The organism is Streptomyces sp. NPDC049687 (genome assembly GCF_044465285.1).
Classification (GTDB): domain Bacteria; phylum Actinomycetota; class Actinomycetes; order Streptomycetales; family Streptomycetaceae; genus Streptomyces.
Genome location: NZ_JBITLN010000003.1, coordinates 1 through 114,405, shown reverse-complemented (window position 1 = coordinate 114,405; position 114,405 = coordinate 1). Strand labels below are relative to the sequence as shown.

The window sequence follows — 114,405 nt, the reverse complement described above, 5'->3', positions numbered from 1 at the left end:
ACGCGGGTGTCGGCGGTCCGTCGGTGACCCGTTACCGAGAGAACTCGACGGCCGCGTCCGGTGTCAGCGAGCACCTGTTCGCCCAGGCGACCGACCTCAACGGCACCCCGCTGGCGGAGGTCCGCCTCGACGGCGGGATGAGTGTCCGGGTGGCGAAGAGGGACCCGTGGGGCGAGGACCGCGCCGCGAACCTCTCCCCGCGCTCGCACACCGGGTTCCACACGGGTGACGACGACTCCGAGACGGGTCTGACCCACATGGGCGCCCGCGAGTACGACCCGGGCACGGGCCGCTTCATCTCGGCGGACCCGGTCCTGGACGACAGCGACCCGCTCCAGGCCAACGGCTACTCGTACGCCAACAACAACCCGGTGACGCACTCGGACCCGTCCGGCCTCACCTCCTCGGCCTCCAGCTTCGACGCGTCGATCGCCGCGCTGGACGCGAAGATCGCCGAGTACCAGAAGACCCTGAACCGCTCCATCGGCGACGTGATCCTCGCGACCGGCTGGGCCGTGTTCAAGGAGTTCATCGGCTGGAACGACGTGGTCGGCTGCTTCACCCAGGGCGACCTGTGGGCCTGCGGCAGCCTCCTGATGGACGCCATCCCGTGGACCAGCGTCTTCTCCAAGGGCAAGAAGATGTGGCGCGCCTTCAAGGGCACCATGAGCGCGGTCAAGGCGTTCAAGGCAGCCAAGCGCGCGGCCGAGATCGGCATGAAGGCCGCCAAGGCGGCCAAGGCAGCGCTGATCAAGGCGAAGAAGGCGGCGGAAGCCGCGGCGGCGGAGGCCAAACGCAAGGCAAGAGAAGCCGCGAAACGCGCCGCGGAGGCCGTCAAGAAGAAGGCGCATACGGGCTCGAAGGGCGCGAAGGGCAATCCGGTCCAGGTCAAGGCCCGCGCCCAGGCCCAGTCCAAGGGCTCGAAGGGCGGCGGCAAGGCCGAGAACAAGTCCGGCGGCTCGCGGAACGGCTCGGGCAAGGAGGATTCGGGCGGCGACGGCGGGTCCGGAGGTGGCTCGGAAGGCGGCAGTTGCCCGACGCCCAACAGCTTCACGCCGGACACCAAGGTCCTGATGGCCGACGGCTCGACCAAGGCGATCAAGGACGTCAAGGCCGGCGACAAGGTCCTGGCGACCGACCCGGAGACGGGCGAGACCACGGTGCAGACGGTCACCGCCGAGATCCTCGGCAAGGGCGTCAAGCACCTGGTCAAGGTCACCGTCGACACGGACGGCAAGAAGGGCTCCAAGACCGCGGCCATCACCGCGACCGACAAGCACCCCTTCTGGGTCCCGGAACTCGGCGACTGGATCGACGCGACCGACCTCAAGTCGGGCGAGTGGCTGCGCACCAGCGCCGGCACGCTGGTCCAGATCACGGCTGTCGAGCGCTGGACGGCGCTCGATGCGACGGTGCACAACCTCACCGTCAGCATGGTGCACACGTACTATGTGCTGGCAGGCGCCACACCTGTACTCGTTCACAACTGCGGCGTCGGGACTGAAGACGATGCGATGCTGGCCCTGGACCGCGCGGAGGAACTCAATTCAACGCGCGGCTACAATTCGGCCACCACGGCGGTGATCGGTATATTCAATTCAAAGACAAAGGAATACTCGATCCGCATTGGCATCAATGGTGATGCCCCCATGCCGGCATCATGGACCCTTCGACAAGGTGAAGAATTCGTTCGCGGGGCCGGACATGCCGAGGAGACCATCCTCAATAGTCTGGCAGCGCACGAACACCCGGTATTCGGTGCTGCCTCACGCAACTTCTGCGTGGGCACTTGCAGCCCGATGCTCAACGATCACGTATTTGGCATAACGCTGGGCGGAAAGGGATTCCGGGGGCATCAACCACAAAACTCGGAGTACACCATCTTCTGGGGTAGCGGAGACTGAACCATGGCGCAGAAATATCCCGGGGTGGGGACCCCCGCGAATTCGTCCGCAGCGTGCCTGCGAGTCGCAGCAGCTGCGATTGCGGAGCGTGGTTCCGCATTCTTTCGGGAGCTCGGGCCCGAGGAGGAACTTGCGTGGCTCGAATCTTCACTCGCGCTGATCTGGGCTGCTGCATCTGGTGAGGATGTCGCGGAGGAATGCGCCGAAGTATTGGACGAGCTAGGGGAGGAATCGCAGGCAGATCAATTTGATTCCTCTTATCCCGAGTTTTTCGCCGCCCGGTCTCTGGAGCTGGTTGGCAATGCGATGGCGACTGTGCTACGCCCCACGCCAGAGCGAGTGAATGCCTCCTCTGTCATTCTGAGGGAAATGCTGTCCATACTCGATTTCAGGCTGGGCGGGAGTAAGACTGTCATCATCCGATACGGCGACCCTGCTCCTCCATTGGGGCCGCTTGAGAGTCGGGAAATTCAAGAAGAGCAAAGCGTACTGGATGCTCAGTCGGATACAGGGGAATTTGACCCTGAAAGCGTCGGGCGCATAAAAGAGCAGGCGGTCCGTTTTGCTGCAGAAGCGATTCCGTATATCCGAGACTGCTTCGACATCGATGCCACGTAGGCCGCAGTCGGATTTTTGTCGCTGGAATTAGTGCCGCCGCACGTCCACGGACATCGGCGGACCACCGAACTGCCGTTGACCTGCAAACGCAGGGAGGAAAGGGCCGCCCAGCACACTATGCGTTGGCAGGGGCAACTCCGGTCCCTGTTCACAACTGTGGTGGCGCAGGGGCCGGTGCCAGGCAAGCAACTGGCGGATCGTGCCACTCAGCTTCAGTCGGAAGCCGGGTGGAGCGGAACAACAGCGCTGGTGCGCGTCAGGAACATCGCTGATCCCAGTCGGGTCGAGACTTGGGTGGCGAAGCGCAGGCGAACGCGTCACCGACCGGAGGTGGGGCCGCGCGGTCACCGGGCGGGCGAAGGGGAGTGGCTGAGAGCGCCGCAGCCGTCGGGCAAGGTCCCGGCGGCGCTGTGCGCCCCGAGGGCATCGCCTCCTGCGACTGTATCCGGTGTCGGGCAAAGCGGATATGACGGTTCGTCAACCGAGCGATCCCAGCGCCTGCCGTTGGCCACGATAGGTCCCTGCGCCAGGCAACCGGCAACCGGTCAGCCGGCCTTCAACAGCAGGTCGGTGAGGGCGTCCGGCACGGTGACCATGCAGTCATGGCCGCTCCGCAGCTCCCACACCTGGGACGCAGCGCCGTTGGGCTGCCGCGCCGGCACCGGGCGGCGCGTGACGTCTTCCTGCGCACTGCCGACACAGTGGATGTGCGTCCGGGAAATCGCGTCCATGGCCGGGTTGTCCAGCCGGACCGGCTGCAGGAAGCAGCGCACCGACTCGTCCGACATCATCGTGCGCAGCCACGCCGTGTCCGCCGGATCGGTCACCCCGAACATGCCGCTTTGATCCAGTCCGCCATCGATGTCCGTCGGAACGCTCCGGCGGACTGGTGGAGCGACGCCGCCTTCGCGGAAGGCGTTCTGGCGGATTACGACGCCCTGCCCCAGGCGCCGGTCAGGCCAGCGGTCGGTCCCTTGCTCAGCCCGCTGGTGCGGCTCTTCGAAGCAGTTCCCGGACCCGTTACCGCCGACGATGTCCTCGAGATCCTCTCCAGGTGGGACAGCTCCAGTGCGAGGCTACCGTGGGACCGTGAGCGACAACCCCGCGACCGGCGGCTACTCCGCCACGCCCCTCGTCAGGAAGCTCGGCGTCAAACCCGGCCACCGCCTCCGTCTGCGCCACGCCCCGCCCGGCTGGGCCGTCCCCGGCCTCCCCGAGGGCACCGACGTCGCCCCCGGCGGACCCCGGGACGCCGACGTCACCGTCGCCTTCTACCGCGCCCACGCCGACCTCGCCGCCGAAACCAGCGATCTCGTCCGTGACCTCGCCGACGACGCCATGCTCTGGATCGCCTGGCCCCGCAAGGCCGCCGGGCATGTCAGCGACCTCACCGAGAACTCCCTGCGTGACCTCTTCCTTCCCCTCGGTGTCGTCGATGTGAAGGTCGCGGCGCTGGGAGAGGACTGGTCGGCACTGAAGTTCGTACGACGGCGTGAAAATCGTAGTAAAAGGGGCGCAAAGTGAACCGGCGTTCGGGCAACCTCCGTATCTGAGGCAACATCTTGGTGAATGACAGGCGTCGCGCGACCGGAGCGCGGGTGCGCGCCGTCACCGGTCGGACGGAGTGAGGACGTTGAGCGACGTGGTGGAGCCGAGGATCGCCGTTGCCGTGGTGACCATGGGCAACCGGCCCGCCGAGGTCGACGCCCTGCTGGAGTCCGTGGCCAAACAGGACCTGGCGCCCGCCCGCATCGTGATCGTCGGCAACGGCTGCCGGCTTCCCGAGTTCGCCGGCCGGCTCTCCCTCCCGGGCGAGGTCACCACCATCGACGTCGAGGAGAACCTCGGCTGCCCCGGCGGCCGCAATGTCGCCCTCGCCCGGCTGCGCGAGTACGGGGACGTGGACGTCGTGGTGGAACTCGACGACGACGGTCTGCTCGTCGACGCCGACGTGCTGCGCCGCGTACGGGACCTGTACGCCGCCGACCCGCGCCTCGGCATCGTCGGCTTCCGCATCGCCGACGAGCACGGCGAGACCCAGCGCCGGCACGTGCCGCGCGTCGGCGCATCCGATCCGATGCAGGGCGGGTACGTCACCGGATTCCTGGGCGGCGGGCACGCGCTCAGCATGGCCATGCTCGCCGAAACCGGTGACTGGCCCGCCGAGTTCTTCTTCGCGCACGAGGAGACCGACCTGGCCTGGCGTGCCACGGACGCCGGGTGGAAGATCCTCTACGCGCCCGAGCTGCTGCTCCAGCACCCCAAGACCTCGCCCGCCCGGCACGCCATCTACCACCGCGTCACCGCCCGCAACCGGGTCTGGCTGGTCCGGCGCAACCTGCCGCTGCCGCTCATCCCCGTCCACCTGGGCGTGTGGATCGCCGTCACCCTGTTGCGCACCCGCTCGCTGGGTGGGCTCAAGGCGTGGTTCGGCGGATTCGTGGAAGGCGTGCGGAAACCGGCCGGCCCGCGGCGGGCCATGCGCTGGCGGACGGTGTGGCGACTGACCCGGCTCGGCCGGCCGCCGGTCGTCTGAAGACGGTGTAGGGGAGAGGGCGCGGGCCCCGGTCGTTCACCTCCGACGACCAGGGCCCGAGACGCCCCCGGACCCGGCCGCGGCGGCGACACTCCCCCGAGTATCGCGTTCACACGCGCGCACCGTCGGGCCGGTTCCGATGATGTGATCACATCAGGCGGCACCAACGAATCGCTAACATATGGCCAACGGGACTCCGTGTCGTCGCAGGTCGTCTGGCCTGAAGTCGCCGGGCGCACACCGGAAGCGGCCGCAACGGCAGCCGTTTGCAACGGGAACCGTCAGGGACAGGGTGGCGGAACACCACCGCGTCGAGGGCGGCATGCAGCCACGGCGACGGGGGTACCCGCCGTGCGGCGCGATCCGCGTCGAGCGGCGCGCGGGAAGGCGATGGTCGGCGTGATGCGGCGGTACGAGCTGCGGTTCGGACTGCTGGGGCCACCGGTCCTGTACACCGCCCAGGCCCCCCACGGGACCGGCGTCCCGTACGAGACCATCCGCAGCCCGAAGGTACGGGCCCTGCTCGCCGCCCTTCTCCTCGACGCGGGCCGGATCGTGCCCGTCGAGTCGCTGAAGGAGGCGCTGTGGGGCGGCGCGCCTCCGGCGTCCGCGCAGGCCTCCCTGCACAACCACGTGACCCGGCTGCGCCGACTGCTCGACGACCCGGAACGGCTGCGGGCCGTGCCGCCCGGCTACCAGTTCCGGATCGAGCAGGGCGAGCTCGACGTCCATGTCTTCGAACGGCACGTCGCCGCCGCGCGCGGGGCGCACGCAGCCCGCAACTGGGAGCGCGTCGTACGCGAGTGCGCGGGGGCGCTCGTGCTGTGGCGTGGCACCCCGCTCAGCGGCCTCCCCGCCGACCTGGGCGGCTACGCCTTCGTACGGCGCCTGTGCGAGGCCCGGCTGCTCCTGCTGGAGTGGCGCTACGACGCCGAACTCGCCCTCGGCGGCGGCCGGACGGCCCGGATCGTCCCGGAGCTGACCGCCCTGGCCGCCGGCCATCCGCTGCGCGAGGCGTACCACCGCCAGCTGATGCTCGCCCTGCACCGCACCGGCCGCCAGGCCGAGGCCCTCGCCGTCCACCGCGACCTGCGCACCCGCCTGATCGAGGAACTCGGTGTCGAACCGGGCCCGGCGGTCCGCGAGGCCCATGTGGAGGTGCTGCGGGGGGCGGCCGGGGACCCCACCGGACACGGGGAGGAGCCGAGCGGCGTCGACGGCACCCATGCCTACGACGGCACCCATGCCTACGACGGCACCCATGCCTACGACGGCTCCGACGCCCACGACGGCTCCGATGCCGGAGGTCCGACGGCCTCCGCCCTCGGTCCCGCCCAACTCCCCCCTTCTCCCGCCCACTTCACCGGCCGTGACGACACCCTGCGTCGGCTCGGCGCCCTGCTCGCGGTCCCGCCGGGAGACGGCGTCACCCCCCTCGCCGTCATCAGCGGCATGGCCGGCGTCGGCAAGAGCGCCCTCGCGCTGCACGTGGCCCACATCCTGAGGGAACGTTTCACCAGCGGTCAGCTCTACCTCAACCTGCATGGCGCCACCCCCGGCATGACCCCCCTCTCCGCGGCCCAGGCCCTCGCCGCCCTGCTCCGCGACCTCGGCACCGAACCCCGGCACATCCCCGAACACCCGGACGCGGCCGCCGCGCTGCTCCGCACCCTCCTCGCCCCCACCCGCACCCTCCTCGTCCTGGACGACGCCGCGACCGCCGCCCAGATCCGCCCCCTCCTCCCGGCCGGCCCCGGCTGTGCGGTGATCGTCACCAGCCGCTCCCCGCTCACCGCCCTGGACGGCGCCCACCGCTTCCCCCTCGCCCCCCTCTCCGGCGAGGACAGCGCCGGCCTCCTGCGTGCCGTCTCCGGCCGCGAGGGCCTCGACGCGACCCACCCGCTCGTCGAGCTCACCGGCCGCCTCCCGCTCGCCCTCCGTGTCGTCGCCGCGCGCCTCGCCGCCCGCCGGGCCCTCACCCCGGACGCGCTCGCCGGTCAACTGGCCGCCACCCAAGGCCGGTTGAACCACCTCGAATACGACGACCTGAGCGTCCGCCGCTCCCTCGCCGTCGCCCACGACGCGCTCGCCGCCTCCGCACGCGAGGCCGACCGGGACGCGGCTCTCGCCCTGCGCCGCATCGGCGCCCTCGACCTGCCCACGTACGGCGCACCCCTGCTGGCCCGGCTCACCGGCACCGACGAGCGCCGCGCCGAGGCCGCCCTCGACCGGCTCGTCGACGTGGCACTCCTGGAGGAGACCGCCTACGGCCGCTACGCCCCCCACGACCTCGTCCGCGACTTCGCCCGTGAACTCGCGTCGCGGGAGGAGGGGACGGGGGCCGTGCTCGGGACCGCCCTCCACTGGTACGCCGCCGTCGCCGAACGCGTTCTGACCGCCGTCGTCGAACCCGGCCTCGACCAGGACGACCGCCGCCGCCCCACCGCCACCCAGCCGCCCGCCCACGCGGCCCATGTCGCGGACGTACCGCCCTTCCCCGGCCCCGAGGAGGCCTTCGCCTGGGCCGACGCGGAGCTGGGGAACATCGTCGCCCTGGTGGAGGGCCGTACCGGGGACGCCGAGGCGCCCCTCGTCGCCACCCTGCTGCGTCTCCTCTTCCCCTACCTGCAGCGCCGGGGCCGCATCGCCGAGACGGAGGTGCTGGGGCGGGCAGCGCTGCGCACGGCGCGGCGCCTCGGGGACGAGTCGGCGGAGGCGTACGCGCTGGGCGACCTGGCCGGGCTGCACTTCCTGACCGGCCGACAGAAGGAAGCGCTCGCCCTCAACGACCGCGCCCTGACCATCTGGCGGCGGCTCGACCGGCTCTCCTGGATCCGCCGCTGCATGAACAACCGCGGTCTGCTGCTGGAGAGCCTCGGCCGGTACGAGGAGTCCGGCGCCGCCCTGCGCCGGAGCCTGGAGTACTCGCGCCGGCTGAACGACCCGCACGGCGAGGCCATCACCCACAGCCACCTCGGCAACCTCTACGAGCACACCGACCCGCGCGCCGCCATCGAACAGCACCGGCTGTCGCTGGCCATCGGGGAGGAGACCGGCGCCGTGATCGTGCGGCACTCGGCGCACTGCAACATCGGCTACGCCCATCTCGCCCTCGGCGAACCGGCCGCCGCCCTGGCGCACTTCGAGGAGAACCTGCGCATCCTGGGCGGCCACGGCGACTGGCACGGCGAGTCACAGACCCGCCTGGGGCTCGTCCGTGCCCTGCGGCTCCTGGGTCGTACCGGACCCGCCGCGGGGGAGTGCGCCGAGCTGCTGCGCCGCGCCGACGCCCGCGCCGACCGCTACACGGGCGGCCTGGCCCGGCACCAGCACGGTCTCCTGCTGCACGAGCGGGGACGCAGGGAGCAGGCGTACGAGGAGTGGCGGGCGGCCCTCGACGCGTTGGACGGGACGGACGAGAAGGCGGTCGTGGCGGAACTCGGGGAGCTGCTCGGTGGGTTGGGGTGATCACTTGGCGTCGGCATAGCACTCCACCACCGCCGTCGTGAACGGAAACCGCACCGGCGTCTCCCCGAACGTCAGCCGCCCCGCCAGATCGGCCGCCTCCCGGATCGCGGCGACGACCGTCTCCGCCTCCTCCTCGGGACAGTGCACGATCACCTCGTCGTGCTGGAAGAAGACCAGCTCGGCCGCCAGGTCCGCGCAGGTGCGCCGCAGCGCTGCGAGCAGCAGCAGGGCCCAGTCGGCGGCGCTGCCCTGGACGACGAAGTTGCGGGCGAAGCGGCCACGGGCGCGGGCGTTGGAGGAGGCGTAACCGGGCACCCACTGCCCCCGGCCGTCCTCGGCCGCCTCGCCCTCGGCCGGACCGGCGGGGTCGACCGGGATGCCCGCCTCCTCCGTCCCCGCGTCGCCGGCGCCGGCCGCCGGCGGGCAGGTCCGCCCCAGCCAGGTCCGTACGAGCCGGCCCTCCTCGCCGGCCTTGGCCGCCTCGTCGACGTAGGCCACCGCGCGCGGGAAGCGGCGGCGGAGCGCGGCGAGGTTCTTCAGGCCGTCGCCGGAGGTCTGGCCGTAGACCGCGCCGAGCACGGCGAGCTTGGCCTGGTCGCGGTTGCCGGAGAAGGCGCGGTCGGAGACGGACTGGTAGAGGTCGCTCTGCCGGCCGGCCACCTCCATCAGGCCGGGGTCGCGGGAGATCGCCGCCAGGACGCGCGGCTCCATCTGGTCGGCGTCGGCGACGACCAGCCGCCAGCCGGGGTCGGCGACCACGGCCCGCCGGATGACCTTGGGGATCTGCAGGGCGCCGCCGCCGTTGGTCACCCAGCGTCCGGTGACCGTGCCGTGCGCCAGGAACTCGGGGCGGAAGCGGCCCTCACGCACCCAGTCCTGGAGCCAGGACCAGCCGTGGGCGACCCAGACGCGGTACAGCTTCTTGTACTCGATCAGCGGTTTCACGGCCGGATGGTCGAGGGAGGCGAGCTCCCAGCGGCGGGTCGATTTCACGCGGATCCCGGCCTGGGCGAACGCCTTGATCACGTCGGCGGGCAGATCGGGGCGGACCCGGCGTCCGAAGGCGGCGGACACCTCGTCGGCCAGCTCGGCCAGCCGGCGCGGCTCGCCGCCGCCCGCGTACCGCTCGCCGAGCAGGTCGTGCAGGACCGCGCGGTGCACCTCCGCGCTCCAGGGCAGCCCCGCGCGGTTCATCTCGGCGGCCACCAGCATCCCCGCCGACTCGGCCGCCGTCAGCAGCCGCATCCGGTCGGGGTGCTCGGCCCGCGCGTGCCGCCGCTGCTGCTCGGCGTAGACCTCGGCGAGGGCGGTCAGGGGTAGGGGGCTGGACTGGACGGACCGGGGTTCGAAGAGGGAGGACTGCGCGCCGGGCACGGCGGAGCGCTGCGGCGGGTCCGGCGGGACGGGGCCGCCGCGCAGCCGGGCCAGGGCGGCGGCCGCCGAACGGGGTTCCCCGTACCGGCCCTCGTGGCCCAGGAGGAGGGTCTCGGCGTCCTCGACGTCGTAGCACCGCTCGACTCGCACCCCCGTGGCGAGCAGGCGCGGATACACCTCGGCCGTGGAACGCCAGACCCACCGGGTGACGTCGGGCCGCTCGCGCACGGCCCGCGCCAGGTCCGCCTCCCGCAGCACCGGACCGGCGGGCAGCCCGTCCGGACCGAGGGGGGCGAGCTCGGCGCCACCGTCCTCGGCCGGAGCGAGAACCCATCGGTCGGTCATGCCGCGAGTGTCGCAGGGGGGTCTGACAGTGGGGCCGTCCGCGGCCTCAGCCCTGCTCCTCGAACTGCACCTTGATCCTGTCGAGGGCCGCGGTGATGTTCTCCTCGACCGCCGGCTTGGTGATGCCGAGACCCGACAGCACACCCTCGCCGTTCTCGAACTCCAGGAGGGCGAGCAGGATGTGCTCGGTGCCGATGTAGTTGTGGCCGAGGCGGAGCGCCTCGCGGAAGGTGAGCTCCAGAACCTTCTTGGCGTCCGAGCCGTACGGGACGAGTTCCGGGACCTCGTCGGCGGCGGCCGGGAGTGCGGCGGTGGCGGCCTGGCGCACGGCGTCCAGGAGGACGTCCTGCGCGGTGATCGCCTTGGCGGCCAGGCCCTCGGGTTCCGCCAGCAGGCCGAGGACGAGGTGCTCGGGGCGGCCCTCGGTGTTGCGGGCGGCGATGGCCTCGTTGTGGGCGGCCATCACGACGTTGCGGGCGCGCGGGGTGTAGCGGCTGAAGCCCTGGCTCGGGTCGAGGTCGGCCGACTCCTTCGGCACGAACCGCTTCTGCGCGGCCTGCCGCGTGACCCCCATGCTCTTGCCGATGTCCGTCCAGGAGGCGCCGGAGCGGCGGGCCTGGTCCACGAAGTGCCCGATCAGATGGTCGGCCACCTCGCCGAGGTGATCGGCGGCGATCACCGCGTCCTGGAGCTGGTCGAGGGGCTCGGGATGAACCTTCTTGATGGCCGCGATGAGTTCGTCGAGCCGTACGGATGACGTGATGTGGGAGTTCGTCATGTGTCAACCGTAGGTTGACAGTCAAGGGGTGTCAACCTCGGGTTGTCAGTCTCCGTCGTCCGTCCGCACGCGCGCGTGACACGATCGACCGGTGAGCAGCACCGTTGACACCGCCTTCCAGGCCGCCCTCTACGACACCGCCGACACCGCCCTCGACGCGGGCGCCTCCCTCCTCGCCACCGACCCCTCTGCGGACGCCGAACTCGCGCGCCGGGGTGCGGAGTTCGTCGCGGCGGCCTGGCGGCGCGGCTGGCAGCCCGCCGATGTCGTACGGGTCGTGCGGCGCGATCTGGACGACGCGCACGCGCGCGTGCTGGCCGCCCTGATCCGGACGCAGGCGCCCGACGACAAGCCGCGCGGCCCCCGCTGGGCGGCCCAGCTGGCCGACCTGCCCACCGGGACCCCGCCGCGCACCGACCGCTTCTCGCACGCCACCACGGTCCTGGAGCTCTACCGGCTGCTGCTGCGCCTGCCGGCCCTGGAGCCCCTCCAGGAGCCGCACAAGCATCGGCCGGGCCCTCGCTCCGACTCCCGCATGCTCACCCGTATCCGCGCGCTGCTCGCCAAGGCGGAGGCGACCGGGTATCCGGAGGAGGCGGAGGCGCTCACCGGGAAGGCGCAGGAGCTGATGGCCCGGCACAGCGTCGACGAGGCCCTGCTCGACGCGCAGGCCCCGGACCCGGACGCGCCCGGCGCCTGCCGGATCGGCGTGGAGCCGCCGTACGAGCAGGCCAAGGCGGTACTGCTGGACGCGGTCGCCGACGCCAACCACTGCAAGGCCGTGTGGAACGAACCCTTCGGCTTCTCCACCGTCGTCGGCTTCGAGGCCGACCTGGAGGCGGTGGAACTGCTCTACACCTCGCTCCTGGTGCAGGCGCAGTCGGCCATGGCGAAGGCGGAGGCCGCCCAGCGCGCCGGCGGGCGCAAGCGGACCAAGACCTTCCGGCAGTCCTTCCTCGCCGCCTACGCCCACCGCATCGGCAGCCGTCTCGGCGAGGTCGCGGCCGCCGCCGGGACCCAGGTGGCCGACGACCTGCTCCCCGTCCTCGCCACCCGCGAGGTCGCGGTCTCGGCGGCCACCGACCGGATGTTCCCGGAGACGGTCACCACCCGGCTGCGCGGGATCACCGACGAGGCGGGCTGGACCGAGGGCGCCGAGGCCGCCGACCGCGCGCAGATGCGGTCCCGGCCCCGGCTCCCGTGACATGCCTCAGTCGCCCGCCTGCTGGAAGGCGCTCACCGTCGCGTCCGGCTCGGCCTCGCTCTTCAGCGCGACATCGCCGTACGACCACGCGAAGCTCTCGGTCTTCGAGGACCCCGGCAGGACGTACTTCACCGTCTTGGCGGCGAAGCTCTTCTCACCGCTCTCGCCCCGGACGTAGGTGATCGTGAAGCTGACCGTGCCCTGCTCCGGGACGGTCAGCTTCTGCGCCTGCACGCCTGCGGTCCGGCGCAGGGTCGAGGAGGTGCTGCCGGCGTACAGGTCGACGGCGGGGAAGCCGTCCAGGGTGCACTCGGCGCCCTTGTTGGTCAGCGTGACGGTGACATTGCCGGTGTCCCCCGCGGTGGGGGCGGCGTCGACCGGGCCGATCTCCTGGCCCAGGTCGCCCAGGGCGCAGGCGGAACCGGCGGCCTTGCTCTCGTCACCGCCGGAGCCGCTGTCGTCGCCGCCGGAGCAGGCGGTGAGGAGAAGGGCCGCGGCGAGGGCGGTGACGGTGATCGGAACGGCGCGCATGAGTGGTCCCCTGAGGTTCGTGACGGTGCTCGAAGGATCATCACGCACGCGCGTGGCGCATCGTCGCGCGCCCCCACCCGTGCCGGTGCCCCCGCGTCACGACCCCAGCCCCGCCGTCGGCAGCCCCGACGGCAGCCGGCCGCCCTCCGCCCTGGTGTAGGTCTCCTTGCCGGCCGCGCCCGTCCAGGTGACGTTCATGGAGTCGCCCTCGAGGGAGTCGACCATGCCGGTCGTGCGGTCCTTCGAGCCGGTCACGCACTTGAGGTGGATCATCTCCATGCCCGCCTCCTCGCCGGCGGTCCCGCTGCACACGGTCCCGCCCGTGGCGAAGAGGGCGGCCTGCTTCCCGGTGATGACCAGCGCGACGGCCTTGCCGTCCGCCGTGGCCAGCCAGCTGCCCTCCAGCCCGCTGGACGCCGAGGTCGTGGCCCCGCCCGTGCCTCCGGAGACCGAGCTCGGCGTCCCGGCGGACGCGGACGGAACGGCCCCGGAGCCGTCGTCGGAGCCGCCGCTGCCGCCGCACCCGGTCAGCGCGAGCGCGCCCGTCAGCGCCGCGGTCACGGCCACGGCCCGCACCGGCCGACGGGACGCGCCGCGCGAGTGGATCGCCGAAGTCACTGCATGCTCCCGATAGCCAGAGGGGAAGGACCGCGCAGCAAGCTACCAGCACGCCTCAGCAGAACCCTGGGTGCGGCCTGTGACCTCCGAGCACGGGCCTGTGAGCTACCAGGACGACTTCCGCACCCCTGGCAGACACCCCGCGTGCGCCAGCTCGCGCAGGTTCACCCGGGACAGCCCGAACGCCCGGAAGCAACCGCGCGGCCGCCCGTCCACCTGGTCGCGGTTGCGCACGCGCGTGGCGCTCGCGTCCCTCGGCTGCCCGCGCAGCTCACACTGGGCGGCGAGCCGTTCCGCCTCCGTCGACGAGGGGCGCCGGATGATCTCCTTCAGCTCGGCCCGTCGCCCGGCGTACCGGGCGACGACCTCCCGTCGCTGCTCGTTCTTCGCGATCTTGCTCTTCTTCGCCATCAGACCCGCGCCCCCCTCGCCCGGACGCGGGCCACGGCCGCCTCGACGCCGATCGCGTCCACGGTCCTGATCCCCTTCGCGCTCAGCCGCAGCCGTACGTACCGGCCCTCGCTCGGCAGCCAGTAGCGCTTGGACTGGATGTTCGGGTCGAAGCGGCGGGGGGTCCGCCGGTGGGAGTGGGAGATGCGGTTGCCGAATCCGGGCCGGGCCCCGGTCAGCATGCAGTGCGCGGACATGGGTGACGTACCTCTCTCTGTCAGCTATCGCTAATGGAATTCATTTTCAGTAAGATACCAGCATGGCACGCAACGAACTCCGCCCGGTCGTCAAACTCCGCTCCACGGCCGGGACCGGCTTCACGTACGTCACCCGCAAGAACCGCCGCAACGACCCGGACCGTATGACCCTCCGGAAGTACGACCCGGTCGCCGGCCGCCACGTCGACTTCCGAGAGGAGCGCTGATCATGCGCGAGGGAATCCACCCGGCCTACGGCCCGGTCGTCTTCCGCGACCGTGCCGCGAACCACACCTTCCTCACCCGCTCCACGCTGTCCGCCACGGCGAGCGAGAAGACGATCCAGTGGGAGGACGGCCACACCTACCCGGTCGTGGACGTCGAGATCTCGAACGTCAGCCACCCCTTCTACACCGGCACCGCCCGCGTCCTGGACACCGCCGGCCGCGTCGAGCGCTTCGAGCGCCGGTACGGGAAGCGGGGCGGGGCGTGAGCCTGTCCGTCGTGATCGTCGGCGGGCTGCACGCCGACGCCCGCCGGGCGACCGTCGCGCGCCTGCTCGCCGACGTCCCCGGCGGGGTCGTACTCCACCACGACCTGGCGACGGCCGCGGCCGGCACCGTCGTCCGCACGGTCCGCGACGCCGGTGGAATCCTCTCCGCCGGCGAGGCGCCCCTGGTCCACGACTGCGCCTGCTGCGCCCTGCGCGAGGACCTGGTGCCCGAGCTGCGCCGCCTCGCCGAGGACGGCACCACCCGGCTCGCGGTCGTCGAGCTGTGGGACTCCGTCGAGCCCAAGGCCATGACCGAGGTGGTGGTGGCCGGCGGCCTCACCGTCACCGGAGTCCTCACGGCCGTGGACCCGGCGCTGCTCCTGCCGTACCTCGGTAACGGCGACGACCTCGCCGACGCCGGACTCGCCGCGGCCGCCACGGACCGGCGGACCGTCGCCGACACCTTCGCACGGCAGCTGGAGTACGCCCCCGTCCTCGCCGTCCTCGACTCGGAGGAGGCCGACGACGAGGACCGCGAGCTGCTCGCACAGCTCCATCCGACGGCCCGCCGGGTCCCTGTCGGGGGCGGCGACCCCGCGGCGGACCCGGCGGGCGCATTCGCACGTGCAGACGCAAGCGCGCCGTCGGAGCTGGCGGCCGCCGCCCTCGCCGGGTTCGACGCGGAGGCGGCGGCCGCCGCGCAGCACCCCGCCTGTGCCCTGCTCCCCGCCGAGGCCGATGCCCACGGAGTCGCCACCCTCGTGTGGCACCGCGACCGCCCCTTCCATCCGGAGCGGCTGTACGCGGCGCTGGAGGATCTGACCTGCGCGGCGGCCCGCAGCCGGGGCCGGTTCTGGCTCGCCGACAAGCCCGACGCGCTGCTCCACTGGGACGCGGCGGGCGGCGCCCTGTGCGTCGAGTCGGCGGGCCCCTGGCTGGCCTCGCTGCCCGACGCGGCCTGGGACCTGGTACCGCCGGTGCGCCGGGCCGCCGCCGCACTGGACTGGCACCCCGAGCACGGAGACCGCTGCCAGCACCTGGTCTTCACGTCTCCCGGGCTCGACCGCGACGGGCTCGAACGGCTGCTGGAGTCCTGTCTGCTCACCGACGCCGAGTACGCCGCCGGCCGCGACGCCTGGAAGCGGCTGCCGCCCGCCTTCGACACCCTCCTGGAGGTCTGACCCCGTGCCCCGCAAGACCGACCGCAAGCCCGTCGGGTCCCGTCCCAATCCGCTCGACCAGGCGGGCATCACCTCTGTCGACTACAAGGACACCGAGACCCTGCGGAAGTTCCTCTCCGACCGGGGCAGGATCCGCGGCCGCCGCGTCACCCGGGTCTCCGCCCAGCAGCAGCGTCAGCTGTCCCGGGCGATCAAGAACGCCCGTGAGATGGCCCTGCTGCCGTACGGCAGTCGCTGAGCCGACGGCTTCGGCGGCCGTACGAGTGAACCCGGTCCGGTCGTCCGCCCGGGCTGGACGGGATCCCGTCCGCTGATCGGCCCGACGGCCGACATCCCGCACTCGCCGCGGTCCATCCCGCTTCGCCCCCGCGTACGATCCCCTCGGTCGTGCACGGGGGCGAGCGTGTGTCGCGCGCCCGGCCCGACTGGTCAGGACCTGTTCCGCAGCCTGCGCCCGGAGCCCGCGGAACCCCCACGTCCGGAGGTACGTCCACCGGGGGGAGAGGACGCCGGGCGTCCGCCTTCCGGGACCGTCCCGAACGGAGGGAAACGGCCGGTGGTGCCGTGCCGGTGGAACATGACGGCCACGCCAGGCGTCTGTTCCTAGTGCATGAGTGGTTTCGATCTGTACTACTTCGCCGGGCGGACAAAGCAGGCGCAACGCTGTAACCGCGCAACCACCCGGCGTGCACGTGCATCTGCTCATGCAACTGCACATGAACGGGGCTATGATCCGGATTGACCACGGCACCAATGGCCACACGAGCCAGTGCACCACCAGGGAGCGACCTGTGGACCACCACGTTGACGGGGGGCACGACGTGTACAACGGCATGACGGCCACACAGCTGTACGGGGTTGCCTGGCAGAAGAGCCGGCACAGCAACTCACAGGGTTCGTGCGTGGAGTTCGCGCGGCTGCCCGGCGGAGACGTGGCGGTGCGCAACTCGCGCTTCCCCGACGGCCCCGCGCTCGTCTACACGCGGGCCGAGATCGAGGCCATGCTGCTGGGCATCAAGGACGGCGAGTTCGACCATCTGATCGCGAGCTGACCCGGCCGTCGCGCGCGCAACCCCGGCGGAGGGACGGGGATGCCCTGTGGACAAAACGCCGCGAATACCGCCACAACGCGCGTAGAACCGCGGCACCACAAGGGGCCGCGGTTCGTCATTCGGCGGGTGTGTGCAACCGGAACAGCGCCCACACGACCTTGCCGCCGAGGCTGCCCGAGAGCGGGTGCCAGCCCCAGCCGTCGGCGAAGGAGTCGACGAGGAACAGGCCCCGGCCCGACTCCGCCGAGAAGTCCTCGCTCTCACGGGGCAGCGGGCTGTCGTGGCTGGGATCGCGCACCGCGCACACCAGCCGCTCGGTCCACCGCATCAGATGCAGCCGCACGGCCGGAACCTGCGTACAGGGGAGCGCGTCGGGGGTCAGTCCGTGCCGCAGGGCGTTGGTCACCAGTTCGGAGACGACGAGACAGACGTCGTCGAAGCGGTCGCCCACGTCCCACTGGCCGAGGGTTCTTCTCGTGAACTGCCGGGCCTCGCGCACGGCTTCCAGGCGGGCGGGAAGGGCGCAGGACGCGGCGTTGGACACGGCCGCTGGATCAAGCGGCGGAAGGCCCTGCCTTAACGGCTCGAGCATGGTCGATCCATTCGTCCCCATGCGAGGCACTCCCGGGATTCGCGGTCGTTGCGATGCAGCGGTGGCGCGAGACCATGGTTTCCGATGCGCACGGCGGATGCAAGGGCAGATGCACGTGCACGTGACCGAAATGGACCTTCCCGTACCGCTTCTTGGCCATTTTTTCCGCCATCTTCTCGTCGTTCAGGGGCCGTTCCCTTGCTTTCTCCTCACCCTTCCCTTCGGGCGCTCCGTGCGTATCCTTTGGCTTCTTTCCATCTCTGTAATCGGACGAGTACTGCTCGAAGTGTTTTAGTGGCAGACTGCGGGGCCTGTGGAAGGTTGGGGAGGCTGGCAAGGTGAGCGCGGGAGAGCCCGGATCGGTGGTGCGGCGGATGCTGCTCGGCTCGCAACTTCGGCGACTGCGTGAGGCGCGCGGCATCACGCGGGAAGCGGCGGGATACCACATCCGAGCATCGGAGTCGAAGATCAGCCGGATGGAACTCGGCCGGGTGAGCTTCAAGACCCGGGACGTGGAGGACCTGCTGACGCTGTACGGCATCACGGACGACGCCGAGCGCCAGGCCCTGATCGGACTCGCCCGCGAGGCCAACGTGGCGGGCTGGTGGCACAGTTACTCGGACGTCCTGCCCAACTGGTTCCCCACCTACGTCGGCCTGGAGGGCGCCGCCTCGCTGATCCGCGTCTACGAGGTGCAGTTCGTGCACGGCCTGCTGCAGACCGAGGCGTACGCCCACGCGGTCGTCGCCCGGGGCATGAAGGGCGCGAGCGCGGCCGACATCGACCGGCGGGTGGCGCTGCGCCTGGAGCGGCAGAAGTACCTCGTCGCCGAGAACGCCCCCGACTTCCACATCGTCCTCGACGAGGCCGCGCTGCGCCGGCCCTACGGAGACCGCGCGGTGATGCGCGGACAGCTGCAGCACCTGATCGAGATCTCCGAGCGGCCCAACGTGCGGCTGCAGATCATGCCGTTCAGCTTCGGCGGGCACTCCGGCGAGTCCGGCGCCTTCACCATCCTGAGCTTCCCGGACGCCGACCTGCAGGACGTCGTCTATCTGGAGCAGCTCACCAGCGCCCTCTACCTGGACAAGCGCGAGGACGTCGCCCAGTACGAACAGGCGCTCAAGGAGCTCCAGCAGGAGAGCCCCGGACCCGACGAGAGCCGGGACCTGCTGCGGGGGCTGCTCCAGTTGTCGTAGGGCCTGTTCCCGGCCCGTTCCGGGGCGGCTTCCTGAGGGTTTTCCCTCAAGTAACGGGGCGCTGCCCCAACGTCCTTGCAACACACGTACGATGACGTGTGATCAGATCGTGACGTCGATCGCAGCAGGGGATTGAGGGATCACATGTCGTCCTACTTCACGGACCTGGCCCAGCAGTACATCGACGGTAAGTGGCGTCCGGGGACCGGGTCCTGGGACATCATCGACTTCAACCCCTACGACGGCGAGAAGCTCGCCTCGATCACCATAGCCACCGTCGACGAGGTCGACGAGGCCTTCCGCGCCGCCGCCCGCGCGCAGAAGGAGTGGGCCGCGACCAACGCCTACGCCCGCCGCTCGGTGTTCGAGAAGGTGCTGCGGCTGGTCGAGGAGCGCGAGGCCGAGATCAGCGAGGTCCTCGTCGCCGAGGCCGGCGGCACCCTCGGGAAAGCCGGCTTCGAACTCCACCTGGCCAAGGAGTTCCTGCGCGAGTCGATCCATCTGTCGCTGCGTCCCGAAGGCCGTATCCTCCCCTCGCCGATCGACGGCAAGGAGAACCGCGTCTACCGCGAGCCGGTCGGCGTGGTCGGTGTGATCAGCCCCTTCAACGTGCCCCTCCTGCTGTCGCTGAAGTCCGTGGCCCCCGCGCTGGCCCTCGGCAACGCCGTGGTGCTCAAGCCGCACCAGAACACCCCGATCGCCGGCGGCACCATCATCGCCAAGCTCTTCGAGGACGCCGGTCTGCCCCCGGGCCTGCTGAACGTCGTCGTGACCGACATCGCCGAGATCGGTGACGCCTTCCTGGAGCACCCGATCCCGCGGGTCATCTCCTTCACCGGCTCCGACAAGGTCGGCCGGCATGTCGCCACGGTCGCCGCCTCGCACTTCAAGCGGTCCATCATCGAACTCGGCGGCAACAGCGCCTTCGTCGTCCTCGACGACGCCGACGTGGACTACGCGGTCGACGCCGCCGTCTTCAGCCGCTTCATCCACCAGGGCCAGGTCTGCATGGCCGCCAACCGGATCCTGGTGGACCGTTCCATCGCCGACGAGTTCACCGAGAAGTTCGTCGCCAAGGTGAAGACGCTCAAGGCCGGCGACCCGCGCGACCCCGGGACCCTCATCGGCCCGGTGATCAACTCCCAGCAGGCGGAGGCCGTGTCCGGCGCGGTCGAGCAGGCGATGGCCGAGGGCGCGACCGCCCTCCTCCACGGCACGACCACCGACAACCTCGTCGAGCCGTCCGTCCTCGCCGGCCTCCCCCTCGACTCCGCCCTGCTCCAGCAGGAGGTCTTCGGCCCGGTCGCCTTCATCAACACCTTCGACGGCGAGGAGGAGGCCCTCCGTATCGCCAACGACACGCCGTACGGGCTGAGCGGCGCCGTCCACACCGCCGACGTCGAGCGCGGCGTCGCCTTCGCCAAGCAGATCGTCACCGGCATGTTCCACGTCAACGACGCCACCGTCCACGACGAGCCGATCGTCCCCTTCGGCGGCGAGAAGAACTCCGGCGTCGGCCGCCTCAACGGCGAGACGACCCTCGAGGCCTTCACCACCACCAAGTGGATCTCGGTCCAGCACGGGCGCAGCGGCTTCCCGTTCTGAGGCTCCGCCGAAGGACTTGGCCCGGGCCCATGCCGGCGATCCGTCTGCTCGTGCCGGGTGCCGTGCGCCGGCACGGGCGGGCCCACGGCTACCAGGTCCGCGGCGACCTGGAGTACTGGGGCGCCACGAGTGGTCCAACGCCGAGCCGGGCTCGATCCACCACGCCCTGAAACAGACGGCGAAACAAGGACTGCTGCTGCTGGGCCACATCGGCGAGATCATGAACCTCTGGGTCCACACGGCCGACGCCGAGGCCGGGTGGACCCGGGGACTCGTCGGACGCGTCGAGGGCGGGGTGTACACCTCCGCGGGCGAGGGCGAGCCGTTCGTCGGCGTCCTGGCCGAGGGCGAGGTGAACCCGGACGCGACGGGGGTGCGCCATCCGGGCGACGACCGCTGAAGCCGCTGGTCGGCCGGTGGTGGCCGGCCCGGTGGTGGCCGGTCTAGTGGTGGAAGCTGGTCGCGGCCTCCTTGTCCCGTGTCACCGGCTGCGGCTGCCGCCGCAGTTCCGGGAGGAGACGCGTCAGGTTCTCCACGAACAGGTCCGCCAGGTCCGCCGAGAAGCCGTTGCGGCACACCACCCTGAGGACGGACAGGTCCTCCCGGTTCGGCGGGAAGGTGTACGCCGGCAGCAGCCAGCCGCTCTCCCGCATCCGCCGGGAGACGTCGAAGACGTCGTACGCCGTCACGTCCGGCGCCGTCGTGAAGGCGAAGACGGGCAGTTCGTCGCCCCGGGTGAGCAGCCGGAAGTCGCCCAGCGCCTCGACCCGGTCGGCGATGCTCCGGGCCACGTGCCGCGTGGTCTGCTGCACGGCCCGGTAGCCCTCGCGGCCGAGCCGCACCAGCGTGTAGTACTGGGCGACGACCTGGGCGCCGGGGCGGGAGAAGTTCAGTGCGAAGGTCGGCATGTCGCCGCCCAGGTAGTTGACCCGGAAGACGAGTTCCTCGGGCAGCGCCTCGCTGTCGCGCCACAGCGCCCAGCCGACCCCGGGATACACCAGGCCGTACTTGTGCCCCGAGGTGTTGATCGACGCCACGCGCGGGAGACGGAAGTCCCACACCAGGTCCTCGTCGAGGAAGGGCGCGATCATCGCCCCCGACGCGCCGTCCACGTGCACCGGGATGTCGAGGCCGCTGCGCTCCTGGAGGGCGTCCAGGGCCGCGCAGAGGTCCGCGATCGGCTCGTAGGAGCCGTCGAAGGTGGAGCCGAGGATGCCGACGACCCCGATGGTGTTCTCGTCACACAGGTCGGCGGCGGCCTGCGGGTCGAGATGGAAACGGTCGCCCTCCATCGGGATCAGACGGGGCTCGACCTCCCAGAAGTTGCAGAACTTCTCCCAGCACACCTGCACATTGACACCCATGACGAGATTCGGCCGCGCCCCCGGGGCCGGATGCCGTCTGCTCCAGCGGCGCTTCAGCGCCATCCCGGCCAGCATGCACGCCTCGCTGGACCCGGTCGTCGAACACCCCACGGCCGCCGACGGATCCGGCGCGTTCCACAGATCGGCGAGCATCGCCACGCAGCGCCGCTCCAGCTCGGCCGTGCGGGGGTACTCGTCCTTGTCGATCATGTTCTTGTCGCGGCACTCCGCCATCAGCATCTCGGCCTGCGGCTCCATCCAGGTGGTGACGAAGGTGGCCAGGTTGAGCCGGGAGTTGCCGTCCAGCATCAGCTCGTCGTGCACCAGCTGATACGCCGACGAGGGGGCCATCGGGGTGTCCGGCAGCCGGTGCTTGGGCGGGGCCCCGGTCATGCCGCCGACCGGGTTGGCCTCGCCGTAGAAGGGGTTCAGGGAGAGGGGGCGCTCGTCGGGCTTCTCGGGACCTCTGTGCAACGCCATGCTGGTACCTCCTGGCGGATCAACGGTTGTCGACGGACGGGGGTTCCCTGGCTCACGGGCCCACGATAGGCGGGCAGAACGGGACGAACATCTCGAAGATGCCCGCGGGGGGACTTGCACCTCACGTGACGTGAGGACGCACCGTGGAGCGCGTACCGAGAAGGGAGCGGGCAGAAGTGAGCTACTCCGTAGGACAGGTCGCCGGATTCGCCGGGGTCACGGTGCGCACCCTGCACCACTACGACGAGATCGGACTGCTCGTCCCGGGCGGCCGCAGCGACGCCGGCCACCGGCGCTACGACGACGCCGACCTCGACCGGCTGCAGCAGATCCTGTTCTACCGCGAGCTCGGTTTCCCGCTCGAGGAGGTCGCCGCCCTGCTCGACGACCCGGCCGCGGACCCGCGCGCGCACCTGCGCCGGCAGCACGACCTGCTGACCGCCCGGATCGAGAAGCTGCAGAAGATGGCCGCGGCCGTGGAAAACGCCATGGAGGCACGGAAGATGGGCATCAACCTCACCCCCGAGGAGAAGTTCGAGGTCTTCGGCGACAAGGACCCCGAGCAGTACGCCGAAGAGGCGGAGGCGCGCTGGGGCGGAACCGAGGCCTACGCCGAGTCGCAGCGTCGCGCCGCCCGCTACACCAAGGACGACTGGAAACGCATCCAGGCCGAGGTGGGAGCGTGGGGCGAGCGGTACACGGACCTGATGGCCGCGGGGGAGCCCCCGACCGGCGAGGCGGCCATGCACCTGGCAGAGGAACACCGGCGGCACATCGGCACCTGGTACTTCGAGTGCCCCTACGAGATGCACCGCGCCCTGGGGGAGATGTACGTCTCCGACGAGCGCTTCAAGGCGTTCTACGACTCCCTGCGCCCGGGCCTCGCCGAGCACCTCAGGGACGCCATCCTGGCCAACGCGACCCGAAACACACCCTAGGGCCGCGGCAGGCACCGGAGTCCCGGCCCGGGGGGTCACTCCCGGGCCACGACCACCGCCGTTCCGTACGCGCAGACCTCGGTGCCCACGTCCGCCGCCTCCGTGACGTCGAAGCGGAACATCAGCACGCCGTTGGCGCCACGCGCGCGTGCCTGCTCGACGAGCCGTTCCATGGCCTGGTTGCGGGTCTGCACCAGGGTCTTCGTCAACCCTTTGAGCTCCCCGCCGATCATCGACTTCAGGCCCGCGCCGATCTGGCTGCCGAGGTGCCGTGAGCGCACGGTCAGCCCGAAGACCTCACCGATGACCTCCTGCACACGGAATCCGGGAACGTCGTTCGTGGTGACGACCAGTACGTCCGGCTGGGGCCCCTGGCCGCCGCCGAAATCATCGATGCCCATGTTCACAGCTTTGACCGAGGAGGGGCACAGTGCATCCTGGGGGGAGCCCTGGGAACCTGGTCCTGTGGCGCCGCGTTGATAGCTTGGGGCGGTCTCTTCGCCGCACCGACCGCCTTCACCCCTCAGGAGCCCGCAACCGTGACGACTCTTGCCCTCGGACCGAGCTGGCTGGACCCCGACTACCTGCTCGACACGTTCGGCATCTGGGGCCTGCTGCTCATCGTCTTCGCGGAGTCCGGCCTGCTCATCGGGTTCTTCCTGCCCGGCGACTCCCTGCTGTTCACCGCCGGCCTGCTGATCACCTCGAACCAGCTGGACTTCCCGCTGTGGGCCGCGATCGCCCTGATCTGCGTCGCCGCGATCCTCGGCGACCAGGCGGGTTACATGTTCGGCAAGAAGGTGGGCCCGTCCCTCTTCAGCCGCCCGGACTCCCGCCTCTTCAAGCAGGAGAACGTCACCAAGGCCCACGAGTTCTTCGAGAAGCACGGCCCGAAGTCCCTGGTCCTGGCCCGCTTCGTGCCCATCGTGCGCACCTTCACGCCGATCATCGCCGGCGTCAGCGGCATGAAGTACCGCTCCTTCCTGGTCTTCAACGTCATCGGCGGCGTCCTGTGGGGCGCGGGCGTGACCCTGCTCGGCTCCTGGCTGGGCAACATCGACTTCGTCAACAAGAACATCGAGGCGATCCTCATCCTGATCGTCCTCGTCTCGGTGGTCCCGATCGTCATCGAGTTCCTGAGGGCCCGCTCCCAGGCCAGGAAGAACCCCCCGCAGCAGCAGCCTCCGACGGCCGAACAGCAGCAGCCGTACCAGCCTCAGTACCCCGTCATGGACGACGCGACGACCCAGCTCCGCCGCATCGACAGCCAGCCCCAGCAGAACGACTACTACGGCAACGGCAACGGCAACGAGTACTACGGCGGCCGGCAGCAGTACCCCCAGCAGCAGTATCCGTACAACAACCAGAACCAGGGGTACTAGGGGGTGTATCCCCCGCAGTGCCCAGAAGGGGCGCGGGGCGATCAGAATCCCCGCGTCCGCTTGGCGGCACGCCGCTTCTCGGGGGACCCGATCCGCAGGAACAGCCGCGACACCTCGTTACCCAGGTTCACCCCGATGGCGATGGCCATCGCCAGCGCCGCGGCCTTGGACAACGAGACCAACCCCTCGTCGACCTCGTTCTGCGCGATCGCCAACAGCCCGAAATACGTCGCCGACCCCGGCAACAGGGGCCCGATCGCCGCGGTCGTGTACGGCAGCGCCGACGCGAACCGGTACCGCGACAGCAACTGCCCGAAGAGCCCGACCACCCCCGCCGCGACGGCCGTGGAGGCCACGGGCGAGATGCCGCCGGCGTAGCGCATGGCGCCGTACACGCACCACGCGACGCCCCCGTTGAGCGTCACGGCCAGCACGGTGGATCGTTCCTGCTGGAGCAGCACGGCGAACGTCAGCGACAGCAGCATCGACGCACCGATCTGCCACAGCGGCCGCTCGCTGATGCCCAGGGCCGCGTCGGGGTTGAGATGGGCGCCGAGCTGGACACCGACGTAGAGCGTCGCCAGCACGCCCACCACGATGCCCACGAAGAGGTACATGACCTCCAGCAGCCGCGCCGCCGCGGTGATGTAGAAGCCGGTCAGCCCGTCCTGGACGCCCGCCACCAGCGCCCGCCCGGGCAGCAGCGCGAACAGCCCACCGGTGATGACCGCGGACGCCTTCACGTCGACGTGGGCCAGTGTGAGCGCGATGCCCATCGCGGCCGACGGCATCGCGGCGACCAGGAACTGGTAGAACTCCGGCAGCCCGCGCCCCGCGCACAGCCATGCCAGCCGGTCGCCGAGCATCGCCCCGAGCATGGCCGCCACGAACACGACCCCGTCACCGCCGACGAGCACCGAGGCCGCGCCCGCGAGCAGTCCGCTCGCCGAGGTCAGCACCCAGGTCGGGTAGGGGTGGCGGTTGCGGCGGATCTCCGCGAGCCGCCGGTAGGCCTCCTCCAGGGAGATGTGGGTCTCCGGGTCGCTCAGGTCGTCCACGAGGCGGAAGACGGCCGCCAGGCGCGTGTAGTCGGTGCCCCGGCGGCGTACCGTCCGGGACGCCGTGACGGGGTCCTCCACCAGGGACGGCTGGTACGAGATCGACAGCAGTGTGAAGGTGACGTTGGGCTCGCAGCGGTCCAGCCCGTACGACCGGCACACCGCGAACATCGCGGCCTCCACGTCCTCCGCGCCCTCCCCGCCGGCCAGCAGCAACTCCCCGATGCGCAGGGTCAGGTCGAGCACGCGAGGGACGGCCGGACCGCCCTCCTCCGCCTTCGGCCCGGGCTCCGGCGCGGGCCGCTCGGCGACCGGCATCCGCAGCATCGTGCGCATCCGGTCCTGCCAGGGCACGTCCTTGGTCAGACTGACCACGGGTATGCCCTCGGCGGGCGTGAACGCCGCCGGGGCGCTGCGTGCGCTGTACGTACTGGGCGGACTGAACGCCGACCCCTCGGCCTCCCCGACGGGCGCCACGTCCAGCCCCTCCGGCACGGCGAACTCCGACGTGGTCTCCGGTTCACCGCCCACTCTGGGCACGGCCAGCCCCTCCGGGAGGGCGAACTCGGAGGTCACCTCGGGGTCGTAGACCCCCCTCGCCTCGTCCGACTGCGGCTTGCGGTACTCCGCCTCCGTCACTGAGCAAGCTCCCTGAACGACGCCTTCCGTAGGCCTCAGTATGCGCACAGACACGCGAAAGGGCCGCACGCGCCCGCGTGCGGCCCTTCCCGGGACTACGGAAGGTCAGTGACCGCCCTGGTCCTTGAAGCGCTTGTACGACCGCTCGATCTCGGCCTCGGCGTCGGTACGGCCCACCCAGTCGGCGCCCTCGACGGACTTGCCGGGCTCCAGGTCCTTGTAGACCTCGAAGAAGTGCTGGATCTCCAGGCGGTCGAACTCCGACACGTGGTGGATGTCGCGCAGGTGCTCCACGCGCGGGTCGGTCGCCGGGACACACAGCAGCTTGTCGTCGCCGCCGGCCTCGTCGGTCATGCGGAACATGCCGATCGCGCGGCAGCGGATCAGGCAGCCGGGAAAGGTCGGCTCGTCCAGGATGACCAGCGCGTCCAGCGGGTCGCCGTCCTCGCCGAGGGTGTTCTCGACGAAGCCGTAGTCGGTCGGGTAGGCGGTCGAGGTGAAGAGTCGACGGTCCAGGCGGATCCGACCGGTCTCGTGGTCCACCTCGTACTTGTTCCGCGAACCCTTCGGGATCTCGATCGTGACGTCGAACTCCACCGGTGGCTCCTCCATGATCAGCACATAGTTCTGGTGGTTAAGTGTCCCTCACGCAGGTGTGTGATCGCGAAAGGGGCTGGTGGTCGTGCCAGAGCTGAGGCCTTGGCGAGCCGCGAGACCGCATGTGGCGCGGGTCGCGGACGCCGTACGACCGCGTCTGGCACGGGTCGCAGGGATCGTACGGCCCGCTCTCGCGCGCGTGTCGGCGGCCGCCGAGCCGCAGGTCGCACGGCTGGCACAGGCGGCGGGACCGCAGCTCGCGCGGATCACGAAGGCCGGTCCGAACGCCAGGTCCTGGCAGTACACCGCGGGTGCGACGACCGCCGGTCTGGCGCTGGCCGCCGGCGTGGTGACCGCCGCCGGCCCCTGGGACTCCACGGGTCAGCGTACGGCCGAGCGGGACCGGGCCATCGCCCTGGAACGGACGGGTGGCACAGATCACGGCCGAAAGGACGATTCGTCCCGTACGTCCGACACGGCGGCCGGAGCGCCCCGGCCCGCCCCCAGCGCCGCCTCCGTCCTCACCGGCCTCGGCGGGGCAACCGGGGCAGTGAAGTCCGCCCCGGACGCCCTGCCGACCGGCACCGGCCTGGCGGCGGTCCTGGACCGGCTCCTGGCCGACCCCGCCCTCGGCGCCCGCCACACCGCCGCCGTCGTCGACGTGGCCACCGGCAAGCGTCTCTTCGGCGCCGGAGCCGACCAGGCGCTGACCCCCGCCTCCACCACCAAGATCGCCACCGCCGTCGCCGCGCTCTCCTCGATGGGCGCCGACCACCTCCTCACCACCCGCGCCGCCCTCGAACCCGACACCGGGGAGCTCGTCCTCGTCGGCGGCGGCGATCCCACCCTCACCGCCCGCAAGGACGCCGAGGGCTGGGCGAGCCTGCGCACCCTCGCCGCCTCGACGGCCCAGGCGCTCAAGAAACGGGGCGTCACCGACGTGACCCTCTCGTACGACACCACCTTGTTCGCCGGCCCCGAAATTCACCCCATCGGGGTCAACCCCAACCTCGCCCCCGTCACCGCCCTCACGGCCGACGAGGGCCGCACCGACGACTCGACCAGCGGCCCGGTGACCCGCGTCGCCGACCCGGCGGCCGACGCCACCCGCAAGTTCGCGGCATTCCTGAAGGCCGACGGCATCAGCACCACGGCCCCCGGGCCCTCGAAGGCGACCACGCGCGCGCAGACGCTCGCCACCGTCTCCTCGCCGCCGCTGTCCACCTTGGTCGAACGCATGCTCACCAACAGCGACAACGACATCGCGGAGGCCCTCGCCCGCCAGACCGCCGTCGCCACCGGCCTACCCGCCGACTTCGCGGGCGCCGGCAAGGCCCTCGAGACCCAGCTGAAGAAGCTCGGCGTGCCGCTGACGGGTGCCGCCTTCAAGGACGGCAGCGGTCTCAACCGCGCGGACCGCCTCACCGCGGACCTGCTCACCGCCCTCCTGGCCAAGGCGGGCGACCCGGACCGGCCCGACCTGCGCCCCGTCCTCACCGGTCTGCCCGTCGCCGGCTTCACCGGCACCCTCAGCACCCGCTACGCCGACGGCGCCGCCGGCGTCGTACGCGCCAAGACCGGCACCCTCACCGGCGTGAACACCCTGGCCGGCACGGTCGTGGACCAGGACGGCCGCCTGCTCGCCTTCGCCCTGCTGACCTCCGACACCACCGATCCGGCAGCGGCCCAGACCGTACTGGACCGGGCGGCGACGGCGCTGGCGGGGTGCGGCTGCCGGTGACCGCTCCCCTTCCGGGGGATTCCCGGTGACCGCCGCCCCCGACCCCGACGTCTCCCTGATCGCCCCCGCGCGGCCTGCCCGAAGCGGCAGCGCTCACGTACGGTTGACACATGACGAGCATCGGTGGTGCGGCATCTGCTGGGATGGTCGACTGGAATCTCGCGGTGGCGACCGCGACCCGGCTCGTGCGGCCGGGCCCGGAAGTCAGCCGTGACGAAGCACGGACCGTCGTCGCGGAGTTGCGCCGGCACGCCAAGGCCTCCGAGGGGCACGTCCGCGGATTCACCCGGATGGGCACGGAGGACATACACGACACCCCGATCCTCGTCGTCGACCGCCCCGGTTGGGTCCGGGCCAACGTCGCCGGGTTCCGGGAGATCCTCAAACCCCTCCTCGACAAGATGCAGGAGCGCCGCGGCAACAGCCCCGGAGGCGCGGTCCTCGGCGCCGTCGGAGGCAAGGTCACCGGCGTCGAACTGGGCATGCTGCTGTCGTTCCTCGCCTCCCGCGTCCTCGGCCAGTACGAGACCTTCGCCCCCTCGACCCGCGACCTCCCCGCCGGCGCCAAGAACGGCGGCCGTCTGCTCCTGGTCGCCCCCAACATCGTCCACGTGGAACGCGAACTCGACGTGGACCCCCACGACTTCCGCCTCTGGGTCTGCCTGCACGAGGAGACCCACCGCACCCAGTTCTCCGCGGTGCCCTGGCTGCGCGACCACCTGGAGGGCGAAATCCAGTCGTTCCTGGGGGAGACCGACGTCGACCCCATGACCTTCCTGGAGCGCGTCAGGGAAGCCGCCCAGTCCCTCGCCGGCGGGCGCCCCGAGGGCGAGGAGGACGACGGCGGCCACTCCCTCGTGGAACTCGTGCAGACCCCGGCCCAGCGGGAGATCCTCGGCCGCCTCACCGCCGTGATGTCCCTCCTGGAGGGCCACGCCGACTTCGTGATGGACGGGGTCGGCCCCGAGGTCGTGCCGACCGTCTCCGAGATCCGCGAGAAGTTCCAGCAGCGCCGCGCCAAGGGCGCCTCCCGGCTGGACGTCGCGCTGCGCAAACTGCTCGGCCTGGACGCCAAACTCCGGCAGTACAAGGACGGCGAGCGCTTCGTGCGGGCCGTCGTCGACGAGGTCGGCATGGACGGCTTCAACCGCGTGTGGACCTCCCCGAACACCCTCCCGACCAAGGCCGAGATCTCCCAACCGGCGGACTGGGTCGCCCGGGTGCACCGCAAGGCCGATTCGTGAGCACGCGAAGACCGGAGTGAACCGAATCCGGCCGCACGGCAGGCGAACGCCCCTGCAATCACCCGTCCGAGGGACCGTGAGCCCTCGACAGGCGTGCGATGCTCGGGGAGCGGCCCGGTTCTGTCACCATCTACACACTCTGAGTGACCGGACTCGGGCTCACCCCCCGAACTTCATGAAGGGAACCGGACATGGGTCCCCATCCAGCGGTCGCGGCGATACGCCTGGCGGTCCGCCGCGTCCTCCACGACATCCTCAACGACCACCAGGCCCCCGAAGCGGGGGCGCACGAGCATCCGCCCGCGCCGCTCGTCCTCGTGGCGTGCTCCGGCGGCGCCGACTCCATGGCGCTCGCCTCCGCCCTCGCCTTCGAGGCCCCCCGGCTCGGTATCCGCGCCGGTGGCGTCACCGTCGACCACGGCCTGCAGCCCGGCTCCGACCTGCGCGCCGAAGACGTCGTGCTGCGCCTGCGCGGACTCGGCCTCGGCCCCGTCGAGGCCACCGCCGTCGCCGTCGGCCGCCAAGGCGGACCCGAAGCCGCCGCCCGCGACGCCCGCTACGCCGCCCTGGACGCCGCCGCCGAACGCCACGGCGCCGCCGCCGTCCTCCTCGGCCACACCCGCGACGACCAGGCCGAGACCGTCCTGCTCGGCCTCGCCCGCGGCTCCGGCATCCGCTCCCTGTCCGGAATGGCCGCGGTCTCGGGGGCCGGCGGCCGTTACCGCCGCCCCTTCCTCGAACTCGACCGGCAGACCGCCCGCAAGGCCTGCATGGTCCAGTCCCTCCCCGTCTGGGACGACCCGCACAACGCCGACCCGGCCTACACCCGCTCCCGGCTCCGCCACGAAGGCCTGCCCGCCCTGGAGAAGGCCCTCGGCAAGGGAGTCGTCGAGGCCCTCGCCCGGACGGCCCAGCTCTCCCGCGACGACGCCGACGCCCTCGACGCCTGGGCCCGCCGCGCCGAGGCCTCCGTACGGGACGCCGCGGGCCTGCTGGAGTGCGCCAAGCTCTATTCCCTGCCGCCCGCCGTCCGACGCCGCATCCTGCGCCGCGCGGCCATCGAGGCGGGCGCCCCGGCCGGTTCCCTGTTCGCCCGGCACATCGAGGAGGTCGACCGGCTGATCACCGGCTGGCGCGGCCAGGGAGCCATCAATCTCCCCGGCAAAGTCGTCGCCCAGCGGCAGGGTGGCAGACTGGTGATTCGGCAAGGCTGATGCGCGACCCTCCGCACGGAGGGTCCGGGCGGCCGCTGGGACGACCGAAAGTGATGCGGGTGGACGCGAAAGACATGGGTGCCGACCTCAAGCAGGTACTCATCACCAAGGAAGAGATCGACGCGAAGCTGGTCGAGCTGGCCGCGAAGATCGACGCTGAGTACGCGGGCAAGGACCTGCTGATCGTCGGCGTCCTGAAGGGCGCGGTGATGGTCATGGCCGACCTCGCCCGGGCGCTGTCCACCCCCGTCACCATGGACTGGATGGCCGTGTCGTCGTACGGCGCGGGTACCCAGTCCTCCGGTGTCGTGCGGATCCTCAAGGACCTCGACACCGACATCAAGGGCAAGCACGTCCTCATCGTCGAGGACATCATCGACTCCGGCCTGACCCTGTCCTGGCTGATCAACAACCTCGGCTCCCGCGAGCCCGAGTCCCTGAAGATCTGCACGCTGCTGCGCAAGCCGGACGCCGCCAAGGTCGCCATCGACGTCGAGTGGGTCGGCTTCGACATCCCCAACGAGTTCGTCGTCGGCTACGGCCTCGACTACGCCGAGAAGTACCGCAACCTCCCGTTCGTCGGTACGCTCGCGCCGCACGTCTACGGCGGCTGAACCCTTCGGGGACCAAGCTCGCAGGACGATCGGGAACCCCGGCGGCCCTCGCGCCGTTGGAGCATGCAGACGGGTTGCCAGCCGGACTGTGCGGCTTCGCGCGACGAAGCTGGGGTACCGTCAGAAGAACTGTCTTATCAAACTCACTATGGCAGGAGGGACGGGGCGACACCGCTCCGTATGGATGGACGTGAAGCGATACTTCCGTGGGCCGGTCATGTGGATCGTGCTGGCCGTCCTTGCCGTGGTCGTGTTGATGCAGGTCGTCGGCTCGTCCGGCGGCTACAAGACGGTGGACACCGGCCAGGTCGTGGCAGCGATCAACGACAACAAGGTCGAGTCGGCCAAGCTCACCACCGGTGACGAGCAGACCATCAAGGTCACACTCAAGGACGGCGTAAAGGTCAAGGACAGCTCGAAGATCCAGGCGAGCTACATCGGCGACCAGGGCGTGACCATCGCCAACACGCTGCAGACCAAGTACCAGGACAAGCAGATCCCGGACGGCTACACGGTTTCTCCGACGAAGCAGAACGCCTTCGTCGGGATCCTGCTGTCCCTGCTCCCCTTCGTCCTCATCGTGGTCGTGTTCCTGTTCCTGATGAATCAGATGCAGGGCGGCGGCTCCCGCGTCATGAACTTCGGCAAGTCCAAGGCGAAGCTCATCACCAAGGACACCCCGAAGACGACGTTCGCGGACGTCGCCGGTTCGGACGAGGCCGTCGAGGAGCTCCACGAGATCAAGGAGTTCCTGCAGGAACCGGCGAAGTTCCAGGCCGTCGGCGCCAAGATCCCCAAGGGTGTGCTCCTGTACGGGCCTCCCGGCACCGGCAAGACCCTGCTCGCGCGCGCCGTCGCCGGCGAGGCGGGCGTCCCCTTCTACTCGATCTCCGGTTCCGACTTCGTCGAGATGTTCGTCGGTGTCGGTGCCTCCCGGGTCCGTGACCTCTTCGAGCAGGCCAAGGCGAACGCTCCGGCGATCGTCTTCGTCGACGAGATCGACGCGGTCGGCCGCCACCGCGGCGCCGGCCTCGGCGGCGGTCACGACGAGCGCGAGCAGACCCTCAACCAGCTGCTCGTCGAGATGGACGGCTTCGACGTCAAGGGCGGCGTGATCCTCATCGCCGCGACGAACCGGCCCGACATCCTCGACCCCGCGTTGCTGCGCCCCGGCCGCTTCGACCGCCAGATCGCGGTCGACCGCCCGGACATGCAGGGGCGCCTGGAGATCCTCAAGGTCCACCAGAAGGGCAAGCCGGTCGCGCCGGACGTGGACCTGTCCGCCGTCGCCCGCCGCACCCCCGGCTTCACGGGCGCCGATCTCTCCAACGTGCTGAACGAGGCCGCGCTGCTGACGGCCCGCTCGGACCGGAAGCTGATCGACAACCAGATGCTGGACGAGGCGATCGACCGCGTGGTCGCGGGCCCGCAGAAGCGGACCCGGATCATGTCGGACAAGGAAAAGAAGATCACCGCGTACCACGAGGGCGGTCACGCCCTGGTCGCGGCGGCCTCCCCGAACTCCGACCCGGTCCACAAGATCACGATCCTCTCGCGAGGCCGTGCCCTGGGCTACACGATGGTCCTCCCCGACGAGGACAAGTACTCGACCACGCGCAACGAGATGCTGGACCAGCTGGCCTACATGCTGGGTGGCCGCGCGGCCGAGGAACTCGTCTTCCACGACCCGACCACGGGCGCGGCGAACGACATCGAGAAGGCCACCGCCACCGCCCGCGCGATGGTCACCCAGTACGGCATGACCGAGCGTCTGGGCGCGATCAAGTTCGGCGGCGACAACACCGAGCCGTTCCTCGGCCGTGAGATGGCTCACCAGCGTGACTACTCGGAAGAGGTCGCCGCGCTGGTGGACGAGGAAGTCAAGAAGCTGATCGAGAACGCGCACAACGAAGCCTGGGAAATCCTGGTGGAGAACCGCGACGTCCTCGACAACCTCGTGCTTCAGCTGCTGGAGAAGGAGACGCTGGGCAAGGAGGAGATCGCCGAGATCTTCGCCCCCATCCACAAGCGTCCTCCGCGGCCGGCCTGGACCGGCTCCTCCCGCCGCACGCCGTCCACCCGCCCGCCGGTGCTCTCCCCCAAGGAGCTCGCACTGACGAACGGCGCGAACGGCGCGACCCCGGCGATCTCCACGGCCAAGTCCACCGCGGCGGAGTCCGCACCGGTGGCCGAGCCCACCCCGGAGGACCGTCCCGAGAGCTGACGGGCTCCCGGGGGCCCCATCAAGGCCCGGAATGAATGCCGCGCCCCCCAGGTTCTAGCCTGGGGGGCGCGGCATTTGGGTATGACCGATTTCGTTTGCCCTTGTGGGACACGTAGGAACGAGGCAGCACATGACCGACCCCGTGACGCTGGACGGCGAGGGCATCATCGGCGAGTTCGACGAGAAGCGTGCCGAGAACGCCGTACGCGAACTGCTCCTGGCGGTCGGCGAGGACCCGGACCGTGAGGGACTGAGGGAGACCCCGGCACGGGTGGCGCGGGCGTATCGGGAGCTTCTGGCGGGGCATACGCAGGTGCCCGAGGATGTCCTGACGACGACGTTCGATCTCGGCCACGACGAGATGGTCCTCGTCAAGGACATCGAAATCGTGTCGTTGTGCGAGCATCACATGTTGCCGTTCCACGGGGTGGCCCACGTCGGGTACATCCCGGCGGACAGTGGCAAGATCACCGGGCTCTCGAAGCTCGCGCGGTTGGTCGAGGTGTTCGCCCGCCGTCTGCAGGTGCAGGAACGGCTCACCACTCAGGTCGCCGACTCCCTCATGCGCATCCTCGAGGCCCGGGGCGTGATCGTCGTCATCGAGGCCGAGCACATGTGCATGTCGGTGCGGGGGATTCGCAAGCCCGGTGCCAAGACGACCACCTCGGCGGTGCGAGGTCAGCTTCGCGACGCCACGACCCGCGCCGAGGCGATGAGCCTGATACTGGCGCGCTGAGTCACGCCGGTGAGGTGGCTCCCTTGTCGTGGTCGTCGTCCTCCGGGAGCTTGCAGACGCGCTCCAGGAAGAGAGCCGCTGCTATGACCCCGATGCCTGCCAGGACCGAGAAGCCGGCGTAGATGGCCTGGTCGCGGCGGGCGGGGATGTCGAGGGATTCCAGGAGGAAGACGCCGGCGCCGCCGTACATGCCGGCGACCAGGGCGGCGACCAGGGCGCTGGCCTGGCCGAAGACGACCGCGCGGGCGGCCATGAGGGGGTCCACGCCCTTGGCCTCGGGGCGGCGCTCGCGCTGGGCCTTGAGGCGGGCGCGCAGGGAGAGTGCCGTGGCCAGCAGGATCACGGCGATCACGGCCAGGACGATGGGGGCGGCCAGGGGGACGCTGGGAAGTGTCCCGATCGAGTTCCAGAGGCGGGCGCCCGCCCAGGACAGGACGCCGGCCACGATGAACACGCCGGCCAGCACCCTGATACGCAGCTCTCTCACGGTGTCCCTTCAGCTCCCCCGGGTTCCGCAGGTCCTCCCGCGGACAGTGGTCGTCTTGACCTTAACGACTACTCGGGCAGGTGGAGTTCCAGGTCCTTGCGGGGCACCACACCCTCACGGGTGACCGTGTCGAGGAGTTCGGCGACCGGGCCGCGGCCGGGCAGCTGGGCCTCGGGTTCCACGTCGTGCCAGGGCGCGAGGACGAAGGCGCGTTCGTGGGCGCGGGGGTGGGGGAGGGTGAGATGTGGGTCGTCGTCGATGACGTCTGCGTACGCCACGATGTCGACGTCGAGGGTGCGGGCCCCCCAGCGCTCGTCCCGGACGCGGTGGAAGGCCTCCTCGACCGCGTGGGCGCGCTCCAGGAGCGAGGACGGGGGCAGGGTCGTCTTGAGGACGACGACCGCGTTGAAGTACGAGGGCTGGCTGCCGGGCTCGACGCCCCACGGCTCCGTCTCGTACACGGGGGAGACGGCCTTGATGCGGACGCCCGGGGTGTCCTCCAGGGCGTCGATGGCCCCCTGGAGGGTCTCCAGGCGGTTGCCGAGGTTCGCGCCGAGGGAGATCACCGCGCGTTTCGGGTTGTGGAGGGTCGTGTCGGCGGCGTCCACCTGCTGCACGACGGAGGCGGGTACCGGCTGTACGATCGGGTCGCTGTGACCCTCGGTGAAGGACGCGGTCATACTCGGCTCCGGGTGATGGTGACGGTCACGTCGTCGAAGGGGACGGTGATCGGCGCGTCCGGCTTGTGGACCACGACCTCGACCTCTTGTACCCCCTCGTGCTTCAGACAGGCCTGGGCGATGCGCTCGGCGAGCGTCTCGATGAGGTTCACCGGCTCGCCCCCCACCACGGCCACGACCTCCTCCGCCACGATGCCGTAGTGCACGGTCTTCGCCAGATCGTCGTCGGCGGCGGCCGGCCGGGTGTCCAGGCCGAGGACGAGGTCCACGACGAAGGTCTGGCCCTCTGCCCGTTCCTCGGGGAACACACCGTGGTAACCGCGGGCCTTCAGGCCGCGCAGCGCGACACGATCCACGCGAATCACTCCTGCAATCGTCGGTTGCGGCGGCCGGTCCGTACCGAGTGCGGGCGGCACCCCGGCCTCGAATGAATCTACCCGCGAGCCCTGACAGGCCCGGGCCGCGGGCGCCGTGGCCCCGGTCCGAGCCGGATTTTTCACCCGGCGTTTGCCCAGGGGAACCCGGCGGCTCACGGGCTGGTAGCCGCCCCTACCCACGGGTTCGTGATTCCAACCACTTCTTGGGGCGGGAGGGGGACGCCCGCGATCAGGAGGGGGTGTCCTCCTCCTCCTCGGTCCCCTCCTCGCCGGTCTCGGCCAGGACGGGGGAGGCGTGGTGCGACCACAGCTTCCAGCCGTCGGAGGTGCGGCGGAACACGTTCGTGGCGACCACCAGCTGGCCCACGAGCGGCCCGAGCTCCTCGCCGGCGCGTGGGGCGGGGCCGCCGCTGAGGATGTTCTCCGTGCAGGTGACCAGGGCGGTGTCGCCGGTGACGGAGACGTGCACATCGGTCAGGAAGAACTGGATGTAGTCGGTGTTCGCCATGATCAGCGCGTAGGAGCGCAGGACCTCGCCGCGTCCGGTGAGCACCGGCCAGCCGGGGTGCACGCAGGAGATCACGCCGGTGTCGGCCGGATCGTGGTACTCCTCGTCGACGCCCAGGTCGGACGGGGTGAGCCAGAGCGAGGACACACCCTCGAAGTCGCCCTGTTCCAGTGCCTCGTAGAAGGCGGTGTTGGCGGCCTCGACCTGCTCGACATCGGTGTGGGGGGCGCTCACCGGGCTCCTTCTCCGGCGCGGGCGCTCTCTCCGGTTTCCGCGCGCGCCCCTTCCACGGCGCGCGCGACCCGTACCGCGTCCGCCGTAGCGCGCACCTCGTGCACGCGCACCGCCCATGCGCCGGTGTGCGCCGCGAGCGCGGAGACGGCGGCCGTGGCGGCGTCGCGCTCACGCGCGGGCGGGGGCGCGCCCTCGGGGCCGGCCAGGACACGGCCCAGGAACCGCTTGCGGGAGGCGGCGACGAGCAGCGGGTGTCCCAGGGTGTGCAGCCGGTCGAGGTGGGCGAGCAGGGAGAGGTCGTGGTCGGCCCCCTTGGAGAAGCCGAGGCCGGGGTCGACGACGATGCGGTCGGCGGAGACGCCGCCCGCGAGAACGGCTTCCACGCGCGCGTGGAGTTCGTCGACGACTTCCCGGACGACGTCGTCGTAGACGCCCTTGACGTTGCCGCCCTCCAGGAAGCCGCGCCAGTGCATGACGACGAAGGGGGCGCCCGTGTCCGCCACGACGGGGATCATCTCGGGGTCGGCGAGGCCGCCGCTGACGTCGTTGACGAGGGCGGCGCCGGCGGCGAGGGCCTGGGCGGCGACGCAGGCGCGCATCGTGTCGACGGAGACGACGACGCCCTCGGAGGCGAGGCCGCGGACGACGGGGATGACCCGGCGGAGTTCCTCGGCCTCGTCGACGCGGGTGGCGCCGGGGCGGGTCGACTCACCGCCGACGTCGACGAGGTCGGCGCCCTCGGCGACGAGCTGGAGGCCGTGTTTGACGGCGGCCGTCGTGTCGAACCAGCGGCCGCCGTCGGAGAAGGAGTCGGGCGTCACATTGACGACTCCCATGACCGCGCAGCGGTCCCATTCCGGAAGGCCGGCGACGCGCCCGCGTCCGCTCTGCTTGCTCATACGTTCAGCGTAGGCCCAGGAGGGTGCCGGGACGCGGGGCGGCCCGGGGCCGCAAGCCCCCGGGGCTGGGCGGGGCCTGCGGTGCGGGCCGGTCCGGGAGGGGTCCGCGGCCGGAGCGTGTCGCGACAGTGGCGTCCGGCCGGCGACGCCACCGTCGCGTCAGGCTCTACGCGGCTCGTACGTCCTGTCGCTCCGTCAGCGTGTGGGCACACGCGCGGGCCGGCCTGGAGCGGCGGCGCAGGAAGCCCGGCAGGGGGAGGGCGAGGTCGACGAAGCCCTCGGCCTGCATGGCGGCGAAGCCGATGCGGGGCAGGTCGCCGGAGGCCCGGTAGACGACGAAGCGGGGCTCCCAGCGCGGCTGGAACTTGGCGTTGAACTTGTAGAGCGACTCGATCTGGAACCAGCGCGAGAGGAAGACGAGCAGTCCGCGCCAGGCGCGCAGCACCGGTCCCGCACCGATCTTCTCGCCGCGGGCCAGCGCGGAGCGGAACATCGCGAAGTTCAGCGACACGCGCGTGATGCCGAACTTCGGGGCCGCCTGGAGGGCGGCGACGATCAGCAGCTCGTTCATGCCCGGGTCGGCCGAGCGGTCGCGGCGCATGAGGTCCAGGGAGGCGCCGTCGGTGCCCCAGGGCACGAAGTGCAGGATGGCCTTCAGGTCGCCGTACGCGCCCGGCACCTCGTCGGCCTTGTGGGCGGTGGCGATGAGGCAGTCGCCGTCGGCGGGGTCGCCCACGCGGCCCAGCGCCATGGAGAATCCGCGCTCGGTGTCGGTGCCGCGCCAGTCCTCCGCGGCGCGCCGGATGCGTTCCAGTTCGGCCTCGCCGAGGTCACGGACACGACGTACCCGGGTTTCGTAACCGGCGCGCTCGATGCGCTTGACCATCTGACGCACGTTGCGCATCGCGCGGCCGGAGAGCGAGAAATCCGCGACGTCCACCACCGCCTCGTCGCCCAGTTCGAGGGCGTCGAGGCCGGTCTCGCGGGTCCAGACCTCGCCGCCGGTCTCCGAGCAGCCCATGACGGCGGGCGTCCAGGAGTGGGCCTTGGCCTCGTCCATGAAGCGTTCGATGGCGCCGGGCCAGGCCTCGACGTCGCCGATGGGGTCGCCGCTGGCCAGCATCACGCCGGAGACGACGCGGTAGGTCACCGCTGCCTTGCCGCTGGGGGAGAAGACGACGGCCTTGTCGCGGCGCAGCGCGAAGTGGCCGAGGGAGTCGCGTCCGCCGTGCTTGTCCAGCAGGGCACGCAGGCGTGCCTCGTCCTCCTCGGTGAGGCGGGCGGCCGGGTGTTCGGGCCGGAAGGCGAGGTAGATGGTCGTGACCGCGGTGATCCAGCCGAGGGCGCCCAGGGAGAAGGCGACGGTCCAGGAGGTGCTGCCCTGGTAGTCGACCGGGCCCTCGAAGCCGAGGAGGCCGTACAGGACGTGCGTAATGCGATCGGCCAGGCTCGGGTCGCCGATCATGCGCCGCGGGTGGACGCTGACGATGACCAGCCCGAGGACGAGGGAACCGGCGCCCATGAGGACGAAGTTGGCGAGCGCGCGCCAGCGGCTGCGCGGGTCGGGCAGCGCCGCGAACTGGTCGCGGTGGAGCACCAGCGGCACCAGGAGCGCGAGCGAGATGAGCGCGCCCACGATCGAGTGGCGGTACACGAACTGCGCGACCGCGCCCGCCGGGAGCAGCACCACCGCGGCCCGCCAGGCGCGCCGCTTGGAGCGCTTGAGGCCGTGGGCGAGCAGGAGCAGCAGGACGCCGGCGCTGAGCGAGAGCGCGGCCGCGAACGGGCCGAACGAGCCGGGCAGCACCTCGGCGAGGGTGTGCATACGGCTCTGCCGGAACCGCGGGAAGATGCCCGCGGCGACGTCGAGCAGGCCCACGAGGGCACAGGCTCTGCCGACGAGCGCGGGTACGGCCTCGGGGCGCGGACCTCGCACTATCCGCAGCACCCGGCTTGATCGGTTGGGAACCCCGCCCGACATTTCCTCATCTTCCCTGACAGACATCGCATCCCGTTGTTCCGCGAGAGACCTTGGATCCGGGCCCGATTCGGGCATCCGGCGACATTGCGCCCTCTAGGACGGTGTCTCGGGGGGAGAGGTTCACTCGTCTCTTCAAAGCCGCTGAAAAGGCCAGGGAAAGTCCGGGACAAGCCCTCGCGAAGGAGCCGGGGGGAACGGGCATGCGCCCGGACGGAGAGCAGGCAGGAAACCACCGCATGGGTCTCACGAGCACCACAGTGCTGTCGCTGTCAGTGTTGTTCGCCTTACTGCTGTTCGTCGGCACGGTGTGGCTGTGGCCGCGTCTGTCCCGGCGAACCTGGCGGGCCGTCGGCGGGCGGGTCGGCCTGCTGCTGTCCACACAGTTGGCACTCTTCTTGTCGGTGGGACTCTCCGCCAACCAGGCCTTCGGGTTCTACGCCAGCTGGGCGGACCTGTTCGGCCGGGAGACGGAGCAGGGTGTGGTCGTCGACCACACGGCGAACGGCGCCCCGGCGGGGCCGCTGCGGGTCGTCGACACCCGGCGGGTGGACGGCGGCGGACGGCCGCGGTACGGGGGGCAGATCGAGAAGGTGGTCCTCGACGGCGCTACGACGCACATCGCCACGCCCGCGTACGTGTACCTGCCGCCGGAGTACTTCGACCCCGAGAACCGCACGCGGACGTTCCCCGCGGCGGTCGTGCTCACGGGCTACCCCGGTACGGCGGAGGCGCTCGTCGACAAGCTGCACTACCCGCGCACCGCGCGGCAGCTCGCCAGGGACGGGCGGATGCAGCCGATGATCCTGGTGATGCTGCGGCCGACGGTGGCACCGCCGCGGGACACGGAGTGCGTGGACATCCCGGGCGGACCGCAGACCGAGTCGTTCTTCGCCAAGGATCTGCCGGACGCCGTCACGGCCCACTACAGGGTGGGGAAGAAGCCGGGGAGCTGGGGCGTGATCGGGGACTCCACGGGCGGTTACTGCGCGCTGAAACTCGCGATGCACCACCCGGAGGTGTACGCGGCGGGCGCGGGCCTGTCGGCGTACTACAAGGCGCCGACGGATCCGACCACCGGCGACCTCTTCCACGGGAACGACACCCTGCGCCTGGAGGCCGATCTGCACTGGTATCTGAAGAATCGTTCCGCCCCCGACACTTCCCTGCTCGTCACGAGCAGCAAAGTTGGAGAATCCAACTACAGGGCCACGCTGAAGTTCATAGACCTGGCGAAGGCCACGAACACGACCGGGATCTCGTCGATCATCCTCGAAAGCGGCGGGCACAACTTCAACACCTGGCGACGGGAGATCCCGCCCACCCTGCAGTGGATCAGCGGGCGCCTGAGTAATTGATCTTGTTTCTCGACCGCCTGAGAAGACCTGTGCTGTGAAATCTTCGGTATGGCTGTGTTTTTACGGGGCGGTGCGCCAACATTCGCCTACGCGCGGTAAGTTTCTGGCCATGCCACGTGGACGTCACCGCCATTCCCCGCCTTTGCACAGGCTGCTGCCTCCCTCGGCGATCGCAGGCGTCTCCCTCAGCTGTGCCTTCGGTCCCTGGGTGTTCTCGGATACCGGCGTGCTGCGTGTCGTCGCCGCGGTCGCGGCGGCCACCGCGGTCGTCGGGGCGGCCGTCCTGCGCCGCTGGGACATGCAGGCCGGCAAACAGGTCGCCGACCTCACGCGCGCGCGTGCGAGCGATGAATGGCGCTTCGAGGAACGCGTCGCCGAACTCGAGACCGACCTCGACGAGTCGCGTGAGCTGCGCGCCAAGCTCGAGCAGCGGCTGCGCGCCAAGCGCGCCGAGCTGGCCGGCCTGCGCAACGAGCACGCCGCGCTGCTGCGCCGCTACGCCACGGCGGAGACCGAGCGGGCGAGCGCCCTGGAGGGCCGCCGGCTGCTGGAGATGGAGACGACGACGGACGCGCCCGCGCTGCCCGCCGCGCGTGTGTCGGAGGAGCAGGAGAAGGGGCGGGAGGCCGCGGTCTCCGGCACGACCAGGACGACCGAGGCGACCGCGACCGACGAGTCGGTCGAGTCGGTCGCCGAAGCGCCCAAAGTGCCGGCGGTGTTCTCCCCGGAGGGCACGCGGCTGTTCGCGCGGGCGCAGGCGGCGCTGGTCAAGCTGGACCCGGACGCCGCCCCGGCCCCCCGGAGCGACGACTCCGCCGAGTCCACCGAGAAGGAGCCCGCGACGGTTTCCTCCGGTGAGGGTGCTGCCGCGGAGGCCGCTCAGGAGGACGAGGCCGAGGGGAAGCCCGAGGCGGTCGACGAGCACGCGCGCGCGACCGCCCCTCACCCGGCCGACGAGGAGAGCGAGGCGCCGGGGCAGGAGGCCGCTCCGGAAGTGGCGGAGGCCGCCGCCCAGGACGGCCGCAGGGCCGAGCCGGGCGAGGCGCCCCTCGCGGCGAGCCCCGCTGCCGGGTCCACCGCGCTGGTCCCCCGACCCGCCGCCCCCGTCCTGCGGCCCTCCGGGCACTTCACCGTGCCGACCGCCGTGGCCGTCGTACCCGCCGCCCAGCCGGTACGGCGTCCCGCGGCCGAGGGCGGGTTCGACTTCTTCGGTACGAAGAACGCGGCGCCGTCGGACGCCCTGGAGGCCGTGCAGAACGAGGACCTCGCCGACGTCGTCGGGCAGGAGGCGCTCGCGCTGCACAAGGCCGAGTCCGAGGCGGAGTTCAAGCCGGCGGGCGCGGAGGCGCGCGGTGTGGGCCAGGTGATCGACCTGACGGCGCACGACGAGACCGAGGTGATCGACCTCCAGGGACTGCGCAGCGCGGTTTCCTGACCGTCCGTCGGCTGACCGTCCCGTCGGCCGACGGTCCGGTTCCCACGGTCGGTTCCCGACCTCTCAGGGCCCGTCCGGCGGATCGCGCCGGGCGGGCCTCACGCCATCCAGCGGTCCGCAGTCGCGCCCCGGCGGCCGGTCCGGGAGCGTTCGGCCTGGGAGCGGAGCAACTCCTCGGCCTCCTGCACGTCTCTCAGGCGGGCCGTGACGGTCTTGTCGGCCCCCGTGTCCACATGGACGTCCGCGAGGCGCCAGAGGCGCTGCCAGGGCCCCTGCGTCAGCCGTACGCTCTGGACCTTGGCGTGCGGCACCAGCGCGAGGCTCCGGTGCAGCAGGCCGTGCCGGGTGGCGAACACCGCGTCGGTGACGGCGATCCCGTAGCCCCGCCACCACAGCGGCACACACCGCCCGGCCCGGCGCGGTGGGCGCGACAGCCCGGCCGCCGCGGGGACGGTCACCCCGGGCAGCACGCGCGCGACGACGGCCTCGGCGGCCGCGCGCGGGGCCACCGGCACGAGTACCGAGTTGGCCGAGCCCGCCACGTCCAGTTCCACGCGCACCCAGCCGCGCCGCCGCCACAGCAGCGGCTGCACGATCCGCACGGTCTGCACCCGCCCCGGCGGCACCGTCTCGTGCGTGCGGTCCAGCAGCCCGCGGTCGATGCGCAGTCCGTCCGGCGACTCGCCGACGGTCCAGTCGTACTCGCCGACGAACCGCCCGGCACTGCGCGCGCCCGCCGCGCCGAGCAGCGGCAGACCGGTCGCGAGGACCGTCACCACGCTGTGGGTGACCAGCCACAGAACGGGCGGAACGACGAGGGCGACGGCGACGGCGCCCCAGGTGGCTCCGGTCAGCACCATGGCGATCGCCAGGTCGCGGGCCGGCACGCGCAGCAGGTCGCGCGCCGGTGCCTCGCCCACCTCGTGCGCCGTCTCGGGCGCGAAACCGGCCGCCCGCGCGAGCAGTTCGGCCCGTAGCGCGCGTGCCTCGTCCTCGCCGAGGAAGGCCAGTTCGTCCTTCTTGTCGGCGCCGACGACGTCGAGCCGCAGTTTCGCGACACCCGCGATCCGCGCGAGCAGCGGCTGGGTGACGTCGATCGCCTGGATGCGTTCGAGCCGGATGTGGACCGTGCGCCGGAACAGCAGGCCGGTGCGTATGCGCAGCTCGTTGTCGGTCACCGCGAAGTGGGTGAACCACCAGCTCAGGAACCCGTACGCGGCCGCGACCGGGACCAGTGCGGCGAGCGCGATCAGCAGGGTCGTCGTGGTCAGCCGGGTGAGCTGTTCCTGTGCCTGGTGGGGGTCGTGCACCGCCCAGCCGACGAGCACCGCGACCGGCGCCCACGCCCGCCGGAACGGCGTCACGGGGTGCAGCCGCCGCTCGGTCACGGGCCGCCGCGGGCGTGCTTCGAGTACGCCGTGGTCGACGCCCGGCGCCGTCACAGTCCCGCCGATCGGGCCTCGCCGAGCTCGGTGAGACGGTCGCGCAGCCGTTCCGCCTCGGCCGGGTCCAGGCCCGGGATGGTCGCGTCGGTCGCCGCGGCCGCGGTGTGCAGCTGGACGCCGGCGAGGCCGAAGTGGCGCTTGACGGGACCGGAGGTCACCTCGACCAGCTGCATGCGCCCGTACGGCACGACGGTCTCCCCGCGCCACAGCACGCCCCGGCTGATCAGCAGGTCGTCGGCGCGCTCGGCGTAGCGCCAGGAGTGCCAGTTGCGGGCGAGGAGCACCCAGCCGAAGGCGATCCCGGTCAGCGGCAACAGCGCGAACGCGGCCCACGCGGGGCCGGCGAGCAGGCCGAGCAGCAGTCCGAGACCGACCGCCGCGAGCCCCAGGTACACCACCAGCAACAACCGCCGCATACGGAGCAGCCCCGGCGGCAGCCCGGTCCACACCGGTCCCTCGCCGGCCGTTTCCGGTCCGTCCCCGGCCGTTTCCGGTCCGGCCTCGGTCGTCCGCGCGCCCCCAGGGCTCCCCGTCTCCATGTGGTCAGCGTACGTAGGGGAGACTGGGTCCATGACTCCCACGACGGAGACCACGGTCGGGATCGGCGGTGCGGCGGAGAGCACCGACATGGTGCTCAACATCGGCCCCCAGCACCCCTCCACGCACGGCGTGCTGCGGCTGCGGCTGGTGCTGGACGGCGAGCGCATCCAGCACGCCGAGCCGGTGATCGGCTATATGCACCGGGGCGCGGAGAAGCTGTTCGAGGCGCGCGACTACCGGCAGATCGTCATGCTGGCCAACCGCCACGACTGGCTCTCGGCCTTCTCGAACGAGCTGGGCGTGGTCCTCGCCGTGGAGCGGATGCTCGGCATGGAGGTCCCCGAACGGGCGGTGTGGACGCGCACGCTGCTCGCGGAGCTGAACCGGGTGCTGAACCACCTGATGTTCCTGGGCTCGTATCCGCTGGAGCTGGGCGGCATCACGCCGGTCTTCTACGCGTTCCGTGAGCGCGAGGTGCTGCAGAACGTCATGGAGGAGGTCTCCGGCGGGCGGATGCACTACATGTTCAACCGGGTCGGCGGCCTCAAGGAGGACCTGCCGGCCGGATGGGCCGCACGCGCGCGCGGCGCGGTTTCCGCCGTGCGCTCGCGCATGGACGTCTTCGACGACCTCGTCCTCGGCAACGAGATCTTCCGGGGGCGCACGCGGGGCGTGGGCAGGCTCGCGCCGGAGGCCGTGCACGCGTACGGCGTGAGCGGGCCGATCGCGCGCGCCTCGGGCGTCGACTTCGACCTGCGCCGCGACGAGCCGTACCTGGCGTACGGGGAGCTGCGGGACACCCTTGAGGTGGTGACCCGGACCGAGGGCGACTGCCTCGCCCGCTTCGAGTGCCTCCTGGCGCAGACCCACAACGCGCTCGACCTCGCGGACGCCTGCCTGGACCGCCTCGCCGAGCTGCCGCCGGGGCCGATCAACCAGCGGCTCCCCAAGGTCCTCAAGGCGCCCGAGGGGCACACGTACGCGTGGACCGAGAACCCGCTCGGCATCAACGGCTACTACCTCGTCAGCAAGGGCGAGAAGACGCCGTACCGGCTGAAGCTGCGCTCGGCCTCCTACAACAACATCCAGGCCCTCACCGAACTGCTGCCGGGCACGCTGGTCGCGGACATGGTGGCGATCCTGGGGTCGCTGTTCTTCGTGGTCGGGGACATCGACAAGTAGGCCCTCACAAGCAGGTCCTCACAAGTAGGCCCTCAACCGAGTGGGTGGGGAATTCCCACCGGCTGGAGGAGCCAGCCGAAGTCGCCCAGTCCGCCCGGTGCGGTCAGCTCGGCGGCCTCGCCGGCGCTCGCCAGGGCGCGGACGTAGGCGGCGGGGTCCGTGGAGGCGAGCGCGAGCGGGGGGCGTGCGCCGGTGAGGCCCAGGACGTGCAGCGCGGTGCGTTGAGTCAGGGAGCGCGCCCCTGACTCCCCCGCCCCCGCCTCCGCGCAGGCGTCCAGTGCCACATGCGCCGTGATGTCGCACGAACCGTCCGGCACGGGTGCCGTCTCACGGCCCTCCCGGAAGCCGGTGAGCGTGCCGAACGGGGGGCGGGCGTCCGCCGTGTGGGCGTAGTCCACGGCCACCGCGAGGCCGCGCGCGACGGACGACACGGCGGACGCCCAGGCCGTGTCCCGGGGCAGTCCGATCTCCGCGCGCAGCCCCTCCTCGGCCGGCAGCGGCCACCATCGCGCCAGCCATTGCGCCTCCGCGCCGGAGACGGGCTCTCCGAGCCGCTCGGCGCCGTCGGCGCGGACGAGCACCAGGCGGGGCACGCCGGCGGAGTCGACCTCGGCCACCTCGACGGGCACGTTGTCGAGCCACTCGTTGGCGAACAGCAGCCCGGTGATGCCCTTCGGGGTCTCGGACAGCCACTCGATCCGGTGATCGAGGCCTTCGGGGCGGTCGGCGACCTCGACGGCGTACGCGCGCGTGCGGGCGGCCACCTCGGCGGGGAGCGCCGCGAGCACACCGGTGACCAGTTCGCCCCGTCCGGCGGCCATGTCGACGAAGTCGAGTTCCTCGGGCCGGCCCAGCGCCTCGTCCACGCGGCACAGCAGACGGGCGACGGCGTCGGCGAAGAGGGGGGACGCGTGCACGGACGTACGGAAGTGCCCGGCCGGGCCCTCGGAGCGCCGGTAGAAGCCGCCCCGGCCACCCGGGCCCCCCGTTCCGTACAGCGCCGCCCGGGTCGCCGCCCGCCAGCCGCGCCACTCGCCGCGGTCCGCGCGGGAGCCTGCGCCGGAGTCCGTCATCTCGTGCCTCACCCGGCCAGACTAGGCGTACAGGTGATCACGGTCTCCACCTTGCGGAGTACGCGCGCCGGGACCGGATCGGCCCTCCGGTTGACCCCTGCACGCACCGCACTTCCCTACGCTGGGTTACGTGCAGCGCCTCTATGACTTCCTCCGCAGACACCCGACCGGGGTCGACGCCTTCTGGGCCCTCGTCCTGTTCGGGATTTCCGCGGCGGCCGGAACCGCCGGCCAGGAGCGGGGAGGCACCGACTCCACGGCGGTGCTGGCCTCCGTCGCGGCCCTGTTGTGCCTGGTGATCGCGCTGCGCCGGCGCATGCCCGAGAAGATGCTGCTGCTGGCCGCCGCCGTCGGGCTGGCCCAGCTCGTGCTGGACGTCTCGGTCGTGGCCGCCGACTTCGCCCTGCTGGTGATCGTCTACACGGTCGCGGCGACGGGGGTTCGCTGGGCGTCCTGGATCGCGCTGGCCATGAGCCTGAGCGCGGCGGCCCTCGCGCAGGCGCGCTGGCCGCAGCATGGCGCGAGCGTGGCGGGCGCGGTCGTGCTCGTGATCTTCCAGACGGTGCCGTTCGCCCTCGCCTGGGTGCTCGGCGACTCGATACGCACCCGCCGCGCCTACTTCGCGCAGTTGGAGGAGCGCAACGCCCGCCTGGAGAAGGAGCGCGAGGCGCAGGCCAAGGTCGCGGTCGCCGCCGAGCGCGCCCGTATAGCCCGTGAGCTGCACGACGTCGTCGCGCACAACGTGTCGGTGATGGTGGTTCAGGCCGACGGTGCCGCCTACGTCCTGGACGCGGCGCCCGACCAGGCGAAGAAGGCCCTGGAGACGATCTCCTCCACCGGCCGCCAGGCCCTCGCGGAGATGCGCCGCCTGCTGGGTGTGCTGCGCACCGGCGAGCATCAGGAGGGCGGCGAGTACGTGCCGCAGCCGGACGTCGAGCAGATCGAGGACCTCGTCGAGCAGTGCCGTGGCTCGGGCCTGCCCGTGGACTTCAAGATCGAGGGCACCCCGCGGCAGCTGCCCAGCGGCGTCGAGCTCACCGCGTACCGGATCGTGCAGGAGGCGCTGACCAACACGCGCAAGCACGGCGGGCCGAACGCGGGTGCGAGCGTACGGCTGGTCTACTTCGACGACGGCCTCGGGCTGCTCGTCGAGGACGACGGCAAGGGCGCCCCGCACGAGCTGTACGAGGAGGGCGGTGCCGACGGCCAGGGGCATGGCCTGATCGGGATGCGCGAGCGGGTCGGCATGGTCGGCGGCACCCTGGACGCGGGCCCGCGTCCAGGCGGAGGATTCCGCATCAGCGCCCTGCTCCCGCTCAAACCGGCGCATTGACGCTTACGCACGCCTCTCGTTGACACCTGTCACGCCCCGGGGCACAGAGACACAGTGAACCGATCCACGGAAGAGGACCCGATGACGATCCGCGTGATGCTCGTCGACGACCAGGTGCTGCTGCGCACCGGGTTCCGGATGGTGCTCGCCGCCCAGCCGGACATGGAGGTCGTGGCGGAGGCGGGCGACGGCGTCGAGGCCCTGCAGGTGGTGCGTTCCACGGCCGTCGACGTCGTCCTGATGGACGTCCGTATGCCGAAGCTGGACGGGGTGGAGGCGACCCGGCGGATCTGTGCGGAGGCCCACCCGCCGAAGGTGCTGATCCTGACCACCTTCGACCTCGACGAGTACGCGTTCTCCGGGCTGAAGGCGGGGGCCTCCGGCTTCATGCTGAAGGACGTGCCGCCCGGCGAGCTCCTCGCCGCGATCCGCTCCGTGCACAGCGGTGACGCGGTGGTCGCGCCCTCCACCACCCGCCGCCTCCTCGACCGGTTCGCGCCGATGCTGCCCGCCACCGGCACACAGCCCCAGCACAAGGAGCTGGAGCGGCTCACCGAGCGCGAGCGCGAGGTCATGGTGCTGGTCGCCCAGGGGCTGTCCAACGGGGAGATCGCGGCCCGGCTGGTGCTGTCCGAGGCGACCGTCAAGACCCATGTGGGACGCATCCTGACCAAGCTGGGGCTGCGGGACCGGGTGCAGGTGGTGGTCCTGGCGTACGAGACCGGGCTGGTGCGGGCGGGTGGGCACGGCTGACCGGCCGTCGGAGGACTGCCGCAGTACCCCTTCAAGGAAGTCGCTGCCCAGGCGGGCCACCACCGTCACGTCGAGCTGGTGCAGGACGTAACGGCGGAGGGCACCACGGCGGTCCGCTCCGGCCGCGGCCCCGCGATGTCGATGCTGACGCTCGTGCCCTCATGGTGCACTCCGGCACCGACAGCGCCCCTCCCGATCGACGGCCGCCGTCGATCGAGAGGGCACGGGCGGCGGTCTCAGTTCACGCCGTCGAGCTTCGCGCGCTGCTCCGCGGTCAGCTCCAGGTCCACGGCCGCCAGACTGTCGTCGAGCTGCTCGACCGAGGACGCGCCGACCAGCGGCAGGATCGGGATGTCGCCGCCGATCAGCCAGGACAGTACGACCTGGTTGACGCTCGCGCCGGTCTCCTCGGCCACCTCGCGCACCGCCTGGAGACGGGGCTGCGTGCCCGCGTGTTCGAAGCCCGGGCCCAGCGGCTTGTCGTCGCGCACGTACGCCCCGGACAGCAGCGGGGAGTAGGCGACCTGGGTGAGGGAGGGGTTGGCACGGACGTAGCTGAGCAGGTCCGCGCTGACCAGGCCCTGGTTGCCGTCGGGCGAGCGCAGGCTGGGGATGTCGGCGCGCTGGCGCAGATAGCTGTGGTGGTGCTGGAGGACCTCGTAGCCGGGCAGCCCGGCGGCCTTGGCGAGGTTGCGGGCGGCCTCGATCCGCCAGGCCCAGTGGTTGCTGGCGCCGAGCAGACCGGCGACACCGTCGGCGACGACCTCGCCGAAGCCGGTGACGGTCTCCTCCAGCGGCGTCTTCTCGTCCATGATGTGCGCGTACAGCAGGTGGATGCGCTCGATGCCGAGCCGCTCCCTGCTGCGCTCGGCGGATTCCCGGATCGCCTTGGCCGAAAGTCCTTCCACGTCGAGGCTGAAACCGCTCGACGGGGCGTTCGGGCGGGCGCCGAGTTTCGTGGCGACGGTGATCTCGTCGCCGATGCCGCGGCTGCGGATCCAGCGGCCGAGCAGTTCCTCGCTTTCCCCGCCCTGCGTTCCGTTCACCCAGAACGCGTAGTTGTTGGACGTGTCGATGAAGGTGCCGCCCGCCTCGACGAAACGGTCGAGAATGGCGAAGGAGGTCGCTTCGTCGGTCACCGTTCCGAAGAGCATGGAACCGAGGCTCAGAACACTCACCTCGCGGCGGGTGGCCGGGTCGCTGCCGATGACGCGGTATTTCATGCGGGGTCCTCTTCAGAGCTTCGGAACTTCATGGCGAATCCGGAATCGCTAATTCCGGGTGAACAGTTTTCGGTCGCCCGTGGAATCGAGCGCCGTCGCGACGGTCTCCACGATCGCATCGAGATGCGGCACGAGAAAGAAGTGCCCGCCGTCGAACACGTGGAGCGCGAACTCCTCCGTCGTGTGCGTGGCCCAGGCCCGGGCCATGGGGGCGTCGACGCGCGGGTCGACGTCCCCGATGAACGCGGTGACGGGACAGTCGAGCGGGGGCGCGCCCCGGTAGCGGTAGGTCTCGGTGGCGACGTAGTCGCTGCGCACGGCGGGCAGGATCGCCGCGAGCAGCTCGGCGTTCTCCAGCATCCGGATGTCGGTGCCGCCCAGCAGCTTCATGTCGGCGATCAGCTTCTCGTCGCTCGCCAGGTGCACCGAGCCGGGCGCGGGGACGGAGGGCGCGCGCCGCCCGGACACGAACAGGGCGCTCGGGCGGGCCCCGGCGGCGTGCAGCCGGCTGCCCACCTCGAAGGCGAGCGTGGCTCCCATGCTGTGCCCGAACAGGGCGAACGGCTCCTCGGCCCATCCGGTGAGCTCGGCGGCGATCGTGTCGGCCAGCTCGTGCAGGTCCTCGACGCAGGGCTCGTGGAACCGCTCCTGGCGGCCCGGGTACTGCACGACCAGCACCTCGGCCCGGGGTGCGAGCCGCGCGGAGAACGGGTGGAAGAAGGAGGCGTTGCCGCCGGCGTGCGGGAGGACGAAGAGGCATACCGCACCCGGTTCGGCGGGGTGGAAGCGGCGCAGCCACGGGGTGGCCGGAGGGCTCACGGGCATGACCGCGTCACCCGGCGCGGCCGCGCGGACGCGCGGTGACGGGCACGTGCTTCCAGCCGGAGACGAAGTTGGAGGCGAGGCGTTCCGGCTTGCCGGCCGGCTGGAAGTCCTCGAAGCGGGTGAGGAGTTCCTCGAAGAGGATGCGCAGGGTGACCCGGGCCACGCTGTGCCCGATGCAGTAGTGCGGGCCGATGCCGAAGGCGATGTGCTTGTTGGGCTTGCGGCGGATGTCGAAGGTCCCCGCGTCGGGGAACACGGCCTCGTCGCGATTGGCGGAGCCGAGCCAGACGACCACCGCGTCACCCGCGCTGACCTTGGTGTTCCTGACCTCCACATCACGGGTGGCGTAGCGCAGGAAGTGGTTGACGGGCGAGGCCCAGCGCAGCGCCTCCTCGGTGGCCGAGGTGTTGAGCTCCGGGTGCGCGGCCCAGTCCTGCAGGACGCCCTTGTCGATGAACTCCGCCATCACGTAGTTGGGGGAGTGCGGGGTGGTGACGTTGGCGCCGAGCAGCAGGCTGTAGCAGTTCGCGACGATCTCGCCGGGGTCCATGTGGCGGCCCTCGAACTCGGTGGAGATCAGCACGCTCAGCAGGTCGTCGCCGAGGTTGCGGCGGCGGAAACGCATCAGGTCCTGGAAGTAGGCGAACAGGTCGCGGTGGGCCCGCTCCAGGGTGGCCGCCTTGCCGCCGGGGTCCTGGTACTCCGGGTCGTCGGCGGCGATGCAGATGGTGGTCAGCCGGCTGAGCCAGGGCCAGTCCGCCTCGGGCAGACCCATCATGGTGCCGGTCACGGACATCGGCATGGCCAGCATCGCCTCGGCGAAGTCGAACGTGCCGCCGTCGCCGAGCGGGGCGATCAGGTCGACGACCAGGGGTCTGATCATGTCCTTCTGCCGCTCGACGGCCTTCACCGCGAGGGCCTTCTTCAGGCGCGTCTGCATCTCGGTGTGGCGCGGCGGGTCGGTGACGGCGAGCTGCTTGCCGCCGGCCGGGTCGTCGGTGCCGAGGAGGTCGAGCATGGTGCCGCGCTCCGAGGTGAAGGTCGCGGTGTCGCGCAGGACGCGTTCGGCGTCGTCGAATCCGACGATGTTCCAGAACCCGCGCTTCTCGTCGACCTCCTGGCGCGTCAGGGTCTCCTGGGCGCGCATCCGCCGCCATACGGCGTGTGCGTCGCCGCCGCTGTACAGCCAGGGGTCGACGAGGTCGGCCGTCGCCCCCTGGTGCACGGGGCATCCGGAAATCGCTGCGTCGGGTAGGGCGGCGTCATGGACTTTCAAGGGGGTTGTCCTTTCGTCCGGTGGGGATGCCGCGGGCCAACGTACACGACTGGTGTCGGCTGAAGGTTAATTATTCGACCATCCGCTCGCGCTGTTCGCGTGAGCGCAATGAATTGGACACGTTTAGGCTTGAATTGATTTTTGGCCATCTGGCCAAAAAGGTGCCGCTAGGTTGCCGATCGCCAGGTCCGAAGGGGTGCGACACCTCCCGGACGCGCCCGACAGGGAAACCCTTGACATGTCCATCAGGGCCCGCCTACGGTAATTCAGCCATTGATCGGCGAGCGTCGCCCTGCCTTGGCGGAAACGCCTTTTTTTGCTTTCCGTTTGTTCGCCCCCCGTTTTGCCACCGGTATTCGCGGGCCGAGTAAGCGGTTCCATTGCTCACATGAGTTTCGGGGGAATCTCGCGTGTTGTCCGTTTGGTACCCGGCCACCAAGATGCAGCAGGGCCTGTGGGTCCTCGACCGTGACGAACTGCAGCGGCCCACCCAACTCGTCCCGTCCGTCGTCGAGTTCACCGGCGAGATCGACCACGCACAGCTCGTCGAGGCAGCCCGGCAGACCATCGCCCGGCACCCGTCCTTACGGGCACGCTTCCGCTTCGACCTCGAGCGCCGCCGGGTCGAGTACAGCACCGACGGCGAACCCGGCGCGGCCGTACTGCGCGACGCGGAGGCGGAGGGCCTTTCCGAGCCCGAGGTCGACGCGTTCGTACGGCACCTGTGCAGCACCCCGTTCGACCTGGCCGTGGACGCACCCGCCCGGGCCGTCGTCATCCGGCTCGACGCCCGGCGCACCCTGCTGGTCCTGGTCTCCCACCACATCGTGGTCGACGGCCTGTCGCGCACGATGCTCCTGGAGGAGATCTTCACCGTCTACCGGGCCCGGCTCGCCGGCACCCGGCCCGAGCTGAGCGATCCGCCGCACCCCGCCTCGGTCGTCGCCGACCGCACGCCCGAGGAGGTGGCCGCCCAGGTCGCCGAGGTCGTCGAACGGCTGCGCGGCGCCCCCGTCGACGTACCCCTGCCCTTCGAACGCGGCGCCGGAGACGACCTGGAGGCCGCCCGGCTCGGCGCCACCGTCACCACCCGGCTCGACGCCGAACGCACCGCGAAGGCCCTGGCGGTCGCCTCCGAGGAGGGCTGTACGACCTTCATGCTGGGCGTCGCCCTGCTCGCCGGCACGCTGGCGCGGAGCAGCGGACAGCGGGACTTCCTCATCGCCTTCGCCTGGCCAGGCCGCGACCATCCGGACGCCGGTGACGTCATCGGCATGTTCATCACCACCGTGGTACTGCGCATCTCCCTGGAGCCCGACACCAGCTGGCGGGAACTGCTGGGCAACGCCCGGATCGCCGCCATGGAGGCGTTCATGGACGCCGACGTGCCACTGGACGCGCTCGCCGCCCGGCTCAACCCGGACCGGACCCGGATCTGGCCGCCCCTCACCCCGGTCCTGCTCAACCTCGACGACGCACCCCACACCCCCGTGCTCGCCCCCGGCGTCACCGGCCGGCTGCGTCCGCTCGACCCGCTCTACGTCAAGTACGACCTCGCGGCGTTCGTCCGGATCGCAGACGCCGCCGAGGGCCGGCGGCTGGAGCTGTCCCTCGACTACCCGACGGACGTCACCGACCACGCCGCCGTGTCCGCATTCCTGACGGATCTGCGGCACAGTGCCGCGGACCTTGCCACCTCACCGGAGGAAGCAGTGCTGGAACAGCCCGCCCGGACGATCAACCTGGACGACCCCGAGGAGCGGCTCGGACTCGTGCGGTCCATCTGGCGCGAGGTCCTGGGAGCCGAGGACGACACCGACATCGACGACGACGTCAGCTTCTTCGAGTCCGGCGGCGACTCGCTGCTCCTCGTGGTCCTGGTGGAGCGCCTCAGTCAGGCCTCCGGGCAGACCCTGCGCACCATCGACCTGTTCCGCTCCGCCACCGTCAGCGGCCAGGCCGACCTCCTCGCGAAGCCCGCCGAGGCCGTCTGATGACGGCGACCCGCGAAGCGCTGGCCCTCTCCGTCCTCGGCGACGGGGTGGACCCGGCCGGCTTCGCCACGGAGACGTTCCTCTCCCTCGGCGGCGACTCGCTGCGGGCCATGCGCCTGGCCGCCCAGGTCCAGGAGCAGCTCGGCCTGCGCATCCCCGTGCTCGAACTGCTCGGCGGCCGACCGCTCGCCGAGGTCCTTGCCGGAGCGCGGGTCGAACAGGCGGCCGGGGCGGCCGACGGGGACACCTCCGCAGCGGTGCCCGGGGTCGCCCACGGCGAGGAGTCCGGGGCGGCCGAACGGGCCGGCTCCGGCGACGCCACCGACGACACCGCCCTCTCGCCCGCCCAGCGCGGCATGTGGCTCATCGAGCGGGTGGCCGGCGGATCTCCGTACAACCTCGTCTTCACCGCCTACGCCGAGGACGGCGGCCGGATCGACCGCGGCGCCCTCGCCAAGGCGCTCACCGAGACCGCCGCCCGCCACGAGGGCCTGCGCACCGTCTTCCGGGAGAGCTCGCGCGACGGCGAGGACGACGTCGTACGGGAGGTACTGGGCGCGCACACCCCGCAGCTGACGGAGATCGTGTACGAGGGGCCCGTCGAGGAGTTCGAGGCGTTCGTCCGCCGCGAGGGCGCCGAGCAGGGCCGGCGTCCGTTCGACCTGTCGGCCGCGCCCGCCTGGCGGCTCCTGCACTTCTCGCACCCTGCGGGCCGTGACGCCGTCGTCCTGGCCGCGCACCACATGGTGCTCGACGGCTGGGCGGTCGGGCTGCTGCTGCGCGAGCTGTTCGCCCGGCACGCCGCGCTCACCGGAACCGGCCCCGAGCCCGACGCCGCGACCGCCGTACCCGTACGGGCGTTGAGCGGCCGTCAGGAAGCGCTGCGGGCGCGAGGCGTGTGGGACGACCAGGCCGAGTTCTGGAAGAGCCACCTCGACGGGGTGCCCACCACCCTGGAACTCCCCGCCGACCGGCAGCGCCCCGCCCTGCAGGACGCCGCCGGCGAGCGCACCGGCCTCGACCTCGGGCCCACCCTGTCCGCCGCCGTCACCGAGCGGGCCCGCGCGCTCGGCGTCACCCCCTACGCCTTCCTGCTCGGCGCCTTCGGCCTCGCCCTCGGCCGCCGTACCGGGACCCGCAGCCTGCTCGTCGGCGTGCCGCTGCTCGGGCGGCAGAGCGATGAGCTGGAGCGGCTGATCGCCGTCGCCGGCAACCTGGTACCGGTGCGCGTCGACATCGACGACGAGGCCGACCCCGCCGCCTACCTGCGCTCCGTGCACGCCTCGCTCGGGCGGAGCATCGACGCCGGCGACCTGCCCTTCGAGGAACTGGTCTCCCGGCTCGGCGTCGAACGCAGCCTCGGCTGCCACCCGCTGGTCCAGGTCTGCTTCGGCATGCACGACCAGCTGGTGCCGCAGTCCCTCGACGCGGGCACCGCCCGCCTGCGCGTCGAGGAGGGCCACGGCGGCGGCTCGCAGTTCGACCTGACCCTGCTCATCGGGCACTCCGACCCCGCCTACGCGGGCCACGTCGAGTACGCCACCGGCGTGTGGACCGAGGCCGAGACCCGCGCCTTCGTCGCCGACTTCCTGGCCGGCGTCGAGGAACTGGCCACCGCGGACGCGGCACGCCTGGAGGACGTGCGCTGCATATCCGCCGACGGCCACGCCCGGCTCGCCGAACTCAACGACACCCGCCGCGAGTTCCCCGACACCTCCCTCGACGCGCTGTTCCGCGCGGCCGCCGCCCGCACCCCGGACGCCGTCGCCGTACGCGACGACTCCGCGCAGCTCACCTACGCCCAACTGGCCGACGCGGCCCGGGAACAGGCACGGCTGCTGCGCGCCACCGGCGTCCGCGCGGGTGACCGGGTGCTGGTCGGCGTCGAGCGCTCGGTCGCCGAGGCGGTCGCCGTGCTCGGGGTGGCGTGGGCGGGCGCCGCCTACGTGGGCGTCGAACAGAGCGCCACGGACGCCCACCTGGCGAGGATCGTGGCCCGCGCCCAGCCGACGGCCGCGCTCGTCGGACCGGTGGACGGGGAGACGGCGGCGCGCTTCCGCGCACTGGGCACCGAACCGGTGGCGGTGTGGGAACCCGCCTGGGAGCCCGCGCCCGACCCGGTGGACCCGGGGGAGTCGGTGCCCGAGGACCCCGCCCGTCTCGCCTACGTCGCCTTCACCTCAGGTTCCACCGGCGAGCCCAAGGGGGTCGCCGTGCCGCACCGGGCGGTGATCCGGCTGGTGCACGAGGCCGGCTTCGTGCGGCTGGGGCCGGGGGAGCGGATGCTGCGGCTGTCGCCGCTGGCCTTCGACGCCTCCACCCTCGAGGTGTGGGGCGCGCTGCTGACCGGGGCCACCCTGGAGGTGCACCCGGCGGGCCTCGCCTCGCCCACCGAGCTCGGCGCCTTCCTGCGCGAGCGCGAGATCACCGTGGCCTGGCTCACCGCGGGCCTGTTCCGGCTCGTGGAGGAGTTCGCGCCCGACTCGCTCGGCGGCCTGAAACAGCTGCTCACCGGCGGTGACGTCGTCCCGCACGAGCACACCGCGCGCGTGTTGTCCCGCCACCGCGGCCTCGTCGTCACCAACGGCTACGGCCCCACCGAGAACACCACCTTCACCACCACCCACTCGGTCTCCTCGCCCGACGAGGTCGACGGCCCGCTGCCCATCGGCCGGCCCGTCCCCGGCACGCGCGTGTACGTCCTCGACGCGCGCCGCAGGCTGCTGCCGCCCGGCGCGGTCGGCGAGCTGTACGCGGCGGGCGCGGGCCTCGCCGACGGCTACCTCGGCAACCCCGATGAGACCGCCCGCTCCTTCGGCGCGTTCTCACCCGACGTGCCCGAGCGGCTCTACCGCACCGGCGACGTCGTCCGGGTCGACTCCCGCAGCCGGCTGTCCTTCCTCGGCCGCGCCGACGACCAGGTCAAACTGCGTGGCTACCGGGTGGAGCTGAGCGCCATCGCCGACGTGCTGACCGGCCACCCCGCCGTGCAGGACGCCGTCGTGCTGGTCACCGAGGGGGACAGCGCCGAGAAGCGGCTGGTCGCCGCGGTGGTCCCGGCACCGGGCGCCGCCCTCGCCGCCACCGACCTGCGGTCCCTGCTCCAGCAGAAGCTGCCCGCCTACATGGTCCCCACCCTGTGGACGATCGTGGACGGCATCCCCGTCACCGCCAACGGCAAGGTCGACCGGCGTGCCCTCGCGGCCGACGCCGTCCCGGCGGGGCGGGCGAAGCGGGACGCGGCCGATCCCGACGCCGCCGCGATCGCCCGGATCATCGAGCTGTTCGCCGAGATCGCCGAAGCCTCGGCGGGTTCCGGGACCGCGGGCATCGACGCCGACACCGACTTCTTCATGGTCGGCGGCAACTCCCTCGGCGCCGTACGCCTCATGCGCAAGGTCAAGGAACACCTCGGGGCGACCGTCCGGCTGCGCGACTTCCTGCTCTCCCCGACCCCGGCAGGCCTGTGGGCGCTCGTCGCGAAGGAGGCCGGCGGCGCGTGAACGGTACGCCCCCGCTCGCGTGGGACGAGGACCTCGAATGCTGGGTGGTCGCCGATCCGCGGCTCGCCCGGCAGGTCCTCAACCACCCCGGCTTCACATCCGGGACGTTCGAGCGCTCCTTCCAGCTGTACATGACCGAGGCCGCCCGCGAGGAGTACCACGAGCTCACCGCGTTCCTGCGGCTGTGGTTCGTCCAGGCCGACGCCCCCGAGCACACGGCGCTGCGCCGCCCGGTGCAGCGGGTGATGTCGGCGTCGTACGTACGGTCCCTCGCGCCGCGTGTCGAGGAGATCACCGACGAGTGCCTGGACGCGCTGGCCGCGACCGTGCCGCACGACGTCGTGCCGGCCGTCGCCGACGGGATCTCCGGCAAGGTGATGGCCCAGGTCGTCGGCGTCGCCGAACCGCCCGAGGTGCTGCACCGCTGGGCGCGCACCCTGTCGCTGTTCATCGGCGCGATGTACCGCCGGGACTACGCCCTTGAGGCCCACCGCACGATGGTGGAGATGACCGAGGCCCTCTCCCGGGCCACCGCCCCCAAGGCCTTCCCGCAGGAGACCGACGAGGACCGGGCGCGCACCACCGCCACCTGGGCGATGAACCTCTTCGGCGGCCTGGAGACGACGTCCTCCCTGCTCGCGTCCACCGTCATGGACGTGCTCGGCGAGCCGACGGCGTGGGACGCGGTGCGCGAGCAGCGGCCCGGCGCGGTGGAGGAGTTCGTGGAGCGGGTGCTGCGCCGCCGGCCGCCGCTGCGGCACCTCGGGCGGGTCGTGGCCCACGACCAGGAACTCGCCGGGGAGCGGATGCGGCAGGGGGATCTGGTCCTCGTCAGCCTCACCGGGGAGGGCCTCCTGGAGGACTCGGCCGATGCCGCCTCCACCGAAGCCGCCGCCACCTGCCCGGTCACCGCCGAGACGGTCACCGCCGAGACGGAGCAGCACCTCGTCTTCGGCTTCGGCCCGCACTACTGCGTGGGCGCCCCCCTCGCCCGCCTGGAGGCCGCCGTACTGCTCCGCCGGTTCGCCGCCCGCTTCCCGGACGCCCGGCTCACGGACGAGGCCGCCGTCTGGGGACCCAATCTCTCGTACGTCGGTCTGGACCATCTCTACGTCGACCTGGGGGTGTGACCGTGCCGAGCGCGGTGGAGCGCGGGGACGGCGCCGTGGCCGTCGTCGGCATGGCCTGCCGGCTGCCCGGAGCCGACGACGTGGCCCAGTACTGGGCGGCGCTGACGGCCGGCGCGGACGGCATCAGCCGCTTCGAGCCGGAGCGGCTGATCGCCCAGGGCGTCGACCCGTCCTACGTCCGCCGGGAGAACTTCGTCCCGGCCATGGGCGTCATCGCCGGGTCCCGACGGTTCGACCGGGCGTACTTCTCCTACAGCCGGGCCGAGGCCGCCGCGACGGACCCGCAGCAACGGGTGTTCCTGGAGGCCGCGGTCACCGCGTTCGACGACGCGGGACTCGACCCGACCCGCTTCCGGGGCCGGATCGGCGTGTACGCCGGTGCCGACCGGGTCGGCGACCACATCGACCCCGAGCTGGGGGAACTCGCCCGCTACATCGGCCGGGAGAAGGACTTCCTCGCCACCCGGGCCGCCTACAAACTGGGGCTGCGCGGTCCCGCGCTCACCGTGCAGACCGCCTGCTCCACCTCGCTGACGGCCACGCATCTCGCCGTCCGGGCCCTCGTCGGCGGCGAATGCGACGCCGCGCTCGCCGGGGGCGTCACCGTGATGCCCGACGGGGAGTGGGGCTATCTGTACGAGCCGGGCGGCATCCTCTCGCCCGACGGCCGCTGCCGGCCCTTCGACGCGGACGCGGCGGGCACCGTGCCCAGCGAGGGCGTCGCGGTGGTGGTGCTCAAGCGGCTCGCGGACGCGCTGCGCGACGGTGACCGGATCGCCGCCGTGATCACCGGAAGCGCCGTCAACAACGACGGCTCCGACAAGATGGCGTACACCGCGCCCTCCCCGACCGGGCAGAGCGAGGTGATCCGCGCCGCCCAGGCGGTCGCCGGAGTGGACCCGGCGGACATCGACCACGTCGAGGCCCACGGCACCGCGACCCGGCTCGGCGACCCGGTGGAGGTGCAGGCCCTCGCCGACGTCTTCGGGAGCGCGGCGACGGACCGGGCACGATGCGCGCTCGGCGCCGTGAAGGGGAACATCGGGCACACCGGTGCCGCCTCCGGGGTGGCCGGGCTGATCAAGACCGCGCTGATGCTGGAGCACGGCCGGCTCGTGCCCACCGCGCACTACACCCGGCCGAACCCGCTGCTGGAGCTGGACACCTCGCCGTTCCGGATCGTGACGCGGTGCGAGCCGTGGGAACCCCGGCGGGGCGACGGGCCCCGGGTCGCCGCCGTCAGCTCCTTCGGCGTGGGCGGCACCAACGCGCACGTGGTCCTCGCGTCCGCGCCCCGCCGCGCGCCGCTCCCGGACCGCCCCGGACCACGGCCGCTGCTGGTCTCGGCGGCCGCCCCGCACGCCCTCGGCGAGATGGCCGAGGCACTCGCCGGCGCCCTTGACGGGGGTACGCCCTCCCTCCCCGAGGTCTCCCGCACCCTCGCCGCCCGCCGCGTGTACAAGCACCGGGCGACCGTCGTGGCGCACGACGCCGAACAGGCGGCGCGGCTGCTGCGCGGGATCGCCGGACGCGAGGCCGCCCGGGACGCCGCCGCCAAGCCGCGCAAGCTCGGCAAGGTCGCGTTCGTCCTCCCGGGCCAGGGCACCCTGCGCCATGCCGCGGGCGCCGCCGCCCATCGCGCCCTCCCCGGGTTCCGGGCGGCCTTCGACGCGCTGCGCAAGCATGTGCACGACGCACACGGCATCGACCTGACGCCGGTCGTCGCCGACGAGGGCGACACCGCCGGGGACTGGTTCGCCGACACCGTCCACCAGCAGCTCGCCCTCTTCGCCCTCGGACACGCCTTCGGCAGCCAGCTCCGGGAGTGGGGCATCCGGCCCGCCGCCCTGCTCGGCAACAGCGTCGGCGAGTACGCGGCCGCCGCCCTCGCCGGCGTCTGGTCGCCCGAGGACGCCGCCGACCTGGTGTTCCGCCGGGCCCGGGCGATGTGGGACACCGCGCCCGGCCGCATGGTGAGCGTCACCGGCGACGCCCGCGAGGTCGCCGCCCGGCTCCCCGCCGGCAGCGAGGTCACCGTCGCCGTCGAGGGCCCGGGAGCCGTCGTCCTGTCCGGACCCGAACGGGCCGTGGCGGATCTTCTGGCGGGCGACGCACTCGCGGGCCTGCCCATCACGCCGGTGCACACCCGGCGCGCCTTCCACTCGAAGGCCATGGAACCGGCAGCCGAGGCGGTGCGTGCCCACCTGTCGTCGGTGCCCGCCCGCCCGCCCCGGCTGCCGCTCGTCTCCAACACCACCGGCGACTGGGCCGACCCGGCCCAGGTGGTCCGCCCCGACTACTGGGCCACCCAGGTGCGCAGCCCCGTGCTGCTCGCCGACGCCATGAAGACCCTGCTCGCCTCGGGCTGCACGACGTACGTCGAACTCGGCCCCGGCAGCTCGATGCTCGGCGGACTGCGCCGCAGCCCCGGCTGGGACGCCGCCGCCTTCACCGCCGTACGCCTGACCGGGCGGCCGGCCGAATCCGCCCAGGACGCCCTGCTGGCGGCGCTCGGCACGCTGTGGGAACTGGGCGCCGACCGCGCCGTGGCGGACGTACTGGAGCCCGCCGGGCCCGGGGCGCCGCGCTGCTCGCTGCCCGGCTACCGGTTCCAGGGCGAGGACCCGCGCGGGGAGCGCCGGCCGGCGCGTGCGCCCGCCGCCCCGGTGCCGGGCGGCGGTGTCCGAGCCGTTCTCGAAGAGGTCTGGTGCCGGACGCTCGGCGTGAGCGCCGTCCGCGACGACGACGACTTCTTCGCCCTCGGCGGCGAGTCCCTGATGGCCGTCACCCTGATGGCCGCGGTCCGGGAACGCACCGGACGCGCCCTGTCCGTCACCGACTTCTCCCGCCGGCCCCGCTTCGGGGACCTCGTGGCGGCCGTCGGCGGGGGTGCCACGGCGGCGCCGGTGCCGGGCGTGGCCACTCTCGCCGAGGGACGGCCCGGGGAGCGCCCGCTGTTCCTCGTCAGCGACGCCGTCGGCAACGCGCTGCCGTACCGGGAACTCGCCGACGGACTCGCCGCCGCCGGCGGCAGCCGACCGGTGCTCGGCCTGGAGGACACCGACGACCCCCGGGGCACGCCCCGCACCGTCGGCGCCGTCGCCGCGGCCCGCCTCGCGACCCTGCTGCGGGCGCAGCCCGAGGGCCCCTACACGCTCGGCGGCTGGTCCTACGGCGCCGTCGTCGCCCATGAGATGGCCCGGCTGCTGATCCGGCGCGGGGAGCGCGTCGATGTGCTCGTGTGCCTGGACGGGTTCGTGCCGGACACGGCCGGTCTGCCCGTCGGGTTCGCGCCGGACTTCCTGCGCGCGGGACTGCGCCACCAGGCCGAGGCGGTCCTCGGCGCCGGCCCGCTCGCCCGGCGGCTGCGCAGGGACCCGGCGCTCCGGCGACGGTTCGCCGCCCGCCAGGCGGCGCTGCTGCGCTACCGGCCACGACCGCTGCCCTGTAGCGCGGTCCTGTTCAAGGCGTCCGGCGCGGAGCGGCTGCGGGAGCGCCTGGACGGGCTGTACGGCGGCGGACTGCGGGTGGAGCCGGTCGCGGGCGACCACTGGTCGATGCTCGCCCCGCCCCACGTGGGGCCGCTGGCGGCCCGTCTCCTCGGCGTGTTGGACGCAGCGGACCGGTTGGTCGGCGAGAAACGGAGTGCCCATGGCTGACGCGATCACCCAGGAAGAGGCGGAGACGGGGCTGGAGGAGAAACCCCTCCTGCGCAACGCCGACTTCCAGGCGCTGTGGACCAGTGAGGCGTTCGCCGCGCTGGCCAAGGAGACCGCCGAGGTCGCATACCCGCTGCTGATCCTCGCCACGGGCGGCTCGGCGTTCTACGCCGGTGCCGTCGGCTCCGCTCAGCTCATCACCGCGAGCCTGATGTCGATTCCCGGCGGCACCCTCGCCGACCGGGTCGACCGGCGGCTGCTGCTGATCGCCTGCAACATGGTGCGGGTCGTCCTGCTCGGCCTGCTGGCGCTGCTCGTCTCCACCGGGCACACCCACCCCGCCGTCATCCTCGCCGTCGCCGTCGGCTCGGCCGCCTGCCTCGGCATCTCCAACCCGACCGGCCTCGCCGTCATCAAGCAGTTGGTGCCGCCCTCGCAGCTGACACAGGCCACCGCGCAGAACCAGGTCCGCTACTTCGCGGCCACGATGGGCGGGCCCCCGGCGGGCGGTTCGCTGTTCGCCGTCGCGCGCGCCTTCCCGTTCCTGACATCGGCGCTCGCGTTCCTCGCGTCGTCCGCGCTGCTGCTGTTCATCCGCAAGCCGCTGAAGGTGGAGAACGCGGCGCCCGGCGAGAAGCGCCACGCCGCCGAGGGCTTCCGCTTCCTGGCCCGGCAGCCGGTGCTGCGGCTGCTGATCGTCTGGATCATGGGCTCGAACATGGCGTTCACCCACACCGGGGTCTTCCTGGCGCTGATCGCCACGGCCGAGAGCCGGGGCGCCTCCTCCACCTTCACCGGCCTGCTGCTGTCGATCGCCGGCATCGGCGGTGTGGTCGGCTCGCTCCTCGCGAGCCCGATCATCAAGCGGGTGCCGCCACCGGTGCTGTTCCTGACCGCCGCCTGGATCGGGCCGGTCGCCGCCGTGCTGCTCGCCACCGTCTCCGGGCTGGTCCCGCTCGGCATCATCGTCGCCTGCGTGTTCCTGCGCGGTCCGATCACCAGCGCCCTGTTCCTCGCCTATCTGGCCGCGATGGCGCCGGACAAGACCCAGGGCCGGGTGCTCGGTGCCGTGATGTTCATGTCGATGGTGGCCGCCCCGCTCGGGGTGTTCGGCGTCGGCACCCTCTTCGACCTGGCCGGACCCACCTGGGTGTTCACGGCCATGGGCATCGTCTCGGGCCTGGCCGCGCTGCCCACGCTCAGCCCCCGCATCCGCAAGCTCGCCCCGCCGGAGGAGTACGCCGTCACCAGTACGGCGGACGCGTCCGGTGACCCGACCTCCAAGGAGACGTGATGCCCGCCGACACCACCCGGCCGACCTCCGCCCCCGACCCCGCCACCGACCCCGCCGTGGCGGCACTGGCCGCCGCGACGGGGAGCGGCGACCGGCTGCCCCCGGAGTTCTTCACCGACCCCGACCCGGCACCCGGTGCCACCCACGCCGCCAACGCCCGGCTGCGGGCCACCGGTTGCCCCGTGCATCCGATCAACTACCCGCCGGGCGGGGACGCCTACGTGGTCTCCGAGTACGAGACCGCCCTCAAGGCGTTCGGCGACCCGCGGCTGTCCAAGTCCGTGGACAACGCGCCCGGCTGGTTCCGCGACCTCCTCAAGGACAGCAGCCCGGTCCTCATCCGCAACATGATCACCGCGGACGCGCCCGAGCACACCCGGCTGCGCCGTCTGGTCAGCCGCGCCTTCGTGCCGCGCCGGATGGCCCTGCTGCGGCCCCGCATCCAGGAGATCACCGACGAACTCGTCGACGCCCTGCCCGAGTCGGGTGAGATCGACCTGATGGAGTTCGCGTTCACCCTGCCGATGCGGGTCATCTGCGAGTTCCTCGGCGTGCCCATCGAGGACCGCCCCGACCTGCACGCGTGGGGCTACTGGCTGAGTGGCGCCCCCTTCGCCGACGAGGAGTCGAACCGTCAGCTCAAGGTGGCCAGTGACAGCATCGAGCAGTACCTGATCGGACTGCTGGACCGGCGCCGCGCCGAGGGCCTCGGCGAGGACCTGGTCTCCATCCTCCTCCGGGCCGCCGACGAGGAGGACGTCTTCACCAACGACGAGCTCGTCTCGACCCTCGTCCTGCTGATCATCGCCGGTCACAAGACCACCGCGAACCTCATCGGCAACGGCTTCCAGGCCCTGTTCGCCTTCCCGGACCAGATGGAACTCCTCCGGTCCAAGCCCGAGCTGGTCGAGTCGGCGGTCGAGGAGTTCCTGCGCTTCGAACCGCCCGTCTACCGCGGCACCCTGCGCGTGGCCACCGAGGACATGGAACTGGGCGGCTGCCCCATCCCCCGCGAGGGCTTCGTCCACATCCTCATGGACTCCGCCAACCGTGACCCCGAGGCCTTCGAGAACCCCGACCGCCTCGACATCACCCGCACCAACAACCGGCACTTCGCCTTCGGCCACGGCGCCCACTTCTGCGTCGGCGCCCCCCTGTCCCGCGTCGAGGGCTCGGTCGCCTTCCCGACCCTGCTGCGCCGCCTGTCCGGCCTCGAACTCGCCGTCCCGCACGACGAGCTGGAGTGGGTCTTCGACAACTCCACCAGCCGGGGCCTGAAGAAGCTGCCGGTGCGCTACACGGCCCGGCTCGCCGCCGACGACCCGGAAGGGGCCACCCGATGACCGCCCGTACGACTCTGGTCTGCCTGCCCTTCGCGGGCGCCGGCGCCTCCTTCTTCCGGCCCTGGCAGCGCGTCGCCGGCGACCGGCTGACGATCCTGCCGCTGCAACTCCCCGGCCGTGAGCGCCGTATCGACCAGGAGCCGTACACCGACGCCCGTACGGCGACCGACGGTCTCCTCGCCGACCTGCGCACCGCGCTCGCCGACGACCCGGAGCTGCCGCGCCGGATCGCCGTCTTCGGGCACAGCCTGGGCGCCGTCCTCGCCTACGAGCTGGCGCACCGGCTGGCCGAGGCCCCGGGCGACCTCGAACTCGTACGCCTCTTCGTCAGCGGCTCCCCGCAACCCGCCGAACAGCGCACCCGCCGGGCCACCGGCCTGCCCGACGACGCGTTCCTGGCGCGGGTCAACGAGTTCGCCGGGTACACGCACGAGGCGCTCGACGACCCGGAGATGCGCGAGCTGATCCTGCCGACGCTCCGCGCCGACGTGGAGATGCACGAGAGCTACACGCCCTCCACCGACCTGGCGCTGCCCGCCCCGCTGACCGTGCTGCGCGGCAGCCACGACGAGCTCGTCTCCCGCGACGAGGCGGCGGCCTGGGCGAAGGTGGCCGGCGCCGACTTCCGGACCGTCGAACTGTCCGGCGGCCACATGTACCTGACCGAGTCGGCCGCGGAACTGCTGGACGTCGTCGCCGCCGACGCCGGCTGAGTGGAGGGGGAACGATCCATGCGCTTGACCGGGAAGACCGTCGTCGTCACCGGGGCGGCCCGGGGCCTCGGCCGCGCCACCGCCGTGGCGTGCGCCGCCGAGGGCGCCGACCTCGCGCTGCTCGACCTCTGCGACGACCTGCCCGGGGTGCCGTACCCGCTGGGCACGGCGGGCCAGCTGGAGCACACCGCCGCGTTGTGCCGCGCGGCCGGTTCCGCGGTGCTCACGGCCCGCTGCGACGTACGCGACCTGCGCTCCGTGGAGGAAGCCGTGGCGCTCGCCGAGGACCGGTTCGGGCCGCTCGACGGCGTCGTCAACAACGCGGGCATCGCCGCGCCCTCGGGCCGGCCGGCGCACGAGATCGGCGAGGAGGAGTGGGCGCTGATGATCGACGTCGACCTCACCGGCGCCTGGCGGATGATCCGCAGCGTCGGCAAGGCGATGAGCGCCCGCCGCTCCGGCAGCATCGTCAACATCGCCTCCACGGCGGGCCTGGTCGGCTACCGGCACTTCGCCGGGTACGTCGCCGCCAAGCACGGCCTGATCGGGCTCACCAAGGCGGCGGCGCTGGACTACGCCCCGCGGAAGGTACGGGTCAACGCCGTATGCCCCGGCTCGGTCCGCGACGATCCGACCGCCGAGGGCCGGATGCTCGCCGAGATCGCGCGGGCCCTCGACGTGCCGGTGAGCGAGCACGAGGAGGAGTTCGTCGCGGCCCAGCCGATGAACGCGCTGATCGAGCCGGAGGACGTGGCGGCGGCCGTGGTCTACCTGCTGTCGGACGACGCCCGGCAGGTCACGGGGACGACCCTCACGGTGGACGGCGGCTTCTCGGCCCGCTGAGCGCGCAGTACCAGGAGCTGTTTCCAGGGCTTTTCAGAACAGGTCAGAACAGGGGGGACACCCGTGCCGGGTGCACAGTGCCATGCGGTCCGCGTCTCGGTGACCGGGATGGACGTACGACGACTGCGGGACCGGCTGGCCGCGGCGGGCCCTTGGCGGCTGTGGACGGACGACGTCCCGGCCGCCGCGGCCGAACCGCTCGCCGTACGCCGCCGCGAGGCCGAACTGCGCCGCCCGGTGAGCCGGGACGTGCGCTGCGTCCTGCTGCGCTACGACGACGGCACCGCCGACCTGGTCGTCGTGGCCCACCGGGACCGCCTGGACGGGCCCGGCCTGCGCCACCTTGCGGAGGTGCTGACGGGCGAGCGCCCCCCGTCCCCCGTCCCGCACCCGGCCGTACCGCGAGCCGTCCTGCCGCCCATGGCCGCCGCTCCGGACTGGGGCGACGGCGACCCGTCCTCGACGGCGCACGGAGTCTGCCACCTCGACCTCTCCCTGCCCTGCGCCACCACCCCCACCTCCCTCCGCCTGCCCGCGCTGGCCCTGACCCTGACCCGCTACGACGGCCACGGCTCGACGGCGTCGGCGACGGTCGGGACCGACAGCGGGGGAGCACTGGAGTACGCCCTCCCCGCCTCGGCCACCCTGCGAGACCTGGCCACCACGGCACCGGCACCGGTGGGACGGGCGGTGGTCGCCGGGCTCCTCGACGAGCCGGGGGACGCCGCACCGGGTGACCGGAGGCCCTGCCTCGCCCCGCCCTTCCCCCTCACCCTCGCCTTCTCGCCCCTCCCCGACGGCGGCACCCGCCTCTCCTGCTTCTACCGGCTCAGTCATGTCTCGCCGGCGGTCGCCGAGGGGTTCACCCGGCACTTCGGCGAGGTGTACCGGCAGGCGGCGCTCGCGCCGGGAACGGCCGTCGCGGACGTGGAGCTGCTCGACCCCGAGGAGCGGGACCGGGTGGCCCGGCTGGGGCGGCCCGGTGTCGCCCTCGCGTCGCCGCCGGACACGCTCCCGCGGGCCTTCGCGCGGACGGCGGCCGCCACCCCCGACGCCGTGGCCGTCTGCGACGGCGGGACAGAGCTCACCTACCGGGAGTTGGACGAGCGCTCCGCCCGTGTCGCGGCCGGTCTGCGCGCCCACGGAGTGCGCCGGGGCGACCGCGTCGGCGTCTGCCTGGAGCGGACCGCGGAACTCGTCGTCACCCTGCTCGGCGTGGTCAGGGCGGGCGCCGCCTACGTCCCCACCGACCCGGCCTACCCCACCGACCGGCTCGCCCACACCGTCGCGGACGCCGGGCTGCGCGTGGTCGTGACCCGCCTCGCCGAATTCCCCCGCGAGGGCGGGGCCGTACCGCTGACCCCCGACGAACTCGCCGGGTCCACCCCGGCCGAGCTGCCCGACACCGCCCCCGACGACCCGGCGTACGTCATCTACACCTCCGGCTCCACCGGCCGCCCCAAGGGCGTGACCGTGCCGCACCGCAACGTCGTCGCCCTGATCGACGCCACCCGGGACGAGTACGGGCTCGGCCCCGACGACACCTGGACCCTCTTCCACTCCGCCGCCTTCGACTTCTCGGTGTGGGAGCTCTGGGGCTGCCTGCTGACCGGCGGGCGGCTCGTCGTCGTGCCCTACTTCGTCAGCCGCGACCCCGACGACTTCCGCGACCTGCTGCTCGCCCGTCGGGTCACCGTGCTCAGCCAGACGCCGTCCGCGTTCTCCCAGCTCCTGCGGACCGACCACGCGCCGCTGCCGGTCCGGCTCGTGGTGTTCGGCGGTGAACCGCTGGACGGCCGCATGCTGCTGCCCTGGTTCGACCGGCACCCGGAGACCACCTGCCGCATGGTCAACATGTTCGGCATCACCGAGACGACCGTGCACGTCACCGCCCAGACCGTGACGCGCGGACTCGCCCTCGCCGGCTCCCGCTCCGTCGGCCCCGCCCTGCCGGGCTGGCACCTGTACGTCACCGACGAGCGCGGCCGTCTCGTACCCCCCGGCGTCACCGGCGAGATCCGGGTGGGCGGCGCGGGCGTGGCCGCCGGGTACCTCGACCGGCCCGACCTGACGGCCGAACGATTCGTGCCGGACCCGTACGCCCCTGATCCCTCCGCCCGGGCGTACCGCAGCGGCGACCTCGGCCGGCTGCGCCCCGACGGGCGCCTCGAACACCTCGGCCGGATCGACAGCCAGGTCAAGATCCGCGGTTTCCGCATCGAGCTCGAAGAGATCCGCTCGGTGCTCCTGGAGGACCCGGCCGTCGCCGCCGCGGCCGTCGTGGTGCGCCGCGAGGACCCCGCGGACCCGGCCACGGCCCGCCTCGACGCCTACGTCGTCCCCGCCGACGGCACCGCGGCCGCCGATCCGCAGGGCATCCGCAAGCGCGCCGCCGGCATCCTGCCCGAGCACATGGTCCCGGCCACGGTCACGGCGCTCGACGCCCTCCCGCTGACCACGAACGGCAAGCTGGACGCGGGACGGCTGCCGGCACCGGTGCGCTCCACGACGGCTTCCGTCCGGCCCGCACCCGTGACGGGACCCGGCGCCGAGGGTGACACTGGTCTCGCCCGAGCCCTCCAGGAGATCTGGGAAACCGTTCTCGGCACCCCCGTCGGCCTCGACGACGACTTCTTCGAGCTCGGCGGAAACTCCCTGTTCGCCGTCCGGATCAGCGCCGCCCTGCGCGCCCGCGGGCTGAAGTCCGTACCGCTGCGCGACCTCTACCGGACCCCTACGATCCGGGAGCTCACCGGCTGACGCCCACCGACGGCCGGGCCGCCCTGAACCCCAATCGCGTTAACATGACGAGAAATCGTCCGGTACCCCGCGCGGACTGGAACGGGAAGGCCGCCCTCGAGTGAGTGCATTTCAACAACCAGACCCCAGGGACCGCCCCGCGCGGCTCACGGTCGGCGTCGTGGGCGCCGGCCGCGTGGGACCCGCCCTGGCCGCGTCCCTCCAGCTCGCCGGACACCGCCCGGTGGCCGTCTCCGGTGTCTCCGACGCCTCCCGGCGGCGGGCCGCGCAGCTGCTGCCCGAGGTGCCGCTGGTGCCGCCCTCCGAGGTCCTCCGGCACGCCGACCTGGTACTGCTCACCGTCCCCGACGACGCGCTGCCCGGGCTGGTGCAGGGTCTCGCCGACACCGGCGCCGTACGGCCCGGACAGCTCCTCGTGCACACCTCCGGGCGGTACGGCGCCAAGGTCCTCGACCCCGCCCTGCGCGCGGGCGCGCTGCCGCTGGCCCTGCACCCGGCGATGACGTTCACCGGCACCCCCGTCGACGTCCAGCGGCTGGCCGGCTGCTCCTTCGGCGTCACCGCGCCCGAGGAGCTGCGGCTGGCCGCCGAGGCCCTCGTCATCGAGATGGGCGGCGAACCCGAGTGGATCGCCGAGGAGAACCGCCCGCTCTACCACGCGGCCCTCGCCCTGGGCGCCAACCACCTGGTCACCCTCGTCGCCCAGTCCATGGAGCTGCTGCGCGCGGCCGGCGTCGAGGCCCCCGACCGCATGCTCGGCCCGCTCCTCGGCGCCGCCCTCGACAACGCGCTGCGCTCCGGCGACGCCGCCCTCACCGGCCCCGTCGCGCGCGGGGACGCCGGCACTGTCGCCGCGCACGTCACGGAGCTGCGCCGGCACGCCCCGCAGACCGTCGCGGGGTACCTGGCGATGGCCCGGGCGACCGCCGACCGCGCGCTCGCCCACGGACTGCTCAAGCCGGAACTCGCCGAGGACCTCCTCGGGGTACTCGCCGGCCGGGCCGACGACGCCCCCGGCACCCACGGCGCCGAAGGAGATGCCGGATGACCACCACCCTGCTGCGCACCGCCGCCGAACTGCACGCACGCGCGCGTGCCGGCCGCCGGGCCGTCGTGATGACGATGGGCGCCCTGCACGAGGGGCACGCCACCCTGATCCGCACCGCCCGCGACCTCGCCGGTCCGGACGGCGAGGTCGTCGTCACCGTCTTCGTCAACCCGCTGCAGTTCGGCAAGGGCGAGGACCTCGACCGCTACCCGCGCACCCTGGACGCCGACCTCAAGATCGCCGAGGAGGCGGGTGCGGACGTCGTGTTCGCCCCGTCCGTGGACGAGGTCTACCCGGGCGGCGAGCCCCAGGTCCGCGTCAGCGCGGGCCCGATGGGGGAACGCCTGGAGGGCGCCTCGCGGCCCGGGCACTTCGACGGCGTGCTCACGGTCGTCGCCAAGCTGCTGCACCTCACCCGGCCCGACGTGGCGCTGTACGGCCAGAAGGACGCCCAGCAGCTCGCCCTGATCCGCCGGATGGTCCGCGACCTGAACTTCGGCATCGAGATCGTCGGCGTCCCGACCGTCCGCGAGGCCGACGGACTGGCCCTGTCCAGCCGCAACCGCTACCTCTCCCCCCGGGAGCGCCGCACCGCGCTCTCGCTCTCGGCGGCGCTGTTCGCGGGCCGCGACCGGCATGCCGCGCAGGAGGCGCTGCGGGCACGCGCGCGTGAGGTGCCCGCCACGCACGCGCGTGCCGAGGCGCTCAGCGCCCTCGGGGAGTCCCGCGCGGCCGCCGACGCGCACGCCGTCGCCAAGGCCGCCCCCGGCAACCCGGCCGCCGTACGAGCGGCCGCCCGTCTGGTCCTCGACGAGGCCGCCCGCCTCGACCCGCCGCTGGAACTGGACTACCTGGCGCTCGTCGATCCCTCGGACTTCACGGAGATCGGCGATCTCGAGGACGACTTCACCGGCGAGGCCGTCCTCGCCGTCGCCGCCCGGGTCGGGACGACCCGGTTGATCGACAACCTCCCCCTCACCTTCGGAGCCGCCTCGTGACCAGCACAGGCATACGACTGCACGCGCCCGCCCCCGGGTGGTCGATCTCGGCGGACGTGGTGGTCGTCGGCTCCGGCGTCGCCGGCCTGACCGCGGCCCTGCGCTGCGAGGCCGCCGGCCTGAACACCGTCGTCGTCACCAAGGCGCGCCTGGACGACGGCTCCACCCGCTGGGCGCAGGGCGGCATCGCCGCGGCCCTCGGCGAGGGCGACACCCCCGAACAGCACCTCGACGACACCCTGGTGGCGGGCGCGGGCCTGTGCGACGAGGACGCCGTACGCCTCCTGGTCACCGAGGGCCCGGACGCCGTACGGCGCCTCATCGAGACGGGCGCGCACTTCGACGAGTCCTCCGAGGGCGGCCTGGAACTCACCCGTGAGGGCGGCCACCACCGCCGTCGCATCGCGCACGCGGGCGGTGACGCGACCGGCGCGGAGATCTCCCGCGCCCTCGTCGAGGCGGCACGTGCGCGTGGCGTACGGATGATCGAGAACGCGCTGGTCCTGGATCTGCTGACGGACGCCGACGGCCGTACGGCGGGCGTCTCGCTGCACGTCATGGGCGAGGGCCAGCACGACGGCGTGGGCGCCGTGCACGCCCCCGCGGTCGTCCTCGCGACCGGCGGCATGGGCCAGGTCTTCTCCGCCACCACCAACCCGTCGGTGTCGACGGGCGACGGCGTGGCGCTCGCGCTGCGGGCGGGCGCGGAGGTCAGCGACCTCGAATTCGTGCAGTTCCACCCCACCGTGCTGTTCCTCGGCCCGGACGCCGAGGGCCAGCAGCCGCTCGTCTCCGAGGCCGTACGCGGCGAGGGCGCCCACCTGGTCGACGCGGACGGCGTGCGCTTCATGGTGGGACAGCACGAGCTGGCCGAGCTGGCGCCCCGGGACATCGTCGCCAAGGGCATCATGCGCCGTATGCAGGAGCAGGACGCCGAGCACATGTTCCTCGACGCCCGCCACTTCGGCGCCGACATGTGGGAGCACCGCTTCCCGACGATCCTCGCCGCCTGCCGCGCCCACGGCATCGACCCCGTCCACGAGCCCATCCCGATAGCCCCGGCGGCCCACTACGCCTCGGGCGGCGTACGCACCGACTCCCGGGGCCGTACGACCGTCCCCGGCCTGTACGCGTGCGGCGAGGTCGCCTGCACCGGCGTGCACGGCGCCAACCGGCTCGCGTCCAACTCCCTCCTGGAGGGCCTGGTCTACGCGGAGCGGATCGCCGCCGACATCGCCGACGGCCACCGGGACGACGGCCTGCACGCGCGCGTGCCCGCACCGGTCGAGCACCCCGAGAGGCCGGCGCACCCGCTGCTCGCCGCCGAGGCCCGGTTCGCCATCCAGCGGATCATGACCGAGGGCGCGGGCGTGCTGCGCTCGGACGGGTCCCTGGAGAAGGCCGCCGACCAGCTCCAGCGGCTGCACTCCGAGGCCCGCGAGGCGCTCGACGAGAACGGCAAGACCTCCGAGCCCGGCGTCGACACCTGGGAGGCCACCAACCTCCTGTGCGTGGCCCGCGTCCTGGTCGCCGCGGCCCGCCTCCGCGAGGAGACCCGTGGCTGCCACTGGCGCGAGGACCACGCCGAACGCGACGACACGACGTGGCGCCGCCACATCGTGGTGCGGCTGAATCCCGACCGGACGCTCGCCGTACACACCACCGATACCGCAGACTTCCCCCCGACCCGGCAGCACCAGCAGGAGCAGTGAACGACGTGAGCACCCCCGACCTTCCCCTCGCCGACAGCGGCGGCTGCGGCGACGACTGTGCCTGTGGCGCCGCCGAGGGCTTCGCCGACGAGGAATACCTGGAGTGCGGGCTCGACCCCGCGCTCGCCCAGCTCCTGGCCGACGCCGGGCTCGACCCCGTCGAGGTCGAGGACATCGCCAACGTCGCCATCCAGGAGGACCTGGACCACGGAGTGGACGTGACGACGGTCGCGACCATCCCCGAGGAAGCGGTGGCCACCGCCGACTTCACCGCGCGTGAGGCGGGCGTCGTCGCGGGCCTGAGAGTCGCCGAGGCGGTCGTCTCGGTCGTCTGCACCGACGAGTTCGAGGTCGAGCGGCACGTGGAGGACGGCGACCGCGTGGAGGCGGGCCAGAAGCTGCTGTCGGTGACGACCCGCACCCGCGACCTGCTGACCGCCGAGCGCAGCGCGCTGAACCTGCTCTGCCGGCTCTCCGGCATCGCGACCGCCACGCGCGCGTGGGCGGACGTCCTGGACGGCACGAAGGCACGCGTGCGGGACACCCGGAAGACCACGCCGGGCCTGCGCTCCCTGGAGAAGTTCGCGGTCCGCTGCGGCGGAGGCGTCAACCACCGCATGTCGCTGTCGGACGCGGCCCTGGTCAAGGACAACCACGTGGTGGCGGCGGGCGGTGTCGCCCAGGCCTTCACCGCCGTACGGGAGGCCTTCCCGGACGTACCGATCGAGGTCGAGGTCGACACCCTGCACCAGCTCCGCGAAGTGGTGGACGCGGGCGCCGACCTGATCCTCCTGGACAACTTCACCCCGGGCGAGTGCGCGGAGGCGGTCGCCATCGTCGGCGGCCGCGCCCTGCTGGAAGCCTCGGGCCGGCTGACCCTGGACAACGCCAAGGCGTACGCCGACACCGGCGTCGAATTCCTGGCCGTAGGGGCCCTGACCCACTCCTCGCCGATCCTGGACATCGGCCTGGATCTGCGAGACGCGGAGTAGGGAGCCGGACCGGCCATGCTGCTGACGATCGACGTAGGGAACACGCACACCGTGCTCGGCCTGTTCGACGGTGAGGACATCGTCGAGCACTGGCGGATCTCGACCGACGCCCGCCGTACGGCCGACGAGCTCGCGGTCCTCCTGCAGGGCCTGATGGGCATGCACCCGCTGCTCGGGGTGGAACTGGGCGACGGCATCGACGGCATCGCGATCTGCGCGACGGTGCCGTCGGTGCTCCACGAACTCCGCGAGGTGACCCGCCGCTACTACGGCGACGTCCCGGCCGTCCTCGTCGAACCGGGCGTCAAGACGGGCGTGCCGATCCTCTTCGACAACCCCAAGGAGGTCGGCGCCGACCGCATCATCAACGCGGTCGCCGCGAACGAGCTCTACGGCGGCCCGGCGATCGTCGTCGACTTCGGCACGGCGACGACGTTCGACGCGGTGAGCGCACGGGGCGAGTACGTGGGGGGTGTGATCGCCCCAGGCATCGAGATCTCCGTGGAGGCCCTGGGCGTCAAGGCCGCCCAGCTCCGCAAGATCGAGGTGGCCCGCCCCCGCAGCGTGATCGGCAAGAACACGGTCGAGGCCATGCAGTCCGGCATCGTCTACGGCTTCGCGGGCCAGGTGGACGGCGTGGTGACCCGCATGGCCCGCGAACTCTCCGAGGACCCCGACGACGTCACGGTGATCGCCACGGGCGGCCTGGCCCCCATGGTCCTCGGCGAGTCCACGGTGATCGACGAACACGAACCCTGGCTGACCCTGATCGGCCTCCGCCTGGTGTACGAACGCAACGTCTCCCGCATGTGACGGCCCGAACGCCCCGAGGGCCCGCCCGTACGGTGCTGCGCGGTTCCGCGAGCGGCTCCCTCGGCTCCCGGCGGGGCCGGGTGGGGGGATTCGGGCGCGTCGGGACCGTTCCTTGTGTCGGATTTGTCTGATTAGCGCGTATCGTCGGCGCATGCCCACGCCATACGGATCCCGCGGCGGCATGGCGTTCGGCGCGGAGGAGCTGCGTGTGCTCCGCCGCGCCCTCGCCCTCGCCCTTCACCCCGGTCCCGCCAGCGCCGAGGACGTCCAGGACTGTCATCGCCTAGCCGAGTCCCTCGACGAGGCGATGCGCGAGGCCGCCCGGCTGCGGGCCTTCCTGGTGGCCGACCTGGACCGGTACCGCGCCGCCCTTCCCGGTGCCGCCGCCGGCTACTTCACGCTCCTGGAGGAGGTGCTGGCCGCCGGCCACCGGCCCGGCCCGGACGACCTCGCCGCCCTGCGCGCCCTGCGGGGGAATGCGGCCGCCGCCGCCCTCCTGGACCGCTGCCAGGCCCTCGCCGAGCAGGACGTACGGGCCCGTCTGGCCCGCCGTACGGCCCGCCGGGCCACCACGGCCACCCCGGTGGTGCCGGCGTCCCGTACCCGCCTCCTGGCCCTTCCTGGCGGCCGTTCCGCCGCGGCCTGCGACGCCCTGCCCACCCTCGTCGCCGAGGATCCGCGCGAGGAGCCCCGCAAGAAACCCGCCGAGAAGCCCGCCACCCCTGCCCCCGGTCCGGGCCCCGTCCCGGCGAAGCCCTCCGCTCCCCGGCCCGCGCGCCGCCCCGTCCCCACCCCCGGCGAGGTCTTCCCGCGCCGCAAACCCACCCCGCCGCCCCCGGCCGACCCGGAGCAGGAGCAGGAGCAGGGGCAGGGGCAGGAACAGGGGCAGGAGCAGCGGCGGCCGCAGAGGCTGGCGGCGGGCTGAGACACGCGGCGTCCCGTCGGCCGACCCCGGCCCGGTGCCCCATTTCTCCGTGGCTACCCTGGATCCATGGACTATGTCTCCGCGCTGGTGCCCCCGGTCGTCATGGCCGCCTTCTTCATCGGCGTGATCCGCGTGATCGTGAAGACCCAGGGCGGCGCCAACAAGGCCAAGGAGGACGCGGCCGTCGACGCCGCCCTCGCGGGCGAGGAGGGCACCCGCAAGGCCCCCGCGAACACCGAGGCCTGACCCTCACCCACCCCTGGCGCCCCCGGGCGTACGGCTCCCGTCGGAGCCGTACGCCCTTTTTGTGCTTGTTTGACAGGAAAAACGCCCGTCCGGCACGCCATTGGCGAGATCTCCCACTATTGTTCTGAGAGTGCCTCGGCCATTGGGAGAACTCGAAGACGCGGTCATGACGCGGGTGTGGAAGTGGAACCGCCCGGTGACCGTTCGAGAAGTCCTGGAAGACCTTCAGCGGGAACGGTCCATCGCGTACACCACGGTGATGACCGTTTTGGACAATCTCCATCAGAAGGGCTGGGTGCGCCGCGAGGCGGAAGGCCGGGCCTATCGATATGAGGCGGTCTCCACCCGCGCCGCCTACGCCGCCGCCCTCATGAACGACGCCTGGTCGCAGAGCGACAACCCCGCCGCAGCTCTCGTCGCCTTCTTCGGGATGATGAGCGACGAACAGCGGCAGGACCTGCGTGACGCCGTACGGATCGTCCAAGGCCCGGAAACATCCGAAGCCGCAACTCCGGGCGGCGGTGGGGAGAACCCCGCCTCGGCAACGGAGGGCGGCGGGCGATAGCGTCCGCACATGTCCGCAGAGAGCCCCTCCGCCGAGAACCCCGAAGTCACCGCTAAAGCCATCACCGTCCGGCGGGCCCGGACCAGCGATGTTCCCGCTGTGCGCCGACTCCTTGACGCGTACGTCCGGGGCGGCATCCTGCTCGACAAAGCGACGGTGACCCTTTACGAGGACATCCAGGAGTTCTGGGTCGCGGAACGCGACGACAACGCCGAGGTCGTGGGCTGCGGAGCCCTCCATGTGATGTGGGAAGACCTGGCGGAAGTGCGCACTCTCGCGGTCAAGCCCGGCCTGAAGGGTGCCGGCGTCGGTCACCGGTTGTTGGAGAAGTTGCTGCACACCGCGCGCTGGCTCGGCGTTCGCCGGGTTTTCTGCCTGACCTTCGAAGTCGACTTCTTCGGCAAGCACGGCTTCGTGGAGATCGGCGAGACGCCGGTGGACACCGATGTCTACGCGGAGCTGATGCGTTCCTATGACGAGGGCGTAGCGGAGTTCCTCGGACTCGAACGAGTGAAACCGAACACCTTGGGCAACAGCCGGATGCTTCTGCATCTGTGAGCGTGGGCGTTCATTCCGGCCGACGGACCTTGCCCGGTGCCCTATGTCCGAAACGCGCACGTTTCCGGGCGAGGGCCGGGCTCCGGGTCTCCGCCAGGGGTTTGTGTTTTTCCGGCAAAAGCGGTTTGCTTTCCGACGTACTGCAGTACTGCATATAACAGGGCGCGGCTAAACGGCGGACGCCGCGGACCCCGTCCCTCACGTTATCGATGAAAGGAAATCCGGTGGCACAGAAGGTTCAGGTCCTTCTTGTCGACGACCTCGACGGCGGCGAGGCGGACGAGACCGTGACGTTCGCGCTGGACGGCAAGACCTACGAGATCGATCTCACGACGTCCAATGCAGACAAGCTGCGCGGGCTTCTCGAGCCCTATGTGAAGGGCGGCCGGCGTACGGGAGGCCGTGCTGCGGGTGGGCGTGGAAAGGCGCGTGCCGCTGCCGGCAGCAGCCAGGACACCGCTCAGATCCGCGCTTGGGCGAAGGAGAACGGTTACGAGGTCAACGACCGTGGCCGAGTTCCGGCGCAGATTCGCGAGGCTTACGAGAAGGCCAACGGCTGAGCGCAGGCGCGCCGCAGTCGGACACGGTGACAGTGCGTCGCCAGCGTGTCCACCAGCCGCACCAGATCGGGGGCGTCTCCCGCGCCCCCCGACGCCGACATCGTCGGCAGCGAGGCCTCGGCCCCGCATCCCGGCACGGGGGGTCGCACCCACACGGCGGCCCCCTGCGACGGCTCCGGACGGGGGCGGCCCGTCGGCGCGGGTGCCTGCGGACCGGGCGACCGGGGTGTCCGCGCGGACGGGTGTCCCGGGGGCTGCGGAGCCGGAGGCACGGGGGCCCGCATGAGCGTGCCCGGGCCGAGCGCCGTCAGGTCCAGGGGGAGTGCGCCCCACTCCAGCCACTGAAGGATCCCCGGCAGCTCCTCCGCGCTGCCCGCCGCCACCAGCAGCCGCATCCGCCCGCCCTCCACCGCCACCGGAGAGCCCGGCGCCAGGCGCCCGAGTGCCGCGTGACCCGCCTCGGCGGGCACCTCCAGTACGTCGAAGCGCTCGCCCACCAAAAGTCGTACCGGCTTCCCGGGCACCGTCGCCCACCCCAGTTCGTTCTCGTACCAGCCGCGGATCGGGTCGTCCGGATCGGCGGGGTCGAGTGGCCGTCGAGGGAGGGGGACAGCGGTGATCGGGGGAACTGAGCCAACCATGCCGAGTGCAACCGCCCGAGCGGGCCCGGAGTTACGCCGCGTGTCCGACCGGATGCGCAGGGTGCCGGAAAAGGGGACGCGCAGGTGTCTCGGGAGGCGCAAGGTTGTTCGCCCGTAGCGGAGGGAAACGGTGCGCACGGCATGGACTGTCGGTGCCGGCGGGTAAGACATCCCTAGTGGGAGGGGGCGACACGCAGGAAAGGGTGTCTCACGTTCGCCATCGGCGTACTGATGGTGAGGGTAACCACCTGGCCTGCGGGAACATCGTCTCGCACCATCGGGTTGGAGCAGATGTCGGCGTTAGCGGGGTCAGGAGGCCATCGACGGTGTCGGCAGTTGGAATGAGCGGTCCCCGCTTGCGGGACTAAGCTGCGGAAGGACAGGGAGGGGAAGTTCCCCCCACTGCCTGACCGCTCTGAGGAGCGATTAACGATGTTCGAGAGGTTCACCGACCGCGCGCGGCGGGTTGTCGTCCTGGCTCAGGAAGAAGCCCGGATGCTCAACCACAACTACATCGGCACCGAGCACATCCTCCTGGGCCTGATCCACGAGGGTGAGGGTGTCGCCGCCAAGGCCCTTGAGAGCCTCGGGATTTCGCTCGAGGCGGTCCGCCAGCAGGTGGAGGAGATCATCGGCCAGGGCCAGCAGGCCCCGTCCGGGCACATCCCCTTCACCCCCCGTGCCAAGAAGGTCCTGGAGCTGTCGCTCCGTGAGGCCCTTCAGCTGGGCCACAACTACATCGGCACGGAGCACATCCTGCTCGGCCTGATCCGCGAGGGCGAGGGCGTCGCCGCCCAGGTCCTGGTCAAGCTGGGCGCAGATCTCAACCGGGTGCGGCAGCAGGTCATCCAGCTGCTCTCCGGATACCAGGGCAAGGAGACCGCCACCGCCGGCGGGCCTGCCGAGGGCACCCCCTCGACGTCCCTGGTCCTCGACCAGTTCGGCCGGAACCTCACCCAGGCCGCTCGTGAGTCCAAGCTCGACCCGGTCATCGGGCGCGAGAAGGAGATCGAGCGGGTCATGCAGGTGCTGTCCCGCCGCACGAAGAACAACCCGGTCCTGATCGGTGAGCCCGGCGTCGGCAAGACCGCCGTCGTCGAGGGCCTCGCCCAGGCCATCGTCAAGGGCGAGGTGCCCGAGACCCTCAAGGACAAGCACCTCTACACCCTGGACCTCGGCGCGCTGGTCGCCGGCTCCCGCTACCGCGGTGACTTCGAGGAGCGCCTGAAGAAGGTCCTCAAGGAGATCCGCACCCGCGGCGACATCATCCTGTTCATCGACGAGCTCCACACGCTGGTCGGTGCGGGTGCCGCCGAGGGCGCCATCGACGCGGCTTCCATCCTGAAGCCGATGCTGGCCCGCGGTGAGCTGCAGACCATCGGTGCGACCACGCTGGACGAGTACCGCAAGCACCTGGAGAAGGACGCGGCCCTGGAGCGCCGTTTCCAGCCCATCCAGGTCGCCGAGCCGTCCCTGCCGCACACGATCGAGATCCTCAAGGGTCTCCGTGACCGGTACGAGGCGCACCACCGCGTCTCCATCACCGACGAGGCGCTGGTCCAGGCCGCCACCCTGGCCGACCGGTACATCTCGGACCGCTTCCTGCCGGACAAGGCGATCGACCTGATCGACGAGGCCGGTTCCCGGATGCGCATCCGCCGGATGACCGCTCCGCCGGACCTCCGCGAGTTCGACGAGAAGATCGCCGGCGTCCGCCGCGACAAGGAGTCCGCGATCGACTCGCAGGACTTCGAGAAGGCGGCCTCTCTCCGCGACAAGGAGAAGCAGCTCCTGGCCGCCAAGGCCAAGCGGGAGAAGGAGTGGAAGGCCGGCGACATGGACGTCGTCGCCGAGGTCGACGGCGAGCTGATCGCCGAGGTCCTCGCCACGGCCACCGGCATCCCGGTCTTCAAGCTGACCGAGGAGGAGTCCAGCCGCCTGCTCCGCATGGAGGAGGAGCTGCACAAGCGGGTCATCGGCCAGAACGACGCCGTCAAGGCGCTGTCGAAGGCGATCCGCCGTACGCGTGCCGGTCTGAAGGACCCGAAGCGTCCGGGTGGTTCGTTCATCTTCGCCGGCCCGTCCGGTGTCGGTAAGACCGAGCTGTCCAAGGCGCTCGCCGAGTTCCTCTTCGGCGACGAGGACGCGCTGATCTCCCTCGACATGTCGGAGTTCAGCGAGAAGCACACGGTCTCGCGTCTCTTCGGCTCCCCGCCCGGATACGTGGGCTACGAAGAGGGCGGTCAGCTGACCGAGAAGGTCCGCCGCAAGCCGTTCTCCGTCGTCCTCTTCGACGAGGTCGAGAAGGCCCACCCGGACATCTTCAACTCGCTGCTGCAGATCCTGGAGGACGGTCGTCTGACCGACTCCCAGGGCCGGGTCGTGGACTTCAAGAACACGGTCATCATCATGACGACCAACCTCGGCACGCGGGACATCTCCAAGGGCTTCAACCTGGGCTTCGCGGCCACGGGTGACACGAAGTCGAACTACGAGCGCATGAAGAACAAGGTCTCGGACGAGCTCAAGCAGCACTTCCGCCCCGAGTTCCTCAACCGCGTCGACGACGTGGTCGTCTTCCCGCAGCTGACGCAGGAGGACATCCTGCGGATCGTCGACCTGATGATCGGCAAGGTGGACGAGCGTCTGAAGGACCGGGACATGGGCATCGAGCTCTCCCAGTCCGCCAAGGAGCTGCTGTCCAAGAAGGGTTACGACCCGGTGCTGGGTGCGCGTCCGCTGCGTCGCACGATCCAGCGCGAGATCGAGGACTCGCTCTCGGAGAAGATCCTCTTCGGCGAGCTGCGCCCCGGTCACATCGTGGTCGTGGACACCGAGGGCGAGGGTGAGACCAAGACCTTCACCTTCCGCGGCGAGGAGAAGTCGGCGCTGCCCGACGTCCCGCCGATCGAGCAGGCGGCCGGCGGCGCCGGACCGAACCTGAGCAAGGAGGCGTAAGCCTCAGCGGCACGCGAAGCGGGGCCGCCCCGGGACCGACGTTCCGGGGCGGCCCCGCTTCGTTGTGGTCCGGAAGCTCCAGCGGGTTGACGGCGAAGTCGAGAGTCGGTCGGGCTCCAACTGTTCGGCCACGCCGAACCGTTGGACGACGGGGGAAGCCGACGACCGGGCAGCCGGACACCGGATCCCGGATCTTCAGCGGCGCACCGGTCCGTTCGTCCTGCTCCCGCGCGGGAAGGCGCGGCTCGTTCGAGGTGCCCATGCGTTCCCACCCGTAACGCGTCATGGGGCCGGTACCCGAAGGTGCCGGCCCCGGCGCGGGTGTGCGTGCCGGACCGGCGGAAGCCGGTGGGCGGGGTGGTGTCAGGACAGCTGACCGTCGTAGTCCGGCAGCTTGTACGTCTTCTCGGCGTGGCCGCCCGACAGGTCGGTGGCGCTGTTGCCGATGTTCGCGATGATCGTGTAGCCCTTGTTCTCGATGTCGACGCGCTGGGCGGTCTTGTAGGCGGCGACGTCCTTGAAGAGGTCGAACAGGCCGCGGACGTAGAGCCCGGAGACGTTGTAGCCGACGTACTTGAGGTTGTAGTCGGTCACCCCGGCGATGATGCCCGGGCGGGCGGTGACGAAGAACAGGGAGACGCCGTGCTGCTGGGCGTACCGGGCGACGTCGAGGACCGGCTTGTTGGCCGGCTGGGGGTAGCTGAAGCCGAAGTCGGTCTCCAGGGTGGTGTTGTCGATGTCGAAGACGATCGCCGGCTTCTCGCCCGCCCCGGCGGCGGCGATGCGCTGCTTCAGATACGGCAGGGCCTCGTTCATCACGGCCTGGCAGTCCGTCTGCCAGGTGGCGTAGTCGACGTCCGCCGCGGCGGCGGTGGCGACGGTGGAGGTGCTTGTGTCCGTCGCGGCCTGGGCGCCGGCCGGGACGGCCATCGCGGTGAGGGCGGCCGTCGTCACGACGGTCATGGTGATACGGCGCGTCCAGGTGCCTCTGTTCATGTGTGGGGTCCTCTCGCGTCCTTGCGCAGCCGGTGTCGTGAGCATGTTGATCGGTGGGAGTGGCCTGAGGGGAACCAGCGGGTTACTGGACGGTAGGGGCTGGTGAGAGGCCGGTCACAGACCCGTGCAGACGTTCGTGACCAGGGTCACAAGTGGCCCTCGAGGCAAGGGTGTAGCCCCCGTCACATTCCGAAGTCCCTTAAGGGCGTTGGCCGGTGACATGCCGCACAGGTCGTTTGTCCGGTACTAGGCCGGATAGTGGCAGGGCTAAATCTGGCAAAAAGGACATACGGCCTGAAGGCTCGACGGCCCCCGGGTCTCCGGCGTGGATCGGCGCCAAATGGGACGCATAGGGCCATGTGTCAAGAAGAGGGTTGTTGTGGGGCGAAGTACTAGCTTCCGTCGTACGTCATACGTTTGGGGGCGTACCGACCTCGGGGTTACCAAGGGATGGCCCACCCGGCAGGCGTTCATACGCCGGGTGATTTCTCTGTCCCCGTCCTCATGAGGTCTTCGATGTTCCAGCGCGTCACGTCCCGTTCTTCCCGTACGTCCCTGCTCCGCACCCGCGTGGCCGTCGGGGCCGCCGCCCTCGGTGCCTCGGTCGTGCTGGGAACCGGGGTGGCGTCCGCCGCCGCGCCCGCCGCCGCCCCGGCCACCGCCAAGACGGCCGTCTCGGCCACCGGCTGGGTCAAGCCGGTGGCGAAGTACACCAAGTCCGCGAGCTTCCACCAGGCCGGCGCCATGTGGCAGTCCACCCACAGCGGGCAGGACTTCGCCGTGCCGAGCGGTACCAAGGTCATGGCCGCGCACGGTGGCACCGTGGTCAAGGCCGGCGGCAACGGCGCCGGCGACGGCCCCGCCTACGGCAACGCCATCGTCATCAAGCACGGCAACGGGACGTACTCCCAGTACGCCCACCTCTCCCGTATCGACGTGAAGGTCGGCCAGATCGTCAAGACCGGTCAGCGCATAGCCCTGTCCGGCAGCACCGGTAACTCCAGCGGCCCCCACCTGCACTTCGAGATCCGTACGACCGCGAACTACGGCTCCGCGATCGACCCGGTGGCCTTCCTGCGCGCCAAGGGCCTGACCGTCTGACGTGACGGGTGGTCAGGCGCCGTGGTGCGCCTGGCTGACCAGATCGACGGCGACCTCGAGGACGGCCGCGCGCTTCTCCTCCGGGTCGCCGTCGATGTCCTGCAGGAAGAACATCCCGGCGTGCAGCGTGAAGATGGCGCTCACGCAGCGGACCTGATCGGTGAGCGGGGCGTCCGGGTCGATGAAGATGTCGCGCAGACCGCGCATGCGGTCCTTGAAGGAGTCGCCGATCTCCAGCTCCCGCACGGTCGCCTGGTTCTCCTGCATGAAGCGGAAGAGCGGGGCCGCGTCGGCCAGGGCCTGGCTGTAGCGGCGCACCATCTCGTGCTTGGTCTCCAGGGTGTGCGGCTGCTCCCTGCCCCACTCGATCAGCTCTTCGATCGGCTTCGTCAGATCCGTGAAGATGCCGACGATGATCTCTTCCTTCGTCTTGAAGTGGTAGTACAGGGCCGCCTTGGTGACCTCCAGACGCTCCGCGATCTCGCGGAGGGAGGTCTTCTCGTAGCCCTGCTCGGCGAAGAGTTCGAGCGCGACGTCCTGGATGCGCTGGCGGGTGTTTCCGCGACGCTGCTGCTTGGTGCCGTCCATGGTGACGTCCATCCTCGTACTCCTCGCGCCGCCGCGGAAACTTACTTGACGACCGGCTAGTGACAGGTCTACTTTCCTCAGTGTAGTCAACTAGCCGGGCGGCAAGTAAGTGGGCGGCTCGAAAGCAGTACCCCAGGGGAGTGGAACGATGGCGGACACACAGTCGGTCGAGACCGAGCCGGAGAAACAACCGAGGAGCGTGCGGGTCGTCCTCCTCGCTCTGATGATCACGATGATGCTCGCGATGCTCGACAACATGATCGTGGGCACCGCGATGCCGACGATCGTGGGTGACCTCGGCGGCCTGGAGCATCTGTCGTGGGTCGTGACCGCGTACACCCTCGCGACCGCGGCCGCCACGCCGATCTGGGGCAAGCTCGGTGACATGTACGGGCGCAAGAGCGCGTTCATGACCTCGATCGTGATCTTCCTGATCGGATCCGCGCTCAGCGGTATGGCCCAGAACATGGGCGAGCTCATCGGCTTCCGTGCCGTGCAGGGCCTCGGCGCCGGCGGTCTGATGGTCGGCGTCATGGCGATCATCGGCGACCTGATCCCGCCGCGCGAGCGCGGCAAGTACCAGGGCATGATGGCCGGCGTCATGGCGCTCGCGATGATCGGCGGCCCGCTCGTCGGCGGCACCATCACCGACAACTGGGGCTGGCGCTGGTCCTTCTACATCAACCTGCCGCTCGGCGCGGTGTCGCTCGCGCTGATCAGCGCCGTCCTGCACCTGCCGAAGAAGCGGGCGAAGGCGGGCATCGACTACCTCGGTGTCGTGCTGCTGACCGTGGGCATCACCTCCATCGTCCTCGTCACCACCTGGGGCGGCACGGAGTACGCCTGGACGTCCGCGCGGATCATGGAGCTGATCGGGATCGGCGTCGCCGCGCTCATCGGGTTCGTGTTCTGGCAGACCCGGGCCGCCGAGCCGATCGTGCCGCTGCACATCTTCCGCAGCCGCAACTTCACACTGATGTCCCTCATCGGCTTCATCACCGGCTTCGTGATGTTCGGCGCGACCCTCTTCCTGCCGCTGTACCAGCAGTCGGTGCAGGGCGCCTCCGCGACCAACTCCGGACTGCTGCTGCTGCCGATGCTCGGCGCGATGCTGGTGACCTCGATGGTCGCGGGCCGCGTCACCACGAACACCGGCAAGTACAAGATCTTCCCGGTCGTCGGCAGCGTCCTGATGGTCGTCGGGCTGTACCTGCTGTCGACGATGGACACCGGTACGTCCCGTCTGACCTCCGGCATCTTCATGGCCGTCGTCGGTCTCGGCATGGGCTGCCTGATGCAGATCACCATGCTGGTCGCGCAGAACAGCGTGCAGATGAAGGACATGGGCGTCGCCTCCTCCTCCACCACCCTGTTCCGTACGCTCGGCTCCTCCTTCGGTGTCGCGATCATGGGCGCGCTGTTCAACAACCGGGTCCAGGACGTCATGGCCGAGCGGGCCGGCGCGCTGGGCTCGAAGATCACCGAACAGTCCGCGCAGCTGGACGCGGCCGGTCTGGCCAAGCTGCCGGTGGCCGCCCGCGAGGCCTACCAGCACGCGGTGTCGGCCGGTACGCACTCGGCGTTCCTGCTGGGCGCTGTGGTCGCGGTGGCCGCGCTGGTGGCTGCGGTGTTCGTGAAGGAGGTTCCGCTGAAGGGAGCGGGGCCGCAGAAGACGGACGGGGACGCGGTTCCCACGCAGCCGCCAGTCGTCGAGGCGGTCTGACCTCACCCTCCTGGAAGGCCCCCGGCGGTGTCCGCCCCGGGGGCCTTCCCGTGTACCCCGTGCCACCATCGGCCCCATGGACAAACTGCGGCAGTTGCGGCTGGCCAAGGACGCCATGGACCGTGACTGGGCCGATCCGGAACTCGATCTGGACGCCGTGGCCGCGCACGCCGGGTACTCGCGGTATCACTTCGTACGGGCCTTCAAGGAGGCGTACGGCGAGACACCCGGCCAGTACCTCACCCACCGCCGGATCGAGCGGGCCGAGGAGATGCTCCGCAGCGCCGATCTGAGCGTCACCGAGATCTGCCACCTGGTCGGCTTCAGCAGCCTCGGCACCTTCTCCGCCCGCTTCAAGACCCGCACCGGGCTGACCCCGACCGAGTACCGGGCCAAGCACGTGGGCCGGGGGGCCGCCCTGATCCCCGGGTGCTACGCGATGCTGTGGGCCGGTGGCTTCCCCACCACGAGGACCGCAACTTCGAAGAAGCGCCCCGGCCCGGGCCCCGCCTACGGTGACGCGCAGGACCCCTCGCAGGACAGGAGAGCAGAGCCATGATCAAGGGCCTGGGCATCACCACCGTATGGACCTTCGACCAGCAGCGCACCAAGGCCTTCTTCACCGAGAAGCTCGACTTCGAGGTCCGCGACGACGTCTCCATGGGGGACATGCGCTGGGTCACCGTCGGCGCCAAGGACCAGCCCGGCGTGGAGCTGGCCCTGATGAGCCTCGACGGGCCCGGCCTCGACCCCGAGTCCTCCGAGGCGCTGAAGAAGCTCGTCGGCAAGGGTGTGATCGGTGCCGGCGCCTTCCGCACGGACGACTGCCGAGGCGACTACGAGACCTTCAGGGCGCGGGGCGTCGAGTTCCTCCAGGAGCCTCAGGAACGGCCGTACGGCATCGAGGCGATCTTCCGCGACGACAACGGCAACTGGTACTCGCTGACCCAGCGCAGCGAGGAGCTGGACTTCTCTAAGGACTTCGGGTGAAGGACTGCGGCTCAAGGTCTGCGGCTGAAGACCGTCGGGCGGAGAATTTCGGCTGAGCCGACGAGAGCCCCCGCCTACCGCATCATCGGGAAGCTCCCCGTGTTCGTCGGCGCGTGCTCCGGCAGCCACAGGACGGCCACGGCGCCCTCCGCCGGTATGCGCTCCGGCGCCCCCGCGGGCCGTACGTTGCGGAAGGTGAGCCGGGCGCCGAGGACGCGGGCCTGGCCCGCCGCGATGGTCAGACCCAGCCCGTGACCGTGCCCCGCGCGGTCGGCGCTGCCCGTGCGGAAGCGCCTGGGGCCCTCGGCGAGCAAGGCCTCGGGAAAACCGCGGCCGTGGTCGCGGACCCGGATGACCCGGCCCTCGACGGTGACCTGGATGGGCGGCTTGCCGTGCCGCGCGGCGTTGGCGATGAGGTTGAACAGGACCCGCTCCAGGCGCCGGGGGTCGGTCGTGACCATCGACTCGTGGACCACCCGCACCTCGACGTCGGGGTCCTTGGCCGCCACCCGCCGGGCGACGAACTCGCCCAGCACGATGTCCTGCAGCTCGGCCCGCTCCGAGGCACCGTCCAGGCGGGCCACCTCCAGCACGTCCTCCACGAGCGTGCGCATGGCCTTCGCCCGGTCCAGGACCAGCTCGGTGGGCCGGCCGGGCGGCAGCAGCTCGGCCGCCGTCAGCAGGCCGGTGACCGGGGTGCGCAGTTCGTGCGCGATGTCGGCGGTGACCCGGCGCTCGGCCTCCAGCCGCTCCTGCAACGTGTCCGCCATGGCGTCCACCGCACTCGCCAGGTCGTCGGTCTCGTCCCGCACGACCCCGCCGATCGCGTCCCGGACGCGGACGTCCGACTCCCCCTTGGCGACCTGGTTGGCCGCGGCCGCCGCCTTGCGCAGCCGACGCGAGAGCTGCCCGCCGATGAGCACCCCGAGCGCGCTGCCGCCGAGGACGACCGCGATGGAGCCGATCACCAGGGCCTGGTCGAGGTCGTTGAGGATGTCCGTGCTGCGGTCGGTGAAGCCGGTGTGCAGGGAGAGCACATGCCCGTCCTTGAGCGGCACCGCCGCCCAGATGTCCGGCACGCCTCCCGCGCGGTCGGCCACGAACGTCACCCGGCGCCCGTCGGCCACCTTCTTCCGCAGCTCCGAGGGCAGGCGGGGATCGTCGATCACGGTCTTGGGGAAGTTCAGCCGTCCGGTCAGCTCGTAGTTGCGCTGCGCGATCTGGACACGCTCGTCCGCGAGGTCGCGGGCGTTGTCCAGCATCGACACCCGGGCCGCGTTGTGCACGACGAGGCTGAGCGCGATCGCCACCAGCGCGCCGACCAGCGCGATCGCCGCGCTCAGCTTCCACCGCAGACCCGTACGGATGCCCACGCCCTCCGCACGGGCGGGAACCAGGTGCCGGATCATCCCCTCTCCCCCCGCCCGCTCAGGCCTTCAGCTTGTAGCCGAAGCCACGGACCGTCTCGATGCGGTCCTGGCCGATCTTCGTACGCAGCCGCTGCACATGGACGTCCACGACCCGGGTGTCACCGCCCCAGCCGTAGTCCCACACCCGCTCCAGCAGCTTGTCCCGTGACAGGACCGTGCCGGGAGCGGAGGAGAACTCGAGCAGCAGACGCATCTCGGTCGGCGTCAGGGCCACCGGCTGCCCGTCCTTGCGGACCTCCATGCCCTCGGTGTCGACCTCCAGGTCGCCGAAGGTCAGCACACCGCCCGCCGGGGCGGCGTCCTCGCTCCGGTCGCCGCCGCCCGCGTGCCCGAAGCGGCGCAGCACGGCGCGGATCCGGGCGACCAGGACGGCCCCGTCGAACGGCTTGGTCACATAGTCGTCGGCGCCGGCCTCCAGGCCCAGGACGACGTCGATGGAGTCGGCGCGCGCCGACAGCATGATCACCGGCACGGTCGACTCGTCCCGGATGCGGCGGCACAGGCTCACCCCGTCCAGGCCGGGCACCATGACGTCCAGCAGCGCGATGTCGGGGCGGTCCGCCCGGAACGCGTCCAGGCCGGACAGCCCGTCGGGCATCGCGGTGACCACGAAGCCGTCCCGCTCCAGGGCGAGCTGGGTGGCCTCGCGGATGACGTCGTCGTCCTCGACGAACAGGACGTGGGTTTGGTCTGCCATCCCGGTGCTCTCAGTCCTCTGATGGATGTCGTGTCGGTGGTACGTCTGGTCGGGGTACCCCTTGAGGGGACGCGCGGAGAGTCCGCCGCGTTCAGCGCGGGGCACTCATCCATTGATCGGAACGAGCGGCCCGATCGGTTCACGGTTCCGGAAAACTTCTTCTCCGGTCCGCCGCGTCAGCCGCTCTCCGGCACCGGCGTCGGGTCCTCACCCACGATGCTGCTGTAGTCGTTGTGGATGCTGAACTCCTTGACGAAACGTTCCGCGGTGGTCCAGCGGTAGGTGATCACGTTCTCGCCGGACGGGTCCGAGACGGGGTCGCCCTTCGCGTACACCTGCTGGGTCACCACCAGGTCGCCCCGGTCGATCTCCGCGTAGACCGGGGGCTCCTCGGCCTTGAACACGTTCTCGTACCGGTCGCCCTCCTCCCGGTACACGTAACTGCCGACCCCCATCGCGTCGCCGCAGGTCAGCACGTTCACCACGATGTCCGTGGCGGGACCGCCGGTCAGATCGCCGTAGGAGACGTCGACCGGGTACTCGTCGCCGACGCACGGCTTCAGCCCGCGCTTGACCTCCGCCGAGACCTCGGGGTCGTCCTTGAGGAGCCGCACCGCGTCCACGCCGGCGGGGGTCTCGCTGGGCGCGGCCGAGGGCGACACCGTCGCCCCCCCGGCCACCGCGTCCGCCGGGCCCTCGTCACGGGCGCCGGTGCCGCCGGTGGCGCACGCGGACACGAAAAGGGCGAGGGCGGCGAGCACGGTCACCGCCGTGATCGCCGCCTGGAAGATCCCCCGGGCCGGTGGGGGCCCGAAGGCGCTGTCCGAGGGGACACCGCCCCGATCGGTCAGGCCGCCGTGCAACGCTCCCGCTCCTCACGCTCCAGCGCGCGTGCGTCCAGATCGCGGGCTTCCAGCTCCTCGCGGAGCCGGGCGAGCGCCCGGTGCAGCGTGCTCTTGACCGTTCCGGCCGACATGCCGAGGGCGGCGGCCGTCTCCTCCGTGGACATCTGCTCCCAGTGTCGCAGCACCACGACACTGCGCTGCTTGGGAGCGAGCACCTTCATGGCGTCCATCAGCAGGGCGCGGTCGGCGTGCTGCTCGGCGGAGTCGTCCACGGACGCGTCCGGGAGCTGCTCGGTGGGCACTTCCTCCAGCTTGCGGGCGCGCCACCACTCGGTCCGCGTGTTGATCATGACCCGGCGCAGATAGGCGTCCGCGAGCCGCTTGTCCGCTATGCCCTCCCAGCGGCCGTACGTCCGGGCCAGGGCCGTCTGCAGCAGGTCCTGCGCGTCGACCGGGTCCGGGACCAGCCGGCGGGCGCTGCGCAGCAGCGCGTCCTGCCGGGTGCGGACGTACTCCTCGAACTCGAGCACCTCGCCCTGCGCCATGGTCAACCCCTCCGTTTTCCCCGTCCGGCTCGCGGTTCGTCCGCCGGTTTCCTGCCTGTGGTCCGTCACTGTCGCGCCCTCGGTGGGCACACAAACGAAGCTACGGAGGTGTTGTCACGGGGCTGTGCGAAGCAGCCTGCGGCCAGCGCTCGGCTGTCCGTCGGTTGTGTAACGGAAATCAGATCTGGGTAAGAAGGCGGGCTCAATTACTCATACATGAGGCGATTTGTCCGGCCGGTGGGTGTGACAAAGCCCGGGTAACGACTGTGATGAAGCCGGATTCCTGTGAAGTGACCGTGCGTCAGGTCAGCGGCAGGCGGTACAGCCCGTCCGGCAGCGGCTCCACCAGTCCGTCCGCGACGAGGCCGTCCAGGGCCCGCGCGCGCTGCACCGGCTCGTGCCACACCCGGTCCAGGACCGCCTGCGGCACGGCGGCATGCGCCTCCCGCAGGACGGCGAGCAGCTTGCCGCGCACCTGCCGGTCCGTACCGGCGTACGTCTGGCCCCGGCGCGGCGGGCCGTCGTGCTCCGGCTTGCCCGCGAGCCGCCAGGCGCACTGCGCGGCGATCGGGCAGCGCACGCACGTCTCGTTCCTGGCCGTGCACACGAGCGCGCCGAGTTCCATGGACGCGGCGGCCCAGCGGGCGGCGGTCCTCTCGTCCTCCGGGAGCAGGGCGCGGGCCAGCTTGCGCTCGGCGGCCGTCGTGGCGTTCGGCGGGTACTGCACCCCGGTGACGGCGCGCGCGAGGACCCGGCGCACGTTGGTGTCCAGCACGGCGTGCCGCTGGCCGTACGCGAAGGAGGCTACGGCCGCCGCCGTGTACTCGCCGATGCCGGGCAGCGCGAGCAGTTGCGCGTGGTCGCACGGTACGTCGCCGCCGTGCCGTTCCGTTATGGCCACCGCCGCTCCGTGCAGCCGCAGGGCGCGGCGTGGGTAGCCCAGCCGGCCCCAGGCGCGTACGGCCTCGCCGGGGGCCTCCGCGGCCAGGTCGGCGGGGCGCGGCCAGCGGGCGAGCCACTGCTCGTAGACCGGCAGGACGCGGCTGACCGGCGTCTGCTGGAGCATGAACTCGCTGACCATCACGCCCCACGCGCCGGCCTCGGGGTGCCGCCAGGGCAGGTCGCGGGCGTTGTCCTCGAACCAGTCGATGACGGGGGAGTGCAGGTCCGCACCGGGGACGGCGTCGGCGGGGCTGCTGTGCGGGGGTTTCGTGGGCGCAGTCATGGCCCTTCCGATCCTGCCATGGGCCGCGGGCATGCGTGCGGACCGTCGCCCGGCCGCGTCTGCCGCTGGGCGCCGCCTCGCGCGCGTGCCCGCGGCCCATGGCCACGGGGCAAGGGATGCCGCGGCGAACGACCGGGGCGTGCGCCGGGGTGAAGTCGGGCGCGGCGAAGCGGAGTCCGGGATGATGATCCGGAAAAGTTGTCGTTCGGGCGGCGGGTGGGGCCAGCGAACGGGGCGATCTCTCGTACAGTTTGCGCCGTGGGATCTCTGCGCAATCCGATCGGGCCGCTTCCCTCCTCCATCTACTGGCGCCGGAGGGTCGTACTGCTGTCCGTGATCGCCCTGTTGGCGCTGCTCATCACGTGGATCGTCACCTCGGGCGGGGGTGGCGGCGACAACGGCGCCAAGGGATCCAGCGGCAAGAATCCCGCGTCCTCGATCACACCGGGGCCGTCCGGGTCGGGGCCCGCGATCAGCCAGGCCCCGGGCGGGCGCGACGAGTCGAGCGCGAGCCCCACCGGCGGCTCGGGGGACGGCTCGGGCACGGGCTCGGGGGACGGCTCCGGCTCGGGCTCCGACGGCTCCGGCTCCGACGCGGGCGGCGGCGGCACCGACGACGGCGCCAACGGCAGCGGCAGTGGTTCGAGTACGACGCTGCCGGCCGGGACCACTTTGCCCAACTGCACCGCCAGCGTGGTCAAGTTGAGCCTGCGCAGCGTCCGCAACGCCTACTCGCCGGACGAGACGCCCACCTTCCGGCTCACCGCGGTGAACTCCTCCGGCAGCGACTGCAAGGTCGACCTCGGCCCGAAGACCGCCGTGCTGACGATCACTCAGGCGAACGGCGACGACGACTACTGGTCGTCGGCCGACTGCCCGAAGGTGTCCGGCAGCCTCCTGTACCGGGTGCCGGCGGGCGGCAGCTTCACCTACACCGTGAAGTGGGACCGCAAGCCGAGCGCCCCGGAGTGCGCGACGCCCCCGGCGGGATCGGCCGGGGCGGGGACGTACCTCGTGGAGGCCAAGGCCCCGGGATTCGCGCAGGCGCAGACGTCGTTCGTGCTGAAGGACGACTGACCCAGGCGCGCGGCCTCAGACGTACCGCTCCAGGATGGACGACTCCGCCAGCCGGGACAGGCCTTCGCGGACGCTCCGGGCCCGTGCCTCGCCCACGCCGTCCACCGTCTGGAGGTCGTCGACGCTGGCGGCGAGGAGCTTCTGCAGACCGCCGAAGTGCTCCACCAGGCGGTCGATGATCGCGCCCGGCAGCCTCGGCACCTTGGCCAGCAGCCGGAAGCCACGCGGGGAGACCGCCGAGTCGAGCGCCTCGGGAGAGCCGGTGTAGCCCAACGCGCGGGCCACCGTGGACAGTTCGAGCAGCTCGGCGTGACTGAGGGCGTCGAGCTCGGACAACGCCTCGTCGACCGTGCGGGAGCGCTTGGCGGTCGGCTCGGGGACGTAGTCCCGGACCACCAGCTCGCGCTCGGGCTCGAGGCCCGCGATCAACTCGTCCAGCTGGAGGGCGAGCAGACGGCCGTCCGTGCCCAGTTCGACCACGTATTCGGCGATTTCGGTGGCGATGCGGCGGACCATCTCCAGACGCTGGGCCACCGCGGAGACGTCCCGGACCGTCACCAGGTCCTCGATCTCCAGCGCTGACAACGTTCCCGCGACCTCGTCCAGGCGGAGCTTGTAGCGCTCCAGGGTCGCCAGGGCCTGGTTGGCGCGGGACAGGATCGCCGCGGAGTCCTCCAGGACGCGGCGCTGCCCGTCGACGTACAGGGCGATCAGGCGCATGGACTGGGAGACCGAGACCACCGGGAAGCCGACCTGCTTGGAGACGCGGTCCGCGGTGCGGTGCCGGGTGCCGGTCTCCTCCGTGGGGATCGTGGGGTCGGGCACCAGCTGGACGCCGGCGCGCAGGATCTTCGACAGGTCGGAGGAGACCACGATGCCGCCGTCGAGCTTGCACAGCTCGCGCAGGCGGGTGGCCGTGAACTCGACGTCCAGGTCGAAGCCGCCCGTACACATCGTCTCGACGGTCTTGTCGGAGCCGAGGACGATGAGCCCGCCGGTGTTGCCACGGAGAACCCGCTCGAGGCCGTCACGCAGGGCCGTGCCCGGAGCCACCGCGCTCAGCGCGGCGCGCATCAGGCCCTCGGCACCGGAACTCCCACCGGACTTTCCGGGAGCTGCCGCCCGGTCGTTGGCTGCCACTGCACTCCTCCGGTCGCAGGTCTTGGGCGCTCCCGTTTCGCGCACTCGGTTCGTACGGACGGGCGAGACCAGGGCAAAGTCTACCGGCGGTCCTCCGCCTCCCGTGGGGCCTCTCGCCGACGGGAGCGCGGCAGGACCCGCAGGGCGTCCCCCATGTCCGCGACTTCGAGCACCTTCATACCGGCGGGGATCTTGCCGGGATCGCCCGGTACGAGCGCGTGCGTGAAGCCCAGACGGTGGGCCTCGGAGAGCCTGCGCTGCACGCCCGTGACCCGTCTGACCTCGCCCGCGAGGCCCACCTCGCCGATCGCGACCAGGTTCTTCGGCAGGGGGGTGTCACTCGCCGCGGAGGCGAGCGCGAGGGCGATGGCCAGGTCCGCCGCGGGCTCGGAGAGCTTCACGCCGCCGACCGTCGCCGAGTAGATGTCCCGCTTGCCGAGCGCGCTGATCCGGCCGCGCTGCTCCAGGACCGCGAGCATCATCGACACCCGGGACGTCTCCAGGCCGGAGGTGGTGCGGCGGGGCGAGGGGATCTGCGAGTCGACGGTGAGGGCCTGGACCTCCGCGACCAGGGGGCGACGGCCCTCCAGGGTCACCGTCAGGCACGTACCGGGGACCGGTTCGTCACGTCTGGTCAGGAAAAGTCCGCTTGGGTCGGTCAGTCCCGTGATGCCCTCGTCGTGCAGTTCGAAGCAGCCGACCTCGTCGGTGGTGCCGTAGCGGTTCTTCACGCCCCGCACCAGGCGCAGGCGCGCGTGCCGGTCGCCCTCGAAGTGCAGGACGACGTCCACCAGGTGCTCCAGCAGGCGGGGTCCGGCGATCGCGCCGTCCTTCGTGACATGGCCCACCAGCAGCGTGGACATGCCGCGCTCCTTGGAGGCGCGGATCAGGGCCCCGGCCACCTCGCGCACCTGCGCCATGCCGCCCGGCGCTCCGTCGATCTCGGGGGAGGCCACCGTCTGCACGGAGTCGAGGATCAGCAGCGACGGCTTCACCGCGTCCAAGTGGCCCAGGACGGCGGCCAGATCGGTCTCGGCGGCCAGATACAGATGGTCGTGGATCGCGCCGATCCGGTCGGCGCGCAGCCGGACCTGGCTCGCCGACTCCTCACCCGTCACATACAGGGTGCGGTGTTCGTCACTCGCCGACTTGGCGGCCACGTCCAGCAGCAGGGTCGACTTGCCGACGCCGGGCTCGCCCGCGAGCAGCACCACCGCGCCGGGGACCAGGCCGCCGCCGAGGACGCGGTCCAGCTCGGGCACGCCGCTGGAGCGGGCCGTGGCCTGACGGCCGTCGACCTGTCCGATGGGCACGGCGGAGGTGGTGACGCGCCCCGGAGTCGTCGTACGGACCGCGGGCGCGCCGTACTCCTCGACCGTGCCCCAGGCCTGGCACTCGGGGCAGCGGCCGAGCCACTTGGCCGTCTGCCAGCCGCATTCCGTGCAGCGGTAGGACGGACGGTCCTTGGTGGTCTTCGTACGGGCAGCCATGGGGAAACCGTAACCGGCGCCACTGACAGCCGGGTGGGCCTGTGGACAACCGGAGGCCCCAGTCCCGGGACATCTGGGGGGAATCCGGGCACCCGCTGCGATCCGGCCACCGCCCGTCACGAACGGGCCACGGAACCTCCCGCGCCCATCCCCTTATGAGGGATCGTTTCACCCGTACGGATTAAAAGGACGCAAGGGACAAGGAGACCGCGTTCCGCGCCGCCTACGGTCGCACGGGTGATGAGCAGCAGCCCCGAAATCTCGACCCGCACGACCGGCGCACACCGGGCGCACCGGGAGGCGCGCGACCGCGCTGCGGGGCGCACGCTGGCACAGCGCCCGCCCGCGCGCTACGAGCCGTACCTGGACGGACTGTTCACCTACTGCCTGTCCGTGCTGTGCGACCACGACACGGCCGTCGCCGCCCTCGGAGACGCCCTCGCGCTCGCCGAGCGGCGCGGCCAGCGCGTCCCGGACGCCGCCGGGGAGCGCAGGGCCTGGCTGTACGCCCTGGCCCGCTGGGCGTGTCTGCGCAAGCTGGCCGAGGCCAAGCAGAAACGTCAGAGCGCCCATGCGGCGAGGCGCGGCGGAGCCCACCACCAGTCCGGCCCACAGCCTGTGGACAGTGCCACCGTCCCCGACGACGCCCAGGAGGAGCGGCGGCGCGAACTGGCCCTGCTGGCCTGGCCGGAGGCGGCCGGCACCACCCCGGAGCAGCGCGAGGCGCTCGAACTCGCCGTACGCCACCACCTCGCCGCCCACGAGGTCGCCGCCGTCCTCGGCATGGACCACACCGCCGCGCGCGAGCTGCTCGCCTCGGCCGCCTGCGAGGTCGAGCGCACCCGCGCCGCCCTCGCCGTGGTGGAGACCGGCGGCTGCCCCGGCGTGGCCCGCCTCACCGGCGACCACCAGCTGGTCCTCAGCGCCGCCCTGCGCCGCGAGCTCGTCCGGCACGTCGACGACTGCCCGCGCTGTCGCCGGGCCGCCGAGCGCGCCGTCCCGGGCCACTGGCCCGGCGCCGGGGTCACCCCCGCCGAGCTGCCCGTCCTGGAGGCGCCCCGCGCGGCCGTGCGCGTCGCGATGGCGCACCTCCCGCGCGCGCGGGGCGCCGCCGCCCCCCGCTTCGACCGACGCGGCTTCCCGATGGACCCCAAGGACCGCGCCGCCCGCCGCGACCGCCTCCGCGCGCGTGCCGTCACGACCGCGGTCGTCGCCACCGTCGTGGCGGCCCCCGTGCTCGCCCTCTGGGCGGCCTACCGGGGCACGCCCACCGCCGAGGGCGCCGACGGCCGCTCGGTCGGTGTCGGCGAGGCGCACGGCCCCGAGAGCCTGGAGGACGAGGCGGCCGGCGGCTACGAGAACGCGGGAAACGCCAGCACCCGACCCGGCACCGGCTTCGGCAAGGAACCCGAGCCGGACGTCTCCGTGGAGGTCGTCAGCGTCACGGGACTCGGCACGAAGGACGCCGGCCGGCTGGCCGTGACCGCCGGCACCAGCGGCGATACCACCGTGATCACCCTCACCGCCTCCAGGGACGCCGACGGGCCCGTCCGCTGGTCGGCCTCCACCGGTGCCTCCTGGCTCTACCTGAGCCGCGCCACGGGCACCCTGCGGCCCGGCGAGTCCGTGGCGGTCAAGGTCTACGTCGACCACCTGCGCGAGCCGTCCGGCCAGTGGCACGCACGCGTGGCGGTCGCCCCGGCGGGCGTCGTGGTCTCCATCGACGGCCACGGCATCGCGCCCGGCCCGCATCCGGGTACGGATCCCGGTACCGCCCCCGGCCCGGGCGCCCCCACCGACCCGCCCCCGCCGTCCTCCGACCCGGATCCCCCCACCGCGCCGTCCCCGGACCCCACCCAGGCCACCCCGCCGACCTCGACCGACCCCCAGCCCACGCCCAGCGGCTCCCCGTCCACACCGCAGGACCCGACACCGCCCCCGGACACCGGCGGCGACGCAAGCCCCTCCACGCCTTAGGCGGTGTCGACGGGATCCGCCGGATGCGGTGCCAGCAACGGAAGCCGCGAGGCCAGACGCTCCTCGCACAGCTCGACGAGTCGGTCGTAGCCCGCCTTGCCCATCAACTCGGTCAGCTCCGCCCGGTAGGACACGTACACCGGCTCGCCCGCGCCGTGCGCCGAGGTCGCCGACGTGCACCACCAGTGCAGGTCGTGACCGCCCGGACCCCAGCCGCGGCGGTCGTACTCGCCGATCGACACCTGCAGCACGCGCGTGTCGTCGGGCCGGTCGATCCAGTCGTACGTCCGCCGCACCGGCAGCTGCCAGCAGACGTCCGGCTTGGTCTCCAGGGGCTCGCGGCCCTCCCTGAGGGCCAGGATGTGCAGCGAGCAGCCCGCGCCGCCGGAGAAGCCCGGACGGTTCTGGAAGATGCAGGAGCCGTCGAACGGGCGCGTCTGGCGGTCGCCGTCCTCGTCCTCCGAGACCCAGCCGCCCCGCAGGCCCTCGTCGTGGTGCTGCCAGATGTCCGGAGTGAGACGCGCCACATGCTCGGCGACCCGCTTCTCGTCGTCCTCGTCGGAGAAGTGGGCACCCAGCGTGCAGCACCCGTCCTCCGCGCGGCCGGCCTGGATGCCCTGGCAGCCGCTGCCGAAGATGCAGTTCCAGCGAGAGGTCAGCCATGTCAGATCGCAGCGGAAGACCTGCTCGTCGTCCGCCGGATCCGGGAACTCCACCCACGCGCGAGCGAAGTCGAGGCCCTTCTCATCCGCTGCCAGGGCCTTCTTCGACTTCTTGGCCGCCGTCACCGGCTTCGCCCGCGAGGAACCGTCGGTGGATTTGTCGGCCTTCGCCTTGTTCGTCTTTGGCACCCGTCCAGGGTAAGACGCCAGAGGCCGCTTCGGGGACGGCCCAGGGCTTCACTGGCAGTAGCGTTCCCTACATGAGACTCGGTGTCCTCGACGTGGGATCGAACACGGTGCATCTCCTGGTGGTGGATGCACACCCGGGCGCACGCCCGCTGCCCGCGCACTCGCACAAGGCCGAACTGCGCCTGGCCCAGCTTCTCGACGGCAACGGGGCCATCGGCGCCGAGGGCGTCGACAAACTCGTCACGGTCGTGCACGAGGCGCTCCAGGCCGCCGAGGACAAGGGCGTCGAGGACCTGCTGCCGTTCGCGACCTCCGCCGTGCGCGAGGCCACCAACGCCGACGACGTCCTCGCGCGCGTGCAGGCCGAGACCGGCGTCGAGCTCCAGGTCCTCACCGGCGCCGAGGAGGCCCGGCTCACCTTCCTCGCCGCCCGCCGCTGGTTCGGCTGGTCGGTGGGCAAGCTGCTGGTCCTGGACATCGGCGGCGGCTCCCTGGAGATCGCCTACGGCATGGACGAGGAGCCCGACGCTGCCGCCTCCCTGCCGCTGGGCGCCGGCCGCCTCACCGCGGGCTGGCTGCCCGGAGACCCGCCCGACCCCGAGGACATACGGTCCCTGCGCCGGCACGTCCGCGCGCAGATCGCCCGTACGGTCGGCGAGTTCAGCCGCTTCGGCGCCCCCGACCACGTCGTCGCCACCTCCAAGACCTTCAAACAGCTCGCCCGTATCGCCGGCGCCGCCCGCTCCACCGACGGCCTCTACGTCCAGCGTGAACTCAAGCGCGAGTCCCTGGAGGCCTGGGTGCCCCGCCTGGCCGGCATGACCACCGCCCAGCGCTCCGAACTCCCCGGCGTCTCCGAGGGCCGCGCCAACCAGCTCGTGGCGGGCGCCCTGGTGGCCGAGGGCGCGATGGACCTGTTCAGCGTGGAGAGCGTGGAAATCTGCCCGTGGGCGCTCAGGGAGGGCGTGATCCTGCGGCGCCTGGATCACATGGGGTCGGAACAGCCGGCCTGAGGGAGCGGGGCGGTGACGCACACGGTGCCGCCGCGTGGGCGCGAGCCCCCACGACGGAGCCGTGCCCGCCTATGGCGAACACCACAACGGCGATCAGGCGCCCGGCACTCAGGCAACCGCACCCCGTAACCTGTCCTCCATGGCAGAGCCAGTCGTACGGATCCCGGATGCGAAGGTCGCCCTGTCGACGGCGTCCGTGTACCCGGAGTCGACGGCGACGGCCTTCGAGATCGCCGCACGCCTCGGATACGACGGCGTCGAGATCATGGTCTGGAACGATCCCGTCAGCCAGGACATCGAAGCGCTGCGCCGGCTCAGCGACTACCACCGCATCCCGATCCTGGCCGTCCACGCCCCCTGCCTGCTCATCACTCAGCGGGTCTGGTCGACGGACCCCTGGGTGAAGCTGCAGCGGGCCCGCGCGGCGGCCGAGAAGCTCGGCGCGTCCACCGTCGTCGTCCACCCGCCCTTCCGATGGCAGCGCCAGTACGCGCGGGACTTCGTCCAGGGCATCTGGCGGATGGCGAACGAGACGGACGTACGGTTCGCCGTCGAGAACATGTACCCGTGGCGCTACCGCGACCGCGAGATGCTCGCGTACGCCCCCGACTGGGACGTCACGAAGGACGACTACCGGCACTTCACGATCGACCTCAGCCACGCCTCCACCGCCCGCACGGACGCGCTGCAGATGGTCGACCGGATGGGGGACCGCCTCGGACACGTCCACCTGGCCGACGGAAACGGTTCGGCGAAGGACGAGCACCTCGTTCCCGGCCGGGGCGCGCAGCCCTGCGCCGAGCTGCTGGAACGGCTCGCGCTGAGCGGCTTCGACGGCCATGTGGTGATCGAGGTCAACACACGGCGTGCCATGTCCAGCGCCGAACGTGAGGCCGACCTGGCGGAGGCCCTGGCCTTCACCCGCCTCCACCTGGCCTCGGCGCTGAAGGTGCACCGCCGGTGACCGACGCCGACGGGACCTCCCGGCGCCGCGGCCGCCCCCCTCGTACGGAACCGGCCGACACCGGCGAGACCGCCCGCCGACGCGGCCGCCCGCCTCGCAGCGAATCGGCCGACACCCGCGACCGCATCCTGGCCGCCGCCCGGGAGGAGTTCTCCGAGCGGGGCTACGACAAGACGTCCGTGCGGGGCATCGCCAAGGCCGCCGGGGTCGACTCGGCGCTCGTCCACCACTACTTCGGCACCAAGGAGCAGGTCTTCGAGGCGGCCATCGAGGTCGCCTTCGCTTCCGCCGTCAGCGCGCCGGACGCCATCGCCGAGGGCCCGCTGGAGGGCGTGGGCGAGCGGATGGCCCGCTTCGTCTTCGGCATCTGGGAGAACCCCGCCACCCGTACGCCCCTCCTCGCGATCCTCCGCTCGGCTGTGAACAACGACACCGCGGCCGCCGTCTTCCGCCGCCTGGTCGCCTCCCAGCTGCTGCGCCGGATCGCCGCCCAGGTCGACCTGCCGGACCCCGAGCTGCGCGCGGAACTGGCGGCGGCGCAGCTGGTCGGGTGTGCGATGCTGCGATACGTGATCAAGGTGGAGCCGCTGGCGTCGGCGGACGTCGAGCAGATCATCGCGAGGGTGGCACCGGTCGTGCAGGGACATCTGACCGTCCCCTGACCCGTCGGGACCGGCGAGACACTCATCCCGCATTCCGGACACCTCGTCCCGCCTCGTGGATGACCGGCGTACGCTCAATAGCAGCCCTATCTGCCTGAAGGAGCGAGCGACGATGCCCGAGCTGAGGTCCCGCACAGTCACCCACGGCCGCAACATGGCGGGCGCCCGCGCCCTTATGCGCGCCTCCGGTGTACCCGGTGCGGACATCGGCCGGAAGCCGATCATCGCGGTGGCCAACAGCTTCACCGAGTTCGTGCCCGGCCACACGCATCTCCAGCCGGTCGGCCGGATCGTCAGCCAGGCGATCACCGAGGCCGGCGGCATCCCGCGCGAGTTCAACACGATCGCCGTGGACGACGGCATCGCGATGGGCCACGGCGGCATGCTCTACAGCCTCCCCTCCCGGGACCTGATCGCGGACTCGGTCGAGTACATGGTCGAGGCGCACTGCGCCGACGCCCTGGTCTGCATCTCCAACTGCGACAAGATCACCCCGGGCATGCTCATGGCGGCCCTGCGGCTGAACATCCCGACGGTCTTCGTCTCCGGCGGTCCCATGGAGTCCGGCCGCGCCACGCTGGTCGACGGCACGGTCCGTACGCTCGACCTGGTCGACGCGATGTCCGACGCGGTGAACGACAAGATCTCCGACGAGGACATCCTCCGCATCGAGGAGAACGCCTGTCCGACCTGCGGCTCCTGTTCCGGCATGTTCACCGCCAACTCGATGAACTGCCTGACCGAGGCCATCGGCCTCTCCCTCCCCGGCAACGGCTCGGTGCTGGCCACCCACACGGCCCGCAAGCAGCTGTACGTCGACGCCGCGCGCACGGTCATGGACCTCACCCGCCGCTACTACGAGCAGGACGACGAGACGGTCCTGCCGCGCAACATCGCGACCTTCGCGGCGTTCGAGAACGCGATGGCCCTCGACATCGCGATGGGCGGCTCCACCAACACGATCCTGCACCTGCTGGCCGCCGCCCGGGAGGCGGGCGTTCCCTTCGGCCTGGAGCAGATCGACGCCGTGTCGCGCCGCGTGCCCTGCCTGGCGAAGGTCGCGCCCAACGTCGCCAAGAACCGCACGTACTACATGGAGGACGTGCACCGCGCCGGCGGCATCCCCGCCCTGCTCGGCGAGCTGCACCGCGCGGGCCTGCTCAACGAGGACGTGCACTCCGTCCACAGCCCGTCCCTGGCGGACTGGCTGAAGACCTGGGACGTCCGCGGCGGATCGCCCTCGGCCGAGGCGGTGGAACTCTGGCACGCGGCCCCGGGCTGCGTCCGCTCCGCCGAGGCATTCTCCCAGTCCGAGCGCTGGGAGGCGCTCGACGACGACGCCGAGGGCGGCTGCATCCGCTCGGTCGAGCACGCGTACTCGAAGGACGGCGGTCTCGCGGTGCTGCGCGGCAACCTCGCCGTCGACGGCTGCGTGGTCAAGACGGCCGGTGTCGACGAGTCGATCTGGACCTTCGAGGGCCCGGCGGTCGTCTGCGAGTCGCAGGAGGAGGCCGTCGAGAAGATCCTCAACAAGCAGGTCACGCACGGCGACGTCGTCGTCATCCGCTACGAGGGTCCCAAGGGCGGGCCGGGCATGCAGGAGATGCTCTACCCGACGTCCTTCCTGAAGGGCCGGGGCCTCGGCAAGACCTGCGCGCTGATCACCGACGGCCGCTTCTCCGGCGGCACGTCCGGCCTGTCCATCGGGCACGCGTCCCCCGAGGCGGCCTCCGGCGGCACGATCGCGCTCGTCCAGGACGGCGACCGCATCCGTATCGACATCCCGAACCGCTCGATCGAGTTGCTCGTCGACGACGCGGAACTCGCGCGCCGTGAGCAGTCGTTGAACGGGGTGTACGCCCCGTCGAACCGCGACCGCAAGGTCTCCGCCGCCCTGCGCGCCTACGCCGCGATGGCGACGAGCGCCGACAAGGGCGCGGTGCGGGACGTGTCGAAGCTGGGCTGATCCCCGACTCCCGCAAGGGGCCGCCTCCTCGGGGGCGGCCCCTTCGCCGTCCTACCAGCTCGACGGGTCCCGCCCCTCGACGGCGAAGACGGTGCCGTCGGGAGCCCCGGCGTAGACCCGTCCGTCGACGGGTACGGGCGGCGGCAGGGTGCTCGCCACCAGGTCCGAGCGTGTGCCGAGGCGCGGCTTCGTCTGTCCGAGGAGCCGGCCGGTGCGGGCGTCCACGCCGAGCAGCCGCCCGTCCGCCGCGGTGACGTACACGTGCCCGTCGTCGTACACCGGTTCGGAGCCGTGGGACACGGCCGTCTCCAGGCTCCACAGCCGCTTCCCTGCCGCCGTGTCGATCGCCTCCAGCGCTCCGCCGGTGGACATCAGGTAGACGACGTCGCCGTGCACCCCGGCCGCGGGGGCCGGCCGCGCCACCGGCAGCACCATCCGGCGCGTCGACTTGGTGGCGGGGTCGTAGCGCACCACGGCGTCGGTGCCCCCGGAGTCGTGGGCGGTGGAGAGGAAGAACACCACCCCGTCATGACTGCCGACCGCCTGCAGCGTGCCCTGCAACGGCGCGTGCCACCGCACCTTCCCCGAGTCCGGGTCCACGGCGGTGACCTGGGTCGTCCCGGAGTCCGTCGCGGTCGTCGCGTAGGCCAGCGGGTCCCCCGCGAAGGACAGGAAGTACGGCACGCCCTGGCCGTCGAGTCCATGGCTCCACCTCGTCCGGCCGGACGCCCCGTCGACGGCGGTGACGGTCCCGTCGGCGCCGGTGAACAGGAGGGTGCCGCCCGCCGTGCGCAGCCCGGTGTGCGAGGGCATGTCACGCCGCCAGCGCACCTCGCCCGTGCCCGGGTCGAGCGCCTCCAGCCGCCGGTCCTGCTCCGACAGCGGCTGGACGAGTTCCCCGGCCAGCACCGGTGGCTCGCTGCGCAGCGAGGCGGCGACGGAGTGCTTCCACACCAGGCCGCCGTCGGACGGGTCGAGGGCGAAGACGACCCCGGACTGGGCACAGAGCAGCTTCCCGGCCCCGTACGAGCACTGCGGCACGGTCTGCGCGCCGGACACCGAACCGGCCTCCCACGCGTCGAACGCGGCCGTCGTGGTCCGGGGGTTCGTCTCCCCCGGGCTCGGCGTGTCGCCCATCACCCGCACCGCCGCGAACGCCCCACCGGCGACGAGCCCCAGCGCCCCCGCCATCACGGCCACCCGCCGCCCCCGAAGCTTCCACCGAGGCGGCTCGGGACGACGTACGGGCTTCCCGACCTCTTCGGTCCCGTCAGCTCCCCTGGCCCCGTCAGCCCCTTGCGCTTCTTCGGCTCCCTTGGCCCCTCCGGCTCCCTTGGCCCCTCCGGTTGACTCGGCCCCCGCGGCCGCGTTGGCGGAGGAAGCGGACCCGGGAACACCCGCCGCCCCCGTCCGCTGCTCCGGTATGAACGACTGCGTGTCGTACGAGGCGGCCACCGACCGCAGTGCCCGCATCAGCTCGTCCGGCGTCGGCCGGTCCTCGGGCTCCTTCGCGAGACAGCGCACCACCAGCGGCGCGAGGTTCTCCGGCACACCCGTCAGATCCGGCTCGTCGTGCACGACCTGGTACGCGACGACGTAGGGACTGTCGGAGTCGAACGGCCCGCGCCCCGTCGCCGCGTGCACCATCACCGACCCCAGCGCGAAGATGTCGGCGGCCGGTCCGACCTCCCGCGGCCGCCGGAACTGCTCGGGCGCCATGAACGGCGGCGTCCCGATCAACTTGCCGGTCTCGGTCCGCAGTTCGCTGTCTTTCGGCCGGGAGATCCCGAAGTCGATGACCTTCGGACCGTCCTCGGCGAGCAGGACGTTGCTCGGTTTCAGGTCCCGGTGCACGACCCCGACCCGGTGGATGTCGCGCAGTGCCTCCGCGAGCCCGGCCATCAGGCGCCGCAACTCGCCCGAGTTCAGCGGGCCGTTCCGTTTCACCTGCTCGGAGAGGGTCGAGCCGGGAATGAACAACGTGGCCATCCAGGGCCGTTCGGCCTCGGGGTCGGCGTCCACGACGGGCGCGGTGAACGCACCGCTCACCCTCCGCGCGGCCGCCACCTCCTGCCGGAAACGCCCCCGGAACTCGGGATCCCGTGCGAACTGGGCGTGTACGACCTTCACGGCCACCTTCATCCCGGAGGTGCTCCGGGCCAGGTGGACCACGCCCATGCCGCCCGAGCCCAGACGCGACTCCAGACGGTAGTGACCGGCGTACTCCGGAAGTTCCGCTTCCGCGCCCGCCCCGGTGTTGCGCTGTGGCGTCATGGACCACCCCCGTGCTGTTCTCCGCGCGCGCGACGCACGGAGCCTAGTCGATGACTCCTCCCGGACAGAGGCGGCTTGCTAGCCTCCGTGTGCGAATCACGCACATGTGTTTCATGGCGTGTTTTAGGGGAATCAACGTGACCCCATGGCATTCATGGGGGTGAACGGGGGAGGTTTTTCATGACTGTTGACCGCGTGGAACCAGTCGAGAGCGGCGAGCCGGAGACCCTTGCGGCGGCAGTGGCCGTCACCTACTACTCGATCGCCCCGGGCGTGCGGCTGAACGTCCGCAGCGGCCCCGGTACGAGCTACAGCATCGTGCGCGTCCTGCCCGAGGGCTCCAGGGTGGCGATCTACTGCCAGACGCCCGGTTCGACGATCACCGGCCCGTACGGCACGTCGAACATCTGGGACAACATCAGCAGCGGCGAGTACGTCTCCGACGCCTACGTGCGCACCGGCAGCGACGGCTACGTCGCCTCGCGCTGCGCCTAGGGCGTGTTGCGAAAGTAGCGTCGTCCGCCCGGAAGGCCTGCCCGGCGCCACCGGGCAGGCGGGACTTTCACCCCACGCCCTGGTCCCGAGCGACCCGCCCGGAAGGCCGCCCCACCCCGGCGCCATAATCGTCCCGTGAGCGACGAAAACGGCACCCGGGACACCCCGGCGGGCTCCCGGGCCCGGGACGCCGCCCAGGGCACCCCCACCGGCCAGGCGGCCACCCCCACCGGCCCCCGCCCCGAGCCCCTGCGCTTCTTCGGCACCACCTGGGTGGACCACGACCAGGGCTACACCGCCCGCCGGATCGCCGTGGCGGTGGGCGCGCTCCTCGCCACCGTCGTCTCCTGTCTGGTCCTGCGCTTCGCCTACCAGGGCCTGGCGATCGCCGACATCGGCAGCTTGGTGACCCTGCTGGTCGTGGTCATGTTCGCGATCTGCAGCGCGCTCGCCTTCCGTCACACCTGGGACGGCTTCGGCAAGCGCCCCGACCCCGACCGCCAGGCCTCCCTCCGCGGCCTCCTGGCCATCGGCTTCGTCGGCTCCCTCCTCGCCTATTTCTTCCGCGCCCTCACCGAGGCCCCCGGCGAGAAGCTCCACCGTGAGGAGTACGAGACGGCGCTGAAGCAGCACGAGAAGCGCGCCTCCCGCCGCACCGGCAACCCCTCGAAGAAGCGCCGCCCCAGCTGAACACCCGACCGGCGAAGCCTCACCTGGACCCTGCCCCTCATCGGCGTCCCTCTCATCGGCGTCCCCCTCGCCGGCGCCCGCCGAAAACCCCACCACCTGATCGCCACCCCCGTCACCATGGCCGCATGACGGCCTCACCCTCCTCCCGGATCCAGGCTCGAGCCCGCTCCTTCAACGCCGCCGCGGCCCAGTACGCCGCCAACCGCCCCTCCTATCCACCCGCCCTCCTCGACGCGATCGAGACCCTCGCCGGCCGTCCCCTCGCCGGCGCCCGCGTCGCGGACATCGGCGCCGGCACCGGCATGGCCACCGCCCTCCTGCACGGCCGCGGCGCCCACGTCGTCGCCGTCGAACCCGGGGACGGCATGGCGGCGCAGTTCCGGCACACCCTCCCCGACGTCCCGCTCGTCCGCGGCGACGGCAACCACCTCCCCCTCGCCACCGCCTCCCTCGACGTCCTCACCTACGCCCAGTCCTGGCACTGGACCGACCCCGCCCGCTCGGTCCCGGAGGCCCTGCGCGTCCTTCGGCCGGGCGGCGCCCTGGCGCTGTGGTGGAACACCAGCGCCCTCGACGTGCCGTGGATCGACGCCCAGACCGCCCGCATCGAACGTCACTTCGGCGTCGACGGGGTCGTCCGGACCAACGGCGACGGCACCCGCTCCGCCCGTGCCGACCCCACCGGCAGCCTCGACTTCGCCCACCACCGCATCCGCTGGAGCCGTCGCGTCCCCGTCGACGTCCACCTGGCGAACCTGGGCACCCATTCGATGTTCCTGGTCCACGGCGAGGAGGCCGCGGCCGCCTTCCTCGCCGGGGAACGCCGCCACCTCCTCGCCGCGTTCCCGGACGGCACGGTCGAGGAGACCTACGACGTCGAACTGCTGCTCGCCACCTCTCCCTGAAGCCCTCCCGCACGCTCCGTCCGCCGCTCCCGCGCCGCGGCCCACCCCTCCAAGGCCGCCGCGCAGGCGTGGTCCACATGCCGCAGTCCCCCCAGCTCCAGCCGCACCTCCCGGTCGGCCGGCAGCGCGTCCAACGCGTCCAGCAGCTTCGGCAGTCGCAGAAACGTCGCGTGACCGACCACCCGCACGACGATCCCGGCGTCCCCCAGGTCCTCCGTCTCCACATGCACATGGCTGATCTCCCACGCCGTCTTCGCGACGGCCAGAGCCAGCCCGACCAGCACCCCCTCGAAAAGATTCCCCACGACGATCGCCACGGCGGTCACACCGAGCACCAGGACCTCCCCGCGATGCCCGCGCCACAGCTTCAGCACCTCCCGCACCGGCACGAGCTTGCACCCGGCGTGCACCAACAGCGCGGCCAGCGCCGCGACCGGGATGAGCCCCAGCACCCCGGGAACGACGGCCGTGAACAGCAGCAACCACACCCCGTGCAGCACCCGCGACGCCTTGGTCCGCGCCCCGGCCTGCACGTTCGCCGCGCTCCGTACGATGACCGCCGTCATGGGCAGCGCGCCCAGCGCCCCGCACACGGCGTTCCCCGTGCCCTGCGACATCAGCTCCCGGTCGTAATCCGTCCTCCTCCCGTCATGCAGCCGGTCCACCGCGGCCGCGCTGAACAGCGACTCCGCCGACGCGATCAGCGCGAACGCCACGACGGTCCCGAGCACCCCCACTTCCGTCAGCCGCCCGAAATCCGCCGGCCCCGGCACCCGTACGGCATCCCACAGCCCCTGCACCCGGACCCGCCGCACCTCCAGATCGAACACCCAGGTCACCGCCGCCGCCGGCACCACCGCCACCAACGGCGCCGGAACCAGCCGCGCCCCGCGCCGCCACCGCCCCCACAGCAGCAACACGACCATGGTGGCACCCCCCACTGACAACGCCACCGGATCCACCCGCCCGGGCAGCGACACCAGCCCGGAGAGCTTCCCGAGCCCGCCCGGCGGAGCGGCCGCGTCCCCGAGGGCGTACACCTGCCCGGTGACCAGCACCAGCCCGATCCCGGCGAGCATCCCCTGCACGACGGCCACGGACACGGCCCGGAACCACCGCCCGAGCCCGAGCGCCCCCAGCCCCACCTGCACCAGTCCGGCCGCGAGCACGACCACCCCGAGCACCTGGAGGCCGTACGCCCCCACGGCCTCGAGGACGAGCACGGTCAGGCCCGCCGCGGGCCCGCTCACCTGCAGACTGCTGCCGGGCAGCACCCCGGCGACCAGACCGCCGACGATCCCGGTGACCAGTCCCAGCTCGGCGGGCACACCGGAGGCCACGGCGATGCCCACGCACAGGGGCAGCGCGACGAGGAAGACGACGAGAGAAGCGAACAGATCGGCCTTGCGGACAGCACGGACACCAGGACGCAACACGGCTGCACCTCCGGTAGGGAACAGGAGATGCGTGGGCGGCGCCGCACCGGGGGAGGGCACGGCGACTGATCCGCGCGGAAGCGGTCCCAGCCACACCGCGCATGAATTCCATTGTCGGTTGAAACGGCCGACGCGACAGAAGGTTCTTGTGCCCACTCCGTGAACACGGAGGCGCGGGAAGAGGAGCCTCCGCCTCCAATCCCACCGCCGCGCGCCTGCGCCACTTGACGCCCCAGTGCGCCCCGAGCATTATTCATCACATGATGAATTTCGCCGTACGAGCCGAAGGTCTCACGGTCGTCCGCGGCCCCCGCACGGTCCTGCGCTCCCTCGACTTCACCGTCCCGCGCGGCCAGATCACCGGCCTGCTGGGCCCCTCCGGCTGCGGCAAGTCCACGCTCATGCGCGCCGTCGTCGGCACCCAGGCCAAGGTCACCGGCACCCTCGACGTCCTGGACAGCCCCGCCGGCCACCCCTCCCTGCGCACCCGCATCGGCTACGTCACCCAAGCCCCCTCCGTCTACGACGACCTGACGGTCCGGCAGAACCTCGACTACTTCGCCGCGATCCTCGACCCCGGCCGCAGGGCAGCCGAGCGCCGCCACGAGAACGTCACCCGGGCCATCGCCGACGTCGACCTCACCACCCACGCCGACGCGCTCGCCGGAAACCTCTCCGGCGGCCAGCGCAACCGCGTCTCCCTCGCCGTCGCCCTCCTCGGCACCCCGGAACTCCTCGTCCTCGACGAACCCACGGTCGGCCTGGACCCCGTCCTGCGCCGCGACCTGTGGACCCTCTTCCACCACCTCGCCGCGACCCGGGGCGCGACCCTCCTCATCTCCTCCCACGTCATGGACGAGGCCGAGCGCTGCCACCGCCTGCTGCTGATGCGCGAGGGAGAGATCCTCGCCGACGGCACCCCGGAAGAACTGCGCACCCGCACCGGCGCGGACACGGTCGAGGCGGCCTTCCTGCACCTCGTCGACGAAGCGGCCAAGGCGACCCAGACCGCCCCCGAGAAGGAGACGACCCGATGACCACCGCTCCCGCCCCCGCCGCCTCCCTGAACCTCTCCCGCACCACCGCCACCGCCACCCGCGTCCTGCGCCAGCTCCGCCACGACCCCCGCACGATCGCGCTGCTGCTCCTCATCCCCTGCCTGATGCTGGTGCTGCTGCGCTACGTCTTCGACGGCAACCCGCGCACCTTCGACAGCATCGGCGCCTCCCTCCTCGGGATCTTCCCCCTCATCACCATGTTCCTGGTGACCTCCATCGCCACCCTGCGCGAACGCACCTCCGGCACCCTCGAACGCCTCCTCGCCATGCCCCTCGGCAAAGGCGACCTCATCGCCGGCTACGCGCTCGCCTTCGGCACCCTCGCGATCATCCAGTCGGCCTTCGCCACCGCCCTGGCGGTCTGGTTCCTGGACCTGGACGTCACGGGCTCCCCGTGGCTCCTCCTCCTCGTGGCCCTCCTGGACGCCCTGCTCGGCACGGCCCTCGGCCTCTTCGTCTCCGCCTTCGCGGCCTCCGAATTCCAGGCCGTCCAGTTCATGCCGGCCGTGATCTTCCCCCAACTCCTCCTCTGCGGCCTCTTCGCCGCCCGCGACACCATGCACCCCGCCCTGGAGACCCTCTCCGACGTCCTCCCCATGTCCTACGCCGTCGACGGCATGAACGAGGTCCTCAAACACACCGACATGACCCCCACCTTCGTACGAGACACCCTGATCGTCGGTGGCTGCGCACTGCTGGTCCTGGCCCTGGGAGCGGCGACGCTCAGGCGCAGGACCTCCTAGTGCCACGGCACAAGTGACCCTCCGGCCGACATCCCGCCCACCGGACACGGCCCCCCATTTCCCCGCACCGGTGCGAGGATGAACCCGGACGACGCAACCCCCGGAGGGCACCCGCACCATGACCCAGAAAGTCGCAGTCCTCGGCACCGGAAAAATCGGCGAAGCCCTGCTCAGCGGAATGATCCGAGGCGGCTGGCCCCCGGCCGACCTCCTCGTCACCGCCCGCCGCCCCGAACGCGCCGAGGAACTCCGCAACCGCCACGGCGTCACCCCGGTCACCAACGCGGAAGCCGCCAAGACCGCCGACACCCTGATCCTCACGGTCAAGCCGCAGGACATGGGCACTCTCCTCGACGAACTCGCCGACCACGTCCCCGCCGACCGTCTGGTCATCAGCGGAGCCGCCGGCATCACCACCTCCTTCATCGAGGACCGCCTCACCCCCGGCCTCCCCGTCGTCCGCGTCATGACGAACACCCCCGCCCTCGTCGACGAGGCCATGTCCGTCATCTCCGCCGGCAGCCACGCCACCGCCGACCACCTCGCCCACACCGAGGAGATCTTCGGCGCCGTCGGCAAGACCCTCCGCGTCCCCGAGACCCAGCAGGACGCCTGCACCGCCCTCTCCGGCTCCGGACCGGCGTACTTCTTCTACCTGGTCGAAGCCATGACGGACGCCGGCATCCTCCTCGGCCTGCCCCGCGACAAGGCTCACGACCTCATCGTCCAGTCCGCCATCGGCGCCGCGACGATGCTCCGCGACAGCGGCGAACACCCCGTCAAGCTCCGCGAGAACGTCACCTCCCCCGCCGGCACCACCATCAACGCCATCCGCGAACTGGAGAACCACGGCGTGCGGGCCGCCCTGATCGCCGCCCTGGAGGCCGCCCGCGACCGCAGCCGAGAACTGGCCTCCGGCAAGAAGGACTGACACCCGCCGGGGGAGGGAAGCGGGAGGGGCGGCGCCGCGGTCACCGGCCCGCCGCGCCCACGACCTCCTTCGTGGTCACCACCCGGGCGAACCCACCCCCGTGCAGGGAGACCGCCGACGCCTGCGCGATCTCCTCCGCACTCCGTCGCCAGCCGAACGGCCCCTCCAGATCGAACGTGTACGTCGCGTCGTACGCGAACAGCACGTCGTACCCCAGGTTCCCGCCCATCCGCGCCGTCGTCTCGGCGCACATGTTCGTCTGGATCCCGACCACCACGATCTGCGAGATCCCCTGCGCCGACAGCCAGGCCCCCAGATCCGGCGTCCCGAGGAACGCCGAATTCACGGTCTTCGTGAGGAACAGCTCCGGCCCGGCCCCCTTCCCCCTCCTCTCCTCCACGTACTCCTTGAAGTCGTTGCCCACGTACCCCGGCCGCAACGGCGACTCCGGCTTCGACGAGTCATGCCGTACGAACACGACCGGCCGTCCCGTGTCCTGCCATACGTCGATGAGCTCGGCGATGTTGCCGTCCGCACCCGGGTTGTTCCGGGGCCCCCAGAAGTCGGCCTCCTCGAAGCCCCTCTGCACGTCCACGACCACCAGCGCTGCGTTCTCCGCGATGTCCATACCCCAGATCCTGCCGCCGGGACCACCCGCACCCCAGAGGTACAAAAGTCAGCGATCGATGGTTTACTGCCAAGCGTGGACCCTGCGTACCGCGTCGCCCTCGTCGCCTTCCCCGGCATCCGCGCCTTCGACGTCTCCGTCATCACCGAGGTCTGGGGCACCGACCGCACGGACCGCGACGCCCCCGCCTTCGAACTGCGCCGCGTCGCCACCGACACCATCCCCATCCCCATGCGCGGCGGACTCGCCCTCCATCCCGACCGCACCCTCGCCTGGCTCAACCGCGCCGACCTGATCCTCGTCCCCGGCCTCGACGACCACCTCACCCCCGCACCCACCCCGGTCCTCGACGCACTCCGCCGCGCCCACGCCCGCGGCACCACCCTCGCCGCCCTCTGCGGCGGAGCCTTCACCCTCGCCCAGGCCGGCCTCCTCGACGGCCGCCGAGCGATCACCCACTGGAACCTGATCGACCTCCTCCGCACACACCACCCCCATGTCACCGTCGTCCCCGACGCCCTCTTCATCGAGGACGACAACATCTGGACCGCCGCCGGCACCGCGGCCGGAATCGACCTCTGCCTCCACCTCGTCCGCCACTCCCACGGGGCCGAAGCAGCCGCCACCATTGCCCGCTCGATGGTCACCGCCCCCTTCCGCACCGGCACCCAGGCACAGTTCATCGAGCACCCCACCACGCCCGCGGACCGCGACGCCGACACGCTCGCCGCCGTACGCGAACACGCCCTGCGCCACCTCCACGAACCACTCACCGTCGCCGACCTGGCGGCTCACGCGGGTATGTCGCCCCGCAGCTTCGCCCGCCACTTCACCGCCGCCACCGGCGCCACCCCCCTCCGCTGGCTCCTCGACCAGCGCATCGCCGCAGCCCAGAAACTTCTCGAACGCACCGACCTCCCCATGCCCGAGGTCGCCCGCCGCGCCGGCTTCGGCAGCGAGGTCACGATGCGCCAGCACTTCGCATCACGCCTCGCCACCAGCCCACGCGCCTACCGAGCCGCGTTCAGCCCGCCCTCCACCGCTGACTCGGTCACCGGTGGCAGCAACCCGATCGCGCGATAAGCGGCATCGACGACCGGCCGCGCCATGTCCCGCGCCTTATTCGCCCCATTCCGCAGCACCCCCTCCACATACGCGGGATCCGCACACAACTCCCGGTGCCTGGCCCGCACAGGCCTCAGAACCTCGATCACAGCTTCCGCCGTGTCCTTCTTCAAAGCGCCGTACGACTCCTGAACGGCCGCCAGCTCCGCCGGGTTCCCATCCGTGCAAGCGGCGAGGATCTCCAGCAGATTCGCGACCCCCGGCCGCCCCTCCCGGTCGTACACGACCTCCCGCCCGCTGTCGGTGACGGCCCGCATGATCTTCTTCCGCACCACATCCGGCTCGTCGAGCAGATAGACGATTCCCGGCCCGGAGTCATCGCTCTTCCCCATCTTCGAACCCGGCTCCTGCAGATTCATCACCCGCGCCGCCACCGCCGGATGCGTGGCCCTCGGCACCACGAACGTCTGCCCGTACCGCTGGTTGAACCGCACCGCCAGATCCCGCGCCAGCTCGACGTGCTGCGTCTGGTCGTCGCCCACCGGCACCTCGTCGGTCCCGTACGCCAGGATGTCCGCCGCCATCAGCACCGGATACGTCAGCAGCGACAGCCGCACACTCCCCCCACGCTCCCGTTCCCGCGCGGCCTTCTCCTTGTACTGGATCATCCGCCGCATCTCCCCGTCGGTGGCCACGCACTCCAGCAGATACGACAGCCGCGCATGCTCGTCGACATGACTCTGTACGAAGAGGGTGCACAGCCGCGGATCCAGCCCCGCCGCCAACAGCAGCGTCGCCGCCTGTCGGCTCAGCCGGCGCACCCGCGCCGGATCGTGGTCCACGGTCAGCGCGTGCAGATCGACCACGCAGAACACCGCGTCCGACCTGTGCTGGTCGACCTCGGCCCACTGCCGCATGGCCCCCAGGTAGTTCCCCAACGTCAGATGCCCGGTCGGCTTGACCCCGCTGAAGACCCGCGTCATCGCCACTCCCTCTCCCGCTCTCCTGGTCGAGGCCGCCGTCCCGGCGGGCCGACCCTCGCGAGTCCCGGAGGGGATACGAGAACGGCCGCCGAAGCGGCGGCCGTTGTACGCATACGTGAGTACGGCCGCCGTCAGGCGGCCCACCACAGCAGGGTGCACGTACGCGTAGTCATGTCGCCCAGAGTACGCCTCCGGGGGCCCGCAGGGAGGTGGGTTGACACTCCCCGGCCGCATACGTAGTGTTCTCCGAGTTGTCCGACGTGAGCGCCGACCCCGGTCGGTCCCCGGACAGCCATTCCGCAGTACCAACCACTCCCGGCGAGCAGTCGCTTCGTCTGCCGTCGTGTCATTGGCATGCGTATTCGCGAAATGAGGAATCCGCGTTCGAAAGGACGCAGCCCCGATTGGCTTCGGGAGCAGGGAATCCGCTAAAGTCTCACTCGTCGGAACGGCTGAAAGGCCGGGAGGACAACCCCCGCCGACTGGGAATCGGACGCCGAAAGGATCTGATAGAGTCGGAACCGCCGGAAAGGGAAACGCGAGAGCGGGAACCTGGAAAGCACCGAGGAAATCGGATCGAGAAAAGATCTGATAGAGTCGGAAACGCAAGACCGAAGGGAAGCCCGGAGGAAAGCCTGAGAGAGTCTCTCGGGTGAGTACAAAGGAAGCTTTCGTTCCTT

At 71.7% G+C, this 114,405-nt stretch carries 101 protein-coding genes and 2 pseudogenes (1 of these 103 only partly in view); 64 read left to right on the top strand and 39 right to left on the bottom strand.

Translation table 11 applies throughout. The annotated features are described in order from the left end of the window. Together ACIBVL_RS10545 and ACIBVL_RS10540 are read left to right on the top strand one after the other, a co-directional pair. On the top strand, positions 1-1,904 hold the final stretch of the coding sequence (locus ACIBVL_RS10545) for a polymorphic toxin-type HINT domain-containing protein (protein ID WP_399095183.1). The gene continues 6,379 nt to the left of window position 1, outside the view; only the last 1,904 of its 8,283 coding nucleotides appear in the window; the start codon falls outside the window, past its left edge; its stop codon occupies positions 1,902-1,904. A gap of 3 nt (positions 1,905-1,907) precedes the next feature. Beyond that, positions 1,908-2,522, top strand: coding sequence for a hypothetical protein (locus ACIBVL_RS10540; RefSeq protein ID WP_399095180.1), 615 nt, complete (start codon positions 1,908-1,910; stop codon positions 2,520-2,522). Positions 2,523-3,067: 545 nt separating this feature from the next. Here ACIBVL_RS10540 and ACIBVL_RS10535 read toward each other — a convergent pair. Next, positions 3,068-3,361: pseudogene (locus ACIBVL_RS10535) on the bottom strand (alpha/beta hydrolase); the annotation flags it as partial. A 250-nt stretch (positions 3,362-3,611) separates the two neighbouring features. Here ACIBVL_RS10535 and ACIBVL_RS10530 point away from each other — a divergent pair. The 3 genes from ACIBVL_RS10530 to ACIBVL_RS10520 all read left to right on the top strand — a co-directional run bounded on the left by ACIBVL_RS10530 (position 3,612) and on the right by ACIBVL_RS10520 (position 8,526). After that, on the top strand, positions 3,612-4,046 hold the full coding sequence (locus ACIBVL_RS10530; protein WP_399095177.1) for a DUF3052 domain-containing protein: 435 nt from the start codon (positions 3,612-3,614) through the stop codon (positions 4,044-4,046). Positions 4,047-4,164: 118 nt separating this feature from the next. Further along, the gene (locus ACIBVL_RS10525) at positions 4,165-5,058 is read left to right on the top strand and encodes a glycosyltransferase family 2 protein (RefSeq protein WP_399097171.1); all 894 of its coding nucleotides are present in this window, start codon (positions 4,165-4,167) and stop codon (positions 5,056-5,058) included. A gap of 402 nt (positions 5,059-5,460) precedes the next feature. Continuing rightward, positions 5,461-8,526, top strand: coding sequence for a BTAD domain-containing putative transcriptional regulator (locus ACIBVL_RS10520; RefSeq protein WP_399095174.1), 3,066 nt, complete (start codon positions 5,461-5,463; stop codon positions 8,524-8,526). On the opposite strand, the gene ACIBVL_RS10515 is transcribed toward ACIBVL_RS10520, so the two are convergent. Together ACIBVL_RS10515 and ACIBVL_RS10510 are read right to left on the bottom strand one after the other, a co-directional pair. Then, positions 8,527-10,245, bottom strand: a complete 1,719-nt coding sequence (locus ACIBVL_RS10515) for a bifunctional 3'-5' exonuclease/DNA polymerase (RefSeq protein ID WP_399095171.1) — start codon at positions 10,243-10,245, stop codon at positions 8,527-8,529. Between the two features lie 46 nt (positions 10,246-10,291). Next, complete coding sequence (locus ACIBVL_RS10510) at positions 10,292-11,023, bottom strand: Clp protease N-terminal domain-containing protein (protein WP_399095168.1); 732 nt, start codon at positions 11,021-11,023, stop codon at positions 10,292-10,294. Between the two features lie 91 nt (positions 11,024-11,114). Between ACIBVL_RS10510 and ACIBVL_RS10505 the strand changes: the two genes are divergently transcribed. Further along, positions 11,115-12,227, top strand: coding sequence for a DUF2786 domain-containing protein (locus ACIBVL_RS10505; RefSeq protein ID WP_399095165.1), 1,113 nt, complete (start codon positions 11,115-11,117; stop codon positions 12,225-12,227). Between the two features lie 6 nt (positions 12,228-12,233). On the opposite strand, the gene ACIBVL_RS10500 is transcribed toward ACIBVL_RS10505, so the two are convergent. The 4 genes from ACIBVL_RS10500 to rpmB all read right to left on the bottom strand — a co-directional run bounded on the left by ACIBVL_RS10500 (position 12,234) and on the right by rpmB (position 14,023). Further along, entirely contained in the window at positions 12,234-12,758 is a 525-nt protein-coding gene (locus ACIBVL_RS10500) for a DUF4232 domain-containing protein (RefSeq protein WP_399095162.1), read from the bottom strand. Between the two features lie 96 nt (positions 12,759-12,854). Beyond that, the gene (locus ACIBVL_RS10495) at positions 12,855-13,376 is read right to left on the bottom strand and encodes a hypothetical protein (protein WP_399095159.1); all 522 of its coding nucleotides are present in this window, start codon (positions 13,374-13,376) and stop codon (positions 12,855-12,857) included. A gap of 105 nt (positions 13,377-13,481) precedes the next feature. Continuing rightward, positions 13,482-13,787, bottom strand: a complete 306-nt coding sequence (gene rpsN, locus ACIBVL_RS10490; RefSeq protein ID WP_399095156.1) for a 30S ribosomal protein S14 — start codon at positions 13,785-13,787, stop codon at positions 13,482-13,484. Then, complete coding sequence (rpmB, locus tag ACIBVL_RS10485) at positions 13,787-14,023, bottom strand: 50S ribosomal protein L28 (RefSeq protein WP_399095153.1); 237 nt, start codon at positions 14,021-14,023, stop codon at positions 13,787-13,789. Before rpmB ends, rpsN begins: the two co-directional genes overlap by 1 nt. A gap of 62 nt (positions 14,024-14,085) precedes the next feature. Here rpmB and rpmG point away from each other — a divergent pair, with 62 nt between their 5' ends. The 5 genes from rpmG (at position 14,086) to ACIBVL_RS10460 (ending at position 16,749) form a co-directional block, all read left to right on the top strand. After that, on the top strand, positions 14,086-14,250 hold the full coding sequence (gene rpmG, locus ACIBVL_RS10480) for a 50S ribosomal protein L33 (protein WP_037717627.1): 165 nt from the start codon (positions 14,086-14,088) through the stop codon (positions 14,248-14,250). A 2-nt stretch (positions 14,251-14,252) separates the two neighbouring features. Then, positions 14,253-14,516 carry a type B 50S ribosomal protein L31 gene (locus tag ACIBVL_RS10475; protein WP_399095148.1) on the top strand — a complete coding sequence of 88 codons (264 nt, stop codon included), beginning with the start codon at positions 14,253-14,255 and terminating at the stop codon, positions 14,514-14,516. After that, positions 14,513-15,697: a CobW family GTP-binding protein gene (locus tag ACIBVL_RS10470; protein WP_399095145.1), complete on the top strand. Its 1,185-nt coding sequence runs from the start codon at positions 14,513-14,515 to the stop codon at positions 15,695-15,697. The genes ACIBVL_RS10475 and ACIBVL_RS10470 overlap by 4 nt, the downstream gene beginning before the upstream one ends. A gap of 4 nt (positions 15,698-15,701) precedes the next feature. Further along, complete coding sequence (gene rpsR, locus ACIBVL_RS10465; protein ID WP_399095142.1) at positions 15,702-15,935, top strand: 30S ribosomal protein S18; 234 nt, start codon at positions 15,702-15,704, stop codon at positions 15,933-15,935. Positions 15,936-16,530: 595 nt separating this feature from the next. Beyond that, positions 16,531-16,749, top strand: coding sequence for a DUF397 domain-containing protein (locus tag ACIBVL_RS10460; RefSeq protein ID WP_052183895.1), 219 nt, complete (start codon positions 16,531-16,533; stop codon positions 16,747-16,749). Positions 16,750-16,864: 115 nt separating this feature from the next. Here ACIBVL_RS10460 and ACIBVL_RS10455 read toward each other — a convergent pair whose 3' ends face one another. After that, a complete protein-coding gene (locus ACIBVL_RS10455; RefSeq protein ID WP_399095139.1) occupies positions 16,865-17,362 on the bottom strand; it encodes an ATP-binding protein in 498 nt (165 codons plus the stop codon). 353 nt (positions 17,363-17,715) lie between these two features. Here ACIBVL_RS10455 and ACIBVL_RS10450 point away from each other — a divergent pair, with 353 nt between their 5' ends. The 3 genes and pseudogenes from ACIBVL_RS10450 (at position 17,716) to ACIBVL_RS10440 (ending at position 20,545) form a co-directional block, all read left to right on the top strand. After that, positions 17,716-18,540 (top strand): helix-turn-helix domain-containing protein, encoded by an 825-nt coding sequence (locus ACIBVL_RS10450; protein ID WP_399097168.1) that lies wholly within the window; start codon positions 17,716-17,718, stop codon positions 18,538-18,540. Between the two features lie 144 nt (positions 18,541-18,684). Then, a complete protein-coding gene (locus ACIBVL_RS10445; protein ID WP_399095136.1) occupies positions 18,685-20,145 on the top strand; it encodes an aldehyde dehydrogenase family protein in 1,461 nt (486 codons plus the stop codon). A 29-nt stretch (positions 20,146-20,174) separates the two neighbouring features. After that, a pseudogene (locus ACIBVL_RS10440) lies at positions 20,175-20,545 on the top strand (hypothetical protein). Between the two features lie 43 nt (positions 20,546-20,588). On the opposite strand, the gene ACIBVL_RS10435 reads toward ACIBVL_RS10440, so the two are convergent. Next, entirely contained in the window at positions 20,589-21,989 is a 1,401-nt protein-coding gene (locus ACIBVL_RS10435) for a glutamate decarboxylase (RefSeq protein ID WP_399095133.1), read from the bottom strand. Positions 21,990-22,165: 176 nt separating this feature from the next. Here ACIBVL_RS10435 and ACIBVL_RS10430 point away from each other — a divergent pair, with 176 nt between their 5' ends. Continuing rightward, positions 22,166-22,927: a MerR family transcriptional regulator gene (locus ACIBVL_RS10430; RefSeq protein WP_399095130.1), complete on the top strand. Its 762-nt coding sequence runs from the start codon at positions 22,166-22,168 to the stop codon at positions 22,925-22,927. Between the two features lie 35 nt (positions 22,928-22,962). Here the strand turns inward: ACIBVL_RS10430 and ACIBVL_RS10425 are convergent, their stop codons facing one another. Further along, a complete protein-coding gene (locus ACIBVL_RS10425; protein ID WP_399095127.1) occupies positions 22,963-23,328 on the bottom strand; it encodes a YbjQ family protein in 366 nt (121 codons plus the stop codon). Between the two features lie 138 nt (positions 23,329-23,466). Between ACIBVL_RS10425 and ACIBVL_RS10420 the strand changes: the two genes are divergently transcribed. Further along, entirely contained in the window at positions 23,467-24,309 is an 843-nt protein-coding gene (locus tag ACIBVL_RS10420) for a DedA family protein (RefSeq protein ID WP_399095124.1), read from the top strand. 41 nt (positions 24,310-24,350) lie between these two features. On the opposite strand, the gene ACIBVL_RS10415 is transcribed toward ACIBVL_RS10420, so the two are convergent. Continuing rightward, positions 24,351-26,006, bottom strand: coding sequence for a threonine/serine exporter ThrE family protein (locus ACIBVL_RS10415; protein WP_399095121.1), 1,656 nt, complete (start codon positions 26,004-26,006; stop codon positions 24,351-24,353). Between the two features lie 105 nt (positions 26,007-26,111). Next, the gene (locus ACIBVL_RS10410) at positions 26,112-26,603 is read right to left on the bottom strand and encodes an inorganic diphosphatase (protein ID WP_055637912.1); all 492 of its coding nucleotides are present in this window, start codon (positions 26,601-26,603) and stop codon (positions 26,112-26,114) included. 79 nt (positions 26,604-26,682) lie between these two features. Between ACIBVL_RS10410 and dacB the strand changes: the two genes are divergently transcribed. The 6 genes from dacB (at position 26,683) to folE (ending at position 34,376) form a co-directional block, all read left to right on the top strand. Next, positions 26,683-28,344: a D-alanyl-D-alanine carboxypeptidase/D-alanyl-D-alanine-endopeptidase gene (gene dacB, locus ACIBVL_RS10405; protein ID WP_399095118.1), complete on the top strand. Its 1,662-nt coding sequence runs from the start codon at positions 26,683-26,685 to the stop codon at positions 28,342-28,344. A gap of 110 nt (positions 28,345-28,454) precedes the next feature. Next, positions 28,455-29,588 carry a zinc-dependent metalloprotease gene (locus ACIBVL_RS10400; protein WP_399095115.1) on the top strand — a complete coding sequence of 378 codons (1,134 nt, stop codon included), beginning with the start codon at positions 28,455-28,457 and terminating at the stop codon, positions 29,586-29,588. Between the two features lie 191 nt (positions 29,589-29,779). Beyond that, positions 29,780-30,802, top strand: a complete 1,023-nt coding sequence (tilS, locus tag ACIBVL_RS10395; protein WP_399095112.1) for a tRNA lysidine(34) synthetase TilS — start codon at positions 29,780-29,782, stop codon at positions 30,800-30,802. A 53-nt stretch (positions 30,803-30,855) separates the two neighbouring features. Beyond that, positions 30,856-31,416, top strand: coding sequence for a hypoxanthine phosphoribosyltransferase (gene hpt, locus ACIBVL_RS10390; protein WP_399095108.1), 561 nt, complete (start codon positions 30,856-30,858; stop codon positions 31,414-31,416). Between the two features lie 184 nt (positions 31,417-31,600). Beyond that, on the top strand, positions 31,601-33,640 hold the full coding sequence (gene ftsH / locus ACIBVL_RS10385) for an ATP-dependent zinc metalloprotease FtsH (protein ID WP_399095105.1): 2,040 nt from the start codon (positions 31,601-31,603) through the stop codon (positions 33,638-33,640). A gap of 130 nt (positions 33,641-33,770) precedes the next feature. Beyond that, positions 33,771-34,376 carry a GTP cyclohydrolase I FolE gene (gene folE, locus ACIBVL_RS10380; protein ID WP_399095102.1) on the top strand — a complete coding sequence of 202 codons (606 nt, stop codon included), beginning with the start codon at positions 33,771-33,773 and terminating at the stop codon, positions 34,374-34,376. 1 nt (position 34,377) lies between these two features. Here the strand turns inward: folE and ACIBVL_RS10375 are convergent, their stop codons facing one another. From ACIBVL_RS10375 to ACIBVL_RS10350, 6 genes are all read right to left on the bottom strand, one after another. Further along, positions 34,378-34,863: a DUF3180 domain-containing protein gene (locus ACIBVL_RS10375; protein WP_399095099.1), complete on the bottom strand. Its 486-nt coding sequence runs from the start codon at positions 34,861-34,863 to the stop codon at positions 34,378-34,380. 68 nt (positions 34,864-34,931) lie between these two features. After that, positions 34,932-35,543: a 2-amino-4-hydroxy-6-hydroxymethyldihydropteridine diphosphokinase gene (folK, locus tag ACIBVL_RS10370; protein WP_399095096.1), complete on the bottom strand. Its 612-nt coding sequence runs from the start codon at positions 35,541-35,543 to the stop codon at positions 34,932-34,934. Then, positions 35,540-35,899, bottom strand: a complete 360-nt coding sequence (folB, locus tag ACIBVL_RS10365; protein ID WP_399095093.1) for a dihydroneopterin aldolase — start codon at positions 35,897-35,899, stop codon at positions 35,540-35,542. The genes folK and folB overlap by 4 nt, the downstream gene beginning before the upstream one ends. Before the next feature lie 250 nt (positions 35,900-36,149). Beyond that, positions 36,150-36,662 (bottom strand): nuclear transport factor 2 family protein, encoded by a 513-nt coding sequence (locus ACIBVL_RS10360; protein ID WP_399095090.1) that lies wholly within the window; start codon positions 36,660-36,662, stop codon positions 36,150-36,152. Further along, the gene (gene folP / locus ACIBVL_RS10355) at positions 36,659-37,561 is read right to left on the bottom strand and encodes a dihydropteroate synthase (RefSeq protein WP_399095087.1); all 903 of its coding nucleotides are present in this window, start codon (positions 37,559-37,561) and stop codon (positions 36,659-36,661) included. The genes ACIBVL_RS10360 and folP overlap by 4 nt, the downstream gene beginning before the upstream one ends. A gap of 166 nt (positions 37,562-37,727) precedes the next feature. Then, positions 37,728-39,542, bottom strand: a complete 1,815-nt coding sequence (locus tag ACIBVL_RS10350) for a phosphatidylglycerol lysyltransferase domain-containing protein (RefSeq protein ID WP_399095084.1) — start codon at positions 39,540-39,542, stop codon at positions 37,728-37,730. 236 nt (positions 39,543-39,778) lie between these two features. Between ACIBVL_RS10350 and ACIBVL_RS10345 the strand changes: the two genes are divergently transcribed. Next, on the top strand, positions 39,779-40,897 hold the full coding sequence (locus tag ACIBVL_RS10345; protein WP_399095081.1) for an alpha/beta hydrolase: 1,119 nt from the start codon (positions 39,779-39,781) through the stop codon (positions 40,895-40,897). Between the two features lie 109 nt (positions 40,898-41,006). Further along, positions 41,007-42,332 (top strand): hypothetical protein, encoded by a 1,326-nt coding sequence (locus tag ACIBVL_RS10340; RefSeq protein ID WP_399095078.1) that lies wholly within the window; start codon positions 41,007-41,009, stop codon positions 42,330-42,332. 98 nt (positions 42,333-42,430) lie between these two features. Here the strand turns inward: ACIBVL_RS10340 and ACIBVL_RS10335 are convergent, their stop codons facing one another. Together ACIBVL_RS10335 and ACIBVL_RS10330 are read right to left on the bottom strand one after the other, a co-directional pair. Then, positions 42,431-43,774: a PH domain-containing protein gene (locus tag ACIBVL_RS10335; RefSeq protein ID WP_399095075.1), complete on the bottom strand. Its 1,344-nt coding sequence runs from the start codon at positions 43,772-43,774 to the stop codon at positions 42,431-42,433. Then, positions 43,771-44,316, bottom strand: a complete 546-nt coding sequence (locus tag ACIBVL_RS10330) for a PH domain-containing protein (RefSeq protein ID WP_399095072.1) — start codon at positions 44,314-44,316, stop codon at positions 43,771-43,773. Before ACIBVL_RS10330 ends, ACIBVL_RS10335 begins: the two co-directional genes overlap by 4 nt. A gap of 31 nt (positions 44,317-44,347) precedes the next feature. Here ACIBVL_RS10330 and ACIBVL_RS10325 point away from each other — a divergent pair, with 31 nt between their 5' ends. After that, on the top strand, positions 44,348-45,499 hold the full coding sequence (locus ACIBVL_RS10325) for an NADH-quinone oxidoreductase subunit D (RefSeq protein WP_399095069.1): 1,152 nt from the start codon (positions 44,348-44,350) through the stop codon (positions 45,497-45,499). 32 nt (positions 45,500-45,531) lie between these two features. Here the strand turns inward: ACIBVL_RS10325 and ACIBVL_RS10320 are convergent, their stop codons facing one another. Next, positions 45,532-46,572 carry an SAM-dependent methyltransferase gene (locus ACIBVL_RS10320; protein ID WP_399097165.1) on the bottom strand — a complete coding sequence of 347 codons (1,041 nt, stop codon included), beginning with the start codon at positions 46,570-46,572 and terminating at the stop codon, positions 45,532-45,534. A gap of 130 nt (positions 46,573-46,702) precedes the next feature. On the opposite strand from ACIBVL_RS10320, the gene ACIBVL_RS10315 reads away from it, so the two are divergent. Further along, a complete protein-coding gene (locus ACIBVL_RS10315) occupies positions 46,703-47,905 on the top strand; it encodes a sensor histidine kinase (RefSeq protein ID WP_399095066.1) in 1,203 nt (400 codons plus the stop codon). An 81-nt stretch (positions 47,906-47,986) separates the two neighbouring features. Then, positions 47,987-48,658: a response regulator gene (locus tag ACIBVL_RS10310; RefSeq protein WP_399095063.1), complete on the top strand. Its 672-nt coding sequence runs from the start codon at positions 47,987-47,989 to the stop codon at positions 48,656-48,658. A 236-nt stretch (positions 48,659-48,894) separates the two neighbouring features. Here the strand turns inward: ACIBVL_RS10310 and ACIBVL_RS10305 are convergent, their stop codons facing one another. Genes ACIBVL_RS10305 through ACIBVL_RS10295 form a run of 3 tightly spaced genes read right to left on the bottom strand, consistent with a single transcriptional unit; the run spans position 48,895 to position 51,931 of the window. Continuing rightward, positions 48,895-49,881, bottom strand: a complete 987-nt coding sequence (locus ACIBVL_RS10305; RefSeq protein WP_399095060.1) for an aldo/keto reductase — start codon at positions 49,879-49,881, stop codon at positions 48,895-48,897. Between the two features lie 48 nt (positions 49,882-49,929). Then, the gene (locus ACIBVL_RS10300) at positions 49,930-50,706 is read right to left on the bottom strand and encodes a thioesterase II family protein (RefSeq protein WP_399095057.1); all 777 of its coding nucleotides are present in this window, start codon (positions 50,704-50,706) and stop codon (positions 49,930-49,932) included. Positions 50,707-50,713: 7 nt separating this feature from the next. Continuing rightward, entirely contained in the window at positions 50,714-51,931 is a 1,218-nt protein-coding gene (locus tag ACIBVL_RS10295) for a cytochrome P450 (RefSeq protein ID WP_399095054.1), read from the bottom strand. A 461-nt stretch (positions 51,932-52,392) separates the two neighbouring features. Here ACIBVL_RS10295 and ACIBVL_RS10290 point away from each other — a divergent pair, with 461 nt between their 5' ends. From ACIBVL_RS10290 to ACIBVL_RS10200, 19 genes are all read left to right on the top strand, one after another. Beyond that, positions 52,393-53,976: a condensation domain-containing protein gene (locus ACIBVL_RS10290; protein ID WP_399095051.1), complete on the top strand. Its 1,584-nt coding sequence runs from the start codon at positions 52,393-52,395 to the stop codon at positions 53,974-53,976. After that, the gene (locus tag ACIBVL_RS10285; protein ID WP_399095048.1) at positions 53,976-57,479 is read left to right on the top strand and encodes an amino acid adenylation domain-containing protein; all 3,504 of its coding nucleotides are present in this window, start codon (positions 53,976-53,978) and stop codon (positions 57,477-57,479) included. The genes ACIBVL_RS10290 and ACIBVL_RS10285 overlap by 1 nt, the downstream gene beginning before the upstream one ends. Further along, on the top strand, positions 57,476-58,609 hold the full coding sequence (locus ACIBVL_RS10280) for a cytochrome P450 (RefSeq protein WP_399095045.1): 1,134 nt from the start codon (positions 57,476-57,478) through the stop codon (positions 58,607-58,609). Before ACIBVL_RS10285 ends, ACIBVL_RS10280 begins: the two co-directional genes overlap by 4 nt. Beyond that, complete coding sequence (locus tag ACIBVL_RS10275) at positions 58,606-62,268, top strand: type I polyketide synthase (protein WP_399095042.1); 3,663 nt, start codon at positions 58,606-58,608, stop codon at positions 62,266-62,268. Before ACIBVL_RS10280 ends, ACIBVL_RS10275 begins: the two co-directional genes overlap by 4 nt. Beyond that, entirely contained in the window at positions 62,261-63,562 is a 1,302-nt protein-coding gene (locus ACIBVL_RS10270; RefSeq protein WP_399095039.1) for an MFS transporter, read from the top strand. The genes ACIBVL_RS10275 and ACIBVL_RS10270 overlap by 8 nt, the downstream gene beginning before the upstream one ends. Further along, positions 63,562-64,905: a cytochrome P450 gene (locus ACIBVL_RS10265; protein WP_399095036.1), complete on the top strand. Its 1,344-nt coding sequence runs from the start codon at positions 63,562-63,564 to the stop codon at positions 64,903-64,905. The genes ACIBVL_RS10270 and ACIBVL_RS10265 overlap by 1 nt, the downstream gene beginning before the upstream one ends. Continuing rightward, a complete protein-coding gene (locus ACIBVL_RS10260) occupies positions 64,902-65,618 on the top strand; it encodes a thioesterase II family protein (protein ID WP_399095033.1) in 717 nt (238 codons plus the stop codon). The genes ACIBVL_RS10265 and ACIBVL_RS10260 overlap by 4 nt, the downstream gene beginning before the upstream one ends. Positions 65,619-65,636: 18 nt before the next feature. Next, positions 65,637-66,461, top strand: coding sequence for an SDR family oxidoreductase (locus ACIBVL_RS10255; RefSeq protein ID WP_399095030.1), 825 nt, complete (start codon positions 65,637-65,639; stop codon positions 66,459-66,461). Positions 66,462-66,524: 63 nt separating this feature from the next. Beyond that, the gene (locus ACIBVL_RS10250) at positions 66,525-69,221 is read left to right on the top strand and encodes an amino acid adenylation domain-containing protein (protein ID WP_399095027.1); all 2,697 of its coding nucleotides are present in this window, start codon (positions 66,525-66,527) and stop codon (positions 69,219-69,221) included. Between the two features lie 100 nt (positions 69,222-69,321). Then, entirely contained in the window at positions 69,322-70,269 is a 948-nt protein-coding gene (locus ACIBVL_RS10245) for a Rossmann-like and DUF2520 domain-containing protein (RefSeq protein ID WP_399095024.1), read from the top strand. Continuing rightward, a complete protein-coding gene (gene panC, locus ACIBVL_RS10240) occupies positions 70,266-71,267 on the top strand; it encodes a pantoate--beta-alanine ligase (RefSeq protein ID WP_399095022.1) in 1,002 nt (333 codons plus the stop codon). Before ACIBVL_RS10245 ends, panC begins: the two co-directional genes overlap by 4 nt. Beyond that, entirely contained in the window at positions 71,264-72,979 is a 1,716-nt protein-coding gene (locus ACIBVL_RS10235) for an L-aspartate oxidase (protein ID WP_399095020.1), read from the top strand. The genes panC and ACIBVL_RS10235 overlap by 4 nt, the downstream gene beginning before the upstream one ends. A gap of 5 nt (positions 72,980-72,984) precedes the next feature. Beyond that, on the top strand, positions 72,985-73,971 hold the full coding sequence (gene nadC, locus ACIBVL_RS10230) for a carboxylating nicotinate-nucleotide diphosphorylase (RefSeq protein ID WP_399095017.1): 987 nt from the start codon (positions 72,985-72,987) through the stop codon (positions 73,969-73,971). A 15-nt stretch (positions 73,972-73,986) separates the two neighbouring features. After that, a complete protein-coding gene (locus tag ACIBVL_RS10225) occupies positions 73,987-74,784 on the top strand; it encodes a type III pantothenate kinase (RefSeq protein ID WP_399095014.1) in 798 nt (265 codons plus the stop codon). Positions 74,785-74,965: 181 nt separating this feature from the next. Next, positions 74,966-75,709: a hypothetical protein gene (locus ACIBVL_RS10220; RefSeq protein ID WP_399097162.1), complete on the top strand. Its 744-nt coding sequence runs from the start codon at positions 74,966-74,968 to the stop codon at positions 75,707-75,709. Positions 75,710-75,775: 66 nt separating this feature from the next. Further along, positions 75,776-75,955 (top strand): hypothetical protein, encoded by a 180-nt coding sequence (locus tag ACIBVL_RS10215; RefSeq protein ID WP_399095011.1) that lies wholly within the window; start codon positions 75,776-75,778, stop codon positions 75,953-75,955. A 166-nt stretch (positions 75,956-76,121) separates the two neighbouring features. Continuing rightward, complete coding sequence (locus tag ACIBVL_RS10210) at positions 76,122-76,520, top strand: BlaI/MecI/CopY family transcriptional regulator (protein ID WP_399097160.1); 399 nt, start codon at positions 76,122-76,124, stop codon at positions 76,518-76,520. Positions 76,521-76,529: 9 nt separating this feature from the next. Beyond that, positions 76,530-77,078: an amino-acid N-acetyltransferase gene (locus ACIBVL_RS10205; RefSeq protein ID WP_390659447.1), complete on the top strand. Its 549-nt coding sequence runs from the start codon at positions 76,530-76,532 to the stop codon at positions 77,076-77,078. Positions 77,079-77,302: 224 nt separating this feature from the next. Next, on the top strand, positions 77,303-77,638 hold the full coding sequence (locus ACIBVL_RS10200) for an Lsr2 family protein (RefSeq protein WP_399095007.1): 336 nt from the start codon (positions 77,303-77,305) through the stop codon (positions 77,636-77,638). Here ACIBVL_RS10200 and ACIBVL_RS10195 read toward each other — a convergent pair. Next, on the bottom strand, positions 77,617-78,279 hold the full coding sequence (locus ACIBVL_RS10195) for an SCO3374 family protein (protein WP_399095004.1): 663 nt from the start codon (positions 78,277-78,279) through the stop codon (positions 77,617-77,619). The genes ACIBVL_RS10200 and ACIBVL_RS10195 overlap by 22 nt on opposite strands. A 432-nt stretch (positions 78,280-78,711) precedes the next feature. Between ACIBVL_RS10195 and ACIBVL_RS10190 the strand changes: the two genes are divergently transcribed. Then, positions 78,712-81,237 (top strand): ATP-dependent Clp protease ATP-binding subunit, encoded by a 2,526-nt coding sequence (locus ACIBVL_RS10190; RefSeq protein WP_399095001.1) that lies wholly within the window; start codon positions 78,712-78,714, stop codon positions 81,235-81,237. 363 nt (positions 81,238-81,600) lie between these two features. Here the strand turns inward: ACIBVL_RS10190 and ACIBVL_RS10185 are convergent, their stop codons facing one another. Then, positions 81,601-82,233, bottom strand: a complete 633-nt coding sequence (locus ACIBVL_RS10185) for an HAD family acid phosphatase (RefSeq protein ID WP_399094998.1) — start codon at positions 82,231-82,233, stop codon at positions 81,601-81,603. Between the two features lie 516 nt (positions 82,234-82,749). On the opposite strand from ACIBVL_RS10185, the gene ACIBVL_RS10180 reads away from it, so the two are divergent. Next, the gene (locus ACIBVL_RS10180; RefSeq protein WP_399094995.1) at positions 82,750-83,334 is read left to right on the top strand and encodes a M23 family metallopeptidase; all 585 of its coding nucleotides are present in this window, start codon (positions 82,750-82,752) and stop codon (positions 83,332-83,334) included. Between the two features lie 12 nt (positions 83,335-83,346). Here ACIBVL_RS10180 and ACIBVL_RS10175 read toward each other — a convergent pair whose 3' ends face one another. Next, positions 83,347-83,934 (bottom strand): TetR/AcrR family transcriptional regulator, encoded by a 588-nt coding sequence (locus ACIBVL_RS10175; protein ID WP_399094992.1) that lies wholly within the window; start codon positions 83,932-83,934, stop codon positions 83,347-83,349. A 136-nt stretch (positions 83,935-84,070) separates the two neighbouring features. Here ACIBVL_RS10175 and ACIBVL_RS10170 point away from each other — a divergent pair, with 136 nt between their 5' ends. The 3 genes from ACIBVL_RS10170 to ACIBVL_RS10160 all read left to right on the top strand — a co-directional run bounded on the left by ACIBVL_RS10170 (position 84,071) and on the right by ACIBVL_RS10160 (position 86,635). Beyond that, a complete protein-coding gene (locus tag ACIBVL_RS10170; protein WP_399094989.1) occupies positions 84,071-85,645 on the top strand; it encodes an MDR family MFS transporter in 1,575 nt (524 codons plus the stop codon). Positions 85,646-85,721: 76 nt separating this feature from the next. Next, positions 85,722-86,204: a helix-turn-helix transcriptional regulator gene (locus ACIBVL_RS10165; RefSeq protein WP_399094985.1), complete on the top strand. Its 483-nt coding sequence runs from the start codon at positions 85,722-85,724 to the stop codon at positions 86,202-86,204. After that, entirely contained in the window at positions 86,201-86,635 is a 435-nt protein-coding gene (locus ACIBVL_RS10160) for a VOC family protein (protein WP_399094982.1), read from the top strand. Before ACIBVL_RS10165 ends, ACIBVL_RS10160 begins: the two co-directional genes overlap by 4 nt. A gap of 74 nt (positions 86,636-86,709) precedes the next feature. On the opposite strand, the gene cseC is transcribed toward ACIBVL_RS10160, so the two are convergent. From cseC to ACIBVL_RS10135, 5 genes are all read right to left on the bottom strand, one after another. Further along, positions 86,710-88,044, bottom strand: a complete 1,335-nt coding sequence (cseC, locus tag ACIBVL_RS10155; RefSeq protein ID WP_399094979.1) for a two-component system sensor histidine kinase CseC — start codon at positions 88,042-88,044, stop codon at positions 86,710-86,712. Positions 88,045-88,063: 19 nt separating this feature from the next. After that, positions 88,064-88,762, bottom strand: coding sequence for a two-component system response regulator CseB (gene cseB, locus ACIBVL_RS10150; protein WP_399094976.1), 699 nt, complete (start codon positions 88,760-88,762; stop codon positions 88,064-88,066). A 176-nt stretch (positions 88,763-88,938) separates the two neighbouring features. Next, entirely contained in the window at positions 88,939-89,625 is a 687-nt protein-coding gene (locus ACIBVL_RS10145) for a hypothetical protein (RefSeq protein WP_399094973.1), read from the bottom strand. After that, positions 89,610-90,152 (bottom strand): SigE family RNA polymerase sigma factor, encoded by a 543-nt coding sequence (locus ACIBVL_RS10140; RefSeq protein WP_399094970.1) that lies wholly within the window; start codon positions 90,150-90,152, stop codon positions 89,610-89,612. The genes ACIBVL_RS10145 and ACIBVL_RS10140 overlap by 16 nt, the downstream gene beginning before the upstream one ends. 301 nt (positions 90,153-90,453) lie before the next feature. Next, positions 90,454-91,377 (bottom strand): A/G-specific adenine glycosylase, encoded by a 924-nt coding sequence (locus tag ACIBVL_RS10135; RefSeq protein ID WP_399094967.1) that lies wholly within the window; start codon positions 91,375-91,377, stop codon positions 90,454-90,456. Between the two features lie 258 nt (positions 91,378-91,635). Between ACIBVL_RS10135 and ACIBVL_RS10130 the strand changes: the two genes are divergently transcribed. Next, entirely contained in the window at positions 91,636-92,454 is an 819-nt protein-coding gene (locus ACIBVL_RS10130; protein WP_399094964.1) for a hypothetical protein, read from the top strand. A 15-nt stretch (positions 92,455-92,469) separates the two neighbouring features. Here ACIBVL_RS10130 and disA read toward each other — a convergent pair whose 3' ends face one another. Next, on the bottom strand, positions 92,470-93,594 hold the full coding sequence (disA, locus tag ACIBVL_RS10125) for a DNA integrity scanning diadenylate cyclase DisA (protein WP_399094961.1): 1,125 nt from the start codon (positions 93,592-93,594) through the stop codon (positions 92,470-92,472). A gap of 80 nt (positions 93,595-93,674) precedes the next feature. Further along, complete coding sequence (gene radA / locus ACIBVL_RS10120) at positions 93,675-95,084, bottom strand: DNA repair protein RadA (RefSeq protein WP_399094958.1); 1,410 nt, start codon at positions 95,082-95,084, stop codon at positions 93,675-93,677. Positions 95,085-95,321: 237 nt separating this feature from the next. Here radA and ACIBVL_RS10115 point away from each other — a divergent pair, with 237 nt between their 5' ends. Further along, positions 95,322-97,061, top strand: a complete 1,740-nt coding sequence (locus tag ACIBVL_RS10115; protein WP_399094955.1) for a hypothetical protein — start codon at positions 95,322-95,324, stop codon at positions 97,059-97,061. On the opposite strand, the gene ACIBVL_RS10110 is transcribed toward ACIBVL_RS10115, so the two are convergent. Then, positions 97,058-97,912, bottom strand: a complete 855-nt coding sequence (locus ACIBVL_RS10110) for a hypothetical protein (RefSeq protein WP_399094952.1) — start codon at positions 97,910-97,912, stop codon at positions 97,058-97,060. The two genes, ACIBVL_RS10115 and ACIBVL_RS10110, sit on opposite strands and share 4 nt — an antisense overlap. A gap of 71 nt (positions 97,913-97,983) precedes the next feature. Between ACIBVL_RS10110 and ACIBVL_RS10105 the strand changes: the two genes are divergently transcribed. The 4 genes from ACIBVL_RS10105 (at position 97,984) to ilvD (ending at position 102,517) form a co-directional block, all read left to right on the top strand. After that, positions 97,984-98,925: a Ppx/GppA family phosphatase gene (locus ACIBVL_RS10105; protein WP_399094949.1), complete on the top strand. Its 942-nt coding sequence runs from the start codon at positions 97,984-97,986 to the stop codon at positions 98,923-98,925. 139 nt (positions 98,926-99,064) lie between these two features. Continuing rightward, on the top strand, positions 99,065-99,889 hold the full coding sequence (locus ACIBVL_RS10100; protein WP_399094946.1) for a sugar phosphate isomerase/epimerase family protein: 825 nt from the start codon (positions 99,065-99,067) through the stop codon (positions 99,887-99,889). Beyond that, the gene (locus ACIBVL_RS10095) at positions 99,886-100,551 is read left to right on the top strand and encodes a TetR family transcriptional regulator (RefSeq protein ID WP_399094943.1); all 666 of its coding nucleotides are present in this window, start codon (positions 99,886-99,888) and stop codon (positions 100,549-100,551) included. Before ACIBVL_RS10100 ends, ACIBVL_RS10095 begins: the two co-directional genes overlap by 4 nt. A 112-nt stretch (positions 100,552-100,663) precedes the next feature. Beyond that, positions 100,664-102,517, top strand: coding sequence for a dihydroxy-acid dehydratase (ilvD, locus tag ACIBVL_RS10090; protein ID WP_399094941.1), 1,854 nt, complete (start codon positions 100,664-100,666; stop codon positions 102,515-102,517). Between the two features lie 51 nt (positions 102,518-102,568). Here ilvD and ACIBVL_RS10085 read toward each other — a convergent pair whose 3' ends face one another. Next, positions 102,569-104,791, bottom strand: coding sequence for a serine/threonine-protein kinase (locus ACIBVL_RS10085; protein ID WP_399094938.1), 2,223 nt, complete (start codon positions 104,789-104,791; stop codon positions 102,569-102,571). A 180-nt stretch (positions 104,792-104,971) separates the two neighbouring features. Here ACIBVL_RS10085 and ACIBVL_RS10080 point away from each other — a divergent pair, with 180 nt between their 5' ends. From ACIBVL_RS10080 to ACIBVL_RS10070, 3 genes are all read left to right on the top strand, one after another. Further along, positions 104,972-105,286 carry an SH3 domain-containing protein gene (locus tag ACIBVL_RS10080; protein WP_399094935.1) on the top strand — a complete coding sequence of 105 codons (315 nt, stop codon included), beginning with the start codon at positions 104,972-104,974 and terminating at the stop codon, positions 105,284-105,286. Positions 105,287-105,421: 135 nt separating this feature from the next. Continuing rightward, the gene (locus ACIBVL_RS10075) at positions 105,422-105,976 is read left to right on the top strand and encodes an EamA/RhaT family transporter (protein ID WP_399094932.1); all 555 of its coding nucleotides are present in this window, start codon (positions 105,422-105,424) and stop codon (positions 105,974-105,976) included. A gap of 125 nt (positions 105,977-106,101) precedes the next feature. Next, positions 106,102-106,881: a class I SAM-dependent methyltransferase gene (locus ACIBVL_RS10070; protein ID WP_399094929.1), complete on the top strand. Its 780-nt coding sequence runs from the start codon at positions 106,102-106,104 to the stop codon at positions 106,879-106,881. Here the strand turns inward: ACIBVL_RS10070 and ACIBVL_RS10065 are convergent. After that, a complete protein-coding gene (locus ACIBVL_RS10065) occupies positions 106,845-108,317 on the bottom strand; it encodes a SulP family inorganic anion transporter (protein WP_399094926.1) in 1,473 nt (490 codons plus the stop codon). The two genes, ACIBVL_RS10070 and ACIBVL_RS10065, sit on opposite strands and share 37 nt — an antisense overlap. A gap of 260 nt (positions 108,318-108,577) precedes the next feature. On the opposite strand from ACIBVL_RS10065, the gene ACIBVL_RS10060 reads away from it, so the two are divergent. The 3 genes from ACIBVL_RS10060 (at position 108,578) to proC (ending at position 111,049) form a co-directional block, all read left to right on the top strand. Continuing rightward, positions 108,578-109,354, top strand: coding sequence for an ABC transporter ATP-binding protein (locus ACIBVL_RS10060; protein ID WP_399094923.1), 777 nt, complete (start codon positions 108,578-108,580; stop codon positions 109,352-109,354). Next, complete coding sequence (locus tag ACIBVL_RS10055; protein WP_399094920.1) at positions 109,351-110,118, top strand: ABC transporter permease; 768 nt, start codon at positions 109,351-109,353, stop codon at positions 110,116-110,118. Before ACIBVL_RS10060 ends, ACIBVL_RS10055 begins: the two co-directional genes overlap by 4 nt. A 118-nt stretch (positions 110,119-110,236) precedes the next feature. Further along, entirely contained in the window at positions 110,237-111,049 is an 813-nt protein-coding gene (proC, locus tag ACIBVL_RS10050; protein WP_399094916.1) for a pyrroline-5-carboxylate reductase, read from the top strand. A 40-nt stretch (positions 111,050-111,089) separates the two neighbouring features. On the opposite strand, the gene ACIBVL_RS10045 is transcribed toward proC, so the two are convergent. Next, positions 111,090-111,677 carry a cysteine hydrolase family protein gene (locus ACIBVL_RS10045; protein WP_399094913.1) on the bottom strand — a complete coding sequence of 196 codons (588 nt, stop codon included), beginning with the start codon at positions 111,675-111,677 and terminating at the stop codon, positions 111,090-111,092. Positions 111,678-111,752: 75 nt separating this feature from the next. Between ACIBVL_RS10045 and ACIBVL_RS10040 the strand changes: the two genes are divergently transcribed. Further along, entirely contained in the window at positions 111,753-112,760 is a 1,008-nt protein-coding gene (locus ACIBVL_RS10040; RefSeq protein ID WP_399094910.1) for a GlxA family transcriptional regulator, read from the top strand. Here ACIBVL_RS10040 and trpS read toward each other — a convergent pair. Beyond that, a complete protein-coding gene (trpS, locus tag ACIBVL_RS10035) occupies positions 112,688-113,725 on the bottom strand; it encodes a tryptophan--tRNA ligase (protein WP_399094907.1) in 1,038 nt (345 codons plus the stop codon). The two genes, ACIBVL_RS10040 and trpS, sit on opposite strands and share 73 nt — an antisense overlap. Positions 113,726-114,405 lie beyond the last annotated feature (680 nt).

Coding starts and splice junctions, on each gene's coding strand:
- ACIBVL_RS10540 (WP_399095180.1), top strand. CDS start 1,908: ATGGCGCAGAAATATCCCGGGGTGGGGACCCCCGCGAATTCGTCCGCA.
- ACIBVL_RS10520 (WP_399095174.1), top strand. CDS start 5,461: ATGCGGCGGTACGAGCTGCGGTTCGGACTGCTGGGGCCACCGGTCCTG.
- ACIBVL_RS10515 (WP_399095171.1), bottom strand. CDS start 10,245: ATGACCGACCGATGGGTTCTCGCTCCGGCCGAGGACGGTGGCGCCGAG.
- ACIBVL_RS10510 (WP_399095168.1), bottom strand. CDS start 11,023: ATGACGAACTCCCACATCACGTCATCCGTACGGCTCGACGAACTCATC.
- ACIBVL_RS10500 (WP_399095162.1), bottom strand. CDS start 12,758: ATGCGCGCCGTTCCGATCACCGTCACCGCCCTCGCCGCGGCCCTTCTC.
- rpsN (WP_399095156.1), bottom strand. CDS start 13,787: ATGGCGAAGAAGAGCAAGATCGCGAAGAACGAGCAGCGACGGGAGGTC.
- rpmB (WP_399095153.1), bottom strand. CDS start 14,023: ATGTCCGCGCACTGCATGCTGACCGGGGCCCGGCCCGGATTCGGCAAC.
- rpmG (WP_037717627.1), top strand. CDS start 14,086: ATGGCACGCAACGAACTCCGCCCGGTCGTCAAACTCCGCTCCACGGCC.
- ACIBVL_RS10475 (WP_399095148.1), top strand. CDS start 14,253: ATGCGCGAGGGAATCCACCCGGCCTACGGCCCGGTCGTCTTCCGCGAC.
- ACIBVL_RS10460 (WP_052183895.1), top strand. CDS start 16,531: ATGACGGCCACACAGCTGTACGGGGTTGCCTGGCAGAAGAGCCGGCAC.
- ACIBVL_RS10455 (WP_399095139.1), bottom strand. CDS start 17,362: ATGGGGACGAATGGATCGACCATGCTCGAGCCGTTAAGGCAGGGCCTT.
- ACIBVL_RS10450 (WP_399097168.1), top strand. CDS start 17,716: ATGCTGCTCGGCTCGCAACTTCGGCGACTGCGTGAGGCGCGCGGCATC.
- ACIBVL_RS10445 (WP_399095136.1), top strand. CDS start 18,685: ATGTCGTCCTACTTCACGGACCTGGCCCAGCAGTACATCGACGGTAAG.
- ACIBVL_RS10435 (WP_399095133.1), bottom strand. CDS start 21,989: ATGGCGTTGCACAGAGGTCCCGAGAAGCCCGACGAGCGCCCCCTCTCC.
- ACIBVL_RS10425 (WP_399095127.1), bottom strand. CDS start 23,328: ATGGGCATCGATGATTTCGGCGGCGGCCAGGGGCCCCAGCCGGACGTA.
- ACIBVL_RS10400 (WP_399095115.1), top strand. CDS start 28,455: ATGACGAGCATCGGTGGTGCGGCATCTGCTGGGATGGTCGACTGGAAT.
- tilS (WP_399095112.1), top strand. CDS start 29,780: ATGGGTCCCCATCCAGCGGTCGCGGCGATACGCCTGGCGGTCCGCCGC.
- hpt (WP_399095108.1), top strand. CDS start 30,856: ATGCGGGTGGACGCGAAAGACATGGGTGCCGACCTCAAGCAGGTACTC.
- ftsH (WP_399095105.1), top strand. CDS start 31,601: ATGGACGTGAAGCGATACTTCCGTGGGCCGGTCATGTGGATCGTGCTG.
- folE (WP_399095102.1), top strand. CDS start 33,771: ATGACCGACCCCGTGACGCTGGACGGCGAGGGCATCATCGGCGAGTTC.
- folK (WP_399095096.1), bottom strand. CDS start 35,543: ATGACCGCGTCCTTCACCGAGGGTCACAGCGACCCGATCGTACAGCCG.
- folP (WP_399095087.1), bottom strand. CDS start 37,561: ATGAGCAAGCAGAGCGGACGCGGGCGCGTCGCCGGCCTTCCGGAATGG.
- ACIBVL_RS10350 (WP_399095084.1), bottom strand. CDS start 39,542: ATGTCGGGCGGGGTTCCCAACCGATCAAGCCGGGTGCTGCGGATAGTG.
- ACIBVL_RS10345 (WP_399095081.1), top strand. CDS start 39,779: ATGGGTCTCACGAGCACCACAGTGCTGTCGCTGTCAGTGTTGTTCGCC.
- ACIBVL_RS10340 (WP_399095078.1), top strand. CDS start 41,007: ATGCCACGTGGACGTCACCGCCATTCCCCGCCTTTGCACAGGCTGCTG.
- ACIBVL_RS10330 (WP_399095072.1), bottom strand. CDS start 44,316: ATGGAGACGGGGAGCCCTGGGGGCGCGCGGACGACCGAGGCCGGACCG.
- ACIBVL_RS10325 (WP_399095069.1), top strand. CDS start 44,348: ATGACTCCCACGACGGAGACCACGGTCGGGATCGGCGGTGCGGCGGAG.
- ACIBVL_RS10320 (WP_399097165.1), bottom strand. CDS start 46,572: ATGACGGACTCCGGCGCAGGCTCCCGCGCGGACCGCGGCGAGTGGCGC.
- ACIBVL_RS10310 (WP_399095063.1), top strand. CDS start 47,987: ATGACGATCCGCGTGATGCTCGTCGACGACCAGGTGCTGCTGCGCACC.
- ACIBVL_RS10305 (WP_399095060.1), bottom strand. CDS start 49,881: ATGAAATACCGCGTCATCGGCAGCGACCCGGCCACCCGCCGCGAGGTG.
- ACIBVL_RS10300 (WP_399095057.1), bottom strand. CDS start 50,706: ATGCCCGTGAGCCCTCCGGCCACCCCGTGGCTGCGCCGCTTCCACCCC.
- ACIBVL_RS10285 (WP_399095048.1), top strand. CDS start 53,976: ATGACGGCGACCCGCGAAGCGCTGGCCCTCTCCGTCCTCGGCGACGGG.
- ACIBVL_RS10270 (WP_399095039.1), top strand. CDS start 62,261: ATGGCTGACGCGATCACCCAGGAAGAGGCGGAGACGGGGCTGGAGGAG.
- ACIBVL_RS10265 (WP_399095036.1), top strand. CDS start 63,562: ATGCCCGCCGACACCACCCGGCCGACCTCCGCCCCCGACCCCGCCACC.
- ACIBVL_RS10260 (WP_399095033.1), top strand. CDS start 64,902: ATGACCGCCCGTACGACTCTGGTCTGCCTGCCCTTCGCGGGCGCCGGC.
- ACIBVL_RS10255 (WP_399095030.1), top strand. CDS start 65,637: ATGCGCTTGACCGGGAAGACCGTCGTCGTCACCGGGGCGGCCCGGGGC.
- panC (WP_399095022.1), top strand. CDS start 70,266: ATGACCACCACCCTGCTGCGCACCGCCGCCGAACTGCACGCACGCGCG.
- ACIBVL_RS10225 (WP_399095014.1), top strand. CDS start 73,987: ATGCTGCTGACGATCGACGTAGGGAACACGCACACCGTGCTCGGCCTG.
- ACIBVL_RS10220 (WP_399097162.1), top strand. CDS start 74,966: ATGGCGTTCGGCGCGGAGGAGCTGCGTGTGCTCCGCCGCGCCCTCGCC.
- ACIBVL_RS10215 (WP_399095011.1), top strand. CDS start 75,776: ATGGACTATGTCTCCGCGCTGGTGCCCCCGGTCGTCATGGCCGCCTTC.
- ACIBVL_RS10210 (WP_399097160.1), top strand. CDS start 76,122: ATGACGCGGGTGTGGAAGTGGAACCGCCCGGTGACCGTTCGAGAAGTC.
- ACIBVL_RS10205 (WP_390659447.1), top strand. CDS start 76,530: ATGTCCGCAGAGAGCCCCTCCGCCGAGAACCCCGAAGTCACCGCTAAA.
- ACIBVL_RS10195 (WP_399095004.1), bottom strand. CDS start 78,279: ATGGTTGGCTCAGTTCCCCCGATCACCGCTGTCCCCCTCCCTCGACGG.
- ACIBVL_RS10190 (WP_399095001.1), top strand. CDS start 78,712: ATGTTCGAGAGGTTCACCGACCGCGCGCGGCGGGTTGTCGTCCTGGCT.
- ACIBVL_RS10185 (WP_399094998.1), bottom strand. CDS start 82,233: ATGAACAGAGGCACCTGGACGCGCCGTATCACCATGACCGTCGTGACG.
- ACIBVL_RS10180 (WP_399094995.1), top strand. CDS start 82,750: ATGTTCCAGCGCGTCACGTCCCGTTCTTCCCGTACGTCCCTGCTCCGC.
- ACIBVL_RS10175 (WP_399094992.1), bottom strand. CDS start 83,934: ATGGACGTCACCATGGACGGCACCAAGCAGCAGCGTCGCGGAAACACC.
- ACIBVL_RS10170 (WP_399094989.1), top strand. CDS start 84,071: ATGGCGGACACACAGTCGGTCGAGACCGAGCCGGAGAAACAACCGAGG.
- ACIBVL_RS10165 (WP_399094985.1), top strand. CDS start 85,722: ATGGACAAACTGCGGCAGTTGCGGCTGGCCAAGGACGCCATGGACCGT.
- ACIBVL_RS10160 (WP_399094982.1), top strand. CDS start 86,201: ATGATCAAGGGCCTGGGCATCACCACCGTATGGACCTTCGACCAGCAG.
- cseC (WP_399094979.1), bottom strand. CDS start 88,044: ATGATCCGGCACCTGGTTCCCGCCCGTGCGGAGGGCGTGGGCATCCGT.
- cseB (WP_399094976.1), bottom strand. CDS start 88,762: ATGGCAGACCAAACCCACGTCCTGTTCGTCGAGGACGACGACGTCATC.
- ACIBVL_RS10140 (WP_399094970.1), bottom strand. CDS start 90,152: ATGGCGCAGGGCGAGGTGCTCGAGTTCGAGGAGTACGTCCGCACCCGG.
- ACIBVL_RS10135 (WP_399094967.1), bottom strand. CDS start 91,377: ATGACTGCGCCCACGAAACCCCCGCACAGCAGCCCCGCCGACGCCGTC.
- radA (WP_399094958.1), bottom strand. CDS start 95,084: ATGGCTGCCCGTACGAAGACCACCAAGGACCGTCCGTCCTACCGCTGC.
- ACIBVL_RS10105 (WP_399094949.1), top strand. CDS start 97,984: ATGAGACTCGGTGTCCTCGACGTGGGATCGAACACGGTGCATCTCCTG.
- ACIBVL_RS10100 (WP_399094946.1), top strand. CDS start 99,065: ATGGCAGAGCCAGTCGTACGGATCCCGGATGCGAAGGTCGCCCTGTCG.
- ilvD (WP_399094941.1), top strand. CDS start 100,664: ATGCCCGAGCTGAGGTCCCGCACAGTCACCCACGGCCGCAACATGGCG.
- ACIBVL_RS10085 (WP_399094938.1), bottom strand. CDS start 104,791: ATGACGCCACAGCGCAACACCGGGGCGGGCGCGGAAGCGGAACTTCCG.
- ACIBVL_RS10080 (WP_399094935.1), top strand. CDS start 104,972: ATGACTGTTGACCGCGTGGAACCAGTCGAGAGCGGCGAGCCGGAGACC.
- ACIBVL_RS10070 (WP_399094929.1), top strand. CDS start 106,102: ATGACGGCCTCACCCTCCTCCCGGATCCAGGCTCGAGCCCGCTCCTTC.
- ACIBVL_RS10060 (WP_399094923.1), top strand. CDS start 108,578: ATGATGAATTTCGCCGTACGAGCCGAAGGTCTCACGGTCGTCCGCGGC.
- ACIBVL_RS10055 (WP_399094920.1), top strand. CDS start 109,351: ATGACCACCGCTCCCGCCCCCGCCGCCTCCCTGAACCTCTCCCGCACC.
- proC (WP_399094916.1), top strand. CDS start 110,237: ATGACCCAGAAAGTCGCAGTCCTCGGCACCGGAAAAATCGGCGAAGCC.
- ACIBVL_RS10045 (WP_399094913.1), bottom strand. CDS start 111,677: ATGGACATCGCGGAGAACGCAGCGCTGGTGGTCGTGGACGTGCAGAGG.
- trpS (WP_399094907.1), bottom strand. CDS start 113,725: ATGACGCGGGTCTTCAGCGGGGTCAAGCCGACCGGGCATCTGACGTTG.